Raw genomic sequence first — 83,971 nt, forward strand, 5'->3', positions numbered from 1 at the left:
CTTATGTATATATCAACACTATACTAAAACATAGTCTACTAAAATTACATCTTTAATAATCAGCGTTTTGATAAGTTTCAACTATAAAATCAAATTCATCTACATCAGTAATCTCTCCATAAGAATCTCCTCTTATTTCGGGATAGTAGTATAATACTAATTTATCATTAGATGAAGATATGTTTTCTAGTATTATATATTGATTTTCATTAATACAATTTTCAAGTGTAGCTAAAACTTTATATTTAGATGAATTACCACTATCATTATTTGTTAAATCAATAATGAAGTTATCATGTTTTCTAACATTAATCTTTTCTTTATCACATGATTTAATATAAGATCCAAATCTACAGCTTGTGCATGATTTAAATTTACAATCAAAAGTACAATTTAAACAAGTACATTTACTGCAATTCTCCAATTCTTTGAATGATTGTCTGTTTTCAGTTTTAAAGTTGCTTACTTTATCTAAAGCACTATTGGATTTAAATAATTTAAATAATCCACCTTTTTTACAATCTAATTCAGTAGAATCTAAAAGTTTAATATAATCTTTTAATACAGAAGATTTAACATAATATTTTCTGTTTTTTAATTTTTCTTTAGAGAGAAATGATGCATTTTCACTTATAGAATAAGCTATATCAGTATAAATTTTTCCCCAGTACTTCTTCTCATCATTAATAAAATCTAAATCTTTACTCATATGAAATCACCTATTTATTATCTTTATATTTTTCTAATTCAAGGTCTAAATCAACCTCATTTAATTTTTCAAATTGGCTATCAAAATCATCTAAATCTTTTAATTCACTTAAACCTTTTGCACGAGATTCGGTTCTTTGAATTTTTCTTTCTATATTATCAATTTGTATTGAATTATTTTTAGTTTGTACATTAGCTAATACTTCATTTATTTTTTCTGAAGCTTGAGCGTTAGAATACCTAGCAGCAGCTTCATCTCTATAGTTTCTAGTTTTAGTTATTTCTTCTTCTAATTCCTTTAAGCTTTTCTTTAATGCATCAGCTTGAACCTTAGAATTATCATAGCTTAATTTTAAAGAATCATATTTTTTATCAATTTCCATTTTTCTAGATAAAGCTTTTTTAGCTAACTCTTCATCACCTTTAGATAAAGCAAGTTTTACTTTTGATTCAAAATCTTCAGATTGTTTCTTTGCATCATTCATGTTCTTTTCTATTTCATGAACATTTCCTAAGATTTGTGCAGAATTTAATTTAGCTTTACTAAGTTGTTCTTCCATTTCTCTTAATTTTTGATCTAATAATTCTATTGGATTTTCCATTTCATCTAAAGTATTATTTACCTTTGCCTTAAACATATTTGATATTCTTGAAAAAACTCCCATAAAAATGCCTCCTAAATATTTTTTATTATTATCTATTATTATCTTTTTCTTCTTAAATAAAGTTTTATTAACATTAAAATTACAAAGAACATTAGTGCTAATACTAAAGCATTAATTATTAAGCTTGAAGGTGATCCAAAATACATAGGTCTAAAAAATCTAGAACCTCCATACCAGCCAAGTCCCCCTGAACTTGATGATGGTATATATGTTTTTGATTCATCCTTCTGCGTACTACTATTTGTGCTGGATGAATTTGAATCATTTGGATTATTAGTAGAAGAATATGATCCACTGCTAAATCCTTTTGAAGCACCACTGCTAGTTTCATTGGAATCATTAGTTGTTTTATCTATGTTTGAAGAATTTGTATTACTATTATTTTTTGTGTCAGAAAAACTTCCTGATTTAAATCCTTCAGCACTCTTATCAGTGGTATTTTTGTTACTTTCACTAGAAGATTTACTTGAAGAACTGTTAAAATTTCCTGATTTAAATCCGCTAGAGCTTCCGGAACTTTTACTGCTAGATTTTGAACTACTAGAACTCTTACTGGTTGATCTAGATCCACTGGAACTCTTACCACCAGACTTAGCTAACAAGTTAGTGCTTGTTGAGCTCAATATACTGGCATCTATATTACTATCTGCGTAAGCAATTAAATTATTATTAGTATTATGGTTTACATTAGATATAAGTTCTAATGGCAAACTGGAAATGCTAAATAAAAAAACTAATAATATAGTAAATATATGTTTTTTCTTAATCTTAAAAATAGTGAGCACCCCCTAAAAGATTATAGCTTTATTATAGATAAAATATCTAGACTACACAATATGGAAAAACAACTAAAAATGTTAAGTAGAGAAAAATAAAATCAATTAACTCTTTATATCTCTATATATCTAATATTTAATGATAAATAAAAGCTTTTAAAGAGTTATATTATAACTCTTTAAAATTTAAGAGTAAAATCAAAAATTATAATGCCACTTCACTTATTGAATATATAAACACATAATTAAAATGGGTGAATTCTTGTATAAATTAGATTAATAGATTAAAATTATATTAATTAAGCTCTAGTTTATTAGATGTTTTAAGTGATTGGCTATACATTAAATATTAACAAGTATTAAAAGGATAGCTAAATAATATTAAGGAAGTGGTTAAATGTCAGATAATACTATGAAAAGTTTTTTAGAAGAATATGATGTGAAAAGAATAAATAAAGGTCAAATACTAAAAGGAAAAGTTTTAGAAGTTAATGAAAAGGAAGTAGTAGTAAATATAAATTATGCATTTGATGGATTAATAGCTAAAGAAGAAGTATCAATAGATGATAAAAATCCTATGGATGTACTTAAAGTTGATGACGAAATAGATGTATACGTTATATCTCCAAACGATGGTGAAGGCTATGTTAAGCTATCACTTATAAAGGCATTAGTTATTAAAGAAAAAGAACAATTACAAAAAGCTTTTAAGGAAGAAAAAAATGTTAAAGTATATGTAAAAGATGAAATTAAAGGTGGACTTATTTCTTATTATGGTAATATAAGAGTATTTATCCCAGCTTCATTAGCATCAAGAAGTATGATAGATTTAAGTACATTAAAGAATACAGAATTAGAAGTTAGAATAATAGAACTAGACTTTAGAAATAACAAAATAGTTGCATCAAGAAAAGCAATTGAAAATGAAGAATATGAAAAGAATAGAAAAGTTATATGGAATTCTTTAAAAGAAGGAGAAAAAAGAACAGGAGTAGTTAAGAAGTTAGTTAAATATGGTGCTTTTGTTGATATTGGTGGAGTAGAAGGATTAGTTCATATATCAGATTTATCTTGGAATAGAGTAAATAGGCCAGAAGAAGTAGTAAAGGAAAATGACAAAGTTGAAGTATATATAGGTTCTGTTGATGTAGAAAAACAAAAATTATCTTTAGTATTAAAAGATATAAATAAAGAACCTTGGACTTTACATACAAATGAAATTAAGTCAGGAATGATATTTGAAGGTAAAGTTGTAAAATTTGCTTCATTTGGAGCGTTTGTTGAAATATTTGAAGGAATAGAAGGATTAGTTCATATTTCAGAAATAACTGATGAAAATATTGCTAAACCATCTGACGTATTGGAATTAAATCAAAAGGTAAAAGTTAAGGTATTAGACTTTAACAAGGAAGGTAAGAGATTATCTTTAAGTATAAAAGATGCAGTAGAAACTAGTAAAGAATATTTACAATATGTAGATGAAGAAGATGGAGTATCATTAGGAGAATTATTTAAGGATTTTAAATTTGAATAATATTATTATGTATGATACATGAAAATTTATATATTGTACACATGAATAGTTAAAAAAATAGTAAGGCTATGTTTTAAATGTGTATTCATATATGTAATAGGCAAAGTAGCATTGTAATTGGATTTTGAGAATACTTAATAAATATTGTCACATTTACTGCTTGTCTCANNTTGGGAGCAAGCTAAAATGGGACTATAGTTATTTTAGTATTCCTAAGTTCAATTACTCAGTCTACTTTGCTTATACATATATTAATACATAGATTTAAATAAGCTGTTTCACATACAAGGAATATTGTATGTTGAAACAGCTTATTTGAGTTTTAAAGTATTTTAAATTTTAAAATAAATATTATAATTTCTCTATTTTTAACATATTTGTTCCACCAGTTTGAGTTGTTGGCATTCCAGCAGCAACTACAATATCATCACCTGGTAAAGCAAAATTTAATTCAAACACTGATCTTCTAGCTTCCACTAAGATTTCATCAGTAGTATTATACATTTCGCAAAGCATTGGTAATACACCAAAAGTTAAAGCTAAACTTCTTCTTACTTGTTCGTAAGGAGTTATTGCTATAACAGGAGATTTTGGTCTATATCTTGAAATCATAGTAGCTGTAGCACCACTTTTAGTAGCAGCTACTATTGCAGCTGCATTTAATAAATTTGAAGTTCTACAAGCTGTATAACTTATTGCACCAGCATAATCAGTAAGAGATGGTTCTCTTAATCTTGCTGTTAAGTGAGCATAATCTAAATGAGCTTCTGCTTCCTGTGCAATTTCAGACATTGTTGTAGCAGCTTCAATTGGGAAATTTCCAGAAGCACTTTCACCACTTAACATGATAGCATCAGTTCCATCAAATATAGCATTACAAATATCACTTGCTTCAGCTCTAGTTGGTAAAGAGTTTCTAATCATTGAATCAAGCATTTGAGTTGCTGTTACAACGAATTTTCCTGCATCATTACATTTTCTAATTATCATTTTTTGAATTATAGGAACTTTTTGAATTGGAATTTCAACTCCCATATCTCCTCTAGCTACCATTACTGCATCAGTTTGCTCTATTATAGAGTCTATGTTATCTACGCCTTCTTGATTTTCAATTTTAGCTATTACTTTAATATGTTTTCCATTGTTTTCAGAAAGTATTTTCTTTACATCAGCTACATCACTAGCTTTTCTTATAAAAGATGCTGCAATAAAGTCTACACCCATTTCACAACCGAACTTTATATCAGCTATATCTTTTTCTGTTACTGAAGGTAGTCTTATTATTACATTAGGAACATTAACACCTTTGTGATTTTTAATCATTCCACCAACAGTTACAGCACATCTAATAGATTTACCTTCAACAGAAATAACTTTGAATCTTAAAAGACCATCATCAACAAGAATTTCTCCGCCAATTTGTATGTCTTTATAAAGTTCTTCATAAGTAATAGAACATCTTTCTTCATCACCAAGAAGTTCATCTCCGCATATAAAACAGAATTCTTGACCAGTTTTTAATTCTACGCCATCATTTACAAAGTTATGTGTTCTTATCTTAGGTCCTTTTATGTCTAAGACTATTGCAGTAGGAGTTCCCATATCTTCTCTTACTTTTTTAATTAATTCTATCTTCTCTCTGTGTGATTCATAAGTACCATGCGAAAAATTTAATCTTGCAGCATTCATTCCGATTCCTATAAATTTTCTAATAGTCTCCTCATTATCACTTGCAGGTCCAATAGTAAAAATCATTTTAGTTTTTTGCATATAAACACCTCTCCTATAAATTTTAATACCTTTTTGTATTTATGTAATATTAAAGCTCAATAATAAAATTAGCTAAATTCTATAATATTAATTTAGTTTTATGATAAAATTAATAAATAATACAATTTATTTAATTTTAATACTAAGCTTAATTAGTACATATGTTAATTTTATCACATATTTAGGAAGGAAAGAATAATTATGAGAAAATTTCAACAAATTAATTGTGAAAAAGTTTTTTATTACTTTAATGAAATATCTAGGATACCTAGAGGTTCAGGGAATGAGAAGGAAATAAGCGATTATTTATTTAATTTCGGGAAAGACCTAGGATTAGAAGCAATTCAAGATGATGCCTTAAATATAATTATAAAAAAGCCAGCATCACCAGGATATGAAAAATCTCCTAAGGTAATAATACAAGGTCATATGGATATGGTCTGTGAAAAAAATAACGAAAAAGTGCATGATTTTACTAAAGATCCTATAGAATTAGTAGAAAAAGATGGTTTTATTTATGCTAGTGGTACAACACTTGGCGCTGATGATGGTATTGCAGTAGCATATGCAATGGCAATATTAGAAGATAATACATTAGAACATCCAGCAATAGAAGTTTTACTTACAAGTGATGAAGAAGCAGGTATGAGTGGAGCTATGGCTTTAAAGTCAGGATGCTTAGATGGAAAAATAGTAATAAATTTAGATTCTGAAGAAGAAGGTAAATTATTAGTAAGTTGTGCTGGAGGGATAAGAACAAAATCTACTTTAGATGTACAATGGGAAAATATTAAAGAAGGCAAAAAAGCTTTCAAAGTTGTAATAAAGGGTTTGAGTGGAGGACATTCAGGATCTGATATACATTTGGGAAGAGGAAATTCTAATAAACTTATAGGAAGAGTATTAAAAAATATACTTAACCAAATGGAGTTGAATTTAGTATCATTAAACGGTGGATCTAAGAATAATGCTATACCAAGAGAAGCAATTGCAGAATTATTAATAGATGCTGATAAGGAAAAAGAATTTTTAAATATAATATCTACATTAAGAGATGAGTTTAAAAATGAATTTAGAGTTAAAGATCCTAATATTCAATTAGAAATAGAAGAATTAAAAGAAAATATAGAAAAAGTATTTTCAAAGAAAAGTACAGAAAATGTAATAAATCTTTTATACTTATATCCTAATGGAATAAATACAGTAAGTTCTGATATTGAAGGTTTAACTGAAAGTTCAACTAACATAGGAGTTCTTACAACAAAAGAAGATCATGTAGAATATGATAGTGCAGTTAGAAGTTCTGTATTTTCTTTAAGAGGAGAAATAGTTTTAAGAATAAAATGTTTAACTGAAATTTTAGGCGGAACTGTGTCTAATACAGCTGGATACCCAGAGTGGCAATATAAAGAAGAATCTAAGATAAGAGAAATTTGTAAAGATGTTTACAAAGAAATGTATAATGAAGAAGCAGAAGTTGTGGCAATTCATGCTGGTGTAGAATGTGGATTATTTAAAGAAAAATTAGGAGACTTAGATATGATAAGTTTTGGACCAGATATATTTGATGCACATACTCCAAATGAACATATGAGTATTTCTTCTGTAGAAAGAGTATGGAGTTATTTATTAGAGGTATTAAAAGAAATAAGATAATAATATATTATAAATTTGATTTTAAATTTATATATTAGAGGTATGTAATAAGATTATAAAATTTTATTATATACCTTATTTTTGTTAAAACTAAAAGAAGCTAAACTCAGGTACAATGGCTAAGTAAGTTCAAAAAAATTAATATACAATATTTATCTATCATGTATATCAACATAGATTTAAAATAGAGCCAAATTTAAAAATAAATTATCATTTCAAATAACGTAACAAATATTTATATTTAATAAAGGATAAATATGGATTAATAAAGAATTATTACTTAATAAGTAATTAATATCTAGAACTAATTGAAAGAGGGGATATATGTATTGGTAGATGTTGAGTTTTATTATGAAGATTTTGAAATAACTAGTGTAAAAAAGAGTGACATAGATAGATTAAATAAATGGATAATTTTAAATGACAAATTCAGTGTTGATTTATTTTCTTTAGACCAACAATTATTTTTCAGAAGATTTTTAGAATATTATTTAACAGAAGAAGAACTATTTTTAAAAATAGAAAAAGATAATGAGATTTATGGTGTGTTTAAAGGCAGATTAGAGTTACAAGAAAAATCAGAGCTATTCATATGGCTATATTTAATAGATTCAAGATTTAGAAACAAAGGGCTTGGAAAAAATATGTTAATAGAAATTTTGCAATATTTTAAGAGTAAATATTGTATAGAGTGTTTCAAAGTTGGTGTAAATTCAAAAAATAATAGGGCAGTTAAGTTTTGGAATAACTCTGGATTCAATAAATTAAGAATTGCAAAAAACTTTTTTGAAGATAGTAAATATGAAACATCAGATTTACTTATATTAAATAAGATATCGTAAGTAAAATTTATAAAATAAAATACCTAACATAATTCATATAAATGTAAAGTTAACAATAAATATATTATTACAAATATAATTAATATATTTTACATAATTTAATTTTAGGAGGTATTTTATGAAGTATACTAGATATGAATATAAAAAACATGGAAAGATGAAACTTATATTTATAATATTAATAATAGCTTTATTATCAATTTTAATGGGAATGTATTTTAGTAAATTCATATTTAAGGGGAAATTAGATATTAGTTCATTCAATCAACAAGAAAATGTTGTTTCAGATCAAGAGTTTATAGCACTACAATTTGGATATTATTCCAACAAAGACAATGCAGATGCAGCAATGAGAACAATACCTTCTAAATATAATTCTTACATTATTGAAGAAGAAGGTCATTATAGAGTTGTTATAGGATTGTATTCTAAAAAAGATGGTGAAAAACAATTGGAAAATTTAATATCTCAAGGAATAAATGCTGTGAAAATTAAATTTAGTATATCTAAAGAAAATTTAGAACAAAATAAAGTTGCAGAACTTATAAATGCATTTTTAAAGATAAATAGCACATTAGAAGATGAAAATGTAAAAAGTGTAAAAACATCTGATTATAAAACTTGGTGTTTAAATATTACAAAAAAAGAGAACTTGGATACAAATAATAGTTTAAAAGAAATCAGTGATTATATAAATAATTTACCAGATGAATTAAATAAAAATAATGTAAATGAATACTTAAAATACTTTTATGAAAGATTAAAAAATATGCAATAGAATAATTATTACAATAAAATTAAATTTTTATAAAAGTGTTACAAGTTGCTTTAACGTACTTGTTTAAGAACTAGTTAAATGATAAACTATATTGGTGTAGTAAGTGACTGTAGTAAGTCGTCACAATTACTACACCTTATATATTTTAATTATTAAAAATATGTAATATGTCTATAATTATTATAAATAAGAGATATTTATTTGATGATAGTTATTAAAGGGATGTGATTATATGAAAGTAATATTGGCATCTGCATCACAAAGAAGACAAGAATTACTAATTAGATTATGTGATGATTTTGATATAATGGTTAGTGATTTTGATGAAGAAAAAGTGATTTTTGAAAACTCAGTTGATGAGTATGTTCAAAGTATAGCATTAGGAAAAGCAATGAGCATTAAAGATAAGATAAAAGAAGATGCTATAATAATATCAGCAGATACTATAGTTACATTAGATGATAAGATACTTGGAAAACCTAAAGATGAAGAAGATGCATTCAATATGATTAAATTACTTCAAGGAAGAAGCCATAAGGTATATTCAGGAGTAGTAGTTATTAACACTAAAAAAGATTTAGTATTAAAAGATAGCGTTGCTACAGAGGTTGTTTTTTCAAAGATGAATGACGATGAGATTAGAAAATACATAAAAACCAAGGAACCTTTAGATAAGGCAGGAGCCTATGGAATACAGGGTATAGGTGGAATTTTTGTTAAAGAAATTAGAGGATGTTACTATAATGTTGTAGGACTTCCTTTAAATAAATTGAAAACTATGCTTGAAGAAGCTATATAGTATTAAGGGATGGGGTATCCAAAATATTAAGAGGAGAGTATTTATGGAAAATAGTCTTAAAATTAAGGATATACCTAAAAGTGAAAGACCTAAAGAGAAGTTATTATCGTATGGAGCGGATACTTTAAATAATTCTGAATTATTAGCAATAATACTTAGAACCGGTACTAAAGGTGAAAATGTGCTTCAACTTAGCAATAGGTTATTATCAGAATTTCAAGGGTTAGATGGAATTTTAGAAGCAAGTTTAGATGATATAACATCAATAAAGGGAATAAAAGAAGGCAAAGCTTCTCAAATACTAGCTTTAGCTGAACTTTTTAAAAGATTTAGAACATTTAAATCAGTAGATAGAGATGTAAAAATTATGTGTCCTAATGATTTAGCGACATTAATTAATGGAGAAATGAGTTTATTAAAGCAAGAAATATTAAAGGTAATATTTTTAAATACTAAAAATATTGTTATTGGCACAAAAGATGTATTCAAAGGTAGTCTTAATACATCTATCGTCCATCCAAGAGAAATCTTTAAGGAAGCAATAAATAAAAGTAGTGCAAAAATAATAATAGCTCATAATCATCCCTCAGGAGACCCCACACCCAGCAAGGAAGATAAAAATATAACTCTTAGAATAAAAGAGTGTGGTGAAATCATGGGGATTGAATTGCTTGATCATATAATAATTGGGAAAAATAATTTTATAAGCTTAAAAGAAAAAGGATTTGTATAATTGAAAATTGAAAGGGGAAAAATACAATGGCATTTTTTGGATCTGGAAAAGATATGGGAATAGATTTAGGAACAGCAAACACTTTAGTATTTGCAAAAGGAAAAGGAATAGTTTTAAGAGAACCTTCTGTTGTAGCAATGAACAATATAACTAGAAAACCACTAGCAGTAGGTTCAGAAGCTAAACTTATGATAGGAAGAACACCAGGAAATATAGTTGCAATAAGACCTTTAAGAGATGGAGTAATTGCAGACTTTGATGTAGCTCAAACAATGCTAAAGAAATTAATAGAAAAAGTTTCTACTAAAAATGCATTTAAGAGCCCAAGAATAATAGTTTGTTATCCATCAGGAATTACAGAGGTAGAAAAAAGAGCAATCGAAGAAGCTACTAAATTAGCGGGTGCAAGAGACGTTATATTAATGGAAGAACCAATGGCAGCAGCTATCGGCGCAGGATTACCAGTTAGTGAACCAACAGGTAGTATGATAGTAGATATTGGTGGAGGAACAACTGAAGTCGCTATTATATCATTAGGTGGTATAGTAACAAGCAGATCATTAAGAGTTGCTGGAGATGAATTAGATCAAGCAATAATTTCTTATATTAAGAAAGAATTTAATTTAATGATTGGTGAAAGAACATCAGAACAAGTTAAAATGGAGATAGGTTCAGCTCACGTAAGTAAAAAGCTTAATAATTCAGTAAATGTTGAAGCTGCAAGTGAATCTGATGAAGAAAGTGATAAAGTAAGTGAAGTAGTTGAATTTAATAATGATGATAGAACTATGGAAATAAAAGGTAGAGACATGATAAGTGGTTTACCTAAAGTAATAGAAATTACAGAATCTCAAATAAGAGAAGCTTTAAGAGAGCCAGTATGTGCTATTATTGAAGCAATTAAAACAACACTAGAAAAAACACCACCAGAATTAGCAGCAGATATTATGGATAAAGGAATCATGTTAGCTGGTGGGGGAGCTTTATTAAAAGGCTTGGATATTTTAATAAATGAAGAAACAAATATGCCTGTACATATAGCAGAGGCACCTCTTGATTGTGTAGTTTTAGGCGCTGGTAAAGCTCTAGAAGATTTTGATAAGATAAGCAAAGATCAAAGAGGTTAGTAAATGAAATTTCTTAAAAACAAACTGGCAGTAACTATTATAGTGCTGTCAGTTACATTTTTAGGACTTATAGTTTATACAGTCAAGAGAGAGAATAAAACTGTTATTGAAAATGGTGCTAGTAATGCGTTGAAACCAGCTCAAACGCTTATTTATAAGGCTACAAACAGAGTGAAAGAAACTTTAGATTTCTTTTTAAATTTTTCAGAAGTTAAAGATCAAAGTAAAAAGCTAACAGTAGAAAATGAAGAACTTAAAAGTAAACTTATACAATATTCAGATTTAGAAGAAGAGAATAAAAGATTAAGATCAATTGTAAATTTTGCAGAGCAAAATAACAATTACAATTATATAGGATGCGATATAATCGGATATAGCGGTGGAAATTTTTTAGATGGATATATAGTTAATAAGGGCGAAAATGAAGGTATAAAAAAAGGTATGGTTGTTATGGCTGCACAAGGTCTTGTAGGTCAAGTAACATCAGTAGGAAGTAACTGGAGTATAGTTCAATCATTGATCAATGAAAACATAGCTGTAAGCGTTATGGTTGAAAGTACTAGAGAATCAACTGGATACTTAAAAGGATATAAAGATAATAAAAATAGAAATTTAGCTAAGGTATACAATTTACCAATTGATTCAGAAGTAAAAGAGGGTGATGTAATAATTACATCAGGTGTTGGACTGATTTATCCTAAAGAAATTAAAATAGGGGAAGTTACTCATGTTGACGAAGATAAGATAAAAGTTATGAAGAGTGCTGTTGTAAAACCTTATGTAGATTTTAATAAGCTAGAAGAATTATTTATTGTATCTCCTAAAGACACAAGAGAAATAAAATATTAGGGGTTTTAGTATGGAAAAATTAATAGTTATTTTAATATCTATAGGATTAGCTATATTGGATAATTCTTTAATTCCGTTCTTTTCTATACATGGGGTATATCCAAGCATATTACTTACTTTTGCTATTGCATACTCACTTGTATATGGAAGAGAAAAGGCAGTCTTTATAGGATCGGTAAGTGGAATACTACAGGATTTATTTTTCTTTAATGTTTTTGGAATAAATTCTATATTAAATTTATTATTATGTCTTTTTGCAAGTATAATTGGTGAAAATATATTTAAAACTAAAAAGTTAATTCCCATAATTTCTATGTTTTTAATAACTGTTTTTAAATATATGGGAATATTTATAATATGCTATTTTTTAAGAATAGATATGGAACTATTCAAAGGTATAGGAATGGCATTATACAATTCTATAATTATGTTTTTTGTATATAAGCTAATTATGAAAATTCCAGATGAGGAATATAAAAAAAGACCATGGAGGTTTAAATGATAGTAAATAAGCCAACAAAGAAAAAGAAAATTTCAAGGTATACTATTTTGAGTATAATAATGTTTATTATCTTTGGAGCTATTACTATAAAGCTTATATATCTTCAAGTGTTAAATTATGATAATTATAAAGAAAGAGCTAATGCCAATTCGACAAGATTCGTATCGGAAAAAGCACCAAGAGGAAAGATATATGATCAAAGTGGTAATTTATTAGCTACTAATATACAAACATATACTCTTACATATACTAAAACTACAGATGCAGATAAAGTGTTTTATTCAACTATGAAAGAACTTTTTAAAGTATTAGAAGAAAATGGAGAAAAATTTCAAGATACTTTAAATTTAAAATTAAATGATAATAATGAAATTTACTTCGAGTATAAAACATCAGATGCAGAATCAAGAAAATATGAAGAAATTAGGTTTAAAAGAGATAGAGGTTTAAATGATGAACTTCACAAAACTCTTTTCAAGGATGTAGAAGAACTTGATGACAATCAAAATCAAAAAATAAATGAAGAATTAGTTAAGATAAGTCCAGAAGATACTTTTTATTATTTAGTCAAGGCTTATAATTTAATTAAGTGTGTTGATCCGAGTCCTAATAAGGAACAAAGTGCAGCATATAGTAAAATGAGCGGAAAAGAAATAACAGATATATTATTACAAAATGGATATTCATTAAGGGATATTAGAAACTTTATTGTAATAAAAGATGCTATAAAAATGCAAAGTTTTAAAGGTTATAAAGCTGTAACAATAGCAAGTAATATAAAAAAAGATACTGCTTTTATAGTTTATCAAAAGCTTAGTTCATTGCCAGGAATAGATGTTAATTTAGAGCCTGTAAGATATTATCCTAATCAAGAATTAGCATCTTCGGCTTTAGGTTATGTGTCATCTATTGATAGTTCACAAAGTGATAAGTATGAATTAAGAGGATATGATGTATCATCAGATTTAATAGGTAAATCTGGTATAGAGTCAGCATTTGAGGAACAATTAAAGGGTGTTAAAGGTGGAAAAACAGTAAAGGTAAATTCTCAAGGTAGAGTTACAGAAGAACTGTTTAAGCTTCAATCTTATCCAGGAAATGATGTTCATCTTACAATAGATAGTGAAATTCAATATGCAGCAGAGCATGCTTTTGCAGATGGTATAAAGAATATAAGAGAGAATGACTATGATAGTGATGGATCAAGATATTCTAATGCAACAAGAGGTGCTTTAATTGCAGTAGATGTCAATAGTGGTAAGATTTTATCTTTAGTTAGTTATCCAAACTATAATCCTAATGTATTTACAATACCAGGAACGGTAAGTGAAGAAGAAACCAAAGAATATTTTTCACCAGATTATGAAGCTTTTGCAAATCAATTAATACAAAATAAGGGATTAAGTAAAAGTGTTAATCAATTATTTCCAGAAGATGCGAATGGGTATAGAGAAGATGTTAATGATTTATATCCAAAACCATTTTATAATTATGCAACAATGGGAAAAATCCCGCCAGGATCAACATTTAAAGTATTAACATCAATTGCTGCTCTTGAAGAAGGAGCAGTTACTCCAAGTGAAACAATAGTGGATATGGGGGTATTTAAAGAGCATCCTGAAACATTTGGACCGGCATTTGACCCAAAATGTTTAATTTATCAGACTAGTGGTGCTACTCATGGACCTACAGATGTGGCTAAGGCAATACAGGTATCTTGTAACTATTATTTCTATGAAGTTGCTTATAGAATGTATATGTTAAATGGTAAAGGAATTGAAGGATTAAATTCTATAGCAAAATATGCATGGGAATTTGGATTAGGAATTCCACCTGATTCTAAGGAAAAAGCTACAACAGGGATAGAGATAGAAGAAAATTTTGGTCAAACATATAATTTTGAATCATTTAAAAATCAATCAGTATACTATGCTAAATACGAATTAGTAGATTATTTGCAAAAAGGAGATTATAAGGGAGCAGAAAGAAATTTTGTTCCGTTTGATATAGGATTTTCAGAAGATGATACTGAAAAAATAAAAGAAGCTAAAAAGTCTATAAAAGATAAGGTTGAGGAAAGATTAAAAAAAGTTGAACCAGGAAAGGGCATTGAAGAAACAGAAGATGAGTTTTCTAAGAGTATAAAACCTTATGTAAAAACAATAGTAGATAATTCAGATAAATATAAACAAAGCGTGGCTAAGTGGGAAAGTGAAGGTAAAAAATTTAATGCAGATGAGCAAGTTGCTGCAGTTACTAGAATAATTACTAGATTTGCAGTTAATGACAAACCGGCAGAAATAACGTCACCAGCTCAAATAGTATATGCTGCAATAGGTCAAGGTATAAATTTATATACACCTATGCAATTAGCATCATATGTTTCAACTGTAGCAAATGGTGGAACTAGATATAAACTTCATTTAGTAGATAAAATTACTGATAATGATGGAAATGTAGTTCAAGAATTTGGTTCAGAAGTTTTAAATAAAGTAGAAATGAAAAGTGATACAATAAATGCTGTTAGAAACGGTATGTCAAGTGTTAATGAAGCGGAAGGTGGTACTGCTTCCGCTACATTTAGAAATTTCCCTATACCAACAGCAGGTAAAACAGGTACTGCAGATTTTAGAGAGAATCAAAAGGAAATAGGTAGATCACCTTATGCAACATATATAAGTTTTGCTCCATCTGATAATCCTAAAATAGCAGTAGTTGCAGTTGTATTTGATGGAGGACATGGTGGAGAGATAGCTCCAGCAGTTAAAGCTGTTTATGAAGCATATTTTAAAGATCAATTAATTGGAACTAATTATGCATCGCAATCAGAATCATTTAAAAAATATGTATTAGAAAATCCTTTTAATACAACTAAACCATAAATAAATGAAGCGACTGTTACTCAAAACTAATATATAGAAAAATAATAAAAAGTTATCTTAAACGAATTTAAGTTTAAGATAACTTTTTTATTTACGAATAGAAAATTATAAGAAGTTTTTTAAACTTTCAAAAAGTCACTTTTTAACAAGCAGTTTTAAGTGTTAAAGCCAAATTAATATGTACAAAAATAATATAATAATGTTATAATTTAAACTAGGTTGTAATATCAAAAATGAGTATTAATTTTATATTTAATATATACATAATTTATCCTAATATATCATTGCTAATATTATTTAATGTAATAATATTTTAGTTAATGCTATGTTTAAGAAGTGATGAACTAGATAGTTAAATCTTGTTGCTTTACATAAATAATAATCACTTGATTGGAGGTAGCAATGCATAAGGATGGTGTTTTAATAAAGGGAAACAGGGAAGGTATAAATGCGACAATTGATATGGAGAAATTCGAGAGCTTTGAAGACATGTTAAATATGTTAATAAAAAAGTTATCAAAAGGTAAGCATTTTTACAAAGGTACAACCTTAATTCTTAATGTGAATTTAAGTTTGATAAAAAAAAATGATATTCAAAAACTTAAAGAATCTCTTTTAAATGAAATAGAATTAAACGAAATTATTTTTGAACAATTAGAGCAAGAAAGTAATATACAAACGAAAATATTTAATGGGGTATATGAAGGAAAAACTAAATTTATAAGACGTACTGTAAGAAGTGGTCAATGTTTGACTTACCCAGGTAATATTGTAATTATAGGAGATGTTAATAGCGGAGCAGAAGTTCATGCAGGTGGCAATATAATCGTTTTAGGATCACTAAAAGGAAGCGTAAATGCAGGGAATACAGGGAATAAAAAATCTATTATTGCTGCTTTTTTACTAGAACCAGAAATATTAAAAATAGCAGATGTAATAACTATTTCACCAGATGGATTAGAAAAACCTAAGTATCCAGAAATAGCAAAAGTGAAGGACGGAACCATTATAGTTGAACCATATTTAGCAAATAAATATATATAATATCGGAGGAGAATGTAAATGGGAGAATCTATTGTAGTAACTTCAGGTAAGGGTGGAGTTGGAAAAACAACTACAACAGCAAATATAGGTACTGCATTAGCTGCACTTGGTAAAAGAGTTGTAGTTATTGATGGAGATACAGGACTTAGAAATTTAGATGTATTGTTAGGATTAGAAAATAGAATAGTATATACATTAGTTGATGTACTAGAGGGAAGATGTAGGTTAAAACAAGCACTTATAAAAGATAAAAGATTTCAAAATATGTGTTTACTTCCAACTGCCCAAACTAAAGATAAAGACGATATAAGCCCACAAGAAATGCTTAGAATAGTAAATGAATTAAAGGAAGAATTTGATTATGTTATTATAGACTCACCAGCGGGAATAGAACAAGGATTTGAAAACGCTGTTATTGGTGCAGATAGTGCTGTTATTGTTGTAAATCCAGAAATAACATCAGTTAGAGATGCAGATAGAGTTATAGGAAAATTAGATGCTAAAGGTCTAGAAGATCATAAGTTAATAATAAATAGACTTAATTATGAAATGACTAAAAATGGAGATATGCTTGACATAAGTGATATTATAGAAACTTTATCAGTTGAACTTTTAGGAGTTGTTCCTGATGACAAAAACATAACTGTTTCTACTAATAAGGGAGAACCAATAGTATTAGAGGAACAATCATATTCAGGACAAGCATTTAGAAATATAGCTAAAAGAATTACAGGAGAAAAAGTTGATATAATGAATTTACAACAAGAATCAACTGGTTTCTTTACATCATTAAAAAGATTATTTAAACGTAAGTAAGGAGGGTCTTAAATGGGATTTTTTAAGGGGTTGAGCAGTAGACCAACACCTAAGCAAGTTGCAAAGGATAGATTAAAGCTTATACTTATACATGATAGAGGGGAAATTCCTACAGATACTTTAGAAAAAATAAGAAAAGAAATACTTGCGGTAATATCTAAATATATAGAAATTCAAGTAGATGATGTTGAAATATCTGTAAATAAGAGTGAAGATATGGAAGGTGAAAATACTTCTGCATTAATTGCAAGTATTCCTATTAAAAGTATAAGAAGATAAAGCTTATAATAAAATATTAATATTTTATTATGATTTGTTGAATTAATAGCTTTTTATAGAGAAAAATAAGATAATATATATATAATTTTATTATAAATCTCTATATATTCGAGGTGAGGAATTGCTTAAAAACTTCAAAATTGACTTAAGATTAATAAAAGAAATTGATAAAACTGTATTAATTTCTACAGTGCTTTTAGTGCTATATGGTATTTTAAACATTTATATGTGTACTAAAGGAGAATATGGTTTTGCTTTTGCAAAACAACAATTTTTTTGGCTTGTTTTATCTATAATTGCACTGTATTTTTTTGTTGTTATAGATTATACAATAATATTAAATTATGTTCCAATATTTTATTGGGGATCTGTAATACTGCTTTTAGCTGCTAAGATTCCGGGAATTGGAGTAGTAGTTAATGGTGCAAGGGGATGGATTAGAGTTGGAGGCTTTCAATTACAACCAGCTGAACTTGCAAAACTAGGAATTATACTTATGCTGGCTAAAAAGTTAGATGAGATGGATGGAGAAATAAATAATCTTAAAAGTTTCTTTATACTTGTCTTTTATGCATTGGTACCAGTTATATTTATTGTAACTCAACCTGATATGGGAATGACTATGGTTTGCTTTTTTATAGTTCTTGGTATATTTTATATAGCAGGACTTGATATGAAAGTAATAGGTGGTGGGTTGTTAAGCTTAGTACTATTAATAGTTATAGTTTGGAATTCAGGACTTATTCAATCATATCAAAAGCAAAGATTTACAGCGTTTTTAAATCCTGAAGCAGCAGATGCTACATCTGGATATCACTTAACACAGTCATTAATAGGAATAGGATCAGGCGGAATACTTGGAAGTAGGCCATCATTAAAAATTGATGGAACAACAGGATATTCAGCTCAGAATGTTCCAGAAGTTCAAACAGATTTTATATTTGCAGCAATAGCTGAACAATGGGGGCTTATTGGAGCTATAGTATTATTGACCTTATATGGATTTTTAATATATAAGATGATTTCTATTGCAAGAACATCAAAAGATATTTTTGGATCTATTATATGTGTTGGAATAATTTCATACTTCTTGTTTGCAATATTTCAAAATATAGGTATGACAATTGGATTATTACCTATAACAGGAATAACATTACCATTAATAAGTTATGGTGGAAGTTCACTTTTAACAACTATTATGTCTATAGCTTTAGTATTGAATATAGGTATGAGAAGAAAGAAAATATATTTTTAGATAAAAGATAAAAGCTAGATTAAATGGTTTAGAATAGGGAGTGGGATATATGAGAATAGCATTAATAGCACATGAACCAGATGTATCAGCATTGCTTAGGGTATGCAATGTACATAATATACCGGTTGTTACCAACTTAGGTACAGCAGATTTAATAATTAAACAATTTTAATAAAGGGTATTAATCTTCATGTTAGAAGGTTATATAGAAGCAGGTGATATTAATGTATCATCTGCTTTTTTTGAGTTCTTAAAGTAAATTACTCTGTCCATGAGCTTTATACTACAATATCAACAATGTTTTAAAACATAGCCTAATAAAATAGAACCAAAAAGCATGTACTGTAATAAAATAATAGTATTTTTTTTATTTAGTAGTTAAATATTTCATAATATACGTTTTCCGTAAATATAATTTAATAAGGCATTATATTATACCTAGTATTAAAGAAATAACTAGAATTAATAATCTTTAATTCTAGTTATTTCTCTAATATAAAATTTAAATCATTAATAATGGAGGGAAATATGAGTAACTATAGAAGTCAATATGAAAGATACTACAAGAATATATTGAATCAAAAAAGAGGTATCAATACTAGAAAATCAATTAATCCTTATAATAAAAGATTAAGTTATGCTAATGATTATACAAATTTAAAAAAGAAACCTAGATTTATTAACAAGTTATTATTTCAATGTGTATTTTCTGTAATATTATTTGCTATAATATTTTCTTTGAAAATTACGCCAATACAAAAAACTAGAGACATATATACATTATCAAAACAATATCTAACTCAAGACTTTAGCAAAGATATTAATTATTCTTATGTTATTAGTGTTATTAATAAAATAAAGAGTACTGATTTAAAGGATAAAGCTGTAGATTGTATGAATTTACTTAAAGAAAAAACAAATAAAGTTGAAAAGACTAGCATTAAAGCCAAAATAAAAGATAATTATTGCTTGCCAGTTTTGGCTTCGTACATGAAATTGCAAGGTGATATTAAAGGGGTTTTCCTTGAAGGTAAAGAAGGAGAACAAGTTATTTGTAGTATGGATGGAACTGTTGTTAAAGCTGCAACTGATGATGGAGGACAAAATATACTAATAAATCATGGTAATGGAATTCAAACATACTATGGAATGATTAAAAATTCTGATATTAAAGAAGGGGATGAAATAAAAAAAGGAGAGTATTTAGGAGATTGCAATAAAATATCTAATACTGAAAAAACAGGAGTAATATTTAAGTTTATTTATATGGGAAAGGAACAAGATCCAACTGAATATTTAGATTTTTCTAATTTGAAAAATGTATAATGCAATATCAATGACGTAGGAGTTGAACATGAAAAAATGGTATAGTATTTTTATTATAGAAATTTTAATAATATTTGCTATCTTAGATTTTAAGAGTACACTATTTATAAGTTTTTTTTGGATTATAGCACATGAATGTATTCATATATTGGTTGCTAAGAAGTTTGGTTGTAAATTTTATAATATGAAATTAAATTTATCAGGAACATATGCAGAACTAAGTGATGTTGATGAATTATCAGAAAAGAAAAAGCTTATTTTATATTTATCTGGTCCTGCATTTAATATTTTTATGGTTGTATTTTTATTTTTTATTCAGGAATATGTAGATTCTAATTTTATAAAAAAAAGTATAGATATTAACTTGAGTTTGGGAATATTTAATCTTTTACCAGCATATCCATTGGATGGTTCAAGAATATATGAAATATTACTATCAAAAAAGTTTTTATATAAGGAATCTAAAAAAATCACAGGAATTTTTAGTTTTATTGTTTCTAGCATATTTTTTATATTATTTATTATAATGATATTTTTACATAAAATAAATATAAGTCTATTTTTAGCTGCTATACTGATGACATATGCTACAATTAGAGAGAAAGAGAAGACAATGTATATAATTATGAGTGATATGATTAAAAAATCAAGAAAATTAGAAAAGTATGATTATATAGAAAATAAAAGTATCTCGGTATATTATAAAAAGGGCTTAGTCAATGTACTAACATTAGTAGATAAAAATAAATTTAATACATTTTATGTTATTGATGATGATATGCAATTACTTAAAATAATTCATGAAGATGAATTGTTAAGAGCTTTAAAGGAGTATGGAAATATAACTTTAGAAGAGTATGTGAAAAAGAACATTAAAAATTTATATGAAAATAATAAAATGTAATTTAGGTATTGTATGAAGTATTGGCAATAATAACGCTGTTTCAAATATACTATAATTGTGTTAGAATAGGGTTATCAAAAAATAAGAAGTATACTTGTTATACTTCTTATTTTAATGTAGAAGATTACAAAAGTTTAAAAATATAACGTCCGAATGAAATAGAAAGAACAATCATATTTTATGATTTTTAAGGAGGAAATTTTTTAGAATGAACAAAATTTCAGATGATATTTTATTTAAGGTTGAAAAGCCGTGTAGATATACTGGTGGAGAATTAAACCAAGTTATTAAAGAACCAAAAGAAGTTGACATAAGATTTGCATTTTGTTTTCCAGATGTTTATGAGGTTGGAATGTCTCATTTAGGAAGTAGAATACTTTATCATACAATAAATAAAAGAAATGATACATATTGCGAAAGAACATTTGCACCATGGCCAGATATGGAAGAACAATTAAGAAAAAATAATATTCCATTGTTTACGTTAGAAACTCAAGATTCATTAGGTGAATTTGATATATTAGGATTCACATTACAATATGAAATGAGTTATACAAATATATTAAATATGCTTGATATGTCAGGAATAACTATTAGAGCATCAAAAAGAGGCGAAGATGAGCCAATAGTTATGGCTGGTGGTCCTTGTGCGTATAATCCAGAACCTTTATATGACATAGTAGATTTCTTTGAAATTGGTGAAGGCGAAGAAATGATGGATGACGTTTTAGAAGTATATAAAAAATACAAGGGTAAGGGTAAGAAAAAGGAATTCTTAAGAGAAATATCAAAAATTCAAGGTATTTATGTACCTTCATTATATGATGTTACTTATAAGGAAGATGGAACAATAAAAGAATTTAAACCTAAATATGATGATGTTCCAAAAGTTGTTACAAAGAGAATTATAAATAATTATACAGATGTTGATTTTCCAGAGAACATCATAGTTCCTTATACAGAAGTAGTGCATGATAGGGTAGTATTAGAAACATTTAGAGGATGTACTAATGGATGTAGATTCTGCCAAGCAGGAATGATCTATAGGCCAGTTAGAGAAAAGAAAAGAGAAGACTTAGTAAAGCAAGCTAGAGCATTAGTTAAAAATACAGGATATCAAGAAATTTCATTATCATCATTAAGTACTTGTGATTATTCTGAAATAGAAAAATTAATAAAAGATTTAATGGAAGAACATGAACCAAATAAAGTTTCAATAGCATTACCTTCAATAAGAGTTGATGCTTTTTCAGTTGATTTAATAAAAGAGATTCAAAAAGTTAGAAAAACAGGTTTAACCTTTGCACCAGAAGCAGGATCTCAAAGAATGAGAGATATAATAAATAAGGGGTTAACTGAAGAAAGAATATTAGACGCAGCCAAGAGTGCATTTCAATCAGGGTGGAGTAAATTAAAGCTTTACTTTATGATTGGATTACCATATGAGAATATAGAGGATTGTGCTGCTATTGGAGAATTAGCTGAAAAAATAGTTGCAAAATATTATGAAATTCCTAAAGGTGTTAGAAATAAAGGACTTAGAGTTACAGTGAGTACTTCAATATTGGTACCTAAGCCATTTACACCATTCCAATGGAGTGCTATGGAAAGAATGGAAATTGTAAATAAAAAGATAAATGCTGTAAAAGATTCAATAAAAACTAGAGCTATAAATTATAATTATCATGAGCAAAAAACATCATTTATGGAATCATTATTTGCTAGAGGCGACAGAAGATTATGTGATGTTTTAATAAAAGCTTTTGAAAAAGGTGCTAAATTTGATGGATGGTCAGAGTATTTTAAATATGATGCATGGATGGAATCACTAGAAGAATGTAATGTAGATGGAGAATTCTATGTATATAGAGAAAGAGAATATTCAGAAATATTACCTTGGGACTTCATTAATATTGGAGTAAATAGAAAATATTTAGAAATAGAAAATGAAAAAGCTAAAAGAGAAGAATTAACACAAAACTGTAGAAAAGGATGTACAGGATGTGGTGTTAATGTGAACTTTAAGGAAGGGGAATGTTTCGAAGGTGCGATACTTAATTAAATATACTAAAGAAGCAAATGTAAAATTTATTTCTCATCTGGATTTAATGAGGACTATACAAAAAAATATTAGAAGAGCTGAGCTTCCAATGGAGTATTCAAAAGGATTTAATCCACATATGACTATGTCCATAGCTCAACCACTAGCTGTTGGTGTGTATTCTGATGGAGAATACATGGATCTAGTATTTGCAGAGGAAATGAATGAAAAAGAAATTATAGATAGATTAAATTCAGTATCTTCAAGTGGAATAAAATTTAAAGAGGCAACTAAAATTCCATATGTAGAGGGGGAAAAGAAAGTTCCTCAGGGGATGGCATTAATTGATGCAGCGAGATATACAGCAAAAGTTCCTTATGAAAATACAGAAAATCTTGAAAATGAAGTTAATGAACTTTTAAATAAAAACCAGTGGAAGACAATAAAAAAGAGCAAAAAAGGTGAAAAAGAAGTAGATATAAAAACAATGATTAGAGAATTTAAATTTTGGATAAAAGATGATTATCTAGTTATAAATATGGTTATTAATTCAGGTAGTAGAGAGCATTTAGCACCTGAATTGGTAGTTAAATATATACAAGAAAGAACTTCTAATGTTAAAACAGAATCTTTTGTAGATATAAAAAGAGAAGAAATGTATTTCTTAAAAGGTGAAAGATTATTACCATTATATAAAGCATTAGAATTTAATAAATAGTAATTATAGACTATGTTTTAAAACAGTGTTGATATTTAATAATAAAGCTAATTCATTTAGGATGTGAGTGTATTGAAAGAGATTTTTATTGAAAGAAAAGAATCTTTATTAAGAATTGGTATAAGAGAAAATGAAAAGTTAGTAGAGAGTATAGTAGAAGAGAATAAAAATGAACCGATAATAGGAGAAATATATAAGGCAAGAGTAAAAAAAATACTTCCTGCTATTAATTCAATTTTTGTAGACTTAGGATTAAACAAAGAAGGATATTTATATTATAGTGAAGAGCTAAAAAGTACTGGCATAAAAAAAGGTGAAGATATACTTGTTGAAGTTGTAAAAGAGCCAATAAATGATAAAGGTGCTAAGCTTACTACTAAAGTTAGTATACCTGGTAAATATGCAGTATTAAATTGTTATGACAAAGGAATTCATTTTTCAAAGAGAATAGTTGATGAAGAAAAGAAAAAAGAAATCTTAGAAAATTTACAAGAGTTAAATGATGTAGGAATAACAATTAGAACAGAAGCAATAAATGCAGACAGTGAAACTTTAAAAAATGAAATTAATAGACTGTATAATGAATTTCTTAATATAAATAAAAGTTTAAAGTACTCTACTGAAGTTAAGAAAATTTATGGCGAAGATTTGAGCTTATTTAGAATTTTAAGAAATACAATTGGACAGAATCCTGTGAAAATATATGCAGATAATAAAGAAGATTTTGAAAAGATTGAAGATTTTAGTAAAGGTGAAAGTAATGTAGTATTAGAATTGTATTCTGGTATGAGAAATATCTTTGATTTTTATGGACTTGAAAAAGAGCTTTTAAAGTTAAGACATAATAAAGTCAATCTTCCATGTGGTGGTTATATAGTTATTGATAAAACAGAAGCAATGTATGTTATTGATGTTAATAGTGGGAAAAACATAAAAGGAAGAAGTTTTGATAAAACTATTTTAGAAACTAATTTAGAAGCAGCAAAAGAAATTGGAAATCAAGTAAAAGTTAGAAACCTAAGTGGAATAATTGTTATAGATTTTATAGATATGAGAGATAAATCTCAAAAAAATATTGTTATGAGAGAATTAGAAGAAAGTTTTTCATCAGACAAGGGCAATACTAAGATATTTAAATTTACAGAATTAGACTTAGTTCAAATATCAAGAAGAAGACAAGGGAAAAGTATTTATGAGTATATGGAAGAAGATTGTATGACTTGTAATGGACATGGAAGAATTTTGAAATTGTCTTATATTCAAGACCTTATAAAAAATGAAATTTTAAGAATAAAAGAAGATAATACAATAAGTTCTTTTTATATTGAAATTGACAATGTTTATAAAGAGAGAATAAAAGGTGATCTATTTAATTTTCTAAAAGAAATAGATTGTCTTGATAAAGAGATTTATTTAAATTATATTGAAAATATGGAAGGGTTTAAGATAGAACCTTTAATTTTTCAAAGTCAAAAAGTTAATTTAGAGAAATACAAAATAACACAATTTGACACTATATAAGATGAAAAATATATTATAATGAGCAAAAAACAAAAAATATAATAAATTTACACTACAAAATAGCAAATTTTAATTTACAAAAAATTAATAATGTGATAAAATGGCTTTTGTAGACCGCACACGTAAGGTTTTAATGAACAAAGTTAAATCTTTGTACCAAAAGTGGCGAGACCGTTAAATGAGGAGGTGTTTTAATGTACGCAGTATTAGCAACAGGAGGAAAACAATACAGAGTTCAAGAAGGAGACGTAATATACGTTGAAAAACTTAACGCTGAAGTGGATTCTACAGTTGAATTAACAGAGGTTTTAGCAGTAGCTAACGATGAAGGTATCAAAGTTGGTGCACCAGTAGTTGAAGGTGCTAAAGTTACAGCTAAGGTTTTAGCTCAAGGAAAGCAAAAGAAGGTTATAGTTTTCAAATATAAGGCTAAAAAAGACTATAGAAGAAAAAATGGTCATAGACAACCTTATACTAAGTTAGTAATCGAAAAGATAGAAGCTTAATATCATGATTAAAGTAGGAATTAATTATAAAGACAGTAGTATTATTGGATTTGTAATAAACAATCATGCCTTATGTGGAGATAGAGACTTTAGAAATGATGTTTCTTTAGTTGGCGAGACATTTGATATGATATGTAATTCTGTTTCAGTCTTATCACAAAGCGTTATTATAGGTTTGGACGAAGTATTAAAACTTAATTCTACTTATGAAATAAGTGATGGATATTTAAAGTTAGATCTTAATGATTTTAACGAAAAAGAGATAGAACAAGCACAGGTTTTACTACAAACTTTTGAAAAAAGCTTAGAAAGTTTAATTTTAAGTTTAGATGAAATGTTTGGAAGTAAGAAACGTAAAGAATATATAACTTTATTGAAAGAGGAGGTGTAGCCTTATGTTAATTATGAACCTTCAATTATTCGCTCATAAAAAAGGAGTGGGTAGTTCTAAGAATGGTAGAGACTCTGAATCTAAGAGATTAGGAGTTAAATCTACAGATGGAGAATTTGTTCTTGCTGGAAATATTATAGTAAGACAAAGAGGAACTAAGATTCACCCAGGAAACAACGTTGGTAGAGGTAAAGATGATACTTTATTCGCAAAAATCGACGGAGTTGTTAAATTCGAAAGAGTGGGTAAAGATAAGAAAAAAGCTAGTGTTTACCCAGTAGACGTTGAAGCAATAGCTGAATAATTATTTTTTGAAATAAAGCACCCAACAGGGTGCTTTTTAAGTTATATTGAATTATTAATATAATATTGATATTACTTTAAAAAAATAACATTAAAATAAATTAATAGTTTTATTGAGTTGAAAAATATTAATAGAACTTTGGTAATTAAACATCATTTTAGATTATTTATGATTAAATTATTATATAATTAGTTAAATTAATTATAAGGGATTTTTAATGTGTTATAATAAAGTGTGATTTTTGAAGACATAATAATTAGTAAAATAAGAATTTAATCATAATTGAGTTTAAAGATATTCTATTTAGGAAAAGAATTTAATTAAGAAGGGTGATAGCATGTTTATAGATAAAGCCAAAGTATTCATAAAGTCAGGAAAAGGCGGAGATGGAGCCATTTCATTTAGAAGAGAAAAGTATGTACCACTTGGAGGCCCAAATGGTGGAGATGGTGGAGATGGTGGAGACATAATACTTCAAGTTGACACTGGAATAACTACTTTATTAGATTTCAAATATAAAAAGAAATTTATTGCAGAAGATGGTGAGAATGGCGGAACATCTAAATGTTATGGTAGAGCTGGTCAAAATCTTATTATAAAAGTTCCAATGGGAACAATAATAAGAGAAGAAGAAAGTAATAAAGTAATAGTAGACTTATCTAAGAAGGGTCAAGAATTTGTATTAGCAAGAGGCGGAAGAGGCGGTAAAGGTAATACTAAATTTGCTACCGCAACTAGGCAAGCACCACATTATGCTGAACCAGGAATGCCAGGTGAAGAATTATCAATAGTTTTAGAATTAAAATTATTAGCTGATGTTGGATTATTAGGATTCCCTAATGTAGGTAAATCAACTTTATTATCAATGACAACTAAAGCTACTCCAAAGATAGCAAATTATCATTTTACTACTTTAAAGCCTAACTTAGGTGTTGTAGCAATAGATGGTATAGAACCATTTGTTATGGCGGATATCCCAGGTATAATAGAAGGTGCTGCAGAAGGTGTAGGATTAGGAATACAATTCTTAAAGCACATAGAAAGAACAAGATTATTAGTTCATATAGTTGATATTTCTGGAATAGAAGGAAGAGAACCTTTTGAAGATTTCGTTAAGATCAACGAGGAACTAAAAAAATATTCAGTTAAACTATGGGATAGACCACAAATCGTAGTAGCAAATAAATCAGATTTACTTTATGATGATGAAGTTTTTGAAGAGTTTGAAAGAAAAGTTAAAGAACTTGGATTTGCTAAAGTTTATAAGATGTCAGCAGCTACAAGAGAGGGTGTTGATGAAGTAATAAAAGAAGCAGCAAGAATGCTTAAAGAAATTCCTGTTAAGGAATTAGAAATATCAGAAGATGAAATGTATATACCAGAAGAAAAGAGATTTACATATGCTATAGATGTTGAAAAAGATGAAGAATACAATACTTATGTTATTTCAGGAACTTTTGTAGATAGGTTATTAAGTGCTGTAAATATACATGATGCAGATTCATTAAGATATTTCCATAAAGTATTAAGAAATAAAGGCATAATGAATGAATTAAGAGAAATGGGTATAGAAGACGGAGATGTTGTTAGATTAAATGATTTCGAATTTGAATACTTATTATAATATAATTTTGGAGGAAAATGAATGTTAACTGGAAAACAAAGAGCTTACTTAAGAGGATTAGGTAGTAATATATCTCCGATATTTCAAGTAGGCAAAAATGGGATAGAAGAAAACTTTTTAACTCAAGTTGCTCAAGCTTTAGAAAAAAGAGAACTTATTAAAATAAAAGTTTTAGAAAATAGTGGTTTAGACACTAGAGAAACTTCAGATTTAATATGCAAGGCTTTAAGATGCGAAGGCGTTCAAGCAATAGGAAATAAGATGGTACTATATAAGAAATCTAAAAATAAACCTAAAATAGAAATACCAACTAAATAATTAGATAAAAAATAAAACCCTTTGTTATAAGGGTTTTATTTTTTTGTATAATAATTTTTAAGATTAGACAACTTTTTTAGTTTAGGTTTCTTGTGAATTTATAATTTAGATTATGTTCATGATATAATAATATAGAAGAATTTACAAAATTAATTAATTTATTATATTATCAGTGTAATATATTTTTCTAATTGAAAAATAATAAAATATAAAGCTTGATGTATTGTAAATAAATTCTGGGAGGAAATATTTAATGAAACGATATGGTATAATAGGAGGGACATTTGATCCTATTCATTATGGACATTTATATATAGCTTATGAAGCTAAAAAGCAATTAAATTTAAATAATGTGATTTTTATGCCAGCAGGTAATCCACCTCATAAAGAAGGTAAGAAAGTAACGGATGCACTGCTAAGATATGATATGGTAAAGAAAGCAATAGAAGATTTTTCAGGATTTTCTATTTCAAATTATGAGATAGAAAAAAAAGGATTCAGCTATACATATGAAACGTTAGAACATTTTAAGGACAATGATGTAGAATTATTTTTCATTACTGGAGCAGATTGTTTAATGGATATAGAAACATGGGAAAGTGCGGATAAAATATTATCTTTAAGCAATTTAGTGGTATTTTCTAGAGGTGGTTTTAGTAATAAAAAGTTAATTAAACAAAAAGAATATATAGAAAAAAAGTACAGTGTAAATATAATTGTATTAACACTAAAAAGATTAGAAATATCTTCAACAGATATAAGGAAAAGAATTAAAGATAAAGAAAGAGTAGATTTCTTTGTTCCTCAACCTATCATAAAATTAATAGAAGAAAACAGCTTATATAAGGAGGAATAATATTTTGATAAGTATAGAAGAAATGAAGTTATATCTTAAAGATAATTTAAAACAAAATAGATATAAGCACACATTAGGAGTTGTTGAAACTTCAAAAAAATTAGCTAAAATTAATGGGGTTTCAATAGAAAAAGCTGAAATAGCAGCTCTTGCTCATGATGTAGCTAAAAATTTATCCTTGGAAAAAATGAAATTAATAATAGAAGAAAATAATATTGAATTAACAAACACAGAAAAAGAAAATTCTAATTTGTGGCATAGTATAATTGCACCAATAGAAGCTAGAAATAAGTTAAAAATTGATAATGAGGAAATATTAGATGCAGTACGATGGCATACTACAGGAAAAGAAAATATGTCTATTTTAACTAAGATAATATATATTGCTGATATGATAGAACCAGGTAGGGATTTTTCAGGAGTAGAAAAAATAAGACAAACTACTTTTGAAAATTTAGATGATGGGGTTTTATTAGGTTTAACTGAAAGTATGAAGGACTTATTAAATAGAAATTTAATCATTGATTTAAATACAATAAAAGCAAGAAATTATTTTTTATTAAAAGAATAGTTATATATGCATAAATAAAGTAGACTAAGTAATTAAGGTTAATGACTTGCATTAGGGGTGAGAAGAAAAGCATGGGGAAAAAAAGAGTGAAAAGATCAAAAAGATCCAAAAGATCGAATAAATCAAATAAAAACAAGCTTGAAAATATTAAGATTAAGAATTTACTAGAAGAAAGTGTATTATTGATATTAGCATTAGTAATAACATTTACTATAGTAGTTATAGGATCTGGATTTTTATTTTTAGGAAAGATAAACAAGAATGATATGATTGAACCTAGTAAGGTATCAATGAATAAGCCTATTAATGTTTTATTATTAGGAATGGATATAGGAGATCCTAGTCAGCCTAATAATAATGCAATAAAACGAACAGATACAATTATGGTTTTGAATTATAATCCTGAGAATAAAAATTTACAAGTTGTTTCAATTCCAAGAGACACTTTGATAGATGTTAATGGCAAAAGTTCAAAGATAAATGCAGCTTATGCAATAGGTGGAGAAAAAAGAGTAAAATCAGAGGTAGAAAAATTGCTTAATATAAGCATAAATTATATTGCTAAAATTGATTATAATGCATTTAGAGAATTTATTGATGCTATTGGAGGCGTCAAAATGCAGATAGAAAGAAATATGATATATGATGATGAAGGACAAAATCTTCATATTAATTTTAAAAAAGGTGAAGTAGTTAAATTAGATGGTAAAAAAGCAGAAGAATTTTTCAGATGGAGAAAAAACAATGATGGTTCAGGATTTGCAAATGGAGATTTAGACAGAATAGAAAATCAACAAAAATTTATATCAAAGGTTATAGATAAATGTACAAGTCCTATGATTATTTTTAAAATTCCAAGTATAATAAAAGCTTTAGGAGATAATATAGATACTAATATGCCTCCATTTAAAGTTATATCATATGGTTTAAAGTTTATTAGAATTAATTCAGAAAAAATGGATATGAAAATAGCTCAAGGTATACCTAAAGATATAAATGGAGAATCATTCCTTGTATTTGATAAAAATTTAAACAAAGATATAATAACATCTTTATCATCAACAGGAAAAGGATCAGAAGATATTTCTAAGTCAGATATTACAATAAAAGTATTCAATGGAACTAAAATAACTGGATTAGCAGCAACCTTAAGAGATGAGCTAACAAAGATTGGATACACAAGGGTTGATGTTGGAAATATTCCAGAGAGAAATGATAGTTCAATTTTAACTAATAATGAGAATATAGCAAGTAAAGTTAAGTCTAGTATTGGAATAAATAAAATTGAAAAAAAATCAGACAAACCAGAATACAAAGATTATGATGTAGTTATAATATTAGGTAAAGATTTTAAAAAATTTGAATAAAAATCAAGGGAGACTTTTAATAGATGAGCATTTTACAAGATAAAGTTAGTAATATTGATGGTAAGATAAAGATAAGAGAGTATTTAAAAGAAAAGTTAGATTTATCAACTAGATTAATAAGAAGTGCATCAAAAGATCAAAGGATATATGTTAACAATTCTGTGGTTAGAATGAATTATATGATTAAAAATGGTGATGTTATAAAGATTGATTTAAACAAAAATGAAAGTCAAAATATAAATCCAGAAAAAATAGATTTAGACATAGTATATGAAGATGAGGATGTTTTAGTTATAAACAAAAAACCATTTATGATAGTTCACCCAACCAAAAATTTTCAAAGTGGTACATTAGCAAATGGAGTATTATATTATTTTCAAGAAACAAATCAAAACTGTATAGTAAGATTAGTTTCTAGACTAGATATGAATACATCAGGGCTTATTATAATTGCTAAAAATCAATTTTCTCATAGTAGATTATCAAAAGATATGAAAGAAAAATTACAAAAAAGATATTTAGCAATTGTTCATGGTAACTTAGAAGAAAAAGAAGGAACAATAGACTTGCCTATTTATAAACCAGAAGGTATAGAATATGGAAGTATGAGAGTTGTTGATGAGAGAGGACAAAGAAGTATAACACATTATAAAGTAATAAAAAGTTTTAAAGGTGGAGATTTAGTTGAATGTCTTCTAGAAACAGGTAGAACACATCAAATAAGAGTTCATTTAAGTCATTTAGGTCATCCTATATATGGTGATGAACTATATGGAGTTGGAGCAGAAGAAAACTTAATAAAGCGTCAAGCACTTCATGCTTATGGATTGAATTTTGATTCACCAAGGTCTTTAAAAGAACTTTCATTAAGAGCTGAATTACCAGATGACATGAAAGAATTATTAGAAAAAATAAAATAGAAGAAGATAGGATTTAATCCTGTCTTCTTCTTCTTCTTTTCTTCAATTGATCATCTTGAATTTTAGGTATAGATGTTGTAATTTCTAACAATCTTTTTTTTCTATTTTTTTTCTTTTTATATTCTATTGCTAATGTTAACACAATAAGTAAGGCAACTCCAGAAACACTAGCTCCTATAATCAAGTTTTTTTGATTTTTATCTATAAAAGAATTAACTTCTTCTTTTATAGAATAATCTCTAGAAATACCTGCACATAAATCTAATGTACATAACTCTTCATCATTTAAATATACAGTACCTTTTAATATAACATCGCCTTCATTAAAAGATGATCTATTTAAATTTTTATCTTCAAATTTAATATAAGTATTAAGTTTGTCTTTATCTTCATTTGGAACAACGCAATTTACATCTTTTGAAGCAATAAGAGGAACTGTTATATCATTATGTAACTTAATAGAATCAATTTCTTGTCCTTTTTTATAGAGGTTAGAAAAATAAAAATTATTAAATCCATAATTAAACACAGTTTTCATATCTTCAAAGTTTTTATTTTTATCTAGAGCATTAAGATATGATGCTACTAAAATATGTCCATTATTTTCAGCAGCTATTGCATATGTATGGTTTGATTTAGTTGTATAGCCATTTTTACCTGCAATGGTATATTGATAATAATACATTGAATTCTTATTTATCATATGATTTTTATTATTAATCCATATTGTTCTAGATGAATCATTTTTTATTGGTATTTCATATGTCATAACTTTACATAGTTCTAAAAATTTATCATGTTTAATAGCTTCATTCATAATTAGAGCTAAATCATGAGCAGTAGTTAAATGCTCTGGATCAGGTAATCCACTTGGATTTTTAAAATGGGTATTAACGGCTCCAATTTCAGTAGCTTTTTTATTCATAAGCACTGCAAACTTATCAATAGAAGAAGAAACATGGCAAGCTAAAGCGTTAGCTGCATCATTCCCAGATTCTAATAGAAGCCCAAGTAATAAATCTTTTACAGTAACAATATTACCTTTTAAAAGGCCTATAGTTGTACCATCAACCTTTGTAAAATCTTCAGTAACTACAACCTCTTCATTTAAATCACAATTTTCCAAAGTTAATATAGCAGTCATTACCTTAGTAGTTGAGGCCGGCTCCAAAACTTTATCGGGATTTTTACTAAATAATATTTCTCCAGTTGATGCATCCATTAAAACAGAACCTTCTGCATTTATTTCAGGAGGCGCTGGCATCGCCATTACATTAACGGATGAAACAAGAAATATAAATAGGAAAAAAATAAGTGTTTTAAAATGTGATTTCATAACATTCTCCATAATATTAAAATTTTTTATTACAACAGTTTTATTTTACCAAAGAAAAATATATTATGCTATAAAAATATGAATTTTGATAATAAAATTGTATTTTAATGTATATAATTAAAATAAATGGATGAAATTCTGTTGATAAATTTAAGAACAAACTTATTATTATACTAAAATGTAAATATTAGTTTAAGAAATATTAAGAACTAAAGGAGGTTTTCAAATTGATTAATAAAGCTAATAAAAAAATTGGAATAATAGCAATTTTAGTTATAATACTCATAGCATGTTTATTTACATATATTAAAAGTGGAAAAAACAAATTAGTAAAAAACGATAATACTTCAATTTTTGTTGAAGAAGAAAATCAAAATAGTCATGAAGATGAAAAAATAGAAAAGTTAAAAGATAAAAATATAGTAGTTGAAATAAAAGGTGAAGTAAAAAGCCCTGATGTATATGAATTGAATGATGAGAGCATAGTTAAAGATGTTATTGAAATAGCTGGTGGATTAACAGAAGAGGCAGATATATCTAATATAAATAGAGCTCAAAAACTTAAAAATCATGAATTAATATATATACATAATAAAAATGAAGTAAAAGACAACATAAGTTATTCACAAAGTAATATGAGTACATCTAATAACAGTGGAAAAATAAATATAAATTGTGCACAACTTGAAGAATTAAAAAATATTAATGGAATAGGTGAAGCAAAAGCAAAAAGAATAATAGAATATAGAGAAAATATAGGAGCATTTAATTCAGTAGAAGATATTAAAAATATTGATGGAATTGGTGAAAAAAGTTTTGAAAAACTAAAAGATCAAATAGAAGTTTAACGATTTGTTTAAAGAGCATTTTGATTTTTAGTATAGGCTCTGTTTTATACTCAGCCCACTTTGCTTATTCATATATCAACACTGTGCTAAAACAGAGCCTTAGTATAAAGCTAATGAACAGAATAACAATACTACTACACCTTCTACTAAAATAGTAACGTTCATTTAAAACATAGATTAAATAATATTTTTGCTATTGACACATATTTGAAATATAATAATGATACAATAATTTATTGTATTGTGGTATTCTAATAAGTAGTATTAATCTAAGAATATAATATAAATTTATATAAATATAATTAAAAATAAAAACTAGGGGGATTTTTAATGTCCAAAAGAATTTGTGCTATACTAATGAGTTTAATAATTACAACATCATTAATTGGATGTATTGGTATAGATAGTAATAAAGCAGAAGACAATAATAATGCTAAAGCTGTAACTGAAGCAAAAAATTCAGATGAAAATTTACAAGGATCGTGGGCAGAAGATTATAGTTTAGAAAAAACAAAAGGATATTTTAAAGATTATTTATCTAAAATGGAAAAAGTAACAGAAGAACTTGGAATGAAATACTCTAAGGAAGATGTAGTAAAAGAAAATGATGGAAACACTATAAGTGTTAATTCAATATATTTCGATAATGAAAAACCAGATCCTAATAAAATAGAAAGCATGTACTTTGGAATGAAGGTATTTGGAGAAGATTTATCATCAGGGGAAATAGAATTAAAATTAAGTTTAAACTTTGACAGTGCAGAAGCAATAAAATCAGGAAACTTTGATTTAGGAAATACATCTTTCAATAAATACATAGCTGCATTTACAGGACAAAGTAGTAGAAATTATTCAGAAATAAATAAACAGATAATAGACGGGTTAAAGAGTGAAAAGGGAGAAGGCATTATAGAAAATTCAATAGATGGATTAAAGGAAGAAATAAGATTTAATAAAAATTATATAGTATATAAATTAAGCACAAAAACTTATAATTTTAAAGATCCAAATCCAACTTTAGAAAATAATAATTAATATAATTAATAAGGGGGAAAATACCTTGAGTAAAGAAGAAAATAATATTAATGAAAAAGAAGATGCTATATTGAACGACACAAAAGCAAAAGAAGAAACTAACAATGAAACAAAAGAATTATTAATGGGAGAGACAAATGAAAATAATAGTAATGATAATAAAGAAAAACCATCATTATTAAAAAAAATATTTGCCAGTGTTATAGACCAATTAGTTACAATGGCACTTTCAGGAGTATCATTAATTATATTTGATTTTATAATAAAATTTATAGGATATAAGGTATCTATGCCATTAGGAATTTTAATTATGTTCTATTTTATAGTAAATGTATTATATATGCCGTTAATGGAAAAAACTAAATCAAGCAAAAGCATAGGAAAAAGAATTATTAATATAAAGTAATTATAGGAGAACGTTTATGAAAAGAGGAAGCGAAGTAAAAGTTAAAATTGAAAAAACACAATTCCCATCGACAGGAATAGGATATTTAGAAGATAAGCCAGTATATGTTAAAAATACATATCCAGGTCAAGTAGTAACTGGTAGGGTTAAAAAGAACAGAAAAGAATACGCTGAATTAAAATTAACAGGTGTAGAGGAAAGAGCAGATTATGAAATAGATGCAATATGTCCTCATTTTGGATTTTGTGGAGGATGCTCATCTCAAACATTATCTTATGAAAAGCAGTTACAAGTTTTAGAAGATGAAATAAAAGATTTATTTAAAGAAGCTGATGTAACTACTGGAGAGTTTTTAGGGGTACTTGGAAGTTCAGAGCAATGGGAATATAGAAATAAGATGGAATTCACATTTGGTGATGAAGAAAAAGGCGGAGATCTTTCAATTGGAATGCATATGAGAGGTAAATCTTTTGGAATAATGACAGTTGATCATTGTAAGATAGTTGATGAAGACTATAGAAGAATAATAAGATTAACTGCAGATTATTTCGGAAAACAAGACTTACCATATTATAGAGTTATGAAAAGAGAAGGATATTTAAGACATCTTGTAATAAGAAAAGCTCAAAATACAGGTGAAATATTAGTAAATCTTGTTACAACTACTCAAATAGATTTTGATTTAAGTGAATATGTTGAATTATTAAAATCTCAAGATTATAAGGGTACATTAGTATCAATACTTCACACTGAAAATAATTCATTCTCAGATGCAGTAATACCAGAAAAGGTAAATGTATTATATGGAAGAGATTATATACAAGAAAAATTATTAGGACTTAATTTTAAAATTTCACCATTCTCATTCTTTCAAACTAACACAAAAGGTGCAGAAAGCCTTTATTCATTAGTTAGAGACTTTATGGGAAGTTCAGAAAATAAAGTTGTATTTGATCTTTACTGTGGAACAGGAACAATAGGTCAAATAGTTGCTCCTAACGCTAAAAAAGTTGTAGGAATAGAACTTATAGAAGAAGCTGTTGAGGCAGCAAAAGAAAATGCTAAATTAAATGGATTAAATAACTGCGAATTCTTGGCAGGAGATGTAGCGGAAATAATAAAAACAGTAAAAGATAAGCCAGATATAATAATATTAGATCCGCCAAGAAGTGGAGTCCATCCTAAAGCTTTAGATTACGTAATTAAATTTAATGCACCAGAAATAATATATGTTTCATGTAATCCAAAGACTTTAGTAACAGACCTTAAAGTATTAATTGAAAGAGGTTATAAAATAATCCAAACACAAGTGAAAGATATGTTCCCAAACACACCTCACGCAGAGACAGTTGTGAAGTTGTCATTGAACGCTTAGTGAATTGGAACTTGCCTAGACATCTTAACTTAACGAGAAAGCCCGCATTTTGTAGCTTGTGGGAGAAAGATGTTCATTGTAATGAAAATTGTTTTAGGTATTGTAAGATAATCTTACAATACCTACTTTTATAAAAGAGAAATTTAATGGCGCATACTTATGATGAGTCTGTGGCAGAGCAAGCAGAAGAATTAATAAAAAAACAATATTATCCTGAAATCAAAGAATTATTAAAAAGATTAGAGGAATAACTATGGAGTTTGGATTAAAAGAATTTGATTTAAAATATATAATAGAAAAGATAAGTAATTTTCAGGAAATAGAAGAAGCCATTATATTTGGATCTAGAGCAAAGGGAAATTATAAACCAGGATCTGATGTAGACTTAGCTATTATAGGAGAAAAAATTACATTTGATACATTATCACAACTTCATTCATTATTAGAAGATGAAAGTCCAATGCCATACTTTTTTGATATATTAGATTATACTCATTTAAATCATGATGATTTAATAGATCATATTAATAGAGTTGGAAAAGTGATTTATAAAAAGGATGTAGAATAAATCTATATCCTTATTTTTATATTAGAAGTAATTATAAGGCATATAAATGTAACGAAAGAATAAATCTTTGCTTTTTATAAAAAAGGTTTGACTAAAGTATAATAAGGATTTGATTTTATGGCTCACAGGCTTTGCTTGTGGGTTTTTTACGTATTATTACATATTAAATAAGGCTTTGTTATTTAGTAATTATATTCAAAATAAGGAATGAAATTTTAAAATGATATTGACAATTATTATCAATTTAGGTATATTTAAAACAGTGTTATGAATATATAGGCTTAGGAGGATATATATGGCTAAACAGATTGAAGGTGTATATGAAAAAGTACTTGAATGTGCTAAAGTCGAGTTTTTAGAAAAAGGTTTTAAAGATGCTTCTTTACGTACTATTGCTCAAAATGCAAAGACAAGCACTGGATCAATATATACTAGATTTTCAGATAAGAAAGGTTTATTTAATGCTATTGTTGTACCAGTAGTTGAATATTTGAAACAGTGGTTCTGGTTATCACAAGAAAATTTTCATAAACTTCCAAATGATATCCAGAAAGAGGAAGTATTTAATTATTCTAAAGATAAAATAGAAGATTTTGTGGATTATATATATGATAATTTTGATATATTTACGTTATTGATTAGTTGCTCAGAAGGAACAGGATACTCAATGTTTGTCCATGATTTAGTAGAAATAGAGATGGAATATACTATAAAATTTATTAAAGCTATAGGAAGTGACGCACTTTCATCTGAAAGAATAACACCAGAACTTATGCATATGTTAAGTAGCTCCTTTTATACTGGTATATTCGAAATAGTTGTACATAAGATGACAAGAGAGAGTGCACATAAATATGTAAACCAGTTAAAAAGATTTTTTGAAGTTGGTTGGAAGGATATTTTTAAGTAGTAAATAAAAAATGGAGGTATAGATTTTATGAAAAAAAAGCAGAAGGATACTACATTTAGTTCTCTTAAAAAATTTGCAGGATCGGAGCAAACAAAATATGTTGAGTCTATCATATTTGCTGTTATTGGTGTTGCAAGTGGATTTGTACCATATTTTGCTGTAATACAAATGATTATAGAATTGCTTAATGGAGGAAAAGAATTATCGTTTTATTTAAAGTGGTGTGGAATTGCAACGCTAGGTTATATAGGAAAGATTATTTTTTCAAGTATATCAACTAGTATTTCACATAGAGCTACTTTTATTACTTTAATGAAAATTAGAAAACAGCTTATATCAAAGTTATCTAGAATGCCTATGGGAAATTTATTAGATACTCCTTCAGGAGAATTTAAAAGTATTATTGTTGATAGAGTTGAGGGATTAGAAACTACCTTAGCACATTTATTGCCAGAAATGACTTCAAATATACTTGTTCCACTCTTAATAGTTATTTATCTTTTTATTTTAGATTGGCGTATGGCTCTTGTTTCATTAATTACGTTACCAATTGGGATACTGTGTATGATGAGTATGATGAAAACTTATCCAGTTAAATATGCAGAGTCAGTAGAAACAGCTAAAAAAATGAATAATGCTGTAGTAGAATATGTAAATGGTATTGAAGTTATTAAAGCTTTTAATCAAAGTGCAAATTCTTATGAAAAGTATACTAATGCAGTAAAGAATAATGCTTCATATTTTTATAATTGGATGAAAAGCTGTCAGTTAGAGATGTCAGCATATACCACAATATGTCCAGCTACTCTTTTAACAGTATTACCAATAGGATTTATTTTTTATAATAATGGAAGTCTTTCTTCTGTAGATTTTATAACTATTATTATTTTATCTTTGAGCATAGCAGGTCCACTTATTGCAGCTACTAATTTTATAGATAATCTTGCTACAGTAGGTACAGTTATAAATCAAGTGGAATCAATTTTGTCAGGAGAGGAATTAATTCGTCCAAGTTTACCAGTTAATCTTAATGATTCAACAATAAAATTAAAGAATGTAACTTTTTGTTATCATGAAGATAGTAAAGATGCAGCAGTAAAGAATATCAATATTGTTATAAAGCCGGGAACAGTAACAGCTCTTGTAGGACCATCTGGCAGTGGAAAATCAACTATTGCTAAGCTTATTGCTGGATTTTGGGATGTTTCTGAAGGAGAAGTAAGTATTGGTGGTTTTAATATAAAAAGCATACCACAGTCTCAATTAGCAGATAAAATTGCTTATGTAGCACAAGATAATTATTTATTTAATGATACGATTAGGGAAAATATAAGAATGGGACGCCCAACGGCTACAGACTATGAAATTGAAAAAGCTGCAAAAAATGCAGGTTGTGATGAATTTATACGTGGATTAGAAAATGGGTATGACACTTTAGTTGGAGGTTCTGGTGGACATCTTTCAGGAGGAGAGAGACAGAGAATTGCAATTGCTCGTGCTATGCTTAAAGATGCACCTATTGTTATTTTAGATGAAGCTACTGCTTATACAGATCCAGAAAATGAAGCGTTAATACAAAAATCAGTTTCAAAACTTGTAGTTGGAAAAACTTTAATTGTAATAGCTCACCGCTTATCTACAATTACAGATTCAGATCAAATTATAGTGATGGAAAACGGGAATATTTGTGGAAAGGCTACACATGAAGAATTACTTAAAACTTCTAAATTGTATCAAGATATGTGGCAAGCACATATTGGTGTAAAGGATGGTGGCATAGATGATTAATGTTTTTAAAAAGATATGGCAATTTGCAGGAAATGAAAAATCTCAAATTAAAAAATCTAATATAGTTTCTTTCTTTTTTGCGATTTTTGGAGCACTACAAATTAATGCACTTTATTTTATTTTAAAGGCATTAGTTGATAATGATAATCAATATATTAATGCGTGGCTAGCTTTTGGATTTATGTTACTAAGTGTTGTAGGACAGATAATTACAAGTTATTTTTCAATATTACAAAGAACTCATGCAGGATATTTTATGGTAGCAAATGAAAGAATTCATATTGGTAATAAATTAAAAGTTGTACCAATGGGGTATTTTAATAAAAATAGTTTAGGAAATATTACTGGTGTAGCTACTACTGTTTTAACAGATGTTGAAAGTTGTGCACCAAGAGTTTTAGTACAAACTTTAGGTGGATTTATAAATGCAATAGTATTTGCTTTATTTGTTTTTTTATTTGATTGGAGAATAGGACTTATTGTAGTAGGAGGAATTATAGTTTTTCTTTTAAGTACATCTTTATTGGAAAAGAAAACTAGGATTCATTCACCTAAACGTCAAAAGGCACAGGAGTATTTAGTTGAGTGTGTATTAGAAACAATTCATGGAATGAGTGTAGTAAAAGCTTTTAATTTAGATAAGAAATTAGATAAGAAGGTAGATAAATCGATAGAAGAAAGCTGTAAAAAGAATCTAGGGTTAGAAAAAGCAATAATACCATATTTGCCTTTACAACAACTTTTATTAAAATTATTTAGTATGTTAATAATATTATTATCAATTATTTTCTACTTAAATAATTCAATGACGTTAGTTAATTGTTTTATGATGTTAATAGTATCTTTTATTATATTTTCACAATTAGAATCAGCAGGTCATGGTACCGCTATTCTTCATTTGACAGAAACATCTATTGATAGAGCAAAAGAAATAGAAAATGTACCTGTAATGTATGAAGGAAGAAGATATATTAAACCTAAAAACTATGATATTGAATTTAATAATGTAAGTTTTGCTTATGATAAGCATCTTGTACTTGAAAATGTAAATTTAAAGATAAATGAAAAAACTATGACTGCTATTATAGGACCATCAGGTTCAGGAAAAACTACTTTATGTAACTTAATAGCTAGATTCTGGGATGTAAATAGTGGGACAGTTTCTATTGGTGGAAATAATGTCAGAGATTATTCTCTAGACAGTTTAATGGTTAATATAAGTATGGTATTCCAAAATGTATATCTTTTTGAAGATACCATTGAAAATAATATTAAGTTTGGAAAACCTAATGCAACACATGAAGAAGTAGTATATGCAGCTAAAAGAGCTTGCTGTGATGAATTTATATCAGAACTTCCGGAAGGATACAATACATTAATAGGGGAAGGCGGAGCTTCACTTTCAGGGGGTGAAAAACAAAGAATATCTATTGCTAGAGCTATGTTAAAAAATGCACCTATTGTAATTTTTGATGAAGCTACTGCTAATGTAGATCCAGAGAATGAATATAGACTTCAAGCTGCTATTGAAGAACTTACTAAGGATAAAACAATAATTATGATAGCACATAGATTAAAAACTGTAAGAAATGCAGATCAAATCATTGTTTTAGATAAAGGAAAAATTGTTCAAAAAGGTAAGCATAACAAATTAATTAAACAAAAAGGTATTTATGCTGACTTTATAAACAGGCGTGAACAATCTGTTGGATGGAAATTGAAGACTAATTTATAAACAGAAAACAATAAATTATTTAATAAAAAGCTCTGTTTTAAATGTGTGTTGGTATATGCAATAGGTGAAGTTACTATAACAATTGGAGAGAATGAGCCGGTAATTGTTACAGAAGGAAACTTTATAGTTATGCCTGCTAACATTCCTCATGCATTAGAAGCAACTGAAAAATTTAAAATGATGTTAATAGTAGTAAAGGGTTAGTTATAAGAATCTTGAGAAATCAAGGTTCTTTTTTATATTAACAATTAACATAGCATCATTTTTTTTACTGATTGTATAGAGCTTAAACATATTAGAGAATGTTTAAGCTTTTTTATATTTTCTAATTAATAGCTTTATTATATAATGTTATTAATTTAATACGTAATTTTGTTTGGATTTTATTTAACATACTAAATATAAAAGGGGAGTTTTTATTGGAGAAAAAAATAAAAAGACTATTTATTTTTTCATTAACAATTATAGGAATTCTAGTAGTAGCAGCATTTATATTTGCATCTATGAAAGCAAATAGTATAAATGTAAAACAAAGTGAAAACTTAGTACAGGAATATTTTCAATTATTAAATGAGAAAAAGTATGATTTAATGTATGATAAGTTATCTGATGAAAGTAAAAATGAAATATCTAAAGATGAATTCATAGAAAGAAATAAAAATATTTATGAAGGAATAGGAGCCAAAAATATAACAATAGATAGTACAAAAGTGAAAGTAGATGGTAGTGATATCTTAGCAACATTTCAATGTAATATGAACACTATTGCAGGAAATCTAAATTTTAATAATACAATGGATATAAATAGAGTTCATGATGAGATTAAAGTAAATTGGTCTTCAAATTTAATTTTTCCTGAACTTAATAATGACTACAAAGTTAAAGTTCAAATAACAGAGTCTAGACGAGGCGATATTTTAGATAGAAATAATATTAGACTTGCCACTGATGATGATGTAGCTGAAATAGGAATTGTTATTGAAAAGCTTGGAGAAAATCAAAAAGAAGCCATAAATGAGATAGCAAAGACGTTAGAAATATCTAGTGAGTACATAGAGAAACAATTAAGTCAGTCATATGTTAAACCAAATATGTTTGTACCAATTAAAGTTGTTTCTTATAGTAATGATATAGTTAATAAAGCATCAAAAATTCCAGGTGTAGTCATAAAAGACAAGCCTTCAAGGATTTATCCATTAGAAGCTAAAGCAGCACATTTAATTGGATATATTCAAAATGTTACAGCAGAAGATTTAGAAAAAAATAGTGATAAGAATTATTCTGATTCATCAGTAATAGGGAAGGCTGGGCTAGAAGCAATATATGAGGATAGATTAAGAGGCATTGATGGAATAAAAATAAATATAGTTGATAAAAATTCAAATGAGATTAAAGTAATTTATAATAGGGAAATTAAAAATGGAGAGGATATAAAATTAACTATAGACAGTAATATTCAAGAAATCGCGTATGACGCTTTAGAAGATAACAAAGGAGCTACAGTAAGTATAAATCCTAATACCGGTGAGGTTTTAGCTCTTGTAAGTACACCAGCATATAATCCAAATGATTTTGTTCTTGGGCTGTCAACTGAGAAATGGAATGATCTAAATACTAATGAAAGTAAGCCATTATACAATAGATTTCAAAGTAATATAACTCCAGGATCAGCATTTAAACCTATTACAGCAGCTATAGGCATAGAAGAAAAAGTACTTGATCCTAATGAGGATAAAGGAATAGTAGGACTAAAGTGGCAAAAAGATGACTCATGGGGTGGATATAAGGTAACAAGGGTTCATGCTTATGAATTACCTGCTAATTTAGAGAATGCATTAATATTTTCTGATAATATATATTTTGCAAGAGTTGCATTAGATATAGGTGCAGAAAATTTTGAGAAAAAGCTAAAGGAATTTGGAATAGGTGAAAAAATTCCATTTGAATATGGTGTTTCAGTTTCTCAATTTTCATCGAAAGATGGAATTAACAATGAAATATTACTTGCTGATAGTGGATATGGACAAGGTGATATTTTAATGAATCCATTACAACTTTCTATGATGTATACAATGTTTACTAATGAGGGAGATATTTTAAAACCTTATTTAGAATATAAAGAAAGTCCTGAGAAAAGCATTTGGAAAGATAATGTTATTGCAAATGAAACCGCTAGAATTATATTAAATGATTTAGAAAGTGTAGTAAGTAAATTGAGCGGGACTGCACATGCACTGGCGGAACAAGGAATTAATATTGCAGCTAAAACAGGTACTGCTGAGATAAAGTTAGCTCAAGATGATAAAACAGGTACTGAGATAGGATGGGTAGTAGCAACCACAACAAATAAAGATAATAACATTTTAGTAACTACATTTGTAGAAGATGTAAAAGGCAAAGGTGGAAGTGGTTATGTAATTCCAATAGTAAAAAAAATAATACAAGAAGTGAAATAAACAGGAAAGTTTTCATTAAATCCATATTTATCGTGAAAAACCAAATTTTATGTTATACTAATAATAGTCATACTGCATATAAAAATGTAGTATGATTTTTTTAGTTTGTAGATAATGATTTACTAAACTTTGTAGAAAAAAGCTGGTAGCCAATTGACTTCCAGCTTCTAATGGTACCGTTTCTTATTTAGTAAAATATTTATTACTGTTAATTTAAAAAGTGAAAATTAAACTTAAAAATAGAGTAAAAGAATAAGGTAAATATATGAAACAATTAAAAAAACAATATATAATTATTATAGTAGCAATAATAGTAGGAATAAACATAGTAGGGACATTGTACTTTTTTAATAAACATGAACAGAACAAAAATTCAGATGACTTAAATCAATTGATAGAATCTTTTGTTGTAGATGATAATGATAATAAAAAAGAAATTTTAGATATGCAGGAGTTTATAAGTAAAAATCCTAATTTAGATAGAAGAAACATAGCTAAATTCCATCTCAATTTAACTAAATTATATATATTAGATTTATTTGATTGGGAAAATTTAGATGATGCTATAGATAATTTTGTAAAAACACAAATAGAATCAGGGTTATCAAAACAGTGGGATATTGCAGCGTGGTCTTATGCTGATATTTCACAGATATACATTGACTTTTATACATATGATATAGCTGAATCTTGCTTAGATAGAGCATTAAATTATGCAAGCAGATGTGAAATGGAAGAGTTTTTTTATGAATATTGTTATACAACATTAGCTATGATCTATGCAAGAACTAATCGTTCGGAATTAGCAATGGAATATTATAATAAAGCTTTAGAGCATGATAGCGAAAATAAAATAGAATATGAATCTATGGAACAAAGGCGAAAAATAGTTTTAGCTAGAATTTTATTAAATGAAAAAAAATATGATGAATGTAAGAAGAATTTAAATGAAATTAGAGAATATATACACAGTTATGAAACATATCCATCAAGAATACTATGGGTATCAGGAATACTATTTCCTTATCTAGAAATGCAAGCAAAAGTAGGACTTTTAACCCAAGACTATGATGGTCTTACTCATTATATGGATGAGATATTTACATATGCATTAATATACAATCAAAATAGTATATTATTAAATTTTCTTATTGATATTACTACTATGATTGATGAAGAAAATAGGTTTGATTTACCTATAGAAATAGAAAAAACTATTTCTAATTACACATTAAAACTAATCAGATTGTATCCTCAAGAATATCAATTAAGAAATATTCAAACTGGAGCTCATATGTATAATTCAAATGAAACTAATATTACACTTTTAATTCAGAAATATAAAATGAATGATTTATATAAGATAATTATTACTGCATCGTGTATTGTTGTAATAATAATAATAATTTTAGTATGTATGGTTAGATACAATGAAAAATCCAGTGTCATAGATGAATTATCTAAGTCATATAATCGTAGATATTTTAATAAGGTATATAGAAAAATTCAAAGGGAAAATGTATCCTTTGGAATACTTATGTATGATATTGATTATTTTAAACAGATAAATGATGGTAATGGACATGAAATTGGAGATAAAGTAATAAAAGAAATTGCTGAAATAATAATGGAATTATTAGATAGTAATTCAACACTTTTTAGATATGGCGGTGATGAATTTTGTATTATTAGTAAGAAGAAAACTTTAGAACAAATGATTTCACTTGCTGAATCAATTCATATTGTAACGGATCATATGAAATGTGCTGATGGTAAAGTTGAGATTACATTAAGTATTGGTGGTGCAGCAACAGAAAAGTCAGAAGATATCATGCCTCTTGTAGATAAGAACTTATATGAGGCAAAAAGAATGGGAAGGAACTGTGTTGTAGTTAAAAATAAAAGGTAATTTTAGTTATAACTACATTAATAGCAAAAGCTTTGAAGTTAACCTTAAAAATACATGAGACATACGTAATGAGTATTAATAAATAACAAAATATAGGAATAGTGATAATGAGCTAATGGACTTAAGGAATAATATTTCAAATCCATTAGCTCTTTTTATTGCACATAAAATTATATTAACAAAGCATTATACAACAACTTTATTCTATCAATATACTAGAATAAAATGAATACTATAATAAATGCAGGAAAATATATGGTTATACTTAGAAGTGAAGTAACTATATGGTATAATGGTAAGGTGGTAAAATTGAAAGAAAAGTAAGAAAATTTAAATAAATATTAATAGATATAGGTGGGTTATAAAATGAAAATAACTTTAGTTAATATAAAAGAAATAATAAATAAATATTCTATATTATTATCAAATTTGTTAACAATAGATGTGGAGATAGTTGATGATAAATTAGTAAGAGTTGCTGCAACAGGAATATATGAAAAAAGAATTGGAGAAAACATAAAAGATCAAGGTTATGTATATAAGAAGGCTTTAGATACAGGAAAAACATTAGTTATAGAAAATCCAGGAAAAGATAAATTATGTGATGAATGTAAAAAAAGAGGAAACTGCAATGAATTTATGGAAATATGTGTACCTATTAAATATGAAGAAACTACATTTGGAGTAATAGGTTTAGTATGTTCTAATGAAGGTCAAAAGGATAAATTGAAAAGCAATTTAGCTATTATGATTAAGTTTTTAGAACAAATAGCTGAATTTATTTCAATTAAAGTAATAGAACAAAATCAAATATTCGAAAATGAGAACAGTATTAAATTTTTCAAAGAAATAGTAAATTCTATAGATGATGGAATTATAACTGTAGATATAAAAAATGAAATTATAACAGCCAATAATAATGCATTAAAGTTATTAAAAGTTAAGCCAAGTATTGTAGGTAAAAAAGTTACTATAGAAGAAACAGATGAATATACTCCAAAAGGAGGTATTTATAATTTCAATATTGAGAATGAAAAATTTAAAATTATAGGAAAGGTAGTAGAAAACTATATCAATAATAAAGATTGTAACAAAATAATTATTTTTAAAGAACTAATTACTATTGAAGAAGAGTTAAAAAATAATAGTATTAACTGTGATTCAATAATTGGACAAGCAGATAATATAGTAGAACTTAAAAAGAAAATAAAAAAAGTCTCATATACTGATGCTACAATCTTAATTACAGGAGAAAGTGGCACAGGAAAAGAGTTAGTAGCTAGAGCAGTACATTCCGAAGGTAATAGAAAAAATATGCCATTTATAGCTATAAACTGTGGAGCTATTCCAGAAAATTTATTAGAAAGTGAACTTTTTGGATATGTTAAAGGTGCATTTTCAGGAGCAAGTTCTGGGGGAAGAATAGGAAAATTTGAACTTGCTAATAATGGGGTGATTTTTTTAGATGAAATAGGTGATATGCCGTTATATCTTCAAGTAAAAATTTTAAGAGTATTACAAGAAAAAACCATTGTAAAAATAGGTTCAAATAAGTTGATAAATTTAAATATAAGAGTAATAGCAGCTACAAATAAGAACTTAAAAAAACTAGTTGATGAAGGTAAATTTAGAGCAGATTTATATTATAGATTAAATATAATTCCTATTGAAGTTCCAAGCTTAAGGGATAGGGAAGATGATGTTGTATTAATAACTAAAATGTTAGTAGAAAAGTATAATGCAAGATGTAATAAGTATATACATACTATAGACAGGGAATTAATTAAAATATTTAAGGATTATAGTTGGCCAGGAAATATAAGAGAATTAGAAAATATAGTAGAATTTATGGTTAGCTTATCAGGTGAAAATGGGATACTTGAAAAATCTATGTTGCCAACATCATTTGTACAAAGTTATAATGAGGAACTTAAAAATAGAAATGATGAAATATGTATAGATGATGACATAATGACATTAAAGGAAATAGAAAAGATATATATTAAAAAAGCTTTAGCAAAGTATGGAAATTCAACGAAAAGTAAAATGAAAGTGGCAAAAAAATTAGGTATAGGAATAGCTACTCTTTATAGAAAAATAGAAGAATAAAATACAAATTATCATTATGATAAATTATATTTTATTATGTTAACTTTAGCTAACTAAAATAAGCTTAAAATCAGGCATATTACAGAATTTAACAGATACAATATATAGGTATATTGGTCTGTTATTTTTTTATGTTCCTTATTATTTTGATAAAAATAATTATCAAAATGATAATTACTTACTTTAAAAATAAAATAAGTGATTAAAATAATGCTGTTAAGCAAGGTATAGGGGGGATTTTTCATAAAAAATGAAAAAAATACTTCTCAGTTTTGGCAAGGTAATTGCTAAAGTAATAGTTAGTGGTGATATATAAATAAAATCATCAAACCAATGATATAAAATAATATTTTCATAAAAAGGCGGGGGAATAACTATGGATTTTAAAAACATTAAGGTAAGAGCAAAGGCTTATGAAGCAGACATGACAAAGTTTTTAAGGGATTTAATTGCTATCCCAGGAGAAAGTGCTAATGAAGAGCTAGTGATAAAAAGAATATCACAAGAAATGAAAAAACTTGGTTTTAATAAAGTTGAAATCGATAAAATGGGAAATGTTTTAGGATATATGGGAACTGGTAAAACTTTAATTGCCTATGATGCACATATTGATACAGTTGGAATAGGTGAGATGAGCAACTGGACATTTGATCCTTATAAAGGATATGAAACAGATGAAGAAATAGGTGGACGTGGAGCGTCTGACCAATTAGGAGGAATAGTTTCTGCAACTTATGGAGCTAAAATAATGAAAGATCTAGATCTTTTATCTGATAAGTACACAGTGTTAGTAACTGGTACAGTACAAGAAGAAGATTGTGATGGATTATGTTGGCAATATATCCACAATGAAGATAAGGTAAAACCAGAATTTGTTGTAATAACTGAACCAACTAATGGAAATATTTATAGAGGTCAACGTGGTCGTATGGAAATAAGAGTTGAAGTTAAGGGCGTATCTTGTCATGGTTCTGCTCCAGAACGTGGAGATAACGCAATTTATAAAATGGCGGATATATTACAAGAGGTTAGAGTATTAAATGATAATTTACACTATGATGAATTCTTAGGCAAAGGAACTGTAACCGTTTCAGAAGTGTTCTATAATTCACCATCTCGTTGTGCAGTAGCAGATATGTGTGCAATTTCTTTAGATCGTAGATTAACTGATGGAGAAACTTTTGAATCAGCATTAGAAGAAGTAAGAAATCTTCCATTTGCTAAAAAATATAATGCAAAAGTAACTATGTATAAATATGAAAGACCAAGTTGGACAAATCTTGTATATCCAACAGATTGTTATTTCCCAACTTGGGTAATACCAGAAGATGCACCAGCAACTAAAGCAATGGTTGAAGCTTATGAAGGCATGTATGGAAAACCACTAGTTGATAAATGGACATTCTCAACTAATGGAGTATCAATAATGGGTAGATATGGAATTCCATGTATAGGATTTGGACCAGGTAAAGAAGAAGAAGCACATGCTCCAAATGAAAAGACTTGGAAAGCTGATTTAGTAAGATGTGCTGCTGTATATGCTGCAGTACCAACAATCTATTGTAAAGATAAATAAAGCTATGTTTTAAGTAAATGCTGATATTATACTACAATATCAACACTATTAGAAACACAAGTTTTAATAAAAAATAAAGAAGAAATATTGGAGGATTTACAATGAGTATAATGGATAAATATATTGATAAATTAAATAAATTAAATTTTGAGAATATGCATGAGAATGATTTCATGCTAACTTGGGAGAAGTCTAATGATGAGCTTGAAGCTGTTTTTACAGTAGCAGAAGCTTTAAGAAAGTTAAGAGAAAATAATGTATCTCCAAAGATATTTGATAGTGGACTTGGAATTTCATTATTTAGGGATAATTCAACAAGAACAAGATTTAGTTTTGCATCTGCATGTAATCTTTTAGGTCTTGAAGTACAAGATTTAGATGAAGGTAAATCACAAGTGGCACATGGAGAAACAGTAAAAGAAACTGCTAACATGATTTCATTTATGGCAGATGTTATTGGTATTCGTGATGATATGTTTATAGGAAAAGGTCATACTTATATGCAAAATGTTTCAGAATATGTTAAAGAAGGTAATGAAAATGGAACATTAGAACAAAGACCAACACTTGTTAACTTACAATGTGATATAGACCATCCAACACAAGCAATGGCAGATACACTTCATTTAATAAACGAACTTGGTGGTGTTGAAAATTTAAAAGGTAAAAAAGTTGCTATGACTTGGGCTTATTCACCATCATATGGTAAGCCACTTTCAGTTCCACAAGGTATTATTGGATTATTAACTAGATTTGGAATGGATGTAGTATTAGCTCACCCAGAAGGTTATGAAGTTATGGGGGAAGTTGAAGAAGTTGCAAAGAAAAATGCAAAAGAATCAGGTGGATCATTTACAAAAACAAATTCTATGGAAGAAGCATTTAAAGATGCTGATATAGTATATCCAAAGAGCTGGGCCCCTTATATTGCAATGGAAAAAAGAACAGATTTATATGCAAAAGGAGATCAAGCTGGTATTGATGAACTAGAAAAAGAATTATTAAAACAAAATGCAGATCATATTGATTGGCAATGTACTGAGGAATTAATGAAGCTTACTAAAGATGGCAAGGCTATCTACATGCATTGTTTACCAGCAGATATTACAGGCGTAAGCTGTGAAGTTGGTGAAGTTGATGCTAGTGTATTTGATAGATATAGAAAATCATTATATAAAGAAGCAAGCTTTAAGCCATATATTATAGCTGCTATGATTTTCCTAAGTAAGGTTAAAAATCCTCAAGAAACTTTAGCTAAATTAGTTGAAAAAGATAAACCACGTCATTTTGAATAGAATTATATTTAGTTGAGAATTGAGAGTGGAAAGTGGAGAGTGAAGGAAAAATTCCAGCATGGAATTTTAAAATATATTATTTTAGAAAGTTTTTATACTTTCAACCAAAACTATCAACTCTCATCTTTCCACTCTCAACTAAAAAGGTGGCATAGCCACTTTGCTTTAAAACATAGATGTTGAGGTGAGAAATATGAAAAAGAAGATTGTAATTGCATTAGGCGGAAATGCATTAGGTAACACTTTAAAAGAACAGATGACTGCTATAAAAACTACTGCCAAAGCAATCGTTGATTTAATTGAAGATGGAAATGAAGTTGTTATTTCTCATGGAAATGGTCCACAAGTTGGAATGATAAATGTAGCTATGAGTGAACTTCATAAATTAGATCCTAAATATTCTATTTGTCCTATGTCAGTTTGTGTTGCTATGAGTCAAGGATATATAGGATATGATTTGCAAAATCAAATTAAAGAAGAATTATTAAATAGAAATATAAATAAGAATGTCTCAACTATTATTACACAAGTTGAAGTAGACTCAAAGGATAAGGCTTTTAAAAATCCAACTAAGCCAATAGGAAGTTTCATGACAAAGGAAGAAGCTGATATTGCTATTAAAAATGGAGATAATGTCATCGAGGATTCTGGTAGAGGTTATAGAAGAATAGTAGCATCGCCAAAACCAGTTAGTATTGTGGAAATAGGAACAATAAAGAGTTTAATTAAAGATGGCCAAGTTGTAATTGCTTGTGGTGGAGGTGGAATTCCTGTTATAAAAGAAGGAAATCACTTAAAAGGTGTAGGAGCTGTAATTGATAAAGATTTTGCAAGCTGTACACTTGCCAAAGAGCTTGATGCAGACTGTTTAATTATTTTAACTGCTGTTGAAAAAGTTGCTATAAATTTTGGTAAAGAAAATGAACAATGGTTAGCTGATGTTAATGTAACTGATATGAAAAAGTATTTAGAAGAAGGTCATTTTGCACCAGGTTCAATGAAACCAAAGGTAGAAGCTGGAATAGAGTTTGCCTCATCAAAAGAAGGTAGATATTCTTTGATTACTCTTCTTGAAAAAGCAAAGGATGGTATAACTGGAAAGACTGGTACTAGAATAAAGTATTAGTAGGCTTTAAATAAACATTAACTGGAGGGGTAAATAATGGAAAATATAGAGTGGAAAAAAAATCAACTACCTAAAACTAATAATGAAAATTTACTAGATTTCTTAAATAAAGATGAGATAAGTAAAGCTAGAGATTTTCATAAAAGTTTTCCTCAATATAAGGAAACACCATTAGTTAGTTTAGAAAATTTAAGTAAGGATATAGGATTAGGTGGTATTTATATAAAAGACGAATCATATAGATTTGGATTAAATGCATTTAAAGTGTTAGGTGGTTCTTTTGCCATGGCAAAATACATGGCACAAAAATTAAATAGAGATATATCTGAATTACCTTATGAAAAGTTAATTTCACCAGAGCTTAGAGAAGAACTTGGAGAAATTACATTTGTAACAGCTACAGATGGAAATCATGGAAGAGGAGTAGCTTGGACTGCCAATAAGTTAAAACAAAAATCAGTAGTTTATATGCCAAAAGGATCATCAAAAACAAGATTAGAAAATATAAGAAAAGAAGGAGCAGAAGCTTCTATAACTGATATGAATTATGATGATGCAGTAAGACTTGCAGCTAAATATGCAGATGAAAATAATGGAGTAGTTATACAAGATACTGCATGGGAAGGCTACGAAGAAATTCCAGCTTGGATAATGCAAGGATATGGAACTATGGGACTTGAAGCATTAAATCAATTAACTGAATATGGAGTTGAAAGACCAACTCATATATTTATACAAGCTGGTGTAGGTTCTTTAGCAGGTGCAATACAAGGATTCTTTGCTTCTGTATTTAAGGGGAACTGTCCTAAAACAGTAATAGTAGAATCAAACTTAGCAGATTGCTTATACAAATCAGCAAAAGCTAATGATGGAAATTTAATAGCTGTAGGCGGAGAAATGCAAACAATAATGGCTGGATTAGCTTGTGGAGAAGCAAATACAATTGGTTGGAAAGTTTTAAAAGAGTACTCTGACACATTTGTTTCATCACCAGATTATGTTGCAGCAAATGGTATGAGAATACTTGGTAATTCATTAAGAGGAGATAAAAAGGTTATTTCAGGTGAATCAGGTGCTGTTACTTCAGGATTACTTTATGAAATAATGAAAAATGATAAATATAAAGATTTAAAAGAATCATTAGAATTAGATGAAAATTCAAAAGTATTATTATTTAGTACAGAGGGAGATACAGATCCAGATAAGTATAAAGAGATAGTTTGGAGAGGCCAATATAATAAATAAAAAATTAAGTTAAAGAGGGTGGCACAATGCTATTAGTTGGGAATGGAAGGGTAATAACTCAAGATAATAAAGAACCCTATTTAGAAGATGGTTGTATTGCAATAAAAGACAATATGATACTAGAAGTTGGTAATACAGATGAGCTAAAAGCAAAATATAAATATTATGAGTTTATAGATGCAGAGGAAAAAGTTATAATGCCAGGATTAATAAATACTCATCATCATATATATAGCGCATTTGCAAGGGGACTAACATTAAATAATCCGCTATCAAAAAGTCTTGTTGATATTCTTGAAAATGTTTGGTGGAAAATAGATAAGAAGTTAACATTAGAAGATGTTAAATATAGTGCTTATACAACTTTAATTGAGTGTGTTAAAGATGGTGTTACAACTGTATTTGATCATCATGCTAGTCCTATGTCAGCAAGTAGAAGTTTATTTACTATAGCAGATGCAGCTACTCATTTAGGTATTAGAGGGGTTTATGCTTATGAAGTTTCCGATAGAGATGGAGAGAAAATTCTAAATGAAGGTATAGAAGAAAACGTTAACTTTATTAAGGCATCAAATGAAAGAGAAGATGATATGGTAAAAGGCATGTTTGGAATGCACGCTTCATTTACTCTTAGTGATGATAGTTTAAAAAAATGTGTTAATAGTTTGGAAGGCCTTGATATAGGATATCATATTCATGCAGCAGAAGGAATCGATGATTTAAATCATTGTTTAAAAAGCAGCAGCAAGAGAGTAATAGAGAGATTAAATGATTTTGGAATATTGGGAGAAAAAACAATATGTGCTCATTGCATTCACATAAATAAAAGGGAAATTGATATTTTAAAAGAAACTAATACTAATGTAGTTAATAATCCAGAATCAAATATGGGAAATGCTGTTGGGTGTGCCCCGGTAATAGAAATGATGAAAAATGAAGTAGTAGTTGGTCTTGGCACTGATGGATATACATCAGATATGTTTGAATCAATGAAGGTTGAAAATATAATTCATAAACACAATTTAAGTGATTCTAATGTAGGGTTTGTAGAAACTAATAAAATGCTATTTGAAAACAATAGAAATATAGCATCTAAGTATTTTAAAAAACCACTTGGAATATTAAAAGAAGGAGCATATGCTGATTTAATAATTGTTGATTATAATCCATTGACACCTATGAATGAAAATAATTTAAATGGTCATATAATGTTTGGTATGAGTGGAAGATGTGTGGATACAACAATAATTAATGGAAAAGTTATAATGCAAAATAGAAAAATTATGACATTAGATGAAAAAGAAACATTAAAAAAATCAAGAAAAGTAGCACGAAAATTATGGGAAAAATTAAAATAGTAGATTAATCTATATGAGGTTTTATAGGGGGAACAGTATTATGGCAAATTTAAAAGTTAATATACTCGGAATGGAGTTTGATAACCCAATATTCACAGCAGCGGGACCTGGTGCAAAGGATGGAGAATTATGTATTTTAGCAGTAAAGGGAGGTGCTGGTGGATTAGTTACAAAAACAATATCTGAAAAGCCAGCAGATGTTCCAAGACCTTGTATGGCAAAAACCAATGCAGGTTTTTTAAATACAGAACTTTGGTCAGAACTTCCAAAAGAGCAATGGATAGAAAAAGAATATAAAAGAGCAAAAGAAGCTGGAGTACCAATGATAATTAGTATGGGATATACTGCAGATCAAATAAAAAAAGTTGCACCTTTAGTAAAACCATATGCAGATGCTGTTGAGCTATCAACTCATTATGTTGGAACTGATATTGCTCCAATAGTTGATGCAATGAAAGCAGCAAAAGCAGCACTTGACTGTCCTGTATTTATGAAAATGAGTCCTCATACAGATATTCAAAAAATAGCTAAAGCATTAGAAGATGCAGGTGCAGATGGACTTGTAATGATAAATTCAGTAGGACCTTGTATGGCAATTGATGTGGAAACAGGATATCCAATTATGGGAAGTCAAACAGGATATGGATGGTTATCAGGTTCATCAGTAAAACCAGTAGCTATTAGAAATATTTATGATGCTTCTAAGGTAATAAAGATACCAATAATAGGAGTAGGAGGAATTACTTGTGGAAGAGATGCTGCTGAAATGTTAATGGCAGGAGCACAATCTGTACAAGTATGCACAGAAGCTATTTTAAAAGGACCAAGTATTTATGGAAAAATTGCTAAGGAATTAAACGACTTTTTAGATAGTCATGGATATAAAGATGTAAATGAGATAATAGGACTTGCTCATAAAAAATGTGAGGAAAGAAACTTCAGAACAGAGTCAATAGCACCTACTGTAAAAGAAGATGTTTGTATAAAATGTGGGATTTGTAAAACAAGTTGTGTATATGATGCAATAGAAGTTTCAAATAAGCTAATCATTGATAGTAAGAAATGTTTTGGATGTGGATTATGTGTAACTAGATGTCCTAAAAATGCATTATCAATGCAATATAATTAAAAGTAAAAGGAGAATTTATTATGAAGAAAATAATTAATACACCAAATGCACCAGAAGCAATTGGACCATATTCACAAGGAGTAATTATAGATAAGTTAGTATATACATCTGGTCAATTACCTATAAATCCAAAGACAAAGGTATTAGAAACAGAAATAAAAAAGGCAACTAAGCAAAGTATAGAAAATTGTAAAGCTATTTTGGAAGACGCAGGAACAAATCTTGACAATGTAATTAAAACTACAGTTTTTGTAAAAGATCTAAATGATTTTTCAGCTGTAAATGAAGTATACGCAAAATTTTTTACACAAAATTTCCCCGCAAGAAGTTGTGTGCAAATTGCTAAATTACCTATGGACGCTCCAGTAGAAATAGAAGTAATTGCTACATTATAATTAATATGATGAGNNCTCATCATATTAATTATAATAGGAATTTAACTATGTATAAAAATATATTAATTACAGGAAAAATACAGTGCGGAAAAAGCACATTAATTAACAAAATACTTGATGAATAATAAAGATACTAAAAATTATTAGGCACATGAAAGATAATAANNTTATTATCTTTCATGTGCCTTAATTATTAAACATTCTAAATTTAACATACCTTTTTACATTTCTTAATACATAAATTCACTTATAAAGCTAAAATTATCAAAGTGATAAAAATGTTATCTTTTTGATAATTTTAATAGATATCTTATAGAATAATATGCAATTTGATCATTTTAAATTACCAAAATGATAAAAATATATATGTTGAAAATTTAAATTTTCAATGAATATATAAACAATTACTTAAATTTTCAAAATTTTTCATTAGATAAGAAAAAATACGGTTAAATTAATTAATAAATAATAGAAAATTAGTGTAAAAACGCGAAAAAATCAAATCTAACTTTGGCATGAAATATGCTACTTACTAGTAATAAAATGAACATCAAAAATAAGTAAAATTTAAGGTAGTTCTTATATTACAGTTAAAAATACAGATAGTAGTAAGGTGAAAATATAAAAACAGTTAATTATAGTGAGAGATTTTAGATTTTTTTTATAATGGTGTAAATTTAGATATTACATAAGATAACGTTATCATAGGCGAAAAAGTGGATTATGAGATATTTATTAAATATAGAAAAATATAATGAGATTAACTTTAATAGAATTAATTGAAGGGATTTGAAAGTATGAGAGAAAAGGATGGGGCTAATTTAATACCTGCAGTTGATAAAAAAATACCTTTTTCAAAGGCATGGATATTTTCACTTCAACATGTAATGTCAATGTGTGCGGGTGCAGTAGCTGTTCCACTTATGATTGGAGAAGCAGCAGGTTTAAATGATTTAGAGATAGTTTTTCTTATAAATGCAGGGTTATTTATGGCTGGAATAGGTACTCTGATTCAAGGGTGTGGTCTAAAAAATATTGCAGGAGCTAAAATACCGGTTATAGAAGGTACAAGCTTTGCGGCAGTATCTGGAATTCTTGCAATTATTGCAGGAGCTCATGGTGATAAGCATCTGGCAATGACAACTGTTTTTGGATCAGTAATTATAGCAGGATTATTTTGTTTTATTATATCACCTGTGTTTGGTAAATTAATAAAATTTTTTCCAAAGGTAGTTACAGGAACAGTTGTGTTAGTAATAGGTATTTCTATAATGCCAGTAGGCATAAAATGGATAACTGGAGGAATAGCCAAACCAGCAACTACGCAAGAGGTGGGATTAGCATTAGCAGTTCTAGTTATAACTCTATTGTTATTTAAATATATAAAAGGAATTTGGAATAGTGCAGCAATACTTTTTTCTATAGTAATAGGAACTTTATTAGCTATGGTCTTCGGAATGGATGATTTTAGTAAAGTTAAAGATGCAGCTTGGTTTAGTTTAAATGTACCTTTAAAATTTGGAATGCCTACATTTAATATATCAGCAATAATTTCTATGATTCTAATAATGCTTGTTTTAATGACTGAATCAGTTGGAAACATGATAGCAATACATGAAATAACAGACAAGGAAGTTACTGAAGAAAATATAAGGAAAGGTTTAGCAGGAGATGGTATTTCAACATTTTTGGCAGGTATATTTAATACTTTTCCAATTACACCATTTGCTCAGAATACAGGTCTTGTTGGATTAACAAATATAAAATCTAGATTTATAGGCATTTATGCAGGAATAATTCTTTTAATATTAAGCTTTACACCAAAATTTGCTGCAACGATGGGTGCTATACCGAAGCCAGTACTAGGTGGTGTGGGATTTGCAATGTTTGGAATGGTTCTAGTTGGAGGAATAAAAACACTATCAAAAGTGAATTTCGATGGAAATAAAAATTCAGTAATAGTTGCTGTTAGTATAGGACTTTCAATGATACCATTAGCTAATTTAACGTTTTATGATAATTTTCCAACATGGGTGCAAACAATTTTTCATAGTGGGATAACTACAGGAAGTATATCTGCAATTTTATTAAATATATTTTTTAATGTAATAGGAAATGAGAATAAAGAAGAAACAGTAGTTAATAAAATTAAGGATGTATATATAGGTAACGAACCAGTAGAAATACATCAGTAAAACTAAATATAAAAATAGCAATTTAAAGTGGAAGTTAGTTATAAATTATAAGATAAAAAGTAAAATGGGTAATATTTAAAATTTGAATTATGAGGAGTGATAAGATTGTTTAAATTCATTCTTAATGGACAGGAAAAAAGTGTTGATGAAAATAAAAAGCTTTTAAAATATTTGAGAGATGATTGTAACATAACATCTGTAAAAAATGGATGTTCAGAGGGTGCATGTGGAACATGTATGGTTATAGTTGATGGAAAGGCTATTAAAGCATGTGTTCTTACTACAGAAAAGGTAAATGGTAAGACAATAACAACGATAGAGGGATTCACAGATAGAGAAAGAGAAGTATTTGCCTATGCATTTACTGAGGCTGGTGCAGTACAATGTGGATTCTGTATACCCGGAATGGTTATTAGTGCAAAGGCTTTATTTAATAGAAATTTAGAGCCAACAATGGAAGAAGTTAAGAAGGCTTTAATTGGAAATATATGCAGATGTACAGGATATGTAAAAATAGAAAAAGCTATTATGATGGCTGCTGAAATATTTAGAGAAAATAAAGAGGTTCCAAAAGTTCAATGTAAAGGTTTAGTAGGAGAACCTATGGCAAGAGTTGATGCTAAAGATAAAGCTTTGGGAATAGGAGAATATACAGATGATATAAAAATTGAAGGAATGCTTTATGGTGTAGCTTTAAGAAGTAAATATCCTAGGGCATTAGTAAAGAGTATAGATATATCTGAAGCAGAAAAAATTGAAGGGGTAATTAAAATTGTAACAGCAGAAGATATTCCAGGAAAAAGGTGTTTAGGACACCTTAAAAAAGACACTCCAGCTTTAATAAAGGTTGGAGAAGAAACAAGATATCTTGGAGATGCAATAGCTTTAGTTGCAGCAGAAACTGAGGAAATTGCAAGAGAAGCATTAAAACATATACAAGTGGATTTTAAAGAATTAAAACCGATATCATCTCCAGAAGAAGCAATGAAATCTAACGCTCCTAAAATACATGAAGGTGGAAATATTCTAGTTCATGAACATTTAGTAAGGGGAAATGCTGATGAGGCTATAAAGAATTCTAAATATGTTGTTACAAATAAATTTAAGGTTCCATTTACTGAACATGCCTTTTTAGAACCAGAGGCATCAGTTGCAGTTCCAGATGGAGAAGATGGATTAATAGTTTATACAGGAACTCAAAGTATATATGATGATTTTAGGGAAATAGGTTCATTATTAAATTTAGGAGAAGATAAGTTAAGGATTATTTCAAAATATGTAGGTGGAGGATTTGGTGGTAAGGAAGATATGAGCTGTCAACATCATACTGCACTACTTGCATATATTACTAAAAAACCAGTAAAAATGTGTCTTACAAGACAAGAAAGTATAATAGTTGATACCAAAAGACATGCTATGGAAATGGAATTTACAACAGCATGTGATGAAAATGGAAAATTAACTGCAATGAAAGCAGAAATAATAGCAGATACAGGAGCATATGCTTCTCTTGGAGGACCAGTTCTTCAAAGAGCATGTACTCATGCAGCAGGTCCATACAATTATCAAAATATGGTTGTAGATGGAATTGCTGTTTATACAAATAATACTCCAGGAGGAGCATTTAGAGGGTTTGGAGTAACTCAATCAGCATTTGCAACTGAATGTAACTTAAATCAGTTAGCAGAAATGGTAGGCATAGATCCATTTGAAATGAGAATGTTAAATGCAATAAGACCAGGTCAGGTTCTTCCAAATGGTCAAATTGCTGATGAGGGTACAGCTTTAGTTGAAACTTTAGAAGCTGTTAAAGATTTTTATTACAGCAATAAATATGCTGGAATAGCATGTGCATTTAAAAATGCAGGTATTGGTGTTGGATTACCCGATACAGGAAGATGTAAAGTAGGAGTAATAGATGGAAAAGTTCATATAAGGACTTCAGCAGCTTGTATGGGTCAAGGTGTAGGAACGGTAGTAGTACAAGTTGTTGGTGAAGTGTTAGGAATTCCAGCTTCACAAATAGTTTATGAAACTCCTGATACAAAAATAACTCCGGATTCAGGAACATCAACAGCTTCAAGACAAACAGTATTTACAGGAGAAGCTACAAGAATTGCAGCATTAAAATTAAAGGAAGCATTAAAAGGAAAAACATTAAAAGAATTAGAAGGAATAGAATTTTTTGGAGAATATTTAGGGGTTACAGATAAAATGGGTAGTCCTAAAGAAAATCCAGTAAGCCATGTTGCTTATGGATATGCAACTCAAGTTGTTGTTATTGATGAACAAGGGAAACTTAAAAAAGTAGTTGCAGCTCATGACGTAGGAAAGGCAATAAATCCTAAGAATGTAGAAGGACAAATTGAAGGCGGAGTTGTAATGGGATTGGGCTATGGATTAACAGAGGATTATATAATAGAAAATTCAGTTCCTAAAGTTAAATTTGGAACATTAGGACTTTTAAGAGCAACCCAAGTGCCAGAAATTACTCCTATTATAATAGAAAAAAATACACAAGAGTTATCTTTTGGAGCAAAGGGGGTTGGGGAAATTACCTGTATTCCAACAGCACCAGCAGCACAAGGAGCTTATTATAAATTAGATGGAATATTTAGAACAGAACTACCACTAAAAAATACTTTTTATAAGAAAGCAAAAAAATAATAAAGATGAGTTTCACCACTTAAAATTTTTTATGATAACTCATATGTTTTAGGTATGATAATAAGCATTGTAATTTACACTGTATATTTAGTGAAAGCAAAGAAATATAATTGATATAGAGAGAAAAATTAAGTGAGGTGATAATATGTCCTTATTAATAAAAAATGGAACAATAATAACTGCTAGTGATATTTATGAAGGAGATATTTATATAGAAGATGGTATTATAAAGGAAATTGGTATTAACATTATAAAAAAAGCAGATGAAATAATTGATGCTAAAGGTAAATATGTTATTCCAGGTGGAGTAGATGTTCATACTCATTTAAATTTAGATGTAGGAATTGCTGTTGCAAATGATGATTTTTATACAGGGACAGTAGCGGCTGCATGTGGAGGAACAACAACTATTGTAGACCATATGGGATTTGGTCCTAAAGGATGTAATTTGAAACATCAAATCGATGTTTATCATGGGTATGCAAAAGGGAATGCAGTAATAGATTATAGTTTTCATGGTGTTATTCAACATGTAAATGATAATATTATTAATGAGATGGAAAAAATAGTCGAGGAAGAAGGAGTACCTAGCTTTAAACTTTATTTAACTTATGATTATATGATTGATGATGAAGGTGTACTTAGAGTATTAAATAGGTTAAAAGAATTGCAAGGTATTGCAACTATTCATTGTGAAAATCATGGAAGTATAAAACTTTTAAGAGAGAGGTACGTTAGTAATGGACTTAAGAGTGTTAAGTATCACCCTTTAACTAGACCAGCTGAAAGTGAAGCAGAAGCTATTAATAGAATGATAAATATGGCATCGATAGTAGAAGATGCACCACTTTATATAGTTCATTTATCATCAGGATTAGGACTAGATTATATAAAAATGGCAAGAGAAAGAGGAGAAAAAGTATATGCAGAAACATGTCCTCAATACTTACTATTAGATGAAAGTAAATATGAACTTCCAAACGAGGAAGCATTAAAATATACAATTAGTCCTCCATTAAGATCTAAAGATGATATAGAAAAGTTATGGAAAGGAATTAATGACGGATATATACAAACAATAGCAACAGATCATTGTCCATTTTCTCTTAGTAAAGATAAGCAAAAGGGAAAAGATGATTTTACTAAATGTCCTAATGGGGCTCCGGGAATAGAAGAAAGAATTCCACTTATGTTTTCAGAAGGAGTTATGAAAGGGAGAATTAGCTTAAATAAATTTGTAGAGTTATGCTGTACAAATCCAGCTAAAATGTTTGGATTATATCCTAAAAAAGGGACTATACAGGCAGGTTCAGATGGAGATATAGTAATAATTGATCCAGAAAAGGAAGTTACATTAACAAACTCTAATTTACATTCTAATGTAGATTATTCTGCATATGAAGGGATAAAGGTAAAAGGCTATCCAGTAATAACTATTTCACGTGGTAAAATAATAGTTAAATATAATAAATTTATCGGGGAAAAGGGATATGGTAAATTTATTAAAAGATCAAAGGTAGATTTAAATAATATCTAAAACTATGACTAAGTATCACTAATTAGAAGAAATAATTCAATATATAGTATAAAATCACTGATAGCTAAAATAAGAGGTTGTCTCAAAATATATTTGAGACAACCTCTTATTCTAAATAGGTATTTATTTTTTATGGCTTTATTTAATTAATTTATTTAAGAGGTATTAATAGCTTGTTTTATTTTGATTATTTATCCACATTTTAAATGCAGCCATGCAATTTGATTTATCGATTTGTTCTAAATCTAAAACTTTTTTATCAGTGCAGTCAGCCTTTAGGAAGTTTAATATATGCTCATCTCTAAATCCTATATCAGCCGCATCTTTAACAGTGCAACCATAATAAACTTTTGATATGTTAGCCCATATTATTGCTGACATACACATTGGACATGGCTCAGATGTTGTATATAATTCACACCCAGTTAAATCAAATGTAGATAGTTTGCTACAGGCTTGTCTTATTGCATTCATTTCTCCATGAGCTGTGGGATCATTGGTACTAATAACTGTATTATTGGCAAGAGCTATTATCTCTCCATCTTTTACAATTGCAGCACCAAAAGGTCCACCTTCTAAATTCAACATGCCTTCTTTACACTTTTTCACACATAAATCCATTATATCTTTTTTTTGCATTTGAACATCCTCCATAATATGATTGAGTTTTATTAAAACTCTCTTTAGATGTAAACTAGAATTAATTAACATTAATAGCAAATTTTATGCCATAAAGTAGCTTTTGATATTTTAAAATTAAATTTTAATTTAACACTCTATTATTTGAAACTTGTGTATTTATGGTGTTTTAAAATGAAATACGAAGTTCCTAATTTGTTAATTAAAATAAGTTTATAAAATTAGTATTATCAAAACGATAAATTAATTTATCGTTTTGATAATGATAACAAAGAGTTTACAGCTAATAATATGTAATTTAATAATTTAAAATTACCAAAATGATAATAATATATATGATAAAAATTAAAATTAAAAATAATAGTGTAAACAATTACTTATATTTGCTAAAAATTTTTTATTATATCAAAAAAAATATATTTAAATTAATTAATAAATAATAGAAATTTAGTACAAAAGCACGAAAAAACTATAAATTTAATTTTGGCATGAGATATGCTACATACTAGTATTAAAAGGAGTATTACAAAAAATATATTATGATATTGAAATATTCCAATAAACAAGTACATTTTATTTGAAGCTATGTTAAAATATAGCAATAAAATATAATTCTATGCTATGTAAATTTTATGGAGGTGTAATATGACAAATAATATAGTCGGAAATAGCATAATTAGATTTGATGCTATGGCTAAAGTTACTGGTAAAGCAAAGTATGTAGATGACTTTTTTATAAGCGATATGCTTGTAGGAAAAGTTTTAAGAAGTCCTTATGCTCATGCCATAGTTAAAAATATATATACTAGTAAGGCAAAGAAATTAGAAGGGGTAGAAGCAGTTATTACACATGAAGATTTACCCAAAATTAAATTTGCTACGGCTGGTCATCCATGGTCATTAGATCCAAGTCATAGAGATATAGAGGATAGATTAATTCTTACTAATAAAGCTAGATTTGTTGGAGATGCCATTGCAGCTGTTATAGCTGTAGATGAAATAGTGGCAGCAAAAGCTTTAGAACTTATAGAGGTTGATTATGAAGTTCTTGAACCAATAGTAGATAGTGAAGATGCTTTAAAAGAAAATGCGCCAATAATTCATGAAGAAAGACCTAATAATATTTTAAGTTCTTTTGGATCAGAAATTGGAAATGTAGAAGAAGACTTAAAAAAGGCAGATAGAATATTTGAAGGAAATTTTGAAACAAGTATAGTTCAACATTGCCATATGGAAAATCATAGTACTTATGCTTACGTAGATGGTGAAGATCGTATAGTAATAGTTTCTTCAACTCAAATTCCTCATATTGTAAGAAGAATTGTTGGACAATCATTAGGAATCCAATGGGGTAAGATAAAAGTTATTAAACCTTATGTTGGTGGAGGGTTTGGAAATAAGCAAGATGTAGTTATTGAACCATTAACGGCCGCTATGTCTCTTGCTGTAGATGGAAGACCAGTAAGATATACATTAGATAGAGAAGAATGTTTTATTGATACAAGGACAAGACATTCTATGAAAATTAAATTTAAAACAGCAGTATCAAAAGATGGAAAATTAATATCATTAGATATAAAAAACCTTATAAATAATGGGGCTTATGCATCTCACGGTCATTCTGTTGCTTTGAGTGCTGGAGGAAAATTTAGAGGCGTATATGATTTTAATTCAATAAAATATAGCCCTACAACAGTTTATACAAATTTACCTGCAGCAGGTGCAATGAGGGGATATGGAGCACCTCAAATGTGCTATGCACTAGAAAGTCATATAGAAGATATTTGTAGAGCTCTTAATATGGATCCTATAGAATTTAGAATTAAAAATTTTATTACTGAAGGTTATGTTGAACCTCTTAGTAAAAATGTAGTTCGTGCATTTGCATTACCAGAATGTATTGAAAAAGGAAAAGAACTAATTAAATGGGATGAGAAAAAGAAAGAATATAAGAATCAAAGTGGAGATAAAAGAAGAGGCGTAGGCATGGCTTGCTTTAGTTATTTCACAGGCACTCATCCAGTAGCATTAGAACCTGCTGGAGCAAGAATAGTAATGAATCAAGATGGATCAGTTCAATTGCAAATAGGAGCAACTGAAATAGGACAAGGTAGTGATACAGTTTTTGGACAAATGGTAGCAGAAATTCTTGGATTAAAAATAGATATGGTACATGTAATTTCAAATCAAGATACAGATATAACTCCTTTTGATACTGGTTCATATGCATCAAGACAAACATTTGTAAGTGGAGCTGCAGTTAAAAAATGTGCATTAGAAGTTAGAGATAAAGTATTAGCATTTGCAAGTAGTAAATGTGGTTTAGAAGCTAGTGAATTAGATATTGTAGATTGCCAAATTGTTGAAAAAAGATTGGGTAGAGTAATATGTTCACTTGAGGAAATTGCTATGGAATCATATTATGATAGGATTAAATGTTGTCCTATAACTAGTGATACATCAGTTAATGTTAGAGTTAATGCAATAGCTTATGGTGCTACATTTGCAGTAGTAGAAGTTGATATTAAAACAGGTAAAATAGAAGTTTTGGAAATATATAATATTCATGATTCTGGTATGATTATGAATCCTATGTTAGCTGAGGGACAAGTTCATGGTGGAGTAAGTATGGGACTTGGATATGCCTTATCAGAACAAATGTTATTCGATAAGAAGACTGGTAAGCCATTAAATAATAACCTTTTAGATTATAAATTACAAACAATAATGGATACTCCGACTATTGGTTCAGCTTTTATTCAAAGATATGAACCAGCAGGTGGATTTGGACAAAAGTCTATTGGAGAAAACACAACAGTTTCACCAGCACCAGCAATTCGTAATGCTGTTTTAGATGCTACAGGAGTGTCATTTAATAAAATACCGATGAATCCACAATCTGTTTTTGAAAAATTTAAGGAAGTTGGATTAGTGTAATTTAAGGAGGACTTAAAATGTTTGATATTAAGGAGATATTAGAGCCAGAAAATTTAGAAGATGCATTGGAATTATTAGATAAAAATAAAGAACTTAAGATAATAGCAGGAGGTACAGATGTTTTAATAAAATTGCATCATCATAGAATGAAAGATGCAGAATTATTGAGCCTTAGGAGAATAAGAGGTATTGATGAAATTAGAATATTAGAAGATGGATCAATAGAAATTGGTGCAATGGCGTCATTCTCAAAGATATTTAGAGATGATATTATACAAAAACACATAAAAGTTTTGGCAGAAGGTGCAGTTTCCATGGGAGGACCACAGGTTAGAAATATGGCTACCATAGGTGGAAACGTTTGTAATGGCGCTGTTTCAGCAGATAGTGCACCAGCATTATTTTCACTGAATGCTAAATTAAAATTAAAAAGTAAAAATAGCGAAAGAATTATTCCTATACAGGAATTTTATAAAGGACCAGGTAAAGTAGATATAAAAGTTGATGAAATATTAACTCATTTAATAATAAAAAAAGAGGATTATGAGAACTTAATAGGTCATTATATAAAGTTTAGTAATAGAAAAGCTATGGATATAGCTATGGTCAGTGTAGCAGTTGTATCTTTAATTGAAAATGACAAGTTTAAAGATTTAAGGATTGCATTAGGAGTATCAGCTCCAACTCCAATAAGATGTAGTGAAGCTGAAACTTATGCTAAAGGACTTGAAATAACTGAAGAAAATATTGAAAAGATTGCTAAGCTTGCAGTAAACTCATCAAAATCAAGAAATTCATGGCGTGCATCTAAGGATTTTAGAGAGCATCTAATTAAAGAGTTAACTAAAAGAGGAATAAAAAAGACTATAGAAATAGAGGGAGAAAAAGAAAATGAGTAATGCAAAAATGAAAAAAATATCAATGATAGTAAATGATAAATCTTATGCATTAGAAGTTGATATAAGAGAATCTTTACTTGACGTTTTAAGAAATAAAATACATTGTACAGGTGTAAAGTGTGGATGTCATGTTGGCGAGTGTGGGGCTTGCACTGTATTAATAGATGGAGTGCCTACTGATTCTTGTATATATATGGCAGTTTGGGCAAATGGAAAGAGTATCGTAACAATTGAAGGTGTTAAAAAGGATGGCAAATTATCAAAAGTTCAACAAGCTTTTATTGATGAAGGTGCTGTCCAATGCGGATTTTGCACACCAGGACTAGTGTTAACGTCTACAGCTCTTGTTAATAGTGGAAAAAAATATACTGATGCTGAAATAAAAAGAGAGATTTCAGGGCATTTATGCCGTTGTACAGGATATCAAAAAATATTTAATGCAACTAAGAAATCTTTACAAAAATAATTAAGATGAAAGTTTTTAATATAGATTGAAAATTAAATATGCAAGAGATAAAAGCAGTAAGGACAATATAAAGGTTTTTGGTGAAAGATGAATTTGTTATTTGGAATATTGACACTAAGGAAGATTACTACGGTTTGCTTAGATTACTTATAGATGAGTATATATTCTAAAAAATATATTACTTAAATGTATATAAATAAGTTTATAGGAGGTATTTTTAATGTCATCAGAAAATAACACCAAAACAGTTGATAAAGTAAATGAAATGTTACCTATTGGTCAATTAGCAACTTTTGGCTTACAACATGTTCTAGCTATGTATGCAGGAGCTGTTGCAGTTCCACTAATAATTGGAGCTGCTGTAGGCTTAAGTCCGGAACAACTATCACTCTTAGTAGCTGCAGATCTGTTTACTTGTGGTATAGCAACTTTACTTCAAGCTATAGGTATTGGTAATTTTGCAGGTATTAAGTTACCAGTAATATTAGGTTGTACATTTGCAGCAGTAGGTCCTTTAATTATTATTGGTAAAAGTCTTGGTATGGATTATGCTTATGGATCAATAATAGTTGGAGCTATAGTTATAATACTAATAGCCCCTTTATATGGAAAACTATTAAAATTTTTTCCTACTGTAGTTACTGGTTCAGTTGTAACAATTATTGGATTATCTTTGATTAATGTTGGAATTACTAGTTGCGGTGGCGGTGCTAATGCAACTGATTTTGGTAGTGTACGTAATATACTTCTTTCTATCTTTGTAATGTTAGTTATTCTTATATCTAATAAATATTTAAAAGGTTTCTTTCAATCTATTGCTGTATTAAATGGTATTATTCTCGGAACAATTGTAGGAGCATTTATGGGAATGGTAGACTTCTCAGTTGTTTCAGAAGCTAAATGGATAAGCTTTGTTAAACCATTTACTTTTGGTATTCCTAAATTTAATGCTGGTGCAGTATTCATGATGACATTAGTTATGGTGGTTGTTATGATTGAGTCAACAGGTACATTTTTAGGTGTTTCTAAGCTTTGTGATAAGAAATTAAATGAGAAAGATATTGTAAAAGGTCTAAGAGCAGAAGGTATTGCAACTATTTTAGGTGGCATATTTAATTCATTTCCTTATACAACATTTAATCAAAATCTTGGTTTACTTTCATTAAGTAAAGTATTTAGCAGATTTGTAGTAGTTGCTTCAGGTATCATACTTATGGCATTAGGACTTATACCTAAATTTGCAGCTTTAGCAACTATAATTCCTCAACCTGTAATTGGTGGTGCTACTACAATAATGTTTGGTACTGTTGCTGTTGCTGGTATTAAAATGTTACTTGATATAGATTTGGAAAAAAATTCTAATGTTTTGATAGTAGCGACTTCTTTAGCAGTTGGATTAGGAATAACTGCTGTACCAACTTTATTATCTCAAACACCTCAATTTGTACAATCAATCTTTGGAAGTGGAATAGTTTCAGGTTCAATAGTTGCGATAGTTTTAAATGCATGGTTAAACTATGGTGAGGCTGAAAGTAATTTTAGTGATAATTGTGATGATGATAATCATATTAAATTAAAAGATAGACAGGAGTGTAAAATAAAAAGTTAACTATAATAAATTTACATTTAGATTATAGTAAATATAGAAAATTAATAAATATCAAATTACAAAAAATAAAAGTTTATATCAAACCTAGTATTTTTATTTATATTAGGTTTGATTAAAAATAAAATATATTGAAAAATAAATCATATTTTATACATAATTGCAAAATTTATACTGGGAACATAAGAATAAATATGTAATAATGTAATTAAAATACAAATAAGGAAGGGGTACCATATGAGAAAATTAAAAAAAGTTTCATCAGTAATACTAGCATTTATATTAATAACAACTTTTTTTATTGGATGTGGAAAAAGTAAAGAAGTAACAAGTAATGTGGATAAAACTATTACTGTTGAAGATCAATTAGGAAGAAAAGTAGAGATAAAAAGTGACGTAAATAAGATAGTTTCAAGTTATCCTATTACAACCTCACTTTTGTTAGCTTTAGGCCTTAAAGATAAACTTGCAGGTGTTGAAATGAACCCTAAGGTTAGAGAACTTTATAGGAGGATTGCACCAGAATTTTTAGATAAGCCACAAGTTAGTTCAGCTAAAAGTGTAAATGTAGAAGAATGTGCAAAGATAAATCCAGATTTAGTTATAATTCCAACTAGAACTAAAGAAATGATTCCAAAGTTTGAAGAACTTAATATTCCAGTTATAGCTGTAGAACCAGAGTCATTAGATTCATTTTTAAATTGTGTAAAGCTTTTGGGCAAATCTACTAATACAGAAGATAGAGCAAATGAAATAGTAAAATATTACGAAGATAATTTAGAAAAAATAAAGAAAATAAATGAGAATAATACTAATAGACCTAAGGTTTATTTATCAGGAAGTGCAAATGTTTTAAGAACATGTACATCAAAAATGTACCAAAATTATATGATAGAAGCTTCTGGTGGAAATAATGTAACTTCATCTCTTGAAGATGGTCATTGGGTAAATATATCAGCTGAACAATTGTTAGCTTATAATCCAGATATAATTTATATAGTTCAATACGCAAAATATAATGTAGAAGATGTTCTTAATGATGAAAGATTAAAAGACGTGAATGCAATAAAAAATAAGAAAGTCTTTGTTATTCCATCAGTAATAGAACCTTGGGATTATCCAACTCCATCATCAATTCTAGGTATTCTTTGGATGACAAATAATATTAATCCAGATAAATATTCAACAGAAGAATTTGAAAAGACAGCAAAAGATTTTTATAAAAAATTCTTTAATTTAGAAGTAGATAATAAGGATATTGGAATATGAATTTAAAATATTCCAAAGTGATAAGCAGTATTGTTTTATTGTTGTTAATAATTATCTCTCTATTAATAGGTAGATACCATATTAAACCAATAGATATAATAAACACCATGTTACATGGACAATCTCATTCATTAGAATTTAATTTAATATGGAACATAAGATTTTCAAGGGTAGTATTAGTTTCAATAAGTGGAGCTGCATTAGCACTATCCGGAATTGTTTATCAAAGTATTTTTCAAAATCCTATAGTATCTGCTGATGTACTTGGCGTAAGTTCAGGAGCTTCGCTAGGTGCAGCAATTGCCATAGTATTTTTACCTTTTTCGCCAATAATAATTCAAGTAATGGCATTTGTTTTTGGAATAGGGGCAGTTATTTTCTCATTGCTGTTATCTAGGCAAATGAGAAGTAATAGAATATTAGCTCTTATTATAGCGGGAATTGTAACTGGTGCAATATCATCATCATTTTTAATGATAATAAAGTATTTAGCAGATCCATATAAAGAATTGCCATCAATAGACTTTTGGTTAATGGGTGGGTTTTATAATAGCACATGGAAAAGTGTGATTTATGTATTTATATTAACAACTATATCAGCAATAATATTATTTTTATTAAGATGGAAATTAAAAGTACTTACTATGGGAGATGACCAAGCAAAACTATTAGGAGTAAATGTTAAGGTTATTAGAATAATTGCTATATTTTCAGCAACTCTTTTAGTATCAACTGTAGTTTCAGTAGCAGGTATTATAAGCTGGATAGGTTTACTAGCACCTCATATAGTAAAGTTTTATGCTAAAGATGATATATCAGAGGTTATGGGATTAACTATGGTAGTTGGAGCAACAATCCTTATAATAGCAGATACTATTGCAAGGAGTTTAACTTCAGTAGAAATTCCAGTTAGTATATTAACTTCGTTAGTTGGTGCACCATTTTTAGTTTATATTCTTAATCGAAAGGAAAATACTATTAGATGAAAAACGATTTAGAAATAAATAATTTAACTGTTAAATATTCAAATAAAACAGTACTAAAAGATATCAATTTAGCACTTAATAAAGGTGAAGTTACAATACTTTTAGGATTAAATGGAGCTGGAAAAACTACCTTATTAAAGTCTATGATTGGACTTATGAAAAGAACTACTGGTGAAGTAATTTATGATAATAAGGATATATTAAAACTTTCGAATAAAGAGAGAGGAAAATTAATATCTTACATTCCTCAAAATTTGCATACAAGCCAGAATTATAGTGTACAAGATGTAATTCTTATGGGGATTACACCATACCTTGGAATGTTTGATATGCCAAGTAAAGAGCATCATGAATTAGTTAAAGATATTTTAAAAAAATTAAATATAGAATATTTAAAAGATAAGTATATAAGTGAAATAAGTGGTGGAGAAAGAAGGCTAGTTTATTTAGCAAGAATATTTATTCAAAATTCTAATATCATACTTTTGGATGAACCAAATACTTTTTTAGATTATGTAAAACAGCATGAATTTTTTAAATTTATCAGTGATTTGATAAGAAAAAATAATCTAATTAATTTAATTACAGTACATGACATTAATTTAGCACTAAGATATGCAGATAAGATAGTTATATTAAGTTCTAATGAAATAGTTGATGTTATAGATTGTAAAGTTAATGGGTATGAGAAAAAATTTGTGAGTTTGATGGAAAGAATCTACAATAAAAAACTTGAAATTGCTTATACAAAATTTGGTCCAGTTATAGTTTGTTAGTATGGAATATAGTAAGTTAACATAATAAAGTTTAACATTTTAAAACTGCATAAAGGAGATAAGTTAACATAATATGAAAATTTTTAAATGCAAGAATATGAAAATAGATAATGTAACATCGCTAATACAAGCCTTAAATATAGATATTAATAAAAAAATGATAATTTCATTTGTTGGCGGTGGTGGTAAGACAAGTTCAATATATGAATTAGGATCTGAATTAATTAAATTAGGTAAGAAGGTCATTATAACGACTACAACTCATATGCAGATGCCTGAAAAAAATTTTGTTTTAACAGATAAAGAGAATGACATTTTAAATTTATTAAATACTGAAAAGATGATTACTGTAGGACAAAAATGTATTAAGAAGTCTGATGAGGATAAATATAGAAATCTAACTCGTAAAGAAAATACTATATGTGATAAAAATAAAGGTAGAGAAAAAATACAAGGCTTTTCAATTGAATCTACTAAAAACCTAATAGAATATTGTGATTTTTTATTGATAGAAGCAGATGGAGCAAAAAGATTGCCATTAAAAATGCCAGCAAATCATGAACCGGTAATACTAGAAGAAAGTAATTTAGTTATAGGGGTATGTGGTATTGATGCAGTAGGTCAAAGTATTAAAGAAATATGTCATAGAAAAGAATTAGTTACAGAGTTTTTAAATGTAGATGAAGAACATAAAATCAATGAAGAAGATATAGCTAAGATTTTATCAAGTGAAAAAGGTCAAAAGAAAAATGTTAAGTGTGATTATAAAGTGATTGTAAATAAAGTGGACGATGAAGAAAAATTAAATATAGCTAAGAATATTTTTAATGAATTTTTAAAGCTAGGAATTAATGAATTAATATTCACAACTTTTAAAGGTGATATTTAAAAGTATAAAGTTTTAACGGAATGTGATATATGCATAAGAAAAAGTGGACTGAGTAATTAAATCAGTTCATAAAAATTTAAGGTATATAGTTTATAAATATTAAAAGGAGTATGGAACTATGATAGTAATAAAGGGTGCTGGAGACTTGGCAACTGGAGTTGCCACTAGGTTAAAAAAATGTGGATTTGATATAGTTATGACAGAAATTTCACAGCCAACTACAGTAAGAAGAACAGTAGCCTTTTCGCAAGTTGTTTATGATGAAAAAGTAGAGGTTGAAGGGATAACAGCAGTGCTTGCTTCAAATAAAGAAGACATAAATAAGATTGTTGAAGAAGGAAGAGTAGCAGTTTTAGTTGATGAAAAAGCAAAGATAATAGATGAAATTGAGCCTGAAATAATAATTGATGCTATTATAGCTAAGAAAAATTTAGGTACAAAGATTGATGATGCAAATATTGTAATCGCTTTAGGTCCAGGATTTACAGCAGGAATTGATTGTCATTGTGTTATTGAAACAAAAAGAGGTCATTATTTAGGCAAAGCGATATATAAGGGAAGTGCTATACCTAATACAGGAGTTCCAGGTGAAGTAGGTGGTTTTAGTAAAGAGAGAATAATAAGAGCTACAACTGATGGAAAAATAACACCTATATCAAAGATAGGAGATTATGTGAAAAAAGGTGATATTGTAGCATATGTTAATGAAACTCCAGTTTTTGCAAAATTGGATGGTATAGTACGTGGAATGCTTCAAAAAGATGTTAATGTTTTTAAAGGAATGAAAAGTGGAGATATTGATCCAAGATGTGAAAAAAATCATTGTTTTACAATTTCAGATAAAGCTAGATCAATAGGCGGAGGTGTTTTAGAAGCAATTCTGCATTTGAGTAATTTTAAGTTTTAGTAGAATGTTGATATTTGCATACATAAAGCAGACTTAGAAATTTACTTTAAGAATACTAAAAAGCAAATTTAGAAGAGTATATTTAGGAGGATTATTATGAATAAAATAGTTGATGCAAAGGGAAAGAATTGTCCAATACCTGTAATAATGGCTAAGAAGGAAATTGATAATGGAAATGTTAATTTTGTAGTTGAAGTTGATAATAACATAGCTAATGAGAATCTAAAGAAATTAGGAAATAGTATGAGCTTTGAAATAAAATCCCAAGAAGTTAATGGAATATTTAAAGTACATTTTTTTAAGGGTGAAGCAGATAATAATGAATCAGAAATCTGTGAAGAATGTAATGAAATAATAGAAGAAATTAAAAGGGATAAATTAAGTAAATGGTCAATATTTATTGGAAAAGAAATTATAGGTTCTGGAAGTGAAGAGCTTGGAAAGTCTCTTATGAAGATGTATTTTTATACAATGACAGAATCTGATGATTTACCAAAATCAATTTTATTTATGAATGAAGGAGTAAAAATACCAGCATTAAATGAACAAGTTGTAGAGCATCTAAAAGATTTAGAAAAAAAAGGTGTTGAAATATTAGTTTGTGGTACATGCCTTAACTTCTATGGATTAGAAGAAGAATTGAAAGTTGGAAAAGTAAGTAACATGTATGAAATATCTAATTATATGAAAGCATCATCAAAAGTTATTACTTTATAGCATTAGGAAAGTTTTTAGAAGTGTGTTGATATATACATAAGTAGAGTAGATTGAGTACTTTAATGTATTAACATTACATTAAAACATGATCCAAAATCAGAAAAATACTTTGAAGTAATAAGTAAGGGGGAGAGACTATATGTCAAATGATATAAAACTTACGAGTTTAACTAAAAATTCAGGGTGTGCAGCTAAGATAGGACCGGGAGTTCTTCATAGTGTATTAAGTAGTTTACCTAAGTTTGAAGATGAAAATTTAATTGTAGGATTTGATACAAGTGATGATGCTTGTGTATACAAAATTAATGATGATACGGTAGTGATAAAAACAGTAGATTTTTTTCCGCCAATGGTAGATGATCCATATACTTTTGGACAAGTTGCAGCAGCTAATGCCCTTAGTGATGTTTATGCTATGGGTGGAAATCCTTCAATAGCAATGAATTTAATTTGTTTTCCTTCTTGTTTAGATATATCAATTATGCGTGAGATACTTGCAGGAGGTTACGATAAGGTAAAAGAAGCTGGAGCAGTAATTGCAGGCGGGCACACTATAGCTGATCCAACACCTAAATATGGACTTTGTGTAAGTGGATTTGCACGTCCAGAAGAAATACTTTCAAATAGCAATGCTAAAACTGGAGATGTACTTGTACTTACTAAACCTTTAGGAATTGGAATTATGAATACTGCGGCAAAGGCAGAATTAATAGATGAAAAGAAAATTAAAGAAGTTACATCAATAATGTCTACATTAAATAAGTATGCTAAGGAATGTACTTTAGGATTAGAGATTCATTCATGTACTGATGTTACAGGATTTGGACTTGTTGGTCATAGTTATGAAATGGCAAGTGGAAGTAAAAAGACGATAGAGCTTTTTAGTAAATCTGTACCAATTATAGATGGAGCATTAGATTATGCAAAAATGGGAATTATACCTGAGGGTATGTACAATAACCTTGATTATTTAAAAGATAAGTTTGCAGTAGGAGCTAATATATCACAAGAGTTACAAGATGTATTGATAGATCCACAAACATCAGGAGGGTTATTACTTTCACTTCCAGAAAAACATGCAAAAGAATTTTTGTCAAGAATGGAAAATTTCACTCCATATGCTAGGATAATAGGTCAAGTACTCGATAAGAGTGAAAAGCCTATAATTATTAAATAATTTGGATATGTTTGTAGTGTATTGTTATATGCATAAACAAAAATAGAGTGAGTAATTTAACTTGGAAATCCTAAAATGATTATAATCTAATTTTTAAAATATCAAAATATTAAAAAACATTATAAATAAATGGAGGGTATTATGGAATTACAGAAAAATTTACCAGAAATATTTGAAGAGTTTGCAGAAGGAAGAAGAAATGCATTTATTAAGGCTAAAGAAATTAAAGATAAAAATATACCTTTAATTGGAGCATTTTGTACTTACTTTCCACAAGAATTAGGATTAGCTATGGGGGCAGCTACTGTTTCAGTATGTTCAACATCTGATGAAACTATTGCTGCTGCAGAGCAAGATCTTCCACGTAATTTATGTCCTTTAATAAAATCTAGTTATGGTTTTGCTAAGACTGATAAATGTCCTTTCTTTTTCTTTTCAGATTTAATTGTTGGAGAAACAACTTGCGATGGAAAAAAGAAAATGTATGAATATCTTTCAGAATTTAAACCAGTACATGTTATGGAGCTTCCAAATTCTCAACGTGAAGATGGATTAGAATTATGGAAAAATGAGATTATTAGATTAAAGTCATCTTTAGAAGAAATGTTTAATGTAGAAATAACAGAAGATGATATAAAAAGAGCTATAAAAATAAAAAATAATGAACGTAAAGCATTAAAGAAATTTTATGAATTAGGAAAAAGAGAACCAGTCGCAATATTAGGACAAGACCTGTTTAAAGTTATAAATGGAACAACATTTAGCTTTGATAAAGAAAAAATTCCAGAGCAAATTAATGAGGTAATTGAAAAGATTAATTCTGAATATGAAGCTGAAAAGAAATATGAATCTAAACCTCGTATATTAATAACAGGATGTCCTATTGGTGGTGCAACCGAAAAGGTTATTAAAGCAATTGAAGATAATGGAGCTTATGTAGTTGCTTTTGAAAATTGTAGTGTTGCAAAAGCCGTTGATGAATTAGTAGATGAAGAAAATCCAGATGTTTATGATGCTCTTGCACGTAAATATTTATCTATTGGATGTTCTTGTATGACTCCTAATCCAAATAGAATTAAACTTCTTAATAAAATGATTGATGAATATAAAGTAGATGCTGTAGTTGATGTGATATTAACAGCTTGCCACACATATAATGTTGAGACTTTATCAGTTAAAAGATTTGTAAATGATGAAAAAAGTAAGCCATATATGAGTGTTGAAACTGACTTTTCTCTTAATGATATTGGTCAATTAAATACTAGAATGACTGCATTTATAGAGATGCTTTAGGTTTTAGCAATATACAAATGTTAAGAAGATATGAGGAAATAAATTATGAGTAAATATACTTTAGGAATTGATTCAGGATCAACAACTACTAAAGGTGTATTGTTTGATGGTAAAACAATTATTAGAACAATGCTTGTAAAAACAGCAGCAAAACCGAGGGAAAGTATTTCTAAAATCTATAATGAACTGTACTCTAATAACGTAAAATATACAATAACGACAGGTTATGGTAGAGATTTATTAAAAGAAGCTAATAAAACTATTACAGAAATAACTTGTCATGCAAAAGGGGCAGCATTTCTAAATCCTAGTATTAAAGGCGTTATAGATATAGGAGGACAGGATTCTAAGGCTATTTCATTAGATGAATCATTAAATGTTGTAGATTTTCTAATGAATGATAAATGTGCTGCTGGAACTGGTAGATTTGTTGAAGTTATGATGAGAATTTTAGAGGAAGATATAACTGATATTGATGAGTTTGTAAAAGATAGAAAGCCTGTAAATATAACTAGTATGTGTACTGTTTTTGCAGAGAGTGAAATTATTAGTCTTCTTGCAAAGGATGTTCATAGAGGTGATATTGCCCTTGGAATTATTCATTCAATTTGTAGACGAACAGCTAATTTTGCTCAAAAATTGAATTTAAAAGATGAGATATTTTTTAGTGGTGGACTCGCATCCTCAGAAGTTTTTAGAGCAACACTTGAAAGTTATCTTAAACAAAAAGTATCAATTAATGAATTAAGTCAGTTTGCAGGGGCAATTGGTGCAGCAACTATTGGATATAAAAAATTAAATAAAAAATAATAAGGAGAATTTACACAAAATATTTATTAAGATGTGTAGTTAAAAATTAATATGATGAAAATAAATTTAATATTATTAGCATCAGGGGATAGTACCAGGTTTAGAAGCAATAAGCTATTAACTATTGTTAATAATAAACCAATGTATATGAATGTAATAGATGAGGTTTTAAAAATAAATTTTCATAAAATAGTTTTAGTTACTCAATATGAGGAAATTAAATTAGCTTTGTTAAACAAAAACATTGAAATTGTTATGAATAAAAATAGTGAACTTGGAATATCTCATTCTATTGAGCTTGCAATGAAAAAGGATGTTGAAGCAGATGCATATATGTTTATGGTTTGTGACCAACCATTTATAAAAGCACAAACTATAGAAAATTTGATATTTAGATTCATGGAAAGTAAAAAAGGAATGGCATGTGTTGAGTTTAATGGAAACTTAGGTAATCCAACTATATTTTCAAAAAAATATATTGATGAATTGCTTAATTTAAAAGGTGATGTTGGAGGAAAAGCAGTTATGAAAAAACACCTTGATGATTTAGAAAAAATTTCCATTATTAATGAGATAGAAATTAAGGATATAGATACTAGAGAAGAATTAATTAATATATCCTACAATAATATATATGAGGTAAAAGAGTGATGAAGAAAAAATTTTATAAAGATCTTTTTGAAAAGTTAAATTTAAACAAAGAAGTATTTATAGTAACTGTTATACAGGGATCATATGATGGTAAAAATATAGCAGGACAAAAACTATTTAAAAGCAAGAAATTTATGGCTATAGAAAATGATAATCTTAAAAATTTCTGGGATGAAATTTTAAGTGAAATAGATTTTAATAAAGGCACATATGTTTTAGACCTTGATAATGATATAAAATTGTTTATAGAGTATATTATAGGAAAACCTAATTTAATTATTTGTGGTGGTGGACATGTTGCCTTACCTTTATGTGAAATGGCAAATTTATTAGAGTTTAATGTTACTGTAATCGACAATAGAGAAGAATTTGCGAATAAAGGAAGATTTCCTATGGCAAGTAATGTTATATGTAAAGATTTTAATGAAGCATTTGAAGAAGTCGAATTTAATAAAAATAGTTATTTTGCTATAGTTACAAGAGGGCATAAATGTGATAGAGAGTGTTTAGAAATAATACTTAAAAATGACTTTTACTATGTTGGAATGATTGGAAGCAAAGGAAAAGTACAATTTGTAATAAGTAGTTTATTAGAAAAAGGATATAAAAAAGAAGACATTGATAAAGTGCATACTCCAATAGGTCTTAGCATAGGAGCAAAAACACCAGCAGAAGTAGCGGTAAGTATTTTATCAGAAATAATACAAATAAAAAATGAAAAAATAATAAGTACTATACCAGATGATATTTCTAATACTATATTAAATACAAATGAACCAATGATTTTAACTACAATAATTGAGAAGCATGGATCAGGGCCTAGAGATCCTGGAACAAAAATGCTTATAAAGAAAAATGGTGAATTTATTGGCACTGTTGGCGGTGGAAGTGTTGAATATTCAGTTTATAAAAGGGCATTAAAGTTATTTGAAGAAAAAGAATCTATTTTAGAAGAATATGATTTATCAAATTCTGCTTCTGCAAAACTTGGTATGGCTTGCGGTGGACATATAAAAGTATTTTTTGAATTTATAAATTATAATAACAAATAGTACTAAATAATTAAATACAAAAATAAAAACTCTAGCTAAGGATTAAAATTCTTTTAAGTTAGAGTTTTATTTTATTAAAAAACAAATTATTACTTGTAAGTTATGTAATAGAAAGTATTATTATATTTCATGATAAAGAGATGATGGTATTGCTTGACAATGATATTACTAAATAATTATAATTTTCATAGTTATGATGTGAAATATGAAAAGGAGGATATATTAATGGAAAATAAATAAATTTAAGAGATAGGAATGAAAAAATGAAAATTAAATTAAAAGAAAAATCGCATAATCACTCAGAAGGAATATATTCAATTGACTTTTATGCATACCAATCTCAAATAGGTCATTGGAATTCTATGTTCAAGGTATTATTTGCATTTATTACATTATTATTTTGCATTATTGCAGATAATTTTTATGTATCTTTAACTATTGTATTTACTATGGCTTTTATTACTATATACAAAGGTGGAATTCATTTTCGGGAATATTTGCATCTACTTACTATACCAATGGTTTTTATGATTCTTGGTAGTATTGCAATTGCTATAGGAATATCAACACGACCACTAGGACAATATAATTTGAATTTTCACTGGTTTTATTTATATTCATCAAATGAAAGTATAATAAAAACATTGAAAATTATGATGAAGGCATTTGGAGCAATAAGTGCTATGTATATGATGACTTTATCTACATCAGCTAGTGAAATAATTTCTGTTTTACGTAAACTTCATATACCAAAACTTATCATTGAATTAATGAATATGGTATATAGATTTATATTTATTTTACTAGATGTACAATGCAAAATGAAAAATTCAGCACAATCTAGGTTAGGATATGTTGATTTTAAAACATCTTGTTATTCTTTTGGTAGTACAGCAGGAAATCTTTTGATTGTTTCTTTAAAAAAGGCAAATGCTTATTATGATTCAATGGAGTCTAGATGTTATAATGGTGAGATGAATTTTTTAGAAGAAGATAAAAATATAGAAATAAGTCAAATAGTATTAGCGATAATTTATATGATATGTTTAATAATATTGTGGTTAATAACTAGATAGGAGTAGAGAGTATGAATGAAAGTTCAAATGATGCGATTTTACAGGTGAGAAATTTAAATTATAAATATAACAATGAGAAAGCTGTATTATCAAATGTAAATATTGATATTTATGAAGGTGAAAAAGTAGCCATTCTTGGATCAAATGGAGCAGGTAAATCTACGTTTTTTTTAAATATTAATGGAGTTTTAACACCTAAAAGTGGTGATATTATTTATAGAGGGAAAAAAATATCTAAAAAAGAACTTAATGAATTGAGAAAAAATGTGGGTATTGTATTTCAAGATGCAGATAATCAGATAATTGCTTCAACTGTTTTGGCAGAAGTTTCTTTTGGTCCTATGAATTTAAAATTACCTAAAGAAGAAGTTAAAGAAAGAGTTGAAGAAGCATTATCATATATGAATTTAACAGATTTTAAGAATCGTCCTCCACATTATTTAAGTGGTGGTGAGAAAAAGAGAGTTAGTATTGCAGATATTATTGCAATGAAATCAGAAATTATAATTTTTGATGAACCTACTGCATCATTAGATCCTTTAAATTCAATTATGCTTGAAGAAGTTTTAAAAAAATTATCAGAAGAGAAAAAAACACTTTTAATATCTACTCATGATATAGACTTCGCTTATCGTTGGGCAGAACGTGTTATTGTTTTTGCTAATGGAGAAATTATAGCAGATGGAACACCATTACAAATATTTAAGGATGATAAAATAATAAAATGTGCAAATTTAAAGCGTCCTACTATGCTAGACGTATATGAAATTTTAGTAGATAAAGGCTTAATTAGAAATAATTCCATTTATCCTAAGGATATAGTTGAATTTATTAAAATGTTATAATGTTATATTGAAATTATGTGAATTATAGGATATTAAACCAGATTAAGTTGACAATGTGAATACTTTTACTATAGAATTAAAATTGTTTATAAAAGTAATATGAAAATATTACCATATTATTATAAAAAGGTGCCTGTGGTTTTCTCCGCAGGATAATAGGGAAAAGAGTGAAATTCTCTTACGGTCCCGCCGCTGTATTGGAAGATTTATATTTTATTATGTCACTGGGAAACTGGGAAGACAAAATATAGAGATAATTCTTAAGTCAGAAGACCTGCCTTTTTTATCGGATATATATAGTTACGAGAGATGACTATATATGGACAAGTCTCTTTTAATGTTATTTAATAATGTTATTTAAAGAGATTATTTATGATGCTAGTTTGATGAGTGGGAATCATTGAATGTGGTATCTTTTTTTATTTGAAAGGAGAAATAAAATGAAAGAACAAAAAAACATTAAGAAAATCGCTATTATATTTGCTTTGCTATTTGGAATAACTCCAGCAGTAAATGCGATGCATATTATGGAGGGGTATTTACCAGTTAAGTATTGTGTATCATGGGGAATTATAAGTTTACCATTTTTAATAGCAGGATTTTTTTCTATTAAAAAAACTTTAAGAGAAGATAGGAAATCATTAGTTATTTTAGCAATGTCAGGCGCATTTATATTTGTAATATCATCTTTAAAGATTCCATCAGTTACAGGAAGTTGCTCTCATATGACTGGAACAGGTCTTGGTGCTATTTTATTTGGACCATTTGCTGTTGGGATTTTAGGAATTATAGTATTAATATTTCAAGCAATTTTATTAGCACATGGTGGACTTACTACACTTGGAGCAAACACTTTTTCTATGTCAATTGCAGGACCGATATTATCGTACATAATATATATTATATGCAAAAAGTTAAAAGTAAATAAAAAGTTAGGTATTTTCTTAGCAGCATCTTTAGGAGATTTATTTACTTATTGTATTACTAGCTTACAACTTGCTATTGCTTATCCATCACCAGATGGTGGAATAGGTGCTTCTGCAATAAAATTTTTAGGTGTTTTTGCACCAACTCAAATACCACTTGCAATTGTTGAAGGTATATTAACAGTTATTGTTATTATTGGATTAGAAACATATGCAAAATCTGAATTAACATCAATTGGATTTATGAAGGAGGGAAAATAATAATGAGCAAAAATAAAAAAACAGTAATAATATTATTAATTATTGCATTAATTATTACTATAGTTCCTCTATTTGCATTAAAGGGTGCTGAATTTGGTGGATCTGATGATGCTGGAAGTGAAATGATAGAAGAAATACATGGAGAATATGAACCTTGGTTTACACCTGTTATGGAAACATGGATTGATGGAGAATTACCAGGCGAAATAGAAAGCCTTCTTTTCTGTGTTCAAACAGGTATAGGTGTCGGAATTTTTGCATTTTTTATGGGTAGATTTGTAGAGAGAAAGAAATGGCAAACAGGTAGTCATAAAGAATGTTAATATGTAATTAAATTCAATAAAATAATCATTTAATAAATTGGCTATGTTTTAGCAGAGTGTTGATATATGAATAAGCAAAGTGGACT

76 protein-coding genes, 1 pseudogene and 1 riboswitch are annotated in these 83,971 nt (G+C 28.0%); of the genes and pseudogenes, 71 read left to right on the forward strand and 6 right to left on the reverse strand.

Annotation, left to right across the window (positions count from 1 at the left end; genetic code table 11):
* Positions 1-52: 52 nt before the first annotated feature.
* From NG918_RS03045 to NG918_RS03055, 3 genes are read right to left on the reverse strand one after another with little or no spacing between them, the layout of a single operon-like run.
* Complete coding sequence (locus NG918_RS03045) at positions 53-709, reverse strand: DUF1292 domain-containing protein (RefSeq protein ID WP_252214454.1); 657 nt, start codon at positions 707-709, stop codon at positions 53-55.
* A gap of 10 nt (positions 710-719) precedes the next feature.
* Entirely contained in the window at positions 720-1,373 is a 654-nt protein-coding gene (locus tag NG918_RS03050) for a PspA/IM30 family protein (RefSeq protein ID WP_252214456.1), read from the reverse strand.
* 38 nt (positions 1,374-1,411) lie between these two features.
* A complete protein-coding gene (locus NG918_RS03055; protein ID WP_252214458.1) occupies positions 1,412-2,083 on the reverse strand; it encodes a hypothetical protein in 672 nt (223 codons plus the stop codon).
* Between the two features lie 463 nt (positions 2,084-2,546).
* Here NG918_RS03055 and rpsA point away from each other — a divergent pair, with 463 nt between their 5' ends.
* Positions 2,547-3,683, forward strand: coding sequence for a 30S ribosomal protein S1 (gene rpsA / locus NG918_RS03060; RefSeq protein WP_252214460.1), 1,137 nt, complete (start codon positions 2,547-2,549; stop codon positions 3,681-3,683).
* 351 nt (positions 3,684-4,034) lie between these two features.
* Here the strand turns inward: rpsA and pyk are convergent, their stop codons facing one another.
* Complete coding sequence (gene pyk / locus NG918_RS03065; protein ID WP_252214463.1) at positions 4,035-5,453, reverse strand: pyruvate kinase; 1,419 nt, start codon at positions 5,451-5,453, stop codon at positions 4,035-4,037.
* A gap of 201 nt (positions 5,454-5,654) precedes the next feature.
* On the opposite strand from pyk, the gene NG918_RS03070 reads away from it, so the two are divergent.
* The 28 genes and pseudogenes from NG918_RS03070 (at position 5,655) to NG918_RS03205 (ending at position 32,382) form a co-directional block, all read left to right on the forward strand.
* Positions 5,655-7,109 carry an aminoacyl-histidine dipeptidase gene (locus NG918_RS03070; protein ID WP_252214467.1) on the forward strand — a complete coding sequence of 485 codons (1,455 nt, stop codon included), beginning with the start codon at positions 5,655-5,657 and terminating at the stop codon, positions 7,107-7,109.
* Positions 7,110-7,438: 329 nt separating this feature from the next.
* Positions 7,439-7,951 (forward strand): GNAT family N-acetyltransferase, encoded by a 513-nt coding sequence (locus NG918_RS03075; RefSeq protein WP_252224455.1) that lies wholly within the window; start codon positions 7,439-7,441, stop codon positions 7,949-7,951.
* Positions 7,952-8,069: 118 nt separating this feature from the next.
* Positions 8,070-8,729, forward strand: a complete 660-nt coding sequence (locus NG918_RS03080) for an SPOR domain-containing protein (RefSeq protein WP_252214473.1) — start codon at positions 8,070-8,072, stop codon at positions 8,727-8,729.
* Between the two features lie 232 nt (positions 8,730-8,961).
* Positions 8,962-9,528, forward strand: a complete 567-nt coding sequence (locus NG918_RS03085; protein ID WP_252214476.1) for a Maf-like protein — start codon at positions 8,962-8,964, stop codon at positions 9,526-9,528.
* 43 nt (positions 9,529-9,571) lie between these two features.
* On the forward strand, positions 9,572-10,261 hold the full coding sequence (gene radC / locus NG918_RS03090; RefSeq protein ID WP_252214479.1) for a RadC family protein: 690 nt from the start codon (positions 9,572-9,574) through the stop codon (positions 10,259-10,261).
* Positions 10,262-10,287: 26 nt separating this feature from the next.
* Positions 10,288-11,388, forward strand: a complete 1,101-nt coding sequence (locus NG918_RS03095) for a rod shape-determining protein (RefSeq protein WP_252214482.1) — start codon at positions 10,288-10,290, stop codon at positions 11,386-11,388.
* A 3-nt stretch (positions 11,389-11,391) separates the two neighbouring features.
* Positions 11,392-12,237 carry a rod shape-determining protein MreC gene (gene mreC, locus NG918_RS03100; protein WP_252214485.1) on the forward strand — a complete coding sequence of 282 codons (846 nt, stop codon included), beginning with the start codon at positions 11,392-11,394 and terminating at the stop codon, positions 12,235-12,237.
* A gap of 10 nt (positions 12,238-12,247) precedes the next feature.
* Positions 12,248-12,739, forward strand: coding sequence for a rod shape-determining protein MreD (gene mreD, locus NG918_RS03105; protein ID WP_252224463.1), 492 nt, complete (start codon positions 12,248-12,250; stop codon positions 12,737-12,739).
* On the forward strand, positions 12,736-15,621 hold the full coding sequence (locus tag NG918_RS03110; protein ID WP_252224466.1) for a penicillin-binding transpeptidase domain-containing protein: 2,886 nt from the start codon (positions 12,736-12,738) through the stop codon (positions 15,619-15,621). The genes mreD and NG918_RS03110 overlap by 4 nt, the downstream gene beginning before the upstream one ends.
* A 402-nt stretch (positions 15,622-16,023) precedes the next feature.
* The gene (gene minC / locus NG918_RS03115) at positions 16,024-16,665 is read left to right on the forward strand and encodes a septum site-determining protein MinC (RefSeq protein ID WP_252214494.1); all 642 of its coding nucleotides are present in this window, start codon (positions 16,024-16,026) and stop codon (positions 16,663-16,665) included.
* 18 nt (positions 16,666-16,683) lie between these two features.
* Positions 16,684-17,481 carry a septum site-determining protein MinD gene (gene minD, locus NG918_RS03120; RefSeq protein ID WP_252214497.1) on the forward strand — a complete coding sequence of 266 codons (798 nt, stop codon included), beginning with the start codon at positions 16,684-16,686 and terminating at the stop codon, positions 17,479-17,481.
* 12 nt (positions 17,482-17,493) lie between these two features.
* Positions 17,494-17,760 carry a cell division topological specificity factor MinE gene (gene minE, locus NG918_RS03125; RefSeq protein WP_252214500.1) on the forward strand — a complete coding sequence of 89 codons (267 nt, stop codon included), beginning with the start codon at positions 17,494-17,496 and terminating at the stop codon, positions 17,758-17,760.
* Between the two features lie 121 nt (positions 17,761-17,881).
* On the forward strand, positions 17,882-19,015 hold the full coding sequence (gene rodA, locus NG918_RS03130; RefSeq protein WP_252224470.1) for a rod shape-determining protein RodA: 1,134 nt from the start codon (positions 17,882-17,884) through the stop codon (positions 19,013-19,015).
* A 70-nt stretch (positions 19,016-19,085) separates the two neighbouring features.
* Positions 19,086-19,187, forward strand: a pseudogene (locus NG918_RS03135) (methylglyoxal synthase); the annotation flags it as partial.
* Between the two features lie 356 nt (positions 19,188-19,543).
* A complete protein-coding gene (locus NG918_RS03140; RefSeq protein WP_252214505.1) occupies positions 19,544-20,341 on the forward strand; it encodes a M23 family metallopeptidase in 798 nt (265 codons plus the stop codon).
* Between the two features lie 28 nt (positions 20,342-20,369).
* Complete coding sequence (locus NG918_RS03145) at positions 20,370-21,245, forward strand: site-2 protease family protein (RefSeq protein ID WP_252224473.1); 876 nt, start codon at positions 20,370-20,372, stop codon at positions 21,243-21,245.
* Between the two features lie 208 nt (positions 21,246-21,453).
* Complete coding sequence (locus tag NG918_RS03150; RefSeq protein ID WP_252224476.1) at positions 21,454-23,307, forward strand: TIGR03960 family B12-binding radical SAM protein; 1,854 nt, start codon at positions 21,454-21,456, stop codon at positions 23,305-23,307.
* A complete protein-coding gene (locus NG918_RS03155) occupies positions 23,291-24,004 on the forward strand; it encodes a TIGR03936 family radical SAM-associated protein (protein ID WP_252214514.1) in 714 nt (237 codons plus the stop codon). Before NG918_RS03150 ends, NG918_RS03155 begins: the two co-directional genes overlap by 17 nt.
* A gap of 72 nt (positions 24,005-24,076) precedes the next feature.
* Positions 24,077-25,525 carry an Rne/Rng family ribonuclease gene (locus NG918_RS03160; RefSeq protein WP_252224480.1) on the forward strand — a complete coding sequence of 483 codons (1,449 nt, stop codon included), beginning with the start codon at positions 24,077-24,079 and terminating at the stop codon, positions 25,523-25,525.
* Between the two features lie 194 nt (positions 25,526-25,719).
* Positions 25,720-26,031 (forward strand): 50S ribosomal protein L21, encoded by a 312-nt coding sequence (rplU, locus tag NG918_RS03165; protein ID WP_252214518.1) that lies wholly within the window; start codon positions 25,720-25,722, stop codon positions 26,029-26,031.
* 4 nt (positions 26,032-26,035) lie between these two features.
* Entirely contained in the window at positions 26,036-26,422 is a 387-nt protein-coding gene (locus NG918_RS03170) for a ribosomal-processing cysteine protease Prp (RefSeq protein ID WP_252214520.1), read from the forward strand.
* Positions 26,423-26,426: 4 nt separating this feature from the next.
* Positions 26,427-26,726, forward strand: coding sequence for a 50S ribosomal protein L27 (gene rpmA, locus NG918_RS03175; protein ID WP_003372402.1), 300 nt, complete (start codon positions 26,427-26,429; stop codon positions 26,724-26,726).
* A gap of 337 nt (positions 26,727-27,063) precedes the next feature.
* The gene (gene obgE / locus NG918_RS03180; RefSeq protein ID WP_252224486.1) at positions 27,064-28,350 is read left to right on the forward strand and encodes a GTPase ObgE; all 1,287 of its coding nucleotides are present in this window, start codon (positions 27,064-27,066) and stop codon (positions 28,348-28,350) included.
* 21 nt (positions 28,351-28,371) lie between these two features.
* Positions 28,372-28,668 carry a ribosome assembly RNA-binding protein YhbY gene (gene yhbY, locus NG918_RS03185; RefSeq protein ID WP_252214524.1) on the forward strand — a complete coding sequence of 99 codons (297 nt, stop codon included), beginning with the start codon at positions 28,372-28,374 and terminating at the stop codon, positions 28,666-28,668.
* 253 nt (positions 28,669-28,921) lie between these two features.
* Positions 28,922-29,524 carry a nicotinate-nucleotide adenylyltransferase gene (gene nadD, locus NG918_RS03190; protein ID WP_252214527.1) on the forward strand — a complete coding sequence of 201 codons (603 nt, stop codon included), beginning with the start codon at positions 28,922-28,924 and terminating at the stop codon, positions 29,522-29,524.
* 4 nt (positions 29,525-29,528) lie between these two features.
* Entirely contained in the window at positions 29,529-30,095 is a 567-nt protein-coding gene (gene yqeK, locus NG918_RS03195; protein ID WP_252214530.1) for a bis(5'-nucleosyl)-tetraphosphatase (symmetrical) YqeK, read from the forward strand.
* Between the two features lie 71 nt (positions 30,096-30,166).
* The gene (locus NG918_RS03200) at positions 30,167-31,462 is read left to right on the forward strand and encodes an LCP family protein (protein WP_252232436.1); all 1,296 of its coding nucleotides are present in this window, start codon (positions 30,167-30,169) and stop codon (positions 31,460-31,462) included.
* A 23-nt stretch (positions 31,463-31,485) separates the two neighbouring features.
* Positions 31,486-32,382 carry an RluA family pseudouridine synthase gene (locus NG918_RS03205; RefSeq protein ID WP_252224494.1) on the forward strand — a complete coding sequence of 299 codons (897 nt, stop codon included), beginning with the start codon at positions 31,486-31,488 and terminating at the stop codon, positions 32,380-32,382.
* A 13-nt stretch (positions 32,383-32,395) separates the two neighbouring features.
* Here NG918_RS03205 and NG918_RS03210 read toward each other — a convergent pair whose 3' ends face one another.
* On the reverse strand, positions 32,396-33,718 hold the full coding sequence (locus tag NG918_RS03210; RefSeq protein ID WP_252224497.1) for a D-alanyl-D-alanine carboxypeptidase family protein: 1,323 nt from the start codon (positions 33,716-33,718) through the stop codon (positions 32,396-32,398).
* A gap of 227 nt (positions 33,719-33,945) precedes the next feature.
* Here NG918_RS03210 and NG918_RS03215 point away from each other — a divergent pair, with 227 nt between their 5' ends.
* The 23 genes from NG918_RS03215 (at position 33,946) to hydA (ending at position 63,380) form a co-directional block, all read left to right on the forward strand.
* Positions 33,946-34,566: a helix-hairpin-helix domain-containing protein gene (locus NG918_RS03215; RefSeq protein WP_252214542.1), complete on the forward strand. Its 621-nt coding sequence runs from the start codon at positions 33,946-33,948 to the stop codon at positions 34,564-34,566.
* 330 nt (positions 34,567-34,896) lie between these two features.
* Complete coding sequence (locus NG918_RS03220) at positions 34,897-35,601, forward strand: hypothetical protein (RefSeq protein ID WP_252214545.1); 705 nt, start codon at positions 34,897-34,899, stop codon at positions 35,599-35,601.
* A gap of 25 nt (positions 35,602-35,626) precedes the next feature.
* A complete protein-coding gene (locus tag NG918_RS03225) occupies positions 35,627-36,007 on the forward strand; it encodes an RDD family protein (protein WP_252214548.1) in 381 nt (126 codons plus the stop codon).
* Positions 36,008-36,023: 16 nt separating this feature from the next.
* Positions 36,024-37,382: a 23S rRNA (uracil(1939)-C(5))-methyltransferase RlmD gene (gene rlmD / locus NG918_RS03230; RefSeq protein ID WP_252214552.1), complete on the forward strand. Its 1,359-nt coding sequence runs from the start codon at positions 36,024-36,026 to the stop codon at positions 37,380-37,382.
* A gap of 146 nt (positions 37,383-37,528) precedes the next feature.
* Positions 37,529-37,633, forward strand: a complete 105-nt coding sequence (locus tag NG918_RS03235; RefSeq protein ID WP_252214555.1) for a nucleotidyltransferase substrate binding protein — start codon at positions 37,529-37,531, stop codon at positions 37,631-37,633.
* A gap of 2 nt (positions 37,634-37,635) precedes the next feature.
* A complete protein-coding gene (locus tag NG918_RS03240; RefSeq protein WP_252214558.1) occupies positions 37,636-37,950 on the forward strand; it encodes a nucleotidyltransferase domain-containing protein in 315 nt (104 codons plus the stop codon).
* A 295-nt stretch (positions 37,951-38,245) separates the two neighbouring features.
* Positions 38,246-38,860 (forward strand): TetR/AcrR family transcriptional regulator, encoded by a 615-nt coding sequence (locus tag NG918_RS03245; RefSeq protein ID WP_252214561.1) that lies wholly within the window; start codon positions 38,246-38,248, stop codon positions 38,858-38,860.
* A 27-nt stretch (positions 38,861-38,887) separates the two neighbouring features.
* Positions 38,888-40,648 (forward strand): ABC transporter ATP-binding protein, encoded by a 1,761-nt coding sequence (locus NG918_RS03250; RefSeq protein WP_252224503.1) that lies wholly within the window; start codon positions 38,888-38,890, stop codon positions 40,646-40,648.
* Complete coding sequence (locus NG918_RS03255; protein WP_252214567.1) at positions 40,641-42,383, forward strand: ABC transporter ATP-binding protein; 1,743 nt, start codon at positions 40,641-40,643, stop codon at positions 42,381-42,383. The genes NG918_RS03250 and NG918_RS03255 overlap by 8 nt, the downstream gene beginning before the upstream one ends.
* Before the next feature lie 48 nt (positions 42,384-42,431).
* Positions 42,432-42,587 (forward strand): cupin domain-containing protein, encoded by a 156-nt coding sequence (locus NG918_RS03260; RefSeq protein ID WP_252224506.1) that lies wholly within the window; start codon positions 42,432-42,434, stop codon positions 42,585-42,587.
* Positions 42,588-42,802: 215 nt separating this feature from the next.
* Positions 42,803-44,839 (forward strand): penicillin-binding transpeptidase domain-containing protein, encoded by a 2,037-nt coding sequence (locus NG918_RS03265; protein WP_252214573.1) that lies wholly within the window; start codon positions 42,803-42,805, stop codon positions 44,837-44,839.
* Between the two features lie 265 nt (positions 44,840-45,104).
* Positions 45,105-46,748, forward strand: a complete 1,644-nt coding sequence (locus NG918_RS03270) for a tetratricopeptide repeat-containing diguanylate cyclase (RefSeq protein WP_252214576.1) — start codon at positions 45,105-45,107, stop codon at positions 46,746-46,748.
* 366 nt (positions 46,749-47,114) lie between these two features.
* Entirely contained in the window at positions 47,115-48,857 is a 1,743-nt protein-coding gene (locus NG918_RS03275; RefSeq protein WP_252214579.1) for a sigma-54-dependent Fis family transcriptional regulator, read from the forward strand.
* Positions 48,858-49,233: 376 nt separating this feature from the next.
* Positions 49,234-50,433: a YgeY family selenium metabolism-linked hydrolase gene (locus tag NG918_RS03280; protein ID WP_252214582.1), complete on the forward strand. Its 1,200-nt coding sequence runs from the start codon at positions 49,234-49,236 to the stop codon at positions 50,431-50,433.
* Between the two features lie 101 nt (positions 50,434-50,534).
* Positions 50,535-51,728, forward strand: coding sequence for a knotted carbamoyltransferase YgeW (gene ygeW / locus NG918_RS03285; protein WP_252214585.1), 1,194 nt, complete (start codon positions 50,535-50,537; stop codon positions 51,726-51,728).
* Positions 51,729-51,921: 193 nt separating this feature from the next.
* Positions 51,922-52,854, forward strand: coding sequence for a carbamate kinase (arcC, locus tag NG918_RS03290; protein ID WP_252224515.1), 933 nt, complete (start codon positions 51,922-51,924; stop codon positions 52,852-52,854).
* A gap of 36 nt (positions 52,855-52,890) precedes the next feature.
* Positions 52,891-54,099 (forward strand): diaminopropionate ammonia-lyase, encoded by a 1,209-nt coding sequence (gene dpaL / locus NG918_RS03295; protein ID WP_252214588.1) that lies wholly within the window; start codon positions 52,891-52,893, stop codon positions 54,097-54,099.
* Between the two features lie 26 nt (positions 54,100-54,125).
* Positions 54,126-55,457 (forward strand): putative aminohydrolase SsnA, encoded by a 1,332-nt coding sequence (gene ssnA, locus NG918_RS03300; protein WP_252214589.1) that lies wholly within the window; start codon positions 54,126-54,128, stop codon positions 55,455-55,457.
* A gap of 40 nt (positions 55,458-55,497) precedes the next feature.
* Entirely contained in the window at positions 55,498-56,586 is a 1,089-nt protein-coding gene (locus NG918_RS03305) for a 4Fe-4S binding protein (RefSeq protein ID WP_252214590.1), read from the forward strand.
* A gap of 20 nt (positions 56,587-56,606) precedes the next feature.
* Entirely contained in the window at positions 56,607-56,981 is a 375-nt protein-coding gene (locus tag NG918_RS03310) for a RidA family protein (RefSeq protein ID WP_252214591.1), read from the forward strand.
* Positions 56,982-57,778: 797 nt separating this feature from the next.
* Complete coding sequence (locus tag NG918_RS03315) at positions 57,779-59,176, forward strand: nucleobase:cation symporter-2 family protein (RefSeq protein ID WP_252214592.1); 1,398 nt, start codon at positions 57,779-57,781, stop codon at positions 59,174-59,176.
* Positions 59,177-59,281: 105 nt separating this feature from the next.
* Entirely contained in the window at positions 59,282-61,843 is a 2,562-nt protein-coding gene (gene xdh, locus NG918_RS03320; RefSeq protein ID WP_252214594.1) for a selenium-dependent xanthine dehydrogenase, read from the forward strand.
* A 145-nt stretch (positions 61,844-61,988) separates the two neighbouring features.
* A complete protein-coding gene (hydA, locus tag NG918_RS03325) occupies positions 61,989-63,380 on the forward strand; it encodes a dihydropyrimidinase (RefSeq protein WP_252214596.1) in 1,392 nt (463 codons plus the stop codon).
* Positions 63,381-63,545: 165 nt separating this feature from the next.
* Here the strand turns inward: hydA and NG918_RS03330 are convergent, their stop codons facing one another.
* Positions 63,546-64,019 carry a nucleoside deaminase gene (locus NG918_RS03330; protein WP_286673938.1) on the reverse strand — a complete coding sequence of 158 codons (474 nt, stop codon included), beginning with the start codon at positions 64,017-64,019 and terminating at the stop codon, positions 63,546-63,548.
* Between the two features lie 645 nt (positions 64,020-64,664).
* Here NG918_RS03330 and xdhA point away from each other — a divergent pair.
* The 19 genes from xdhA to NG918_RS03425 all read left to right on the forward strand — a co-directional run bounded on the left by xdhA (position 64,665) and on the right by NG918_RS03425 (position 83,885).
* Positions 64,665-66,956, forward strand: a complete 2,292-nt coding sequence (gene xdhA, locus NG918_RS03335; RefSeq protein ID WP_252224522.1) for a xanthine dehydrogenase molybdenum-binding subunit XdhA — start codon at positions 64,665-64,667, stop codon at positions 66,954-66,956.
* A 17-nt stretch (positions 66,957-66,973) separates the two neighbouring features.
* Positions 66,974-67,855, forward strand: coding sequence for a xanthine dehydrogenase FAD-binding subunit XdhB (xdhB, locus tag NG918_RS03340; protein ID WP_252224525.1), 882 nt, complete (start codon positions 66,974-66,976; stop codon positions 67,853-67,855).
* Complete coding sequence (xdhC, locus tag NG918_RS03345) at positions 67,848-68,321, forward strand: xanthine dehydrogenase subunit XdhC (RefSeq protein ID WP_252214603.1); 474 nt, start codon at positions 67,848-67,850, stop codon at positions 68,319-68,321. Before xdhB ends, xdhC begins: the two co-directional genes overlap by 8 nt.
* A 220-nt stretch (positions 68,322-68,541) precedes the next feature.
* Positions 68,542-69,930 (forward strand): nucleobase:cation symporter-2 family protein, encoded by a 1,389-nt coding sequence (locus NG918_RS03350; protein WP_252224529.1) that lies wholly within the window; start codon positions 68,542-68,544, stop codon positions 69,928-69,930.
* A 234-nt stretch (positions 69,931-70,164) separates the two neighbouring features.
* Positions 70,165-71,196: an ABC transporter substrate-binding protein gene (locus NG918_RS03355; RefSeq protein ID WP_252214607.1), complete on the forward strand. Its 1,032-nt coding sequence runs from the start codon at positions 70,165-70,167 to the stop codon at positions 71,194-71,196.
* Positions 71,193-72,182: a FecCD family ABC transporter permease gene (locus tag NG918_RS03360; RefSeq protein WP_252214608.1), complete on the forward strand. Its 990-nt coding sequence runs from the start codon at positions 71,193-71,195 to the stop codon at positions 72,180-72,182. Before NG918_RS03355 ends, NG918_RS03360 begins: the two co-directional genes overlap by 4 nt.
* Positions 72,179-72,958 carry an ABC transporter ATP-binding protein gene (locus NG918_RS03365; protein WP_252214610.1) on the forward strand — a complete coding sequence of 260 codons (780 nt, stop codon included), beginning with the start codon at positions 72,179-72,181 and terminating at the stop codon, positions 72,956-72,958. Before NG918_RS03360 ends, NG918_RS03365 begins: the two co-directional genes overlap by 4 nt.
* 73 nt (positions 72,959-73,031) lie before the next feature.
* Positions 73,032-73,847 carry a selenium cofactor biosynthesis protein YqeC gene (gene yqeC, locus NG918_RS03370; RefSeq protein ID WP_252224534.1) on the forward strand — a complete coding sequence of 272 codons (816 nt, stop codon included), beginning with the start codon at positions 73,032-73,034 and terminating at the stop codon, positions 73,845-73,847.
* 118 nt (positions 73,848-73,965) lie between these two features.
* Positions 73,966-74,754: a selenium-dependent molybdenum cofactor biosynthesis protein YqeB gene (yqeB, locus tag NG918_RS03375; RefSeq protein ID WP_252214614.1), complete on the forward strand. Its 789-nt coding sequence runs from the start codon at positions 73,966-73,968 to the stop codon at positions 74,752-74,754.
* A 96-nt stretch (positions 74,755-74,850) separates the two neighbouring features.
* A complete protein-coding gene (gene yedF / locus NG918_RS03380; protein ID WP_252214616.1) occupies positions 74,851-75,471 on the forward strand; it encodes a sulfurtransferase-like selenium metabolism protein YedF in 621 nt (206 codons plus the stop codon).
* A gap of 139 nt (positions 75,472-75,610) precedes the next feature.
* A complete protein-coding gene (gene selD, locus NG918_RS03385; protein ID WP_252214618.1) occupies positions 75,611-76,648 on the forward strand; it encodes a selenide, water dikinase SelD in 1,038 nt (345 codons plus the stop codon).
* 141 nt (positions 76,649-76,789) lie between these two features.
* Entirely contained in the window at positions 76,790-77,941 is a 1,152-nt protein-coding gene (locus NG918_RS03390) for a double-cubane-cluster-containing anaerobic reductase (protein WP_252214620.1), read from the forward strand.
* A 45-nt stretch (positions 77,942-77,986) separates the two neighbouring features.
* Positions 77,987-78,751, forward strand: coding sequence for an acyl-CoA dehydratase activase (locus tag NG918_RS03395; protein ID WP_252214622.1), 765 nt, complete (start codon positions 77,987-77,989; stop codon positions 78,749-78,751).
* 51 nt (positions 78,752-78,802) lie between these two features.
* Positions 78,803-79,402 (forward strand): nucleotidyltransferase family protein, encoded by a 600-nt coding sequence (locus tag NG918_RS03400; RefSeq protein ID WP_252214625.1) that lies wholly within the window; start codon positions 78,803-78,805, stop codon positions 79,400-79,402.
* Positions 79,402-80,454: an XdhC family protein gene (locus NG918_RS03405; RefSeq protein WP_252224544.1), complete on the forward strand. Its 1,053-nt coding sequence runs from the start codon at positions 79,402-79,404 to the stop codon at positions 80,452-80,454. Before NG918_RS03400 ends, NG918_RS03405 begins: the two co-directional genes overlap by 1 nt.
* A 263-nt stretch (positions 80,455-80,717) precedes the next feature.
* Positions 80,718-81,530 (forward strand): cobalt ECF transporter T component CbiQ, encoded by an 813-nt coding sequence (gene cbiQ / locus NG918_RS03410; RefSeq protein WP_252214631.1) that lies wholly within the window; start codon positions 80,718-80,720, stop codon positions 81,528-81,530.
* An 11-nt stretch (positions 81,531-81,541) separates the two neighbouring features.
* Complete coding sequence (locus tag NG918_RS03415; protein ID WP_252224548.1) at positions 81,542-82,375, forward strand: energy-coupling factor ABC transporter ATP-binding protein; 834 nt, start codon at positions 81,542-81,544, stop codon at positions 82,373-82,375.
* Positions 82,376-82,486: 111 nt separating this feature from the next.
* Positions 82,487-82,671, forward strand: a riboswitch (cobalamin riboswitch).
* 144 nt (positions 82,672-82,815) lie between these two features.
* Complete coding sequence (locus NG918_RS03420) at positions 82,816-83,562, forward strand: energy-coupling factor ABC transporter permease (protein ID WP_252214636.1); 747 nt, start codon at positions 82,816-82,818, stop codon at positions 83,560-83,562.
* A 2-nt stretch (positions 83,563-83,564) separates the two neighbouring features.
* On the forward strand, positions 83,565-83,885 hold the full coding sequence (locus NG918_RS03425) for an energy-coupling factor ABC transporter substrate-binding protein (RefSeq protein ID WP_252214639.1): 321 nt from the start codon (positions 83,565-83,567) through the stop codon (positions 83,883-83,885).
* Positions 83,886-83,971: the final 86 nt, after the last annotated feature.

It is taken from the genome of Clostridium sp. ZBS2 (assembly GCF_023845855.1).
Classification (GTDB): Bacteria; Bacillota; Clostridia; order Clostridiales; family Clostridiaceae; genus Clostridium; species Clostridium aquiflavi.

Coding starts and splice junctions, on each gene's coding strand:
- NG918_RS03095 (WP_252214482.1), top strand. CDS start 10,288: ATGGCATTTTTTGGATCTGGAAAAGATATGGGAATAGATTTAGGAACA.
- NG918_RS03390 (WP_252214620.1), top strand. CDS start 76,790: ATGGAATTACAGAAAAATTTACCAGAAATATTTGAAGAGTTTGCAGAA.
- NG918_RS03355 (WP_252214607.1), top strand. CDS start 70,165: ATGAGAAAATTAAAAAAAGTTTCATCAGTAATACTAGCATTTATATTA.
- yqeC (WP_252224534.1), top strand. CDS start 73,032: ATGAAAATTTTTAAATGCAAGAATATGAAAATAGATAATGTAACATCG.
- NG918_RS03235 (WP_252214555.1), top strand. CDS start 37,529: ATGGCGCATACTTATGATGAGTCTGTGGCAGAGCAAGCAGAAGAATTA.
- NG918_RS03170 (WP_252214520.1), top strand. CDS start 26,036: ATGATTAAAGTAGGAATTAATTATAAAGACAGTAGTATTATTGGATTT.
- NG918_RS03315 (WP_252214592.1), top strand. CDS start 57,779: ATGAGAGAAAAGGATGGGGCTAATTTAATACCTGCAGTTGATAAAAAA.
- selD (WP_252214618.1), top strand. CDS start 75,611: ATGTCAAATGATATAAAACTTACGAGTTTAACTAAAAATTCAGGGTGT.
- NG918_RS03210 (WP_252224497.1), bottom strand. CDS start 33,718: ATGAAATCACATTTTAAAACACTTATTTTTTTCCTATTTATATTTCTT.
- minD (WP_252214497.1), top strand. CDS start 16,684: ATGGGAGAATCTATTGTAGTAACTTCAGGTAAGGGTGGAGTTGGAAAA.
- NG918_RS03045 (WP_252214454.1), bottom strand. CDS start 709: ATGAGTAAAGATTTAGATTTTATTAATGATGAGAAGAAGTACTGGGGA.
- NG918_RS03425 (WP_252214639.1), top strand. CDS start 83,565: ATGAGCAAAAATAAAAAAACAGTAATAATATTATTAATTATTGCATTA.
- NG918_RS03275 (WP_252214579.1), top strand. CDS start 47,115: ATGAAAATAACTTTAGTTAATATAAAAGAAATAATAAATAAATATTCT.
- NG918_RS03070 (WP_252214467.1), top strand. CDS start 5,655: ATGAGAAAATTTCAACAAATTAATTGTGAAAAAGTTTTTTATTACTTT.
- NG918_RS03050 (WP_252214456.1), bottom strand. CDS start 1,373: ATGGGAGTTTTTTCAAGAATATCAAATATGTTTAAGGCAAAGGTAAAT.
- NG918_RS03085 (WP_252214476.1), top strand. CDS start 8,962: ATGAAAGTAATATTGGCATCTGCATCACAAAGAAGACAAGAATTACTA.
- ygeW (WP_252214585.1), top strand. CDS start 50,535: ATGAGTATAATGGATAAATATATTGATAAATTAAATAAATTAAATTTT.
- hydA (WP_252214596.1), top strand. CDS start 61,989: ATGTCCTTATTAATAAAAAATGGAACAATAATAACTGCTAGTGATATT.
- rpsA (WP_252214460.1), top strand. CDS start 2,547: ATGTCAGATAATACTATGAAAAGTTTTTTAGAAGAATATGATGTGAAA.
- NG918_RS03140 (WP_252214505.1), top strand. CDS start 19,544: ATGAGTAACTATAGAAGTCAATATGAAAGATACTACAAGAATATATTG.
- xdhB (WP_252224525.1), top strand. CDS start 66,974: ATGTTTGATATTAAGGAGATATTAGAGCCAGAAAATTTAGAAGATGCA.
- NG918_RS03240 (WP_252214558.1), top strand. CDS start 37,636: ATGGAGTTTGGATTAAAAGAATTTGATTTAAAATATATAATAGAAAAG.
- dpaL (WP_252214588.1), top strand. CDS start 52,891: ATGGAAAATATAGAGTGGAAAAAAAATCAACTACCTAAAACTAATAAT.
- mreD (WP_252224463.1), top strand. CDS start 12,248: ATGGAAAAATTAATAGTTATTTTAATATCTATAGGATTAGCTATATTG.
- yhbY (WP_252214524.1), top strand. CDS start 28,372: ATGTTAACTGGAAAACAAAGAGCTTACTTAAGAGGATTAGGTAGTAAT.
- NG918_RS03365 (WP_252214610.1), top strand. CDS start 72,179: ATGAAAAACGATTTAGAAATAAATAATTTAACTGTTAAATATTCAAAT.
- NG918_RS03150 (WP_252224476.1), top strand. CDS start 21,454: ATGAACAAAATTTCAGATGATATTTTATTTAAGGTTGAAAAGCCGTGT.
- arcC (WP_252224515.1), top strand. CDS start 51,922: ATGAAAAAGAAGATTGTAATTGCATTAGGCGGAAATGCATTAGGTAAC.
- NG918_RS03270 (WP_252214576.1), top strand. CDS start 45,105: ATGAAACAATTAAAAAAACAATATATAATTATTATAGTAGCAATAATA.
- NG918_RS03110 (WP_252224466.1), top strand. CDS start 12,736: ATGATAGTAAATAAGCCAACAAAGAAAAAGAAAATTTCAAGGTATACT.
- NG918_RS03360 (WP_252214608.1), top strand. CDS start 71,193: ATGAATTTAAAATATTCCAAAGTGATAAGCAGTATTGTTTTATTGTTG.
- NG918_RS03280 (WP_252214582.1), top strand. CDS start 49,234: ATGGATTTTAAAAACATTAAGGTAAGAGCAAAGGCTTATGAAGCAGAC.
- NG918_RS03415 (WP_252224548.1), top strand. CDS start 81,542: ATGAATGAAAGTTCAAATGATGCGATTTTACAGGTGAGAAATTTAAAT.
- rplU (WP_252214518.1), top strand. CDS start 25,720: ATGTACGCAGTATTAGCAACAGGAGGAAAACAATACAGAGTTCAAGAA.
- NG918_RS03330 (WP_286673938.1), bottom strand. CDS start 64,019: ATGCAAAAAAAAGATATAATGGATTTATGTGTGAAAAAGTGTAAAGAA.
- NG918_RS03400 (WP_252214625.1), top strand. CDS start 78,803: ATGATGAAAATAAATTTAATATTATTAGCATCAGGGGATAGTACCAGG.
- minC (WP_252214494.1), top strand. CDS start 16,024: ATGCATAAGGATGGTGTTTTAATAAAGGGAAACAGGGAAGGTATAAAT.
- rpmA (WP_003372402.1), top strand. CDS start 26,427: ATGTTAATTATGAACCTTCAATTATTCGCTCATAAAAAAGGAGTGGGT.
- NG918_RS03310 (WP_252214591.1), top strand. CDS start 56,607: ATGAAGAAAATAATTAATACACCAAATGCACCAGAAGCAATTGGACCA.
- NG918_RS03205 (WP_252224494.1), top strand. CDS start 31,486: ATGAGCATTTTACAAGATAAAGTTAGTAATATTGATGGTAAGATAAAG.
- NG918_RS03420 (WP_252214636.1), top strand. CDS start 82,816: ATGAAAGAACAAAAAAACATTAAGAAAATCGCTATTATATTTGCTTTG.
- xdhA (WP_252224522.1), top strand. CDS start 64,665: ATGACAAATAATATAGTCGGAAATAGCATAATTAGATTTGATGCTATG.
- radC (WP_252214479.1), top strand. CDS start 9,572: ATGGAAAATAGTCTTAAAATTAAGGATATACCTAAAAGTGAAAGACCT.
- cbiQ (WP_252214631.1), top strand. CDS start 80,718: ATGAAAATTAAATTAAAAGAAAAATCGCATAATCACTCAGAAGGAATA.
- NG918_RS03220 (WP_252214545.1), top strand. CDS start 34,897: ATGTCCAAAAGAATTTGTGCTATACTAATGAGTTTAATAATTACAACA.
- NG918_RS03250 (WP_252224503.1), top strand. CDS start 38,888: ATGAAAAAAAAGCAGAAGGATACTACATTTAGTTCTCTTAAAAAATTT.
- NG918_RS03305 (WP_252214590.1), top strand. CDS start 55,498: ATGGCAAATTTAAAAGTTAATATACTCGGAATGGAGTTTGATAACCCA.
- NG918_RS03245 (WP_252214561.1), top strand. CDS start 38,246: ATGGCTAAACAGATTGAAGGTGTATATGAAAAAGTACTTGAATGTGCT.
- xdhC (WP_252214603.1), top strand. CDS start 67,848: ATGAGTAATGCAAAAATGAAAAAAATATCAATGATAGTAAATGATAAA.
- pyk (WP_252214463.1), bottom strand. CDS start 5,453: ATGCAAAAAACTAAAATGATTTTTACTATTGGACCTGCAAGTGATAAT.
- ssnA (WP_252214589.1), top strand. CDS start 54,126: ATGCTATTAGTTGGGAATGGAAGGGTAATAACTCAAGATAATAAAGAA.
- mreC (WP_252214485.1), top strand. CDS start 11,392: ATGAAATTTCTTAAAAACAAACTGGCAGTAACTATTATAGTGCTGTCA.
- NG918_RS03350 (WP_252224529.1), top strand. CDS start 68,542: ATGTCATCAGAAAATAACACCAAAACAGTTGATAAAGTAAATGAAATG.
- obgE (WP_252224486.1), top strand. CDS start 27,064: ATGTTTATAGATAAAGCCAAAGTATTCATAAAGTCAGGAAAAGGCGGA.
- rlmD (WP_252214552.1), top strand. CDS start 36,024: ATGAAAAGAGGAAGCGAAGTAAAAGTTAAAATTGAAAAAACACAATTC.
- NG918_RS03405 (WP_252224544.1), top strand. CDS start 79,402: ATGAAGAAAAAATTTTATAAAGATCTTTTTGAAAAGTTAAATTTAAAC.
- NG918_RS03200 (WP_252232436.1), top strand. CDS start 30,167: ATGGGGAAAAAAAGAGTGAAAAGATCAAAAAGATCCAAAAGATCGAAT.
- NG918_RS03080 (WP_252214473.1), top strand. CDS start 8,070: ATGAAGTATACTAGATATGAATATAAAAAACATGGAAAGATGAAACTT.
- NG918_RS03255 (WP_252214567.1), top strand. CDS start 40,641: ATGATTAATGTTTTTAAAAAGATATGGCAATTTGCAGGAAATGAAAAA.
- yedF (WP_252214616.1), top strand. CDS start 74,851: ATGAATAAAATAGTTGATGCAAAGGGAAAGAATTGTCCAATACCTGTA.
- nadD (WP_252214527.1), top strand. CDS start 28,922: ATGAAACGATATGGTATAATAGGAGGGACATTTGATCCTATTCATTAT.
- NG918_RS03145 (WP_252224473.1), top strand. CDS start 20,370: ATGAAAAAATGGTATAGTATTTTTATTATAGAAATTTTAATAATATTT.
- minE (WP_252214500.1), top strand. CDS start 17,494: ATGGGATTTTTTAAGGGGTTGAGCAGTAGACCAACACCTAAGCAAGTT.
- yqeB (WP_252214614.1), top strand. CDS start 73,966: ATGATAGTAATAAAGGGTGCTGGAGACTTGGCAACTGGAGTTGCCACT.
- NG918_RS03395 (WP_252214622.1), top strand. CDS start 77,987: ATGAGTAAATATACTTTAGGAATTGATTCAGGATCAACAACTACTAAA.